Annotated in this window: 100 protein-coding genes and 1 tRNA gene (2 of these 101 cut by a window edge); 54 read left to right on the top strand and 47 right to left on the bottom strand. The window is 40.0% G+C overall.

From position 1 onward, the window contains the following. Nucleotides 1–649, bottom strand: the 5' portion of a protein-coding gene (locus BLR37_RS19055) for a dipeptidase (protein ID WP_039480023.1). It extends 722 nt beyond the left edge of the window; 649 of the gene's 1,371 nt are visible here — the first part of the coding sequence; the start codon lies at nt 647–649; its stop codon lies off the left edge, out of view. A gap of 257 nt (nt 650–906) precedes the next feature. Here BLR37_RS19055 and BLR37_RS19050 point away from each other — a divergent pair, with 257 nt between their 5' ends. From BLR37_RS19050 to BLR37_RS19040, 3 genes are all read left to right on the top strand, one after another. Continuing rightward, nucleotides 907–1,893, top strand: coding sequence for an SGNH/GDSL hydrolase family protein (locus BLR37_RS19050; RefSeq protein WP_090771348.1), 987 nt, complete (start codon nt 907–909; stop codon nt 1,891–1,893). A 55-nt stretch (nt 1,894–1,948) separates the two neighbouring features. Further along, nucleotides 1,949–2,497 (top strand): PH domain-containing protein, encoded by a 549-nt coding sequence (locus tag BLR37_RS19045; RefSeq protein ID WP_090771346.1) that lies wholly within the window; start codon nt 1,949–1,951, stop codon nt 2,495–2,497. A gap of 119 nt (nt 2,498–2,616) precedes the next feature. Beyond that, complete coding sequence (locus tag BLR37_RS19040; protein ID WP_208599692.1) at nt 2,617–3,999, top strand: PH domain-containing protein; 1,383 nt, start codon at nt 2,617–2,619, stop codon at nt 3,997–3,999. 46 nt (nt 4,000–4,045) lie between these two features. On the opposite strand, the gene BLR37_RS19035 is transcribed toward BLR37_RS19040, so the two are convergent. Further along, a complete protein-coding gene (locus BLR37_RS19035) occupies nt 4,046–4,930 on the bottom strand; it encodes an NmrA family NAD(P)-binding protein (RefSeq protein ID WP_090771342.1) in 885 nt (294 codons plus the stop codon). An 81-nt stretch (nt 4,931–5,011) separates the two neighbouring features. Here BLR37_RS19035 and BLR37_RS19030 point away from each other — a divergent pair, with 81 nt between their 5' ends. Both BLR37_RS19030 and BLR37_RS19025 read left to right on the top strand, forming a co-directional pair. Beyond that, nucleotides 5,012–5,365: a winged helix-turn-helix transcriptional regulator gene (locus BLR37_RS19030; protein ID WP_090771340.1), complete on the top strand. Its 354-nt coding sequence runs from the start codon at nt 5,012–5,014 to the stop codon at nt 5,363–5,365. 371 nt (nt 5,366–5,736) lie between these two features. Beyond that, nucleotides 5,737–8,046 (top strand): ATP-dependent helicase, encoded by a 2,310-nt coding sequence (locus BLR37_RS19025; RefSeq protein WP_090771397.1) that lies wholly within the window; start codon nt 5,737–5,739, stop codon nt 8,044–8,046. A gap of 153 nt (nt 8,047–8,199) precedes the next feature. On the opposite strand, the gene BLR37_RS19020 is transcribed toward BLR37_RS19025, so the two are convergent. Then, nucleotides 8,200–8,619 carry a hypothetical protein gene (locus BLR37_RS19020; RefSeq protein ID WP_090771338.1) on the bottom strand — a complete coding sequence of 140 codons (420 nt, stop codon included), beginning with the start codon at nt 8,617–8,619 and terminating at the stop codon, nt 8,200–8,202. A 102-nt stretch (nt 8,620–8,721) separates the two neighbouring features. Here BLR37_RS19020 and smc point away from each other — a divergent pair, with 102 nt between their 5' ends. From smc to BLR37_RS19000, 4 genes are all read left to right on the top strand, one after another. Continuing rightward, nucleotides 8,722–12,261 carry a chromosome segregation protein SMC gene (gene smc, locus BLR37_RS19015; RefSeq protein WP_090771336.1) on the top strand — a complete coding sequence of 1,180 codons (3,540 nt, stop codon included), beginning with the start codon at nt 8,722–8,724 and terminating at the stop codon, nt 12,259–12,261. 633 nt (nt 12,262–12,894) lie between these two features. After that, nucleotides 12,895–13,869, top strand: a complete 975-nt coding sequence (locus tag BLR37_RS19010) for a M28 family peptidase (RefSeq protein ID WP_090771334.1) — start codon at nt 12,895–12,897, stop codon at nt 13,867–13,869. Nucleotides 13,870–14,059: 190 nt separating this feature from the next. Then, the gene (locus BLR37_RS19005; RefSeq protein WP_090771332.1) at nt 14,060–14,431 is read left to right on the top strand and encodes a BlaI/MecI/CopY family transcriptional regulator; all 372 of its coding nucleotides are present in this window, start codon (nt 14,060–14,062) and stop codon (nt 14,429–14,431) included. Next, the gene (locus BLR37_RS19000; RefSeq protein WP_090771330.1) at nt 14,431–15,819 is read left to right on the top strand and encodes a M56 family metallopeptidase; all 1,389 of its coding nucleotides are present in this window, start codon (nt 14,431–14,433) and stop codon (nt 15,817–15,819) included. Before BLR37_RS19005 ends, BLR37_RS19000 begins: the two co-directional genes overlap by 1 nt. Here the strand turns inward: BLR37_RS19000 and rsmG are convergent, their stop codons facing one another. Both rsmG and BLR37_RS18990 read right to left on the bottom strand, forming a co-directional pair. Then, nucleotides 15,820–16,455 carry a 16S rRNA (guanine(527)-N(7))-methyltransferase RsmG gene (rsmG, locus tag BLR37_RS18995; RefSeq protein ID WP_090771328.1) on the bottom strand — a complete coding sequence of 212 codons (636 nt, stop codon included), beginning with the start codon at nt 16,453–16,455 and terminating at the stop codon, nt 15,820–15,822. A gap of 25 nt (nt 16,456–16,480) precedes the next feature. Further along, on the bottom strand, nt 16,481–17,698 hold the full coding sequence (locus BLR37_RS18990; protein ID WP_167356648.1) for a glycosyltransferase: 1,218 nt from the start codon (nt 17,696–17,698) through the stop codon (nt 16,481–16,483). A 39-nt stretch (nt 17,699–17,737) separates the two neighbouring features. Here BLR37_RS18990 and tgt point away from each other — a divergent pair, with 39 nt between their 5' ends. The 5 genes from tgt to BLR37_RS18960 all read left to right on the top strand — a co-directional run bounded on the left by tgt (nt 17,738) and on the right by BLR37_RS18960 (nt 26,546). After that, entirely contained in the window at nt 17,738–18,868 is a 1,131-nt protein-coding gene (gene tgt / locus BLR37_RS18985) for a tRNA guanosine(34) transglycosylase Tgt (RefSeq protein WP_090771326.1), read from the top strand. 1 nt (nt 18,869) lies between these two features. Then, complete coding sequence (locus BLR37_RS18980) at nt 18,870–19,973, top strand: LptF/LptG family permease (RefSeq protein WP_082018677.1); 1,104 nt, start codon at nt 18,870–18,872, stop codon at nt 19,971–19,973. Nucleotides 19,974–19,975: 2 nt separating this feature from the next. After that, complete coding sequence (locus BLR37_RS18975; protein ID WP_090771324.1) at nt 19,976–20,854, top strand: DMT family transporter; 879 nt, start codon at nt 19,976–19,978, stop codon at nt 20,852–20,854. A gap of 2,602 nt (nt 20,855–23,456) precedes the next feature. Beyond that, a complete protein-coding gene (locus tag BLR37_RS18965) occupies nt 23,457–26,261 on the top strand; it encodes a TolB-like translocation protein (protein WP_090771320.1) in 2,805 nt (934 codons plus the stop codon). 3 nt (nt 26,262–26,264) lie between these two features. Continuing rightward, complete coding sequence (locus BLR37_RS18960) at nt 26,265–26,546, top strand: LapA family protein (RefSeq protein ID WP_090771318.1); 282 nt, start codon at nt 26,265–26,267, stop codon at nt 26,544–26,546. Nucleotides 26,547–26,878: 332 nt separating this feature from the next. On the opposite strand, the gene BLR37_RS18955 is transcribed toward BLR37_RS18960, so the two are convergent. The 5 genes from BLR37_RS18955 to BLR37_RS18935 form a co-directional block, all read right to left on the bottom strand. Continuing rightward, on the bottom strand, nt 26,879–27,175 hold the full coding sequence (locus BLR37_RS18955) for a response regulator (protein ID WP_090771316.1): 297 nt from the start codon (nt 27,173–27,175) through the stop codon (nt 26,879–26,881). Nucleotides 27,176–27,303: 128 nt separating this feature from the next. Next, a complete protein-coding gene (locus tag BLR37_RS18950) occupies nt 27,304–28,026 on the bottom strand; it encodes a pirin family protein (protein WP_090771314.1) in 723 nt (240 codons plus the stop codon). 296 nt (nt 28,027–28,322) lie between these two features. Continuing rightward, on the bottom strand, nt 28,323–29,006 hold the full coding sequence (locus BLR37_RS18945) for a DNA alkylation repair protein (RefSeq protein ID WP_090771312.1): 684 nt from the start codon (nt 29,004–29,006) through the stop codon (nt 28,323–28,325). Between the two features lie 44 nt (nt 29,007–29,050). After that, nucleotides 29,051–29,701, bottom strand: a complete 651-nt coding sequence (locus BLR37_RS18940; protein WP_090771310.1) for a chitobiase/beta-hexosaminidase C-terminal domain-containing protein — start codon at nt 29,699–29,701, stop codon at nt 29,051–29,053. Further along, nucleotides 29,698–31,302 carry a beta-N-acetylhexosaminidase gene (locus BLR37_RS18935; RefSeq protein WP_090771308.1) on the bottom strand — a complete coding sequence of 535 codons (1,605 nt, stop codon included), beginning with the start codon at nt 31,300–31,302 and terminating at the stop codon, nt 29,698–29,700. The genes BLR37_RS18940 and BLR37_RS18935 overlap by 4 nt, the downstream gene beginning before the upstream one ends. 165 nt (nt 31,303–31,467) lie before the next feature. On the opposite strand from BLR37_RS18935, the gene BLR37_RS18930 reads away from it, so the two are divergent. Then, nucleotides 31,468–32,718 (top strand): hypothetical protein, encoded by a 1,251-nt coding sequence (locus BLR37_RS18930; protein ID WP_090771306.1) that lies wholly within the window; start codon nt 31,468–31,470, stop codon nt 32,716–32,718. A 277-nt stretch (nt 32,719–32,995) separates the two neighbouring features. Here the strand turns inward: BLR37_RS18930 and BLR37_RS18925 are convergent, their stop codons facing one another. The 3 genes from BLR37_RS18925 to ispE form a co-directional block, all read right to left on the bottom strand. Continuing rightward, nucleotides 32,996–34,162 (bottom strand): trans-sulfuration enzyme family protein, encoded by a 1,167-nt coding sequence (locus BLR37_RS18925; protein ID WP_090771305.1) that lies wholly within the window; start codon nt 34,160–34,162, stop codon nt 32,996–32,998. A 206-nt stretch (nt 34,163–34,368) separates the two neighbouring features. After that, on the bottom strand, nt 34,369–34,785 hold the full coding sequence (locus BLR37_RS18920; RefSeq protein ID WP_090771302.1) for an OsmC family protein: 417 nt from the start codon (nt 34,783–34,785) through the stop codon (nt 34,369–34,371). 72 nt (nt 34,786–34,857) lie between these two features. Beyond that, nucleotides 34,858–35,661: a 4-(cytidine 5'-diphospho)-2-C-methyl-D-erythritol kinase gene (gene ispE, locus BLR37_RS18915; protein WP_090771300.1), complete on the bottom strand. Its 804-nt coding sequence runs from the start codon at nt 35,659–35,661 to the stop codon at nt 34,858–34,860. A gap of 199 nt (nt 35,662–35,860) precedes the next feature. On the opposite strand from ispE, the gene BLR37_RS18910 reads away from it, so the two are divergent. From BLR37_RS18910 to BLR37_RS18885, 6 genes are all read left to right on the top strand, one after another. Continuing rightward, the gene (locus BLR37_RS18910; protein WP_039480077.1) at nt 35,861–36,655 is read left to right on the top strand and encodes a thymidylate synthase; all 795 of its coding nucleotides are present in this window, start codon (nt 35,861–35,863) and stop codon (nt 36,653–36,655) included. A gap of 97 nt (nt 36,656–36,752) precedes the next feature. Next, on the top strand, nt 36,753–37,124 hold the full coding sequence (locus tag BLR37_RS18905; RefSeq protein WP_039480078.1) for a four helix bundle protein: 372 nt from the start codon (nt 36,753–36,755) through the stop codon (nt 37,122–37,124). An 81-nt stretch (nt 37,125–37,205) separates the two neighbouring features. After that, nucleotides 37,206–37,709 (top strand): dihydrofolate reductase, encoded by a 504-nt coding sequence (locus tag BLR37_RS18900; protein WP_090771298.1) that lies wholly within the window; start codon nt 37,206–37,208, stop codon nt 37,707–37,709. Nucleotides 37,710–38,366: 657 nt separating this feature from the next. Next, nucleotides 38,367–41,351: a protein translocase subunit SecDF gene (secDF, locus tag BLR37_RS18895; protein WP_090771392.1), complete on the top strand. Its 2,985-nt coding sequence runs from the start codon at nt 38,367–38,369 to the stop codon at nt 41,349–41,351. A 363-nt stretch (nt 41,352–41,714) separates the two neighbouring features. After that, on the top strand, nt 41,715–43,049 hold the full coding sequence (locus BLR37_RS18890) for an NAD(P)/FAD-dependent oxidoreductase (protein ID WP_090771296.1): 1,335 nt from the start codon (nt 41,715–41,717) through the stop codon (nt 43,047–43,049). A 293-nt stretch (nt 43,050–43,342) separates the two neighbouring features. After that, nucleotides 43,343–44,203, top strand: a complete 861-nt coding sequence (locus BLR37_RS18885) for a hydroxymethylglutaryl-CoA lyase (protein ID WP_090771294.1) — start codon at nt 43,343–43,345, stop codon at nt 44,201–44,203. An 83-nt stretch (nt 44,204–44,286) separates the two neighbouring features. Here BLR37_RS18885 and BLR37_RS18880 read toward each other — a convergent pair whose 3' ends face one another. The 4 genes from BLR37_RS18880 to fbaA form a co-directional block, all read right to left on the bottom strand. Next, nucleotides 44,287–44,991: an energy transducer TonB gene (locus tag BLR37_RS18880; protein ID WP_090771292.1), complete on the bottom strand. Its 705-nt coding sequence runs from the start codon at nt 44,989–44,991 to the stop codon at nt 44,287–44,289. A 37-nt stretch (nt 44,992–45,028) separates the two neighbouring features. Continuing rightward, a complete protein-coding gene (locus tag BLR37_RS18875) occupies nt 45,029–45,451 on the bottom strand; it encodes a GNAT family N-acetyltransferase (protein WP_090771290.1) in 423 nt (140 codons plus the stop codon). Beyond that, the gene (locus BLR37_RS18870) at nt 45,426–45,932 is read right to left on the bottom strand and encodes a low affinity iron permease family protein (RefSeq protein WP_090771288.1); all 507 of its coding nucleotides are present in this window, start codon (nt 45,930–45,932) and stop codon (nt 45,426–45,428) included. The genes BLR37_RS18875 and BLR37_RS18870 overlap by 26 nt, the downstream gene beginning before the upstream one ends. A 139-nt stretch (nt 45,933–46,071) precedes the next feature. After that, nucleotides 46,072–47,151: a class II fructose-bisphosphate aldolase gene (fbaA, locus tag BLR37_RS18865; protein ID WP_090771287.1), complete on the bottom strand. Its 1,080-nt coding sequence runs from the start codon at nt 47,149–47,151 to the stop codon at nt 46,072–46,074. A gap of 395 nt (nt 47,152–47,546) precedes the next feature. On the opposite strand from fbaA, the gene accD reads away from it, so the two are divergent. From accD to BLR37_RS18850, 3 genes are all read left to right on the top strand, one after another. Further along, nucleotides 47,547–48,392, top strand: a complete 846-nt coding sequence (gene accD / locus BLR37_RS18860) for an acetyl-CoA carboxylase, carboxyltransferase subunit beta (protein ID WP_090771285.1) — start codon at nt 47,547–47,549, stop codon at nt 48,390–48,392. 326 nt (nt 48,393–48,718) lie between these two features. Continuing rightward, nucleotides 48,719–49,183, top strand: coding sequence for a YciI family protein (locus tag BLR37_RS18855; protein ID WP_090771283.1), 465 nt, complete (start codon nt 48,719–48,721; stop codon nt 49,181–49,183). Between the two features lie 211 nt (nt 49,184–49,394). Beyond that, the gene (locus BLR37_RS18850) at nt 49,395–50,942 is read left to right on the top strand and encodes a M20/M25/M40 family metallo-hydrolase (RefSeq protein ID WP_090771281.1); all 1,548 of its coding nucleotides are present in this window, start codon (nt 49,395–49,397) and stop codon (nt 50,940–50,942) included. Between the two features lie 132 nt (nt 50,943–51,074). On the opposite strand, the gene BLR37_RS18845 is transcribed toward BLR37_RS18850, so the two are convergent. The 6 genes from BLR37_RS18845 to glmM form a co-directional block, all read right to left on the bottom strand. Beyond that, nucleotides 51,075–52,079: a cytochrome d ubiquinol oxidase subunit II gene (locus tag BLR37_RS18845; RefSeq protein ID WP_090771279.1), complete on the bottom strand. Its 1,005-nt coding sequence runs from the start codon at nt 52,077–52,079 to the stop codon at nt 51,075–51,077. Between the two features lie 348 nt (nt 52,080–52,427). Then, on the bottom strand, nt 52,428–53,747 hold the full coding sequence (locus BLR37_RS18840; RefSeq protein ID WP_090771277.1) for a cytochrome ubiquinol oxidase subunit I: 1,320 nt from the start codon (nt 53,745–53,747) through the stop codon (nt 52,428–52,430). 266 nt (nt 53,748–54,013) lie between these two features. Next, a complete protein-coding gene (locus tag BLR37_RS18835; protein WP_090771391.1) occupies nt 54,014–54,913 on the bottom strand; it encodes an MBL fold metallo-hydrolase in 900 nt (299 codons plus the stop codon). 80 nt (nt 54,914–54,993) lie between these two features. Further along, complete coding sequence (locus BLR37_RS18830) at nt 54,994–55,197, bottom strand: hypothetical protein (RefSeq protein WP_090771276.1); 204 nt, start codon at nt 55,195–55,197, stop codon at nt 54,994–54,996. A gap of 1,050 nt (nt 55,198–56,247) precedes the next feature. Beyond that, a complete protein-coding gene (locus tag BLR37_RS18820) occupies nt 56,248–57,396 on the bottom strand; it encodes a cysteine desulfurase family protein (RefSeq protein ID WP_090771272.1) in 1,149 nt (382 codons plus the stop codon). 144 nt (nt 57,397–57,540) lie between these two features. Continuing rightward, nucleotides 57,541–58,926 carry a phosphoglucosamine mutase gene (glmM, locus tag BLR37_RS18815; protein ID WP_090771270.1) on the bottom strand — a complete coding sequence of 462 codons (1,386 nt, stop codon included), beginning with the start codon at nt 58,924–58,926 and terminating at the stop codon, nt 57,541–57,543. Between the two features lie 355 nt (nt 58,927–59,281). Here glmM and BLR37_RS18810 point away from each other — a divergent pair, with 355 nt between their 5' ends. The 4 genes from BLR37_RS18810 (at nt 59,282) to BLR37_RS18795 (ending at nt 62,044) form a co-directional block, all read left to right on the top strand. Then, complete coding sequence (locus tag BLR37_RS18810) at nt 59,282–60,013, top strand: class I SAM-dependent methyltransferase (RefSeq protein WP_090771268.1); 732 nt, start codon at nt 59,282–59,284, stop codon at nt 60,011–60,013. Then, a complete protein-coding gene (locus tag BLR37_RS18805) occupies nt 60,010–60,573 on the top strand; it encodes a phosphatase PAP2 family protein (protein ID WP_090771266.1) in 564 nt (187 codons plus the stop codon). The genes BLR37_RS18810 and BLR37_RS18805 overlap by 4 nt, the downstream gene beginning before the upstream one ends. 3 nt (nt 60,574–60,576) lie before the next feature. Next, the gene (locus BLR37_RS18800) at nt 60,577–61,293 is read left to right on the top strand and encodes a ZIP family metal transporter (RefSeq protein ID WP_039480117.1); all 717 of its coding nucleotides are present in this window, start codon (nt 60,577–60,579) and stop codon (nt 61,291–61,293) included. A gap of 151 nt (nt 61,294–61,444) precedes the next feature. Next, nucleotides 61,445–62,044: a Uma2 family endonuclease gene (locus BLR37_RS18795; protein ID WP_090771264.1), complete on the top strand. Its 600-nt coding sequence runs from the start codon at nt 61,445–61,447 to the stop codon at nt 62,042–62,044. A gap of 108 nt (nt 62,045–62,152) precedes the next feature. On the opposite strand, the gene BLR37_RS25420 is transcribed toward BLR37_RS18795, so the two are convergent. The 4 genes from BLR37_RS25420 to BLR37_RS18780 form a co-directional block, all read right to left on the bottom strand. After that, nucleotides 62,153–62,296 carry a C1orf53 family protein gene (locus BLR37_RS25420; RefSeq protein ID WP_167356647.1) on the bottom strand — a complete coding sequence of 48 codons (144 nt, stop codon included), beginning with the start codon at nt 62,294–62,296 and terminating at the stop codon, nt 62,153–62,155. A gap of 83 nt (nt 62,297–62,379) precedes the next feature. Beyond that, the gene (locus BLR37_RS18790; protein WP_090771262.1) at nt 62,380–63,321 is read right to left on the bottom strand and encodes an exonuclease; all 942 of its coding nucleotides are present in this window, start codon (nt 63,319–63,321) and stop codon (nt 62,380–62,382) included. A gap of 45 nt (nt 63,322–63,366) precedes the next feature. Next, complete coding sequence (gene coaE, locus BLR37_RS18785; protein ID WP_090771260.1) at nt 63,367–63,984, bottom strand: dephospho-CoA kinase; 618 nt, start codon at nt 63,982–63,984, stop codon at nt 63,367–63,369. Continuing rightward, a complete protein-coding gene (locus BLR37_RS18780; RefSeq protein ID WP_244154698.1) occupies nt 63,984–64,931 on the bottom strand; it encodes a YbbR-like domain-containing protein in 948 nt (315 codons plus the stop codon). The genes coaE and BLR37_RS18780 overlap by 1 nt, the downstream gene beginning before the upstream one ends. Nucleotides 64,932–65,102: 171 nt before the next feature. Here BLR37_RS18780 and BLR37_RS18775 point away from each other — a divergent pair, with 171 nt between their 5' ends. Further along, nucleotides 65,103–66,047, top strand: coding sequence for an energy transducer TonB (locus BLR37_RS18775; protein WP_090771258.1), 945 nt, complete (start codon nt 65,103–65,105; stop codon nt 66,045–66,047). A gap of 53 nt (nt 66,048–66,100) precedes the next feature. Here the strand turns inward: BLR37_RS18775 and yajC are convergent, their stop codons facing one another. The 4 genes from yajC to BLR37_RS18755 all read right to left on the bottom strand — a co-directional run bounded on the left by yajC (nt 66,101) and on the right by BLR37_RS18755 (nt 69,044). Then, nucleotides 66,101–66,415 (bottom strand): preprotein translocase subunit YajC, encoded by a 315-nt coding sequence (gene yajC / locus BLR37_RS18770; RefSeq protein ID WP_090771256.1) that lies wholly within the window; start codon nt 66,413–66,415, stop codon nt 66,101–66,103. Between the two features lie 78 nt (nt 66,416–66,493). Next, entirely contained in the window at nt 66,494–66,952 is a 459-nt protein-coding gene (locus BLR37_RS18765) for a DUF1573 domain-containing protein (protein ID WP_090771254.1), read from the bottom strand. Between the two features lie 3 nt (nt 66,953–66,955). Next, entirely contained in the window at nt 66,956–67,906 is a 951-nt protein-coding gene (gene nusB / locus BLR37_RS18760) for a transcription antitermination factor NusB (RefSeq protein WP_090771252.1), read from the bottom strand. A 49-nt stretch (nt 67,907–67,955) separates the two neighbouring features. Beyond that, complete coding sequence (locus BLR37_RS18755) at nt 67,956–69,044, bottom strand: Glu/Leu/Phe/Val family dehydrogenase (protein ID WP_090771250.1); 1,089 nt, start codon at nt 69,042–69,044, stop codon at nt 67,956–67,958. A gap of 212 nt (nt 69,045–69,256) precedes the next feature. On the opposite strand from BLR37_RS18755, the gene BLR37_RS18750 reads away from it, so the two are divergent. Continuing rightward, nucleotides 69,257–71,047, top strand: a complete 1,791-nt coding sequence (locus BLR37_RS18750) for an ABC transporter ATP-binding protein (RefSeq protein WP_090771248.1) — start codon at nt 69,257–69,259, stop codon at nt 71,045–71,047. Nucleotides 71,048–71,126: 79 nt separating this feature from the next. Next, on the top strand, nt 71,127–71,447 hold the full coding sequence (locus BLR37_RS18745) for a DUF3276 family protein (protein ID WP_039480137.1): 321 nt from the start codon (nt 71,127–71,129) through the stop codon (nt 71,445–71,447). Between the two features lie 71 nt (nt 71,448–71,518). On the opposite strand, the gene BLR37_RS18740 is transcribed toward BLR37_RS18745, so the two are convergent. Beyond that, nucleotides 71,519–71,980, bottom strand: a complete 462-nt coding sequence (locus BLR37_RS18740) for a DUF5362 family protein (RefSeq protein WP_052266370.1) — start codon at nt 71,978–71,980, stop codon at nt 71,519–71,521. Between the two features lie 227 nt (nt 71,981–72,207). Here BLR37_RS18740 and ychF point away from each other — a divergent pair, with 227 nt between their 5' ends. Together ychF and BLR37_RS18730 are read left to right on the top strand one after the other, a co-directional pair. Continuing rightward, nucleotides 72,208–73,308 carry a redox-regulated ATPase YchF gene (ychF, locus tag BLR37_RS18735; RefSeq protein ID WP_090771247.1) on the top strand — a complete coding sequence of 367 codons (1,101 nt, stop codon included), beginning with the start codon at nt 72,208–72,210 and terminating at the stop codon, nt 73,306–73,308. Between the two features lie 114 nt (nt 73,309–73,422). Then, a complete protein-coding gene (locus BLR37_RS18730; protein ID WP_090771245.1) occupies nt 73,423–73,968 on the top strand; it encodes a YcxB family protein in 546 nt (181 codons plus the stop codon). Between the two features lie 206 nt (nt 73,969–74,174). On the opposite strand, the gene BLR37_RS18725 is transcribed toward BLR37_RS18730, so the two are convergent. Beyond that, nucleotides 74,175–74,789 (bottom strand): HAD hydrolase-like protein, encoded by a 615-nt coding sequence (locus tag BLR37_RS18725; RefSeq protein WP_090771243.1) that lies wholly within the window; start codon nt 74,787–74,789, stop codon nt 74,175–74,177. A gap of 9 nt (nt 74,790–74,798) precedes the next feature. After that, nucleotides 74,799–76,175: a magnesium transporter gene (gene mgtE / locus BLR37_RS18720; protein ID WP_090771241.1), complete on the bottom strand. Its 1,377-nt coding sequence runs from the start codon at nt 76,173–76,175 to the stop codon at nt 74,799–74,801. 291 nt (nt 76,176–76,466) lie between these two features. On the opposite strand from mgtE, the gene BLR37_RS18715 reads away from it, so the two are divergent. Together BLR37_RS18715 and BLR37_RS18710 are read left to right on the top strand one after the other, a co-directional pair. After that, a tRNA-Arg gene (locus BLR37_RS18715) sits at nt 76,467–76,538 on the top strand. A 461-nt stretch (nt 76,539–76,999) separates the two neighbouring features. Further along, nucleotides 77,000–77,359, top strand: coding sequence for a response regulator transcription factor (locus tag BLR37_RS18710; protein WP_090771239.1), 360 nt, complete (start codon nt 77,000–77,002; stop codon nt 77,357–77,359). A gap of 144 nt (nt 77,360–77,503) precedes the next feature. On the opposite strand, the gene BLR37_RS18705 is transcribed toward BLR37_RS18710, so the two are convergent. Then, nucleotides 77,504–79,021 carry an alpha-L-fucosidase gene (locus BLR37_RS18705; RefSeq protein WP_090771237.1) on the bottom strand — a complete coding sequence of 506 codons (1,518 nt, stop codon included), beginning with the start codon at nt 79,019–79,021 and terminating at the stop codon, nt 77,504–77,506. Nucleotides 79,022–79,226: 205 nt separating this feature from the next. On the opposite strand from BLR37_RS18705, the gene BLR37_RS18700 reads away from it, so the two are divergent. Together BLR37_RS18700 and BLR37_RS18695 are read left to right on the top strand one after the other, a co-directional pair. Further along, complete coding sequence (locus tag BLR37_RS18700) at nt 79,227–80,117, top strand: helix-turn-helix domain-containing protein (protein WP_090771235.1); 891 nt, start codon at nt 79,227–79,229, stop codon at nt 80,115–80,117. Nucleotides 80,118–80,414: 297 nt separating this feature from the next. Beyond that, on the top strand, nt 80,415–80,657 hold the full coding sequence (locus BLR37_RS18695) for a hypothetical protein (RefSeq protein WP_090771234.1): 243 nt from the start codon (nt 80,415–80,417) through the stop codon (nt 80,655–80,657). Nucleotides 80,658–80,693: 36 nt separating this feature from the next. Here the strand turns inward: BLR37_RS18695 and BLR37_RS18690 are convergent, their stop codons facing one another. From BLR37_RS18690 to BLR37_RS18680, 3 genes are all read right to left on the bottom strand, one after another. Then, on the bottom strand, nt 80,694–80,981 hold the full coding sequence (locus tag BLR37_RS18690; RefSeq protein WP_090771232.1) for a hypothetical protein: 288 nt from the start codon (nt 80,979–80,981) through the stop codon (nt 80,694–80,696). Nucleotides 80,982–81,128: 147 nt separating this feature from the next. Further along, the gene (locus tag BLR37_RS18685) at nt 81,129–81,518 is read right to left on the bottom strand and encodes a GreA/GreB family elongation factor (RefSeq protein WP_039480253.1); all 390 of its coding nucleotides are present in this window, start codon (nt 81,516–81,518) and stop codon (nt 81,129–81,131) included. 374 nt (nt 81,519–81,892) lie between these two features. After that, complete coding sequence (locus BLR37_RS18680; RefSeq protein ID WP_090771230.1) at nt 81,893–82,861, bottom strand: hydrogen peroxide-inducible genes activator; 969 nt, start codon at nt 82,859–82,861, stop codon at nt 81,893–81,895. 118 nt (nt 82,862–82,979) lie between these two features. Between BLR37_RS18680 and BLR37_RS18675 the strand changes: the two genes are divergently transcribed. After that, nucleotides 82,980–83,399 (top strand): OsmC family protein, encoded by a 420-nt coding sequence (locus tag BLR37_RS18675; RefSeq protein WP_090771228.1) that lies wholly within the window; start codon nt 82,980–82,982, stop codon nt 83,397–83,399. Between the two features lie 47 nt (nt 83,400–83,446). Continuing rightward, a complete protein-coding gene (locus BLR37_RS18670; protein WP_090771226.1) occupies nt 83,447–84,244 on the top strand; it encodes an alpha/beta fold hydrolase in 798 nt (265 codons plus the stop codon). A 309-nt stretch (nt 84,245–84,553) separates the two neighbouring features. On the opposite strand, the gene BLR37_RS18665 is transcribed toward BLR37_RS18670, so the two are convergent. Together BLR37_RS18665 and BLR37_RS18660 are read right to left on the bottom strand one after the other, a co-directional pair. Next, entirely contained in the window at nt 84,554–86,137 is a 1,584-nt protein-coding gene (locus BLR37_RS18665) for a Na+/H+ antiporter (RefSeq protein WP_090771225.1), read from the bottom strand. Nucleotides 86,138–86,358: 221 nt separating this feature from the next. Then, entirely contained in the window at nt 86,359–87,774 is a 1,416-nt protein-coding gene (locus BLR37_RS18660; protein WP_090771387.1) for an aminotransferase-like domain-containing protein, read from the bottom strand. A gap of 92 nt (nt 87,775–87,866) precedes the next feature. Here BLR37_RS18660 and BLR37_RS18655 point away from each other — a divergent pair, with 92 nt between their 5' ends. The 7 genes from BLR37_RS18655 to BLR37_RS18625 all read left to right on the top strand — a co-directional run bounded on the left by BLR37_RS18655 (nt 87,867) and on the right by BLR37_RS18625 (nt 93,410). Further along, nucleotides 87,867–88,754 (top strand): DMT family transporter, encoded by an 888-nt coding sequence (locus BLR37_RS18655; protein ID WP_090771223.1) that lies wholly within the window; start codon nt 87,867–87,869, stop codon nt 88,752–88,754. A gap of 26 nt (nt 88,755–88,780) precedes the next feature. Further along, the gene (locus BLR37_RS18650) at nt 88,781–89,401 is read left to right on the top strand and encodes an FMN-binding negative transcriptional regulator (RefSeq protein ID WP_090771221.1); all 621 of its coding nucleotides are present in this window, start codon (nt 88,781–88,783) and stop codon (nt 89,399–89,401) included. A gap of 1 nt (nt 89,402) precedes the next feature. Further along, complete coding sequence (locus tag BLR37_RS25525) at nt 89,403–89,717, top strand: GNAT family N-acetyltransferase (RefSeq protein WP_208599691.1); 315 nt, start codon at nt 89,403–89,405, stop codon at nt 89,715–89,717. Between the two features lie 240 nt (nt 89,718–89,957). Continuing rightward, nucleotides 89,958–90,236, top strand: a complete 279-nt coding sequence (locus BLR37_RS18640; RefSeq protein ID WP_143009623.1) for a hypothetical protein — start codon at nt 89,958–89,960, stop codon at nt 90,234–90,236. 94 nt (nt 90,237–90,330) lie between these two features. Beyond that, nucleotides 90,331–91,020, top strand: coding sequence for a phosphatase PAP2 family protein (locus BLR37_RS18635; protein WP_090771218.1), 690 nt, complete (start codon nt 90,331–90,333; stop codon nt 91,018–91,020). Between the two features lie 6 nt (nt 91,021–91,026). Continuing rightward, the gene (locus BLR37_RS18630; RefSeq protein WP_090771216.1) at nt 91,027–92,550 is read left to right on the top strand and encodes an ArnT family glycosyltransferase; all 1,524 of its coding nucleotides are present in this window, start codon (nt 91,027–91,029) and stop codon (nt 92,548–92,550) included. Between the two features lie 101 nt (nt 92,551–92,651). Then, nucleotides 92,652–93,410 carry a CE1 family esterase gene (locus tag BLR37_RS18625; RefSeq protein WP_244154697.1) on the top strand — a complete coding sequence of 253 codons (759 nt, stop codon included), beginning with the start codon at nt 92,652–92,654 and terminating at the stop codon, nt 93,408–93,410. 18 nt (nt 93,411–93,428) lie between these two features. Here BLR37_RS18625 and BLR37_RS18620 read toward each other — a convergent pair whose 3' ends face one another. The 5 genes from BLR37_RS18620 to BLR37_RS18600 all read right to left on the bottom strand — a co-directional run bounded on the left by BLR37_RS18620 (nt 93,429) and on the right by BLR37_RS18600 (nt 97,119). Beyond that, entirely contained in the window at nt 93,429–93,713 is a 285-nt protein-coding gene (locus BLR37_RS18620; protein ID WP_090771212.1) for a hypothetical protein, read from the bottom strand. 276 nt (nt 93,714–93,989) lie between these two features. After that, a complete protein-coding gene (locus BLR37_RS18615) occupies nt 93,990–94,175 on the bottom strand; it encodes a hypothetical protein (protein ID WP_143009622.1) in 186 nt (61 codons plus the stop codon). 124 nt (nt 94,176–94,299) lie between these two features. After that, nucleotides 94,300–95,478 (bottom strand): helix-turn-helix domain-containing protein, encoded by a 1,179-nt coding sequence (locus BLR37_RS18610; protein ID WP_143009621.1) that lies wholly within the window; start codon nt 95,476–95,478, stop codon nt 94,300–94,302. Between the two features lie 154 nt (nt 95,479–95,632). Continuing rightward, complete coding sequence (locus BLR37_RS18605; protein WP_208599690.1) at nt 95,633–96,451, bottom strand: endonuclease/exonuclease/phosphatase family protein; 819 nt, start codon at nt 96,449–96,451, stop codon at nt 95,633–95,635. A 200-nt stretch (nt 96,452–96,651) separates the two neighbouring features. Next, on the bottom strand, nt 96,652–97,119 hold the full coding sequence (locus BLR37_RS18600; RefSeq protein WP_090771206.1) for an Lrp/AsnC family transcriptional regulator: 468 nt from the start codon (nt 97,117–97,119) through the stop codon (nt 96,652–96,654). 193 nt (nt 97,120–97,312) lie between these two features. Between BLR37_RS18600 and BLR37_RS18595 the strand changes: the two genes are divergently transcribed. The 5 genes from BLR37_RS18595 to BLR37_RS18575 all read left to right on the top strand — a co-directional run bounded on the left by BLR37_RS18595 (nt 97,313) and on the right by BLR37_RS18575 (nt 106,296). Continuing rightward, complete coding sequence (locus BLR37_RS18595; protein ID WP_244154696.1) at nt 97,313–98,371, top strand: PLP-dependent cysteine synthase family protein; 1,059 nt, start codon at nt 97,313–97,315, stop codon at nt 98,369–98,371. Nucleotides 98,372–98,434: 63 nt separating this feature from the next. Continuing rightward, on the top strand, nt 98,435–98,884 hold the full coding sequence (locus tag BLR37_RS18590) for a protein-disulfide reductase DsbD domain-containing protein (RefSeq protein WP_090771205.1): 450 nt from the start codon (nt 98,435–98,437) through the stop codon (nt 98,882–98,884). A gap of 10 nt (nt 98,885–98,894) precedes the next feature. Next, on the top strand, nt 98,895–100,541 hold the full coding sequence (locus tag BLR37_RS18585) for a protein-disulfide reductase DsbD family protein (protein ID WP_090771203.1): 1,647 nt from the start codon (nt 98,895–98,897) through the stop codon (nt 100,539–100,541). A gap of 535 nt (nt 100,542–101,076) precedes the next feature. After that, nucleotides 101,077–104,277, top strand: a complete 3,201-nt coding sequence (locus tag BLR37_RS18580) for a SusC/RagA family TonB-linked outer membrane protein (protein ID WP_208599689.1) — start codon at nt 101,077–101,079, stop codon at nt 104,275–104,277. Between the two features lie 21 nt (nt 104,278–104,298). Then, entirely contained in the window at nt 104,299–106,296 is a 1,998-nt protein-coding gene (locus BLR37_RS18575) for a RagB/SusD family nutrient uptake outer membrane protein (RefSeq protein WP_090771201.1), read from the top strand. 117 nt (nt 106,297–106,413) lie between these two features. Here the strand turns inward: BLR37_RS18575 and BLR37_RS18570 are convergent, their stop codons facing one another. Beyond that, a complete protein-coding gene (locus BLR37_RS18570) occupies nt 106,414–107,952 on the bottom strand; it encodes a glycosyl hydrolase family 28 protein (protein WP_090771200.1) in 1,539 nt (512 codons plus the stop codon). Nucleotides 107,953–108,374: 422 nt separating this feature from the next. Between BLR37_RS18570 and BLR37_RS18565 the strand changes: the two genes are divergently transcribed. The 3 genes from BLR37_RS18565 (at nt 108,375) to BLR37_RS18555 (ending at nt 114,431) form a co-directional block, all read left to right on the top strand. Further along, nucleotides 108,375–111,344 (top strand): glycoside hydrolase family 2 protein, encoded by a 2,970-nt coding sequence (locus BLR37_RS18565; RefSeq protein WP_090771198.1) that lies wholly within the window; start codon nt 108,375–108,377, stop codon nt 111,342–111,344. A gap of 183 nt (nt 111,345–111,527) precedes the next feature. Beyond that, entirely contained in the window at nt 111,528–113,195 is a 1,668-nt protein-coding gene (locus BLR37_RS18560; protein ID WP_090771196.1) for a GH39 family glycosyl hydrolase, read from the top strand. A 120-nt stretch (nt 113,196–113,315) separates the two neighbouring features. Further along, a complete protein-coding gene (locus BLR37_RS18555; RefSeq protein ID WP_090771194.1) occupies nt 113,316–114,431 on the top strand; it encodes a TlpA family protein disulfide reductase in 1,116 nt (371 codons plus the stop codon). Nucleotides 114,432–114,695: 264 nt separating this feature from the next. Here the strand turns inward: BLR37_RS18555 and BLR37_RS18550 are convergent, their stop codons facing one another. Then, nucleotides 114,696–115,343: the final stretch of a RagB/SusD family nutrient uptake outer membrane protein gene (locus BLR37_RS18550; protein ID WP_167356646.1), read on the bottom strand. The gene runs 1,104 nt beyond the window's last position; only the last 648 of its 1,752 coding nucleotides appear in the window; its start codon lies off the right edge, out of view; the stop codon is at nt 114,696–114,698.

Below are 115,343 nucleotides of genomic sequence, written 5' to 3'. Positions count from 1 at the left end.
CATAAACACCTGAGTGTAAATCGCGGTTTGGTCCTACCACTTCAACTTCCATATACGCCAAGCCGCGTAAACCAGTTTCGATTGATGGGTGCTCCATACTAATCATCGAAGTATCAGAAATTAACACTACATCGGCTTTTAAGCGTGCTGCATTTTCCTTTACAAAAATACCAAGGTTTGCAGAACCAACCTCTTCTTCGCCTTCAATCATAAACTTAACGTTGCAAGCCAGGGTGTTGGTTTCCATCATCAATTCGAAAGCTTTTACATGCATGTAAAACTGGCCTTTATCATCGCAGGCACCACGGGCATAAATTTTACCATCACGCACCGTTGGCTCGAAAGGTGGCGTATGCCATAACTCTAACGGATCGGCCGGCTGTACATCGTAGTGGCCATATATTAAAACAGTTGGTAATGCAGCGTCAATAATTTTTTCGCCATAAACAATAGGATATCCTGCTGTTGGACAGATTTCTACGTTATCGGCTCCTGCATCCTTCAATTTCTGTGCTACATAATCGGCAGTTTTTAAAACATCACCTTTGTATTTAGGATCGGCACTAACCGATGGAAAACGCAATAACTCAAACAATTCATCTAAAAAACGTTGTTTGTGCGTTTCTACGTATTTTTTAATTTCTTGCATAACAAAATTAGTTTGGGCAAATATAGGTTTTACCAAATAAATGACACCAAATACGGGCTAAATTATCGTTAGCTCAGGGTAAAACTAGTCAAATACGTAAGCATGTACTTTTTACTACTTTAAACACGTCTGCCGGCGAATACAAAAAATTAGTTTATTGTTTGTAAAAAAGAAATCAGAGGGTATTATTTATATTTACTTTTTTGTACATTGCGCAAACAGATATCCTTAAACCTGCTTAGAAAGAATTTTTGAAGATGAAGCAAAGTGCATTAGTATTTTTATCGCTGCTGCTACTGCTTTGTCTTTGCACCACCTCTTTTGCCCAAACTCCGCCACCAAACCAAAACCCAACCCGCGTTAGCTGCCCCGAAGCCGCTCAATATTATTCGAAAGATAGTATCAATATTGTAACTTTTGGTGCCAGTACAGTTGAAGGCGTAAACGGGCAAGGCTTTCAAACCATGCTGAAAAACAACTTCTTAAACTGCTATACCAATAAAATTGTAGATATAACCAACCATGGTATTGGCGGCCAAACTACTTTTCAGGGCCTGCTTAGAATTGACAATGCCATAAGTAACCGTACTGGCTTTATTGTGATAGACATGGGGATTAACGATGCTGTATCTATTGCGCGAGGTAAAGGAAGTGTTGCCGAAACGATTGCCAATATGCGGAGCTTTATTACCACCAGCATGAAACAAAAGTTAGTGCCTATTTTATGCACTTTACAAAATGTTGATGACCGCACGGATAAATTTAATGTTACTGTTAATACCAACATCAGAAGTATAAATGCCGGATACAGACGCCTGGCAGCCGAATATAAAATTTACCTGGCCGATGTTAACGCAGCCATGAGAAGAGACTTCTCCTTATATCAGGATGCTTTCCACCCCAATGCACGAGGCTACCGGTTAGTAAGCTATGTAATTTTTGATACCATTAACAAAGCTATTTTCGATAAATTTTTAAAGTTTACTGTTACCCAGAACTACCCCAACCCAGCTTCAATGCAAACCTTTATTGATCTGGTGCTACCTGAATCGGATAAAATTAACATCCAGATTTACGATTTAATGGGCCGCCTGGTTAAAACAGTGGTAAACGAATACCTGAATACCGGTAAACATACTTTGGAAATCAATACGTCTACTTTTGTGCCTGGCATTTATTTCTTTAAAATCTCTTCCGATTCGGGCCAGTACAACTCGGCCAAAAAGTTTATTGTGGCACGGTAACAAAACAATTAATCAATAGTCACATAGCTGATTAATTTGTTTCATATCTTTAACAATGCCAACAGAAACTTTTACCAATGAGGTGATCGATATCAGTTCACTTCCGAAATACGAAGAAATAGCACTCCAGCACCCTCACTCCGATTATTGGAAAATTATTTGCATTAACTTATCCATTTTCTTAGGCCTTATCGGAATCGGCGCAGCTATGCTGTTGTTTTTTATCAACGAAGTCGGAACCCACGCCTTTTTAATAACCGCCATTTATCTGGCACTTGCTGCTATATTGTTCCTGTTATTTCGGGCCAGCTTTAAGAAAAGAGGTTATTCCATCCGTACACATGATGTGATTTATAAAAGCGGTATTATAGCCGAATCAACCACGATTGTACCTTTAAACAGAATCCAGCATATCGAGCTTAACGAGGGGATCTTATCCAGAGTTTTTCATCTGGGATCGTTACAAATCTTTACTGCAGGCGGCCAAACCGGGCATATCCACATTTCGGGTATCCCGATTGAAACTGCAAAAAACATTAGAGACCTTCTGTTAAAAAAACTGGATTTAACTGAAAATCAAACCATTGATCAGGCAGCATCATGAACAAGGATTTTAGTAAACCCCAGCGACAATCGGCGGCAGGTATTATTGTAATGGCCACGCACACCTTTTTAAAGATTGTAAAAGCTAGTTTTTTCATTTTTGTTTTGGCTTTTATAAAAATGCCGCTCCATCAAATATTTTATGTTTTGGCAGGCGTAGCTTTGCTTTTAGTAATCAGTTTCTTTTTTGCCTACCTGTGGTATTTAAAATTCACCTTCTTTTTAGATAAAGAAAAACAGGAATTTGTGGTCAACAAGGGGATATTTAACCGCGATCAGGTTATTATACAACTCGATAAAATCCAGCAGGTTAACATCAACCAATCTATCTTACAAAAAATTATAGGCGTTTATGGTCTAAAAATAGATACTGCAGGCGCACACGGCGAAGAAGTAAGTATCCGAGCGATTGACGAAACTTCAGCCTATAACCTTAAATCACATTTACTCCATAAAAAAGTTGCCGTTGAAAACCAACCAGAAGCCGAAACAGCAACTCAAATTACTGAAGAAACCCCGTTCTTAAAAATAAGCTCGTGGACTTTATTTAAGGTTGGGCTCACTTCAAATTATGGACAAAGCCTGGCACTGCTTGCCGCATTCTTTTATACTGTAATTTACGAAGGCAGGCAGTTATTAGACAGCCTTAAAATTGATAAAAATGCAATAGAAAGCACCGTTACCGGCATGTTAACCATTGTAACTGCATTTATTTTAATTGGTGTATTGCTAATGGTATTGCTGGTAATTAATATGGTACGAACCTTTTACAAGTATTTTGAGCTGCAAATCAGCCAGCATAAAGATACCCTGCTCCTCTCGTCAGGTTTAATAGCCAAGAAAAATACACTGGTTAACCCAGCTAAGGTGCAAATTACCAAATACAGCCAAAACTATTTCCAGAAGAAGCTAAACATGCTGAATGTAAGTTTAAAACAGGCGCACTTTGGCGAGAGTAAGAAAGGGCACGAAATGCAGGGCAATACGATGGAAATTCCGGGTTGTAACCCTGCCGAACGAGATGAATTACTGCGAATGATACTGGACAAGCTCCCTAAATCAAACAAAACCTTTATCCCCGACTGGCGTTTTTTAAACCTGCCTATCTTTTTCAAGTTGGTTTTGCCTGTGGCTATTTTTATAATTGTAGCCATAAATGTTCCAGAGGTTAAACCTTTTATAAGTGCGGCAGCTATTTATTTAATTACAGGCATTGTAATGATTTACATTAGCTACAAAAAGCACCGCATTTCGGTTAGCGAAGAATTTATTGTGAAAAAGAGTGGCATTTGGGATATTTCGCATGAAATTATAACACCTGCTAAAATTCAGGTCATTACTACTTTTCAATATCCATGGCATAAAGGTGTAGATGTTGGCCATTTGTGCCTGCATACTGCTGCAGGGCAGATTCGATTTAAATACGGCAACTATACCGAAATTAAACAGCTGGTAAACTATTGGTTGTACCAGGTAGAGCACCGGAATGAGAACTGGATGTAATAAATAACAGTTACCTGGGTTTAATACCAGGCAACTGTTATTGGTCTTAATTATTGTAAGCTGCAGCAAACTCAGCGGCAAAATCCTGAAGGCTTGTACTGCCCAAAACCGGCCTGTTTTTGTAATAATCTACAAAAAGCCTGTTGCTTCTGATAGCATCGCCCATTTCTACATAGTTTTTGGCAATTTCTTCAGGTAAACCAGCGCCGGTCATGCCGTTAAAAGCGTCTTCATCGCTAAATGTTACCCATGGCAATTCGGGTTTACCAACCGCTGTTCCTAAAGCTTTAGCTACATCGGCTGGCGTGCTTTGATCGTCATTAGCTACATACAATACACTTTTCCCGCTCAATTCACTTTCCAATGTTTCGGCTGCAACTTTAGCAATATGACGTGGGTGTACAAGCACCAGTTTTGCATCGGCACCAAAGTTGGAACCTAAGATATTCGCATGCTTAACCATATCGATATTGGCCAGGAAATTAATGAAGAAATAACCTGCGCGTAAATGTTTAATGGCTACGCCATCCAGTTGGGCAAAAGTATTTTCTACCTGGTGTAATCCGGCAATAGGTCCGGTTCCATCTGGCAAATCGGCGCCAACGCTACTTAAATTTACCACTTTCTTAACACCCGATTGCTGAATGGCTGCAGCGTAGTTTTTACCGGTTTCGCTGATGTAAGCTTTGAACTGAGGTGCAGAAAAATCGGGCGGCACCATGGTATAAATGGCATCGGCACCAGTAAAAGCAGCGGTTAAAAATGTGGTATCGGCCACGCTTCCAATCAGCGGAATAGCGCCCAATGCTTTAATGGCTTCGGCCCGGTTGGGATTGCTGCTGATAATTTTTACTTCGTGGCCTTTAGCGACTAAAATTTCGGCAAGTGGTTTGGTAATATTTCCTAACGATCCTGTTAATGTGATTTTCATGATATTTTGTTTTTAAATTATGGATACAAAGCTATATTTGTACTTACTTTTATACAAGTACTTACCCCAAAGTATGTAACCATGACAGCGATTAAAGAGAGTTCGACCAGAAATTTTAACAAGGGCGTTGCATTAACCAGTTGCCCGGTAACCTTTGTAATGGAAAAAATTGGCGGTTACTGGAAGCCTATCATTATATATCATTTAATGAGCGGGCCAAAACGCTACAGTGAACTGAAACGGGCAATCCCACAGATTACCGAAAAAATGCTCATTCAGCATTTAAAGCAGCTACAGGCCGATGATATTGTAAATCGCGTTGCCCAAGCAGTTGTTCCTCCGGTGGTTACTTATAGCTTAACCAAACCTGGAGAAGATCTTTTTACCGTACTCGACTCTATGGTAGATTGGGCCGTGAAAAATGGTTCCGTTTAGATCAGGAAATACGATAAAATAGCTTATAAATTAGCACCAAAAGGCAACGATTTGCAGGCATCGGGGTTATAAATTCCGTTAATAGTAGCATAAGCTTAGTTTACCTAAACCTTGGCGAAGCGGATACCGGCCAGGTGGGCAATGCCTGCAGGCGTATGAGTGAAGCAAAGGACTATGGTTGCTATGAAAAACAAAGCTGGCTTTTCTTAAAGATCAGCAAACCTTTACTAGGACACAAAACCATGGTATATTGCTTGTTGCTGTGATATACAGGTTTTACTTTTCAAAAAAAATAAGGCGCTATTTCTCCACAATCTCATTAAAAAGCCAGGGATTTCTTATTTTTGAACCTCAAAAAAATAGGAGCCGAATTGGATTATTTAGAAGGATTAAACCCGCAGCAAAGAGCAGCAGTAGAGAATACAAAAGGACCGGTAATGATTGTTGCAGGTGCTGGATCTGGTAAAACCCGCGTAATTACCTTCCGCGTGGCCCACCTTATCCAAACCGGTACCGATCCGTTTAACATATTGGTACTTACCTTTACCAACAAAGCGAGTAAAGATATGCGCGAGCGTATCAGTAAAGTGGTTGGCGCCGAAGCAAAAAACATCTGGATGGGAACCTTCCACTCTGTTTTTGCGAAAATTTTACGCGTAGAGGCCGAAAAAATAGGCTATCCGAGCAATTTTACCATTTACGATACCGACGATACCAAGAGTGTAATCCGTGCCATCTTAAAAGAGATGCAGCTGGATGATAAATTATATGCCCCGAATTTTGTTTATGGCCGCATTTCTTCGGCAAAAAACAACCTGATTTCGTGGGGAGAATACCAGGCCAACGATCAGATCCAGGCCGAGGATATCCAGAATAAACGTCCCCTGTTAGGCCAGATTTACGAAACTTATGCTAAACGTTGTTTCAGGGCTGGCGCAATGGATTTTGACGATTTACTGTTCAAAACCAATATCCTGCTGAAAGAACACCCGGATGTACTGAATAAATACCAGCAAAAATTCAGATACCTGATGGTGGATGAGTACCAGGATACCAACTTTTCGCAATACACTATCGTAAAAAAACTGGCTGCTGCTTACCAGAATATCTGCGTAGTGGGCGATGATGCACAGAGTATCTATGCATTCCGTGGTGCCAATATCCAGAATATCTTAAATTTCGAACGCGATTATCCGGATTTAAAAGTATATAAGTTAGAGCAGAATTACCGCTCTACCCAAAATATTGTTGATGCGGCGAGCAGTATTATTGCCAACAATAAAAACCAGCTCGAAAAGAACGTATTTTCGGATAACGAACCCGGCGAACGTGTTAAAGTTTCGCGTGCCTTTACTGATAATGAAGAAGGTAAACTGGTAGCCGAAGCCATTATTCAGGAACGGACAAGCAAAGGGCTTCATCATAGCGATTTTGCCATTTTGTACCGTACCAATGCCCAAAGCAGGGCCATGGAGGAAGGCTTACGTAAGTTAAACATCCCTTATAAAATATTTGGTGGTCAGTCTTTCTACCAGCGCAAAGAGATTAAAGATTTAATTGCTTACTTCCGCTTAACTTTTAATCCGAAGGATGAAGAAGCGATAAAAAGGGTAATTAACTACCCTAAACGTGGTATTGGCGATACCTCGGTAGATAAAATTATTGTAGCAGCCGACCAGCATGGTAAAACCATGTGGGAGGTGATTGCCAATGCACACATGTATGTAGATGGTCGTTTGGCTAACCAGCTTAACGATTTTGCTACCATGGTGCAGAGTTTTCAGGCCGAGGCCAAAAAGCTTGATGCCTACGATGCGGCATTATTTATTGCCCAGCATGCGGGTATTTTAAAAGAATTGTATACTGATGATAGTGTGGAGGGCCGTAGCCGTTACGAAAATATCCAGGAGTTATTAAACGGGATTAAGGAATTTGCCGAACGTGAAGATATTGAGGAAAAAGGCCTCGAGATTTTTATGCAGGATGTTGCCCTTTTAACCAATGACGATAAAGACGGCGATAAAAACAAGGATAGTGTTTCGCTCATGACCATCCACTCATCAAAAGGATTGGAGTTTAAAAATGTATTTATAGTAGGTTTGGAAGAGAATCTTTTCCCTTCGCAAATGTCGCTCACCAACCGTACCGATTTAGAAGAGGAACGCCGTTTGTTTTACGTGGCTATTACCCGTGCTGAGGTAAAACTAACCTTAACTTACGCTACTTCTCGTTACCGCTGGGGAACCCTAACCAACTGCGAACCAAGTCGTTTCATTAACGAAATTAACCCTAAGTTTTTAGAATTGGATGTTAAACCATCCAGATCGAATTCAATTGAAGGTAGCTTTGACGATGAACGCAAAACCTGGACCTCGCAGCCACGCGATTTCTTTAGCAAGCCTAAACCAGCCGGTGCCGGGAATACAACGACTTCTACCCCACCTGTACGCCCTAAAACCACATCGCTTTTAGCTAAGGCGCATGTACCAACTGCGGGTTTTACACCATCACAGCCGCACGAATTTCAGAACGGCATGGAAGTAGAACACGAAAAATTCGGTTTTGGAAAGATCATCAGTTTAGAAGGATCGCTGCCAGATGTTAAGGCAACAGTATTTTTTCAGGGATTGGGCAATAAACAATTGTTGCTCAAGTTTGCTAAATTAATGATTGTAAAGTAATTAAAAATCAACTACCAGTTATTCAAACATAAGTTTGTCACGTTGAGCCTGTCGAAACGCTAGTTAACTATTTAACTGGTCCTTCGACAGGCTCAGGATGACAATCTAATTTACGGTTACCAGAAAATTAGCCTTCAAACAAATCGTATTTCTCTAATACCCCGACCTATCTTCCAAAAACTCACCATTTTTAAGCTGCACCAACTGGCCGTTAGCTAAAGATTTAGCCGTTAAATTCCATTCATCTTTAACTTCGGTAACCTCTACCAAACTACCAAAGGGGAAATCATCTCCTTTATTGTCGACAGTAATTTTAACTTTTTCGCCCACTTTTGGTTCTTTAAAAAACAACTGATTGCCAACAATACTTAAACCATTAATTTTTTCCAGATCAGCGATCAGGTATTTCCGGTAAGGCGATTGCGGGTTTTGCGATACCAGTACAAAAGACTTTGTCTCCATTTCGTACTGAACCTGCATTTTGTAGAAAAACTTACCTCTGATTTTATCGCCCAGATAAATTTTATCACCCTGTGCCGTACGATAGCCTGTATAAAAAGATGTTATATCCATAAATTGATTCTACGACCAAATATGGCTTATTTTTTTAAATTTGTTGCCCCGAAAGCCCAAAATTATCCTTAATATTGGGGTCGGTTTTTCCGAATACAAACCATGCAACTTACCAAGTTAGAAATCAAGGGCTTCAAGAGCTTTGGCGATAAAGTAACCATCAACTTTAATGAAGGGGTTACGGCTATTGTGGGGCCTAATGGTTGTGGAAAATCTAATGTAATTGATGCCATGCGCTGGGTTTTGGGCGAACAAAGCACCAAAGCACTCCGTTCTGAAAAGATGGAAAACATCATTTTCAATGGTACCAAAAACCGTAAACAGGCACAGCTTGCCGAAGTTTCGCTCAGTTTCGATAATACGAAAAACATCTTACCTACCGCTTATTCGCAGGTTACCGTAACCCGAAAATTGTACCGGAATGGCGATAGCGAATACCGCTTAAACGATGTGCAGTGCCGGTTAAAAGATATTACCGACCTTTTTCTCGATACCGGGATTGGCTCTGATAGTTACTCGATTATTGAGCTGAAAATGGTCGATGAAATTATTACCAATAAAGAGCATAGCCGCAGGTCCTTGTTCGAAGAGGCATCGGGTATTTCGAAATACAAACTCCGCAAAAGGCAAACTTTCGGTAAGTTAAAAGATACCGAAGCCGATTTAGAGCGTGTAGAAGATTTACTTTTCGAAATTGAAAAAAACCTGAAAACACTCGAAAATCAGGCGCGTAAAGCTGAACGCTATTATAAGCTGAAAGAACAATACCGCGAGCTGAGCATACAGCTGGCTGCGCACCGTATTGCCTTCTTCCGTACCGATTTAGGTGCGCTCGAAACCCAGGAACAGCAGCAAATGCTTAACCGAACCGAGTTGAGCACCAAAATAGATACCGGAGAAGCCGATTTACAAAAACTTAAGGTAGGCAGCATCAGTCAGGAGAAAAACCTTTCCGTACAACAAAAGGCCACCAACGAGTTTGTTTCCAAAATACGTGCTTATGAGAGTGAAAAGAAAGTAAAGAACGAACAAATGCGTTTTTTACAGGAGAAAGAAACCCGTTTATCGGGTGAGCTGGAAAAGGATAAAAACCAGGTTAACCACATTAAATACAACATTAAGCGCCTTAATGAGGAAATTTTAACCGAAACAGAGGTTTTTAACCGCCTTGAATCGGATTTAAAAGTGCTAAAATCGACCTTGGATACCCTCCGCGAGCAACAGCAAACTGAGAAAAACCGGATCGATAACCTCTTAAAATCGCTGAATGAGCTGCAAAGCACAGTCTATCAGTCGCAAAAGGAAATTGATATTTTTAATATCCAGAAAGATGCGCTGGTGCAGGAAACCAACCGCAATGTTGATGATACCGAAACCAAAACCTTAGAATTAAAAGCCTTTGACCATGCTTTGGCCGAGCTTGATATTCAGGTAAGGGAAAAGCAGGCCAACATTAAAAACCTTACCGAAGCAGAAGAGGTATTGAAAACCCAATTGGCTACTTCAGAAGCTAACCTGAGTTCGAACAAGGAAAAACTAACGGCAGAAAACCGGAAAAAAGACGCTAAACAAAACGAATACAACCTCACTAAATCGCTGGTTGACAGTCTGGAAGGATTTCCTGAATCTATCCGTTTCTTAAAAAAGAATACTTCTTTCGCCAAAACAGCCTTGCTCCTGTCGGATATTTTATTCTGTAACGAAGATTACCGCATCGCGATAGAAAATTATCTGGAGCCGGTAATGAACCATTATGTGGTTGAGAAATATGCAGATGCCGTTGAGGCGATTAACCTCCTTACTAATGCCAGCCGTGGCCGAGCCAATTTCTTCATTTTAGAAAACATACCCGATAAAACCCCTAACCTGGCCGAACATGAGGGCTTGGTATCGGCTTTATTGGTAACCGAAGTAGATAAAAAGTACCAGCATCTTTGCACTTTGCTGTTGCAAAACGTGTATATCGCCGTTAACGAACAAGAAAGTCGTTTTAAAGCAACTCCGGGCGATGGCTTAACCGTTTTGGCCAAAAACGGAAAATATGCGCAGACTAAATTCACTCTCGCAGGTGGATCTGTGGGTTTATTTGAAGGAAAAAGGATTGGCCGGGCCAAGAATTTAGAAAATCTGGCGAAAGAAATCAAAGCTTCAGAATCGCTGATTAATAAATATAACGAAGCCATTAAAATGGAAACCGATCAGATTTTCAATTTAAAAGAAGCTTCAAAAATTAACCAGATTAGTGCTTTGCAACAGGAAATGAACCGTTTAAACAACGAGCACATTTCTGTTCAAACACGCCGCGACCAGTACCAGGAGTTTATTACTACCAGCGAAAACCGCAAAATAGATATCGCGCAAAAAATTGTATCGATAGAAAAATCGCTTTCAGAAAAGTTGCCCGCATTGGTTGAGTTGCAGAAAAAACAGCAGCAAGACCACATTAACCTGCAGGAACAACAACTGAATTACCAGGAAATTGCCGATTTGGTAAACGATAACGCAGGCAAATACAATCAGGATAACCTCCGTTTTCACCAGCAACAAAACAAGTTATCGGGTTTAGAAAAAGACCTCGATTACCGCTTTGTGCAGGAAGAAGCGCTAAACAAGCGCATTGCGCAAAACGATAAAGAATTACAGGAAGCGCTTACCCAAATTACAGCCACCCTGCAACACACCGACCTGAACGACGATACCCTTTTAGAAATGTATCAGCAACGTGAGGAAATGGAAAAAGGGCTTGCAGAGGCAGAAAAAGAGTATTTCGAAATTAAGGGCAGTATTAATCAGGTAGAAACCGATTTAACCAACATCCGCAAAAACCGCGAAGAAACCGATTTCCTTTTAACCGAAATTAAGGATAAAAAGAACGCTTTAAAAATTGATCTGAATGCCTTAAAAGAGCGTTTGGCTGTAGAGTTCAACATAGATATTAATGATCTTTTAGAGACAGAGACCGAAATTGAAGCACTGGAAAGTGAATTTGAAATCCGCCAGAAGGTAGAAAAAATGAAACGCCAGCTGGATGAATTTGGCGCCATCAACTCGATGGCCATGGAGGCCTTTAAGGAAATGGAAGAGCGTTATGTCTTTATCCAAAACCAGAAAAAAGACCTTAATGCAGCCAAAACCGATCTTTTACAAACCATCAAAGAGATAGACGATACTGCAAAAGACAAATTTATGCAGGCCTTTACCCAGGCGCGCGAACATTTTATCGTGGTTTTCCGCTCTTTATTTAACGATGAGGACAGCTGCGACCTGATTTTATCCGACATCCACAATCCGTTGGAAGCTGATATTGATATCGTTGCCCGTCCGAAAGGCAAAAGACCACTATCTATCAACCAGTTATCGGGGGGTGAAAAAACCTTAACCGCAACGGCCTTGCTGTTTTCGCTTTACCTTTTAAAGCCTGCTCCATTCTGTATTTTTGATGAGGTTGATGCACCGCTTGACGATACCAACATCGACAAATTCAACAATATTATCCGTAAATTCTCCGATCAGTCGCAATTTATCATTGTATCGCATAATAAACGTACCATTGCCAGTACCGATATTATTTATGGTGTAACCATGGTAGAGCAAGGCGTTTCGCGCGTAGTTGCTGTGGATTTAAGGGAAGTAGCGGCGTAAAAGCTTAAAGGTAAAAGCAAAAAGACCAAAGCTAAGGTCCGTGGTTTTCGTCATTGCGAGAAGGCTTTTTCAGCCGGCGAAGCAATCTTTTATTTACAGTTTCAATTGGGAAATAAAAAATATAACTAATTTTTAATCCACTTTTTATTTCGATCGTCCTGCTGAGGTGTAATTTATTTTATAAAAATCAATATAAGTAACAGCCTCTTCCGGGGTCGTCATTTCGAGCGGAGTGCAACGTAGCCGAGAAATCTGTCTAAATAGATTTCTCCATTCCGCCACCGGTGAAGAACCGGCCGGCTCCAGTCGAAATGACGATTTTTCTATAGGGTCTGTCAATGGTAGTTTATTTTACAAGTAGAAATAGTGTTTCAATTGCCTTGGAGCTACTTCGTGTTTAGGATCTTTCCTGCGGTAAAGACCCTGAAATGAATTCAGGGTGACGCCTCTATATATTGCAATAATTAATATCTTTAGAAAATTAAGTAAATAATCCGTCATTTCGAGCGAAGTGCAACGCAGCCGAGAAATCTAGTTAACAGATTTCTCCCTGCAAACAATGGACAAGCATTTCGCGATGCTACATCCAATAGCTACGAGATCGAGACGACTTTAACTCATTAATCATAAAACATGAAAATCCTCTATATCATTCCCTTAGCCATGATGCTAAGCTGCTGTTCATCAGTAAAGAACCAAAGTACAACTGGAAACGAAAAGCTTGATACCCAATTGTTAAAAGATGTAGAAGTACTGTCTTCTGATGCTTATCAGGGCCGGAAAACAGGTACCAAAGGTGCAGAAATGGCGCGTGCTTATATTATCGCACGTTTTCAGAAATTGGGTTTAAAATCCTATCCGCAACATGTAAACTATGCCCAGGAATTTACCTTTAACAGTAGAAACAGCACCAAAGTAAATGGCACCAACATTATTGGCTATATTCCAGGGAAAAGTAATAATGTAATCGTTGTTTCGGCCCATTACGACCATTTGGGCGTTGTTAAAGATGAGGTTTTTAACGGTGCTGACGATAACGCATCGGGTACAGCCGGATTGTTAAAAATTGCAGCCCATTACGCCAAAAACAAACCCAATAATACCATTATTTTCGCCGCATTCGATGCCGAAGAAATGGGCCTACAGGGCGCGAAGGCCTTTGTAGCCAATCCTCCGGTGCCTGTTAATACCATTGCCATTAACCTGAATATGGATATGATTAGCCATAGCGATAAAGGCGAATTGTACGTGTGTGGTACTTTTAAGTATCCGGATTTAAAACAGTACATCGATACCACCCGAACCAATATTAAAGTAATTTTAGGGCACGATGACCCTAAGCAAGGGCACGACGATTGGACCAACCAGAGCGATCAGGGTGCTTTTAATGCCAAAAACATCCCCTTCCTGTATTTTGGTGTAGAAGATCATAAAGATTACCACCAAGCAACAGACGAGTATAGCACCATTACCCCAGCGTTTTTTAGTAAAGCAGCCGGGGTAGTTTTGGATGTGGTAAAACGTATTGATGCCCAATCTGGCTTGCAGCAATTACTTAAAGACAAAATGATTATGATGGATAACCCTCAAAAATCACAGAAATTTTAATGCAGTAATTCACTCCCCCTCCAAAAAAGATTAAAACCTGCCCTAACCAGCAGGTTTTTTTATGCTCCAATATTTTCAAATAAAAATAATCAATTGATTATCAAATATTTAAAACAAATACTATAAAAATAGTTTGAAAACTAGTTTTATAGTATTAACTTCATTTGAGCAAACTACAAAAATAGTTACCATGATAAAAGAACTCACAAAAGCAGAAGAACAAATTATGCTCATCCTTTGGGAAATGGGCGAAGCCCTGGTAAAAGATGTAATTGAAAAGATGAACGAACCGAAGCCTGCTTATAATACGGTTTCAACCGTCATCAGGGTTTTAGAAACCAAAGGTTTTGTAGATCATAAAGCCATTGGTAATACCTATATCTACTTCCCTATTGTAAAAGAAACTGATTATAAACGCTTTGCTTTAAATAAAGTAATGAACAATTACTTCGAAAACTCATACGAAAGTCTGGTTTCATTCCTGGTAAATGAAAAAAGTATGGGTACCAAAGAACTCGATGAAATTATTCAATTGGCCGAAAAACTTAAAAACAACAAGTGATGAACTGGTTATATTACTTACTCGAAGCCAATCTGTATCTCGTAATATTTTACGGTTTTTACAGATTGTTCCTGCACCATGATACCTTTTATGGTTTAAACAGGTACTACCTCATCTTCAGTTCAGTTCTGGCCTTTATGCTCCCGTTTTTTCAGTTGGGATTTTTGAAAAAAGAGATCGTCATCAATTATGCTACATTTTCCGTAATTCCGGAAAAACCTTCACTTTTTACAGTTGAAAATGGTGTGTTGCTCTTGTACGCAATCATCTCACTGGTTTTAATCTTAAAAATTTGCCTGGGATTACGCAACCTTCAAAGCATCATCCGTAAAGCCAAAAGGACTAAAGAAAACGGTATTACCTTAATTGAGATCGAAAACTCCAAAATGGCCTTTTCATTTTTCAATCTCCTGTTTATCGATCCCAATCTTGATCAGAAAACAACCATTTTAAAACATGAAATGGTGCATATCAGGCAAAAACATAGCGTAGATATCCTGCTATTCGAGCTGATTCAGATTTCCAGCTGGTTTAATCCAATAACCTATTTCATTAAAAACGATATCAAGCTCATTCACGAATACCTGGCAGATGAAGTAACAACCAATAAAGATATCGCCAAATACGAGTATGCCATGTTCCTGATCCAAAATTCGTATGGTAATCAGAAAGTTAGCTTAACCAATCATTTTTTTAACTCGTCATTATTAAAAAATAGAATAAGTATGTTAAATCAAACCAAATCGGCAAAATGGGCCAGGCTCAAATTGTTGTTCGTTATCCCGCTAACCGGATTGATGCTCTGTTTATCTACTACAGCATTTACAAAAGATTACGGTACCATCCAGCTGGGACAAAAAAAGGAAAGCTTAAGTATTGCTTTACAGGATACTACCCGTAAAAAAGTAAAACAGATTAAGCTGGTGCCACCTCCTCCACCGTTACCACCAAATGCCGCCAAAGCAAAAAAAACACCACCAAAAGTAGAAGTTGTTCGTTTTCCGCCACCTGTAGTAAAAAAAGATGGCAAAAGGCTGCCTCCGCCTGTAGTGATTAAAGATGAAAAAGTGGCACCTCCACCCCCACCTATTGAGCCTAGACCAATAAAAAAGAGAAAATCATTACCACCGCCGCCACCTCCCGCTGAGCCAAGACCAGCCAAAAGCGGAAATGACAGCGAAACCATTACCGGTATTTCTGTAATCAATGATAATAATAGTACCCAATCCATTACAAGCACCTCACCAGCGGAGCAAAAGGAATTAAAATCGGTAACTGTTATCGGCTACCCAGGTACAGGCAATAAAAATACAATACCTGTTAAAAAGGTAAAAGGAACCAGGATCGAAGAAGTTACCGTTGTGGGTTACCCAAGCAAAAAACAATAACTACTGAGCCACGTAAACCACATATTTGGTTTCAAAGAAATCTTCCTCAAAATAGGCTGAAAGCGGATACAGTTCTGCTTTCAGTTTAGATTCCTTAATCTCTTCGGCTAAATCGCCACCTTTTAAATACAAAATACCGTTTGGAATGGCATTAAGCGATTCTTTCTTAAACTTACCTTGTATCCAGGGATAAAACTCACCCAGGCGCGTAACCGCTCTAGAAACTACGAAATTGAATTTCTCTTTAACCTGCTCAGCCCTTAAATGGTCGGCACGCAGGTTTTCTAAACCCAATGCAGCAGCAACTTCTTTAACCACCTTAATTTTTTTACCGATAGAATCGACCAGGTAAAATTGCGTTTCAGGAAATAAAATGGCTAGCGGAATACCCGGAAAGCCACCCCCAGTACCAACATCCAGCACCGACTCGCCCGCTTTAAACGTACAGATTTTAGCTATGCCTAACGAGTGCAACACATGGCGTTCATACAGTTCTTCAATATCTTTTCTCGAAATTACATTGATCTGCGCATTCCAGAAACTATATAATTCAAACAGTTGCGAAAACTGTGCGAGTTGTTTTTCAGTTAGATTCGGAAAATATTTTAAGATGATATCTGGCTTTACATCAGGCATATTGCAATAACTAAAGGATTATGAACTATTTCCATTTTACATTTTTCTTCCCAAACATGGATAAAAATCCATTCAGGATTAAAAACAGAAACAAAAGTATATCTAAAATCGGGAACCACCAACGTAAATCGCCATAGTTTAACCGTTTAAGCAATTTTGGATAGATAAAACACCTGATGATGATGCTCAACACAAAGATTCCCAAGGCTACATACTGCGCTTCGCGACTTAAAAACATACAGCCGGCAAAAAAAGCATAAAACAAAAACTGGAATACAATCTGAACGGTTAAAATAAACTTGTGTTTCGGTTTATATAACTTTCCAGCACCAAAATGACGTTTCTTTTGACGCAGGTAGCCTGCCCAGGTTTTATTAGGCTCGCTCCATACATGGCTATCGGGATGCAAACGCACCTCCGTATTATAAGCGGTGGCATGCGCATTTACAAACAAATCATCATCACCCGAAGGGATATGCATGTGCGCAGCAAAACCTTTATGCTTAAAGAAAAGCGATTTTTTGTAGGCCATATTTCGGCCAACGCCCATATAAGGCATACCTTTTAAGGCAAAAGAAAGGTAGTTAACTGCAGTAAAAAAGGTTTCGAAACGGATCAATGCATTTAACAAGCTTCTCTTTTTCATGTAAGGCGAATAACCCAATATAATTTCCGTCTGCTCATCGGCAGGTTGCTGCATATCCATCAACCAGTTGCCAGATGCAGGCATACAATCCGCATCGGTAAATACCAGCCAGTCATGTTTAGCCGCTTTAATTCCCATGGTAACGGCGAACTTTTTACCGGCAATAAATTTATCGTTATCTAAAATTTTAACTACTTTAAGGTTGCGATGCTTCTTTTCAAAAGCCTCTAAGAACTCTTCTGTACCATCCCATGAGCGATCGTTAACCACAACCACCTCAAATTCAGGGTAATCCTGCTCCAGCAAAACAGGCAGATATTGCTCCAGGTTTGCAATTTCGTTCCGGGCGCAAACAATTACACTAATGGGTTTTCTGGCCGATACAGGTACTTCTTCTATACTTACACTGGCCAACTTCAAATGAACAAACAGTACGTAATAAAGCTGAACTAAAAGGCAGAAGCCCAATATGGAGAGCAGAATAATTTCAAGCGGGGTTAATATCACGATGGTAAAATAAATAGGCGCAAATTTCTCATTTTTAATCTGTAAAACACTTTTATGTGGATAAAAATTTAAACAAAAATATGACCCCATTTTTTGCTATTTTTGGCAGATTTTTGAAGAGGAAAATATATGAAATTTAGTTTACAGGCTAACGATCCACTATCTAAAGCCAGGGCCGGAACAGTAACCACTGCCCATGGCGAAATACAAACCCCGATTTTTATGCCTGTGGGCACAGCCGGAACGGTAAAAGCCGTACACCAGCGCGAGCTTAAAGATGATATTGACGCAAAAATCATTCTCGGAAACACTTACCACCTTTATTTAAGACCAGGACTTGATATCCTGGAGAAAGCAGGTGGCTTACATAAATTTATTGGCTGGGACCGCCCGATTTTAACCGATAGCGGTGGTTATCAGGTTTATTCATTGAGTCAGGTGCGTAAAATTAAGGAAGAAGGTGTTACTTTCCGTTCGCATATCGATGGTTCGAAACACCTTTTTACACCAGAATACGCCATGGATATTCAGCGCACCATTGGTGCCGATATCATTATGGCCTTTGACGAGTGTACACCATACCCTTGCGATTACACCTATGCTGCCAATTCTATTAAAATGACGCACCGCTGGTTAGAGCGCTGCTGTACCCATTTCGATAATACCCAACCTAAATACGGCTTCGATCAAACACTCTTCCCTATTGTCCAGGGCTCTGTATATAAAGATTTAAGAATTAAATCGGCAGAGTTTATTGCCAGCATGAACCGTGAGGGCAACGCTATCGGCGGTTTATCGGTGGGTGAACCTGCTGAAGAAATGTATGCCATGACAGAAGTGGTATGCAATATATTACCAGCTGATAAACCACGTTATTTAATGGGTGTTGGGACTCCAATTAATATATTAGAGAATATAGCGCTGGGTATTGACATGTTTGATTGCGTAATGCCAACCAGAAACGCAAGAAATGGCATGCTTTTTACCAGAAATGGAATTATTAACATCAGAAATAAGAAATGGGAGAATGATTTCTCTCCATTAGATGCAGAAAGCGACCTGCATGCAGATCAGGTAACCACGAAAGCTTATTTAAGGCACCTGGTACACAGCAACGAAATGCTGGGCGCACAAATTGCAACCCTGCATAACCTGCACTTCTATTTATGGCTGGTAAAACAGGCCAGAGAGAAGATTATTGCGGGCGAATTTTACGAGTGGAAGAACAAAATGGTTAAAGTATTAGGCAATAAGCTATAAAATGAACATCATCAAAGGCAACATTAAAATTATAGATCGGTACATTATCGGTAAATACCTGGGTACATTTATATATACACTGGCTATTTTCGTGATCATAATTGTAGTGTTCGACCTTTCTGAAAAGATGGACGATTTCATGAAGAGCGGCCTTAGTTTCTGGGGCATCCTGTCTAAATACTACGCCGGATCCATTCCTTTTTACGTGAATATGCTCTCGCCGCTGATCAATTTTATTGCTGTAATTTTCTTTACCGCTAAAATGGCCGATCAAACGGAAATCGTACCGATATTAAGCGGTGGGGTAAGCTTTAACCGCTTTTTATTCCCCTATCTGGTATCGGCGAGCATCATTTTTTCTGCAAACCTATTATCGAACCTTTATATTTTACCCTACACCAATACGTTAAAAAACCGTTTCGAAAACACCTACGTAAAGCGTAACGACCCTTCAACAAAATCCAACATCCACATGAAACTGGATGATAAAACCTATATCTACATTGATAATTTCGACAACAAAACCAATTCAGGTTACCGCTTCTCGCTGGATAACTTTAGTGGTGATGTACTGACGAAAAAGATTGTTGCCGAAAACATTAAATGGGATTCGCTTAAGCGCAAATGGCAGTTAACCAATTATTCCATCCGCAAAATTGAGGGTCTAAAAGAGACGATGATTTACGGTAACGGCAAGCTTAAAGATACGATATTAGATATGCGCCCGGATGATTTTTCGGCCTATGATAACGTGGTGCAAAACCTAACTACGAAAGAGCTGTCGGATAAGATCAGGAAAGAAAAAATCCGCGGAACGGGCGTTATGAACGACCTCCAGTTTGAGCGTTACAAACGTTACCTTCACCCGCTTTCGGCCTTTGTACTTACCCTTATTGGTGTGGCATTGTCGTCGCGTAAAGTACGCGGAGGAGTTGGGGTATCATTAGGTATCGGTATCTTCATTAGCTTCGCTTATATCGTATTTAATCAGTTTACACAAATGTTCTCTACCAAGGGCGGATTACCCCCATTTGCGGCTGTAATTACACCTACCATATTCTTTGGCCTGCTGGGTTTTTACCTGCTTAGAAAGGCGCCAAAATAACAATGGACGCCACCAAAAAGAACCTGCTCATCCTTCACCTTACTGTTTTCGTTTGGGGCTTTACCGGCGTACTGGGCAAGGTAATTTCGATCGATGCCGTACCTATGGTTTGGTATCGGGTATTAATCGCTGCAGGCACACTTTTCGCCTGGTTTTTACTCACCAAAAAGAACATTAAAATCAGCAAAAAACAATTTATCCAGTTCTTTTTAACCGGGGCAATCGTAGCCATCCACTGGATATTTTTCTTCCATGCCATTAAAGTTTCTACCGTATCGGTAACGCTGGTATGCCTCTCTTCTTTCACGTTATTTACCGCTATTTTAGAACCGCTGATTAAAAAACAGCCAATACAAATGGGCGATATTTTAATTGGCTTACTGATTATTTTAGGCATCTACATGATCTTTAAATTTGAAGGGCAATATACTTTGGGTATCATTTTCGGACTGCTTGCGGCGGTAGCTTCGAGCCTTTTTTCGATCATCAATTCAACATTAGTTCAAAAAAGTGAGCCTTCAATTATTGGTTTTTATGAGTTATTGGGTGGCCTTTTCTGGATAACTTTATACCGTTTTTATGATGGATCTTTGTTGAGCATGCACTTTAATTTAAATGCCAACGACTGGTTTTATTTAGCTCTCCTGGGCACGCTCTGCACATCGGTTGCCTACGTTGCAGGTGTATCGGTAATGCGTACTTTATCGGCTTTCAGGGTTGCCTTAATTACCAATTTAGAACCAGTTTATGGTATCTTATTAGCATTCATTTTTTTCCAGAATAAGGAGCAAATGACCGGAGGATTTTACATTGGCGCAACCATTATCCTGGGCTCAATCTTCCTTTACCCCATCTACAAAAAAAGAAAAAACAAGCTATAATTACCAGCTGCGCAAACCTAATTCTCTATCGATTTCATACCTTGAAAGGATGCAATTCCTATAGCATCAGTGCGGTGCTATAAACTCAATTTACAGGAATAAACTATAAGTAAAAGGGAATGACTTACCTTATCTTTATCACCTGATAAACCTAGAAACGTTTAGGCTTAAACTTCCAAAAGTCAGGAGATATTATTTAGTCAAAACAAATATCATTGGGGTTTAAAATTTGAATTTTAGTCAGCAGTAAAGGGTCAAAGTAGACCATAACACTGACTCAAAAAAAGATAAAAGTATTGCATCCTGACAATTCAAATCATGCTTTATACTTTGATTCAACTGCGCTTATTACAGTCTTCAATATGCGTACAGATCTGTTAAATCTGCGGGAAAAACTAAGATGAATTTATCCAAACAGATTAACCATCCTTATGAATAATATCTGCTACTGATCGCAAAAAAAATTCTCGCACCACGCGTTCAAATCAACCGAATCTTAAATAAACAACGTTACTCTAAAACAACCAACCCCAGAGGTAACACTAAAGAATCTATTGATCTAAAAGCATGTTTTTCTCTTACCTTCTCCAAATGGCAAGACCAAGTTAGTCAGTAAAAACACAAGCGAATAAACAACGCAAATCCCTGATCTGATAGATAGAAAAAGGGCATGCCGATATTAGGTTTGAGCAGCTATCTCTTCAAGTATAATCAGCAGCAAAAAAAGCGCAAGCAACAATGTTTGATAATGTAGTTGAACTAAAATAAACCAGCATTAAAAAAGCCAACATCCATCTGAACATCCTATCCAAATTGATTAGAAACAACAGCGTTGAACTTAAAATACAAAACAATAAATCAAAACAACTACACATTACAATTACCAATTAATGCATTATTTTATTTAGCAATTTATAAAATCGAAACAGCATAAAGCGCTAAACAAAACATTGAGAAGGCACGAAATTAACCAGGAAAACCTTCGCACCAAAGGAGTAAAATAGAAAAGAAAGAAGTGTTTAAAATAGGTCTGTGATTTTGATATAAACCGACAAAATAATCCATCTCAAAACTAAATCTGATCCTACATTAAAACCTAAAATAACATTCTGAAATTACGATAAAAAAGACAACAAAAACCTGCAACAAACAGCGCTAAAAAACATACAAATAAGCACTCAAAAAAAGCAAAAGAAATCAGCCAGAAAAACCATGAATAACAGCTATAAAAACATAAGGCAAAGCCCAGGTTAGAAAGCACAAAGCACAGCACAAACCAGCACATTTTATACGCATCAAACACATCAAAACATTGGTCATTTCAGAGGCTATTTCTAAAAATAAAAAGGCATTTCAACACTCAAAAAAAGGATGTACTACGGGCACAAATATTCGGATAAAAAAAACTGTTATAAAAAGCATATCACTTATTTCATTATACCTTACCAATAAAATCTAAAAGCGTAGCATGTATAAGATTCAGAAAAAATCGATATGTAAAAAAGCTTTAATGAGTTCATCAAAAATCATTTTTTCCAGACAAAAGAGAACAGATTATAGGTTAAAATTCGGACAAAATGCTATCCAAAAACACTCCATTTCTGCAGTAAAAAAAAGGTATTTCATAGCTATTTGGTTAAAAAATAGTGCGAACCAATGCATGAGTTAAAAAACTTAAAAACGAACAAAAAACAGCCTCAAAACAACAATAAAGGCACTTTTTTACTTAAAAATAGTCCAACCCCAAAAAAGACAATAAAACCACCGAATGCGGTGAATATCGCAAGGAAATGGCATTACAAATTAAAATTTTGGTCAATTTTCGGCTTTACAACACAGCAAAAACATACAATTTTAATGGTCGATTAGCTTTTCCAAGCAAGAAATCTGACCTGTTTTTCCAGTTAAAAGTACTGATCAGAAGGCAAAACCGGCATTAAAAACGATCTGATCAAAAGGTTAAAACTTCACCAAAACCCAGGTCTTCATCCCGAAGTCTTAGACCCCAAACCTAAAATCACAGCTCAAACAACACCCAAAAACAACAGACATTTTGTCACCAATACAATAATTAATCTCCGAAACAAAATCAGATTCTGCCTACAAAAAGTTAAAGTTCAGCATTAAATTGAGCAGCAAAACACAGGTTAGCCCGAGAGCATTGCCACACAAAAAGCACCTGTTTTTAATCCTTATTCAAGTCTGAAATGACCGGATAAACCTTCAAGTTAAGACCTCATTTTTACACTAAAAACAGGCACACCAAAGCTGTATTTACGCTGATTTTCTCTGCTTTTTTCAATTCAAAAATTCATGAAGCAGCTATACATTTTTCAAAATAGTGAGTTTTTTTTTCGAAGAAAATCGATTAATAAGTGTAAATTAAACCGTCAAATTACAACAGAAACAAAATGCTTTAATAATATCAATTAAGGCATATTTTTTGGAAAAATTTTTCGGTAAAAATCATATTTCATCAATTTAAGTAAAAACCATTAACAATTAAAAATCAATATTTTAAAAACTAACAGTTAAATTAAAAGTTAACAATTTTAGCAACTTGAAATTTTTGAAATACTAAATATTTTAGCAAATAATTTAGATGAATTTAAAAAAAGCAAACAAAAAATTAATTATCAGCTATTTAAGTGCGCTTAGTTTAAGTTTTATTTCACCATCGGTTTTTGGGCAGATTTTCAGCACTGCACAAAACCCACTTAGTGTAAAATGGAACTACATTTTATCGGGCGGCTTTAAAATCATCTACCCGAGAGAACTTGAAAAAGAAGCCCAAAGAATGGCCAATACCCTACCCTATATCTACCCCAAAATCGGACTGGGTTTAAGGCAGCAAAAAACCAGTATTCCACTCCTGCTACAGAACCGCGGAACGGTGGCAAATGGCTTTGTTCAGCTAGCACCAAAGAAGTCGGAATTCTATGCTACCCCCCCTCAGTTTTTCGATAGTCAGGACTGGCTAAACAACCTTGCCGTACACGAGCTCCGGCACATTGCACAGTTTGACAAATTGACAGAAACACAAGCACATCCCTTTCCAGAGCTGGTTTACTTTGCTTACTTTGGGGGAGCCATACCCACCTGGTTTTTCGAGGGCGATGCGGTTGTGAACGAGACCGCACTGACCTACTCGGGAAGAGGCCGGCAACCCAACTGGATCATGCCTTACCGGGCCTCACTTTTAGAAGGCAAAAAAATCAGCTACAGTAAAGCCTATTTTGGATCGAACAAAGACGTTACTCCGGGCTACTACCAAACCGGTTATTTGATGGTGGCGAACATGAAAGAAAAATACGGGCAGTTCATTTCCGACAGCTTGCTGGGCGACATCAGGAAAAGACCACTAAGACCTTACCCTTTTTCGAACAGCTTAAAAAAATATACCGGGACCAACACCCGAAAATATTTTCTATCGGTGCAAGATCAGGTTGCTGAAAAGTGGAAATTGCAGGAAGGAAAATCTACTACAGAAAGCTATACAAGTTTGAATAAAAAAACTGCTTTGGCTACGAACTATTTTTTACCGGTTAGACTTAATGAAAAACAAATTTTAGCGCTCAAAGAAAGTAAAACTGATGCACGTTATTTTGTGATTATAAATGAGGATCAATCGGAAAAAAAATTATTCGGAATAGGCTATCAGGAACAACCCTGGTTTAGTCTGAAAAACGGCGTTTTGGTTTGGGATGAAATCCGTTACGATCCGCGATACAAACAACGCAGCTACAGCGTTATTTGTTCTTACAACTTTCAAACTAAAAAATTCAAAAAATTAAGCAGTAAAAGCAGGCTCTTCTCTCCCAGCCTTTCTAACGACGGAAAGAAAATAATTGCAGCCAGTGTTGGATTAGACAACCTGTTTAACCTGGTAGAACTCGACGCCTCAACCGGACAGATTTTAAAAACTTATCCTAATACTGAAAACGAAATTATCCAGACTCCATCTTTCGATCAAACGGGAAAAAGAATTACTTACATCAGTGTTAACGAAAAAGGAAAAAATTTATGGTTGCGAGATGGCGAGCAAAAAACTGTATTGATCCAAAACAGCAGACAGCAATTAAGTCGTCCGGTTTTTATTGGCGACAAGATTGCTTTCAATGCACACTTTAATGGCATCGATAATATCTATGCTATTGATCCGGCCAGCAAAAAAATCAGCGCACTCAGTGCGTCGAAATACGGGGCGTTTAATCCCACCGAAAGCAGTGATGGAAAGATGGTCTTCAACGATTACAAAATCAACGGTTACGAAATTGCAGAAAAGCAGATTGAAGAAAAACCGGTAGGCGAAAATGCCTTTGTTGATTTTGCAGCCGCAGCAGAAAAGCAAGAACAGGTTGGCAACGTTTTCGAAAACATTCCCGATAGCAGCTACCAGTCTAAACCTTATCATACCGCGCTCAATCTTTTCAGCATCCACAGCATTATTCCGGTTATCGACAATGAATATGTTTTTGGTCTGCAACTCGAATCGAACAATTTATTGAACACGATGGACTTTTACACAGGGGCAAAATACCACCGCGATCTAAAGCGCTTCGAATACACGGCAGATATTAGCTATAAAGCACTTTACCCTGTATTGAGCATCTTATACCGGAACAGACCAAAACGTACGTTCTACCGCGCTAAAAATGCGATACAACAGGGCGATTGGCGCGAGCACTATATCAAGCTGAATGCCTCACTCCCGCTTTCATTTAATGCACGCAATGAGAACTATGCTTTTACCCTCAATGCGGCAACCAGTTTTACACAGCGTTACCAACCGGAGAACATGCCTACCAATTTCATCACCAGGCTCAAATTTCCGATGGAATACAATTTTACCTTTAACCACAGCGTGCGTACTACCGAAAGAGATATCGCGCCGAAGTGGGCTCAGGTTTTCAGAATTTCCTACAACCACCAACCTTTTGATGCCAACCTGAAAGGTGAAATTCTGGCACTCGAAAGTTTTCTGTATTTCCCCGGACTAGCCAAAAATCATTCGGTGCTGGCAAGCTTCAATTACCAGCAGGCAACAGGTGTAAACCAGTACGCAACTGAAATTGCAACGGTGTATGGTTACAACAATATCCAGGCAAAAAGTAAATTGCAAAACAGCCTGCTTTTGAACTACCGTTTCCCATTTGCCTTTCCGGATTGGGAGCTGGGTCCGCTGGCCTATGTAAGAAATTTCAGGGCCGGTTTATTTTGCCATTACGAGAACATTGGCAAAGGCACCACCTTTAACGATCCTAAAACTTATGGGGTAGAATTAAACACGAGCGTAAACCTTTTGCGGTACCAGCCTGTTGTAGATTTAGGAGCGCGATTGGTTTTTGTTAACCAGATTTACAATCAAAATCCGATATTAGAGTTTTCATTTAATTATAGCTTTTAAACCATGAGTGCAAAAACAATTTCGATTATTATCCTGACTGCATTGCTAACCATTTTTTTAATGGTGAATACCGAACCTGTAGATTTTGATTTCCTGGTTACAACTATTGCTGTATCTAAACTTCTGGTTATTGGCGTCTGTATCATCATCGGTTTCATTATCGGTTTTATTGTGGGCAGACCGAAAAAAACGGTAAGCAGTTATGATGATGAGATTGAACGCAAAGCACAAACCAGCGGAAGTAAAAAGGAGTTGAGTGATGAAGACAGGGATTATATTAGCTAAGACTAATCCCCCATGGTCTGTGTCTCACAGACCATCAAGAATATTTTTATTTGAGTACAGCTAACGCTATCAAAGTGCTAAAAATGTTTTGAAAGCAAAGCCTGTAGTGCTGGTAATGTTAGTCGGGCTTTTCGATAAATCTTTTAAAACACTGTTGTCATGCTGAGGCACGAAGCATCTGTTTCATCGGCTGCAGATGCTTCGTACCTCAGCATGACAGTAAGACAAAAGCAGCTGCTAATTTTAAAAGGATATCGCTACAATCCCGTTTAAACAGGTTGGCTACTGCTGCTATTTATGCTTCCACAGCAAAGCGTATAAAATATTCCATACTAGTTGAGAGTTGACATAATCTCCCCGTACAACAATCCACTCCCTCCGCCATAATGCTGGATAATTTTTAAACCTGGCTGAAGCGCGGTAAGTTTTGCCCTTAACACTTTTTCGCATTCGGCGTTAATTCCGTTTCCCAGCAAAACCAGATCGAGGTTTTGTTTCTCGCAAAGGGCAACGGCTTCCTCATCTGTACATACACATATCCCTTTCCATTCGGGCCTGGCATTCAGCAGGCGCTCCATCACAACGGTAATTTCGGCATCACGGCCGATGTAAAGTATAGTGGTTTGCATAATTCTTTTTTTAAATTTAATTCATCACGCTTAAAAAACAAATCGCCACTCCAACCGTACACCAGATGAAACCTTTAATCTCTACTAAAAGATTTCTCCACTACGGTCGAAATGACGATCGTTCTAAATTAGTTTAACTCCATCGGCACATCCATCAACAACACTTCTGCATCGGCGCTGTTGGCTGTAAAGCTAATGGCATCAGTATCCCAAACACCTAATCCATCTCTTTTGCTTAGCACCTGACCGTTAATGGTTACCTCGCCGCTGATTACAAAAGCATAAACCCCGTTACGTGCTTTTTTGATTTTGTATTCGGTTTCGAAGCCGGCATCGAATTTACCTAGTGAGAACCAGGCATCCTGATGAATCCATACGTTATCATCGCTGGCATTTGGCGACAGGATTTGCTGAAAGTTATTGTGACGTGCAGCTACATCCAAAGTTCTTTGATCGTAGCGTGGCGTAACGTTTTTCTGATTAGGAAATAACCAGATCTGCAATAAATTCAGTTCCTCATCGGCGTTGGCATTAAACTCACTGTGACTAACACCTGTACCAGCACTCATTACCTGTATTTCGCCGCTTTTAATTACAGCAGAATTGCCCATGCTATCTTTGTGTGCAATTGCACCAGCCAATGGAATGGTAATGATTTCCATATTATCGTGTGGGTGAGCGCCGAAGCCCATTCCACCAGCTATCAAGTCATCATTTAAAACCCTTAAAACTCCAAAGTGCATTCTTTCAGGATTGTAATAGTTAGCAAAGCTGAATGAGTGGTGTGCATTTAACCAGCCATGATTAGCATGACCGCGGGTGTTTTCTTTGTGCAAAATGAACTGTGACATAAATTTCCTTTCTTGTTTATGATACAAAGTTAATACCACGCCACCACCTGCGCATTGATGTAGGATAAGAAGTGATTGAGCAGAGGGCAGAGAGCGCAGGGCGTTTAGCGAAAGGCGGTAAGCGGTGTATAGTTTACGAAATAAGTAGCTCGTACGCAGAATGCTCTTTAAACCTTTGATCTTTAGTCTTTGGTCTTTAAGCTTTAGTCTTTCACCTTCAACCTTCCGCCTTCCAACCTTCCGCCTCTCTTTGGTCTTTAAGCTTTGGTCTTTCACCTTCAACCTTCCGCCTCTCTTTAGTCTTTATTAATTTTCGCCAGTACCGCATCGCTGTTTAGCTCCCTTAAAGCATCTAAAGCTATCCAATTGGCCTTTTTGTTATTTTGTGCAAGAATGTTATTGGCCGTTTCAATGGCATGCTCATGCAGAAAGGCATTGCGTTTCCCAATTTGTCTTAAGGCCCAGTTAATGGCTTTCTTCACAAAATTGCGGTTATCATAAGCTTCGCGCTCAATAATGGGCAGAAAAGCCAGAAAGGTTTCGTTGGGTTCTTTTTTAAGGTGAACGGCAGCCTCGGCCATGAGCACAAAACCGGTACGTTTTACAAATTCAGGTTCGGCTTGCGTAAACTCCAGTGCCTTCGACTTAAAATAAGGCGTTTTAACGAAAAGATTTCCGCAAGCCTGATCACATATATCCCAGGAACTGAAATCGCTTGTCCAGGCGTTTATTTGCGCTTCTGCAACTTGTTTATAATCGCCAATGAAGGTAGCCAGCAGGCGCGCTTCATGAAAACCCGTTTCCCACAGCAATAACGACAACCCCTGATCTTTACCTATCTGCTTGCCCAGTTTACGGATATTTGGCACACGGATGCCATAAGCTTTGGAAATATCGATCCCGAAATGGGCCATTTTCTTTAAATAATCTGGCTCGCTAATACTTTTTAGCTCCGAAAGGATAAATTCGATATCGTTCATGGCTATTTTTTTTTAGAAATTTAGCATTTATGCGTAAAACACCTTTATTCTACAACGAAATCGGCTGCAGACACGGCTTTGCGTTTAGCTGAACCTACACTGTACTCCAGTTGCAGGGTATAACCGCCCCCACCTTCTAAAAACAACAATTCGAATGGATGATAACCTTTTTTAAGTGCAATTTGAGCTGATTTTTCGATTGCAAAGTGCATTCCGTCATTATCAACCAGGGTTTTGTTTTGTATTTTCAGTACACTGCCATCATCCGAACGGAGAAAAAATGAATAAATACCATCTTCTGCAGCATAAAAATAACCCTTATGGCGGGTAGCAAAACTCCCTGCTTTATCTTCAACCGGGATTTCGATCGCTGCAGTGGTTGCTGTTTTGGTTTTATCGGCCTCCGAAATTAAGTTTACCACTTTATAAAATTTAGGATAATAGCTGAAACTTAAGCCGGGTTTTGGATTTTTAAGAGATACCGCATCAACATAATCCGTTTGCACATAATTGGCGGTAAAAACGTCGCCCATCCTGCCATTAGCGCCAAATATAGCTGCTTTTACGGTTTGGGTTTTATCAATGTAGATTGGTTTGGTGTATTTAGCTGAGCTGATTTTGGGTGTACTTCCATCGGTAGTATAATGCACAACAGCATTTTTTGGCGCTTCGATATTCAGGTTTGTCGATTTCAAAAAACATTATTTTCGGCGAAGCCTTTGAGATCAGTAAAACGGTAATTGATATGCATCGCATCTAAAACTGCAAACTGCTGATCCATTTTACGGCTAAAGGTTTCGAAATTTTGCTGATGTCCCCATAAAACGTCTGACATAGCCAGCAAACGTGGAAAAAGCATGTATTCTAATCTTTGTTCAGATGGAATGTACTCCGTCCAGAGATTTGCCTGACCGCCTAACACATATTGCTGCTCTTGCTCATTCAGATTAAACCCTCTTGGATTAAATCCATAAACCTTTTGCAGCGAATGCGCATCCTGCTGTGCATCAAAATAGCAAAATTCGCCAGGGGTCATGATGATGTAATTCCCTTTTTCAGCTGCATGTTTAGGTGCAGTTGGCACCCAGGTGCGCCAATACATCAAGGTAGCGGTTGGGGAAACGCCACCATCTAAAATTTCATCCCAGCCAATTAATTTTTTACCCATGCTATTGAAATATTTTTCCATCCGCTTAACGAAATAGCTCTGTACCTCATCAATACTTTTCAGGTTTTCGCGCTTCATTAAAGCCTCGCACTCCGGAATATTCTTCCAGCCGCTTTTTTCAACTTCATCTGCCCCTAAATGAATATATTTTGATGGAAACAGCTGCGCAACTTCTTTAAAAATGTTTTCAGCAAACTCAAAAGTGGTTTCCTTGCATGGACAAATGGGATCGGTAAAGTTTTTTTCTTTTTGCACCGAGCCGGTAGAAGTCAACCACGGAAACTGCCTGGTAGCCGCCTGCATGTGACCGGGCATATCAATTTCGGGAATAATTTCGATCCCCTTAGCGCCTGCATAAGCTACCAGCTCGCGGATTTCCTGCTGGGTATAGAAACCACCGTACATTTTTTCGCCGTTAATTACCTTGAAGTGTTTTTCGGGCAGTTTATAATCTGGATTGGTTTCGGCTAGTTTTAAACAGGCAGAATCCTGGTTATTTAATTTCCGCCATGCGCCAACTTTAGTAAGCTCGGGGTATTTTTTGATTTCGATACGCCAACCCTGATCATCGGTTAGGTGCCAATGGAATTTATTGAACTTATAAAACGAAAGCCGGTCTATAAAACGATGCAAATAAGCGATATCAAAAAAGTGGCGCGAAACATCTAAATGAACACCCCGCCATGAAAATTTAGGCTGATCGTTAATTTCGAGTGCAGGCAAAGCCCAGGTATTTTTGGTTTTAAAGGCATTTGTACCAGCCAGTTGCTTAAGCGTTTGCACAGCCCAAAAAGCGCCTAGTTTATCATTAACGGCAATGGTGATTTGTTTAGGCGATATTTTTAAGCGATAAGCTTCAGGCTTTAAGCTGGCATCTCTGGTAAACACCAGCTGATTGCTTAACCCGGCAGTCCTGTTTTTCTTCAACAGCTTTAGCTCCTTAACCGCAATCGCAAAAACACTATCCTTGTGATCAACGATGACTGTATTTCCTGAGAAAACAAATTTGCCTTGCAGGATTTTAACAGATTCGGGTTGCGGAAGTATGCTAAGCTCCTGTGTAAAACCAGGTTTAGTTATTAAAAAAAGGGCTAAACCCAATAATGCGTTGATTTTTTTTATGCTCATTGAGGTAACATTTGATGATTGACCAAATATAGTTTTTTCAGCGAAAATAGCTTAACCAATCCTTAACATCGCTTGATTTTTAAGTTTATATACACCAGCTAACTTGTTCAAGTTTTACTTATCTAGCTTTCAACCCAAACCACCTATTAAAACTTAAAAAAAATCATGAAAAGAAACATCCTCCGGTTACTATTGGCCTCCTGCCTGTTTGCAATTGCCTGCCAAAAGAACAACCTAACTGAAGAACAAGCAAGTACCACCAGTCAAAAGAAAAACAGCCTCATGGCTACAGCAGCCAGCGCTGCAGCAAGCGTTAATGCTTACACCAACACTTCGACTTACATTAACACCGGATTTACTTTTTTAAACCCAACGCAGGTTGATAAAAACCGCGTGGCCATTGGCGGCAGTGCCTACACCGAGGTATACGGATTTAACGTTCCGGAAGAAAACAGGGTACGTGGAATCAGATGGAATGAAGATGATGAAACTACATCGATCTGGCGCCCGCAGGGAATTGCCGGTTTCTCCAGAAATGGCGTGCGTTATTTACTGGTAAGCTGGTATGCCAAAGATGCTGCAGAAAGTAAAGGATCTAGAATAACCCTGATCGACATCAGCCCAAGTTCGAGTACCTATTTAACCTACCGGCACATTTTATTGGTACAACCTACCCTGCCTACCGGCACTTTAGATTATACCCAATATGGCACTTACGCTCCTTTAAATGTACATGCTGGTGGAATAGCCTATTTTAACGGAAAAATTTATTTAAGCAGTACAAGCCTTGGATTAAGGGTATTTGATTTGGATAAAATTATTGAAGTAACCAGCGGAACGGGTACCGAAACCAAATGTGGTAAAGATGCCAGCGGCAATCTTTATGCTTTTAATTACCGTTACATCCTGCCACAGGTAGGTTATTATAAAATCAACGATGCCGATCCATTTTCTACCGTACAGGTAAATTACGAAAACAATCAGTTATGGACAGGCCAATACTATGCCGGCAGCGCAGATGCATCTATTGTGCCCAAAATTTTCGGTTTTCCGATTAACACAGCAGGCGAATTGCAAAACTCGGGCATTCAAACGGTAATCCCTAAAAACAGTTTATTCACTTCCGATCACGCACATGGCATACAGGGCGTTTTTAGAAAAGGCAACAGAACCTGGCTTTCATGCACGGGGTCGCCAAGCGAATCGTACGGATCCACAGCCCGTTTAGCCAGATATACGGATGGAGACACCAACACTGTGCGGTACAGATGGCCTTATGGTGCTGAATCGTTATATTTTGAAGCACAATACGGTTATCTATGGAGTTTAACAGAGTTTGAACCCAATGTCGGGGCTAAGAATGGTAGCCAGGTTAACCGTTGCATATTTGCGGTAGATTTCTCGAAATACGAATAGCAGAATCTCCTTCAAGCGTCATTGCGAGAAGGCTTTTTCAGCCGACGAAGCCTGCCTGCAGCAGGCAGGCAATCTTTCTAGTAAGGATCGCTAGCACAAAAGATTGCTTTGTCGTTCCTCCTCGCGCTGACGACCTATCTATTAGATCATGGCATTAAAGCTTGTCGAATGGTTTCTGAAATGTTTTAGGTAGCGTTTCGACAAGCTCAACCTGACAACACAAAAAGGGAGATGTTTTTAGCATCTCCCTTTTTGTTATTTTATTTTCGACTAGAAATTAAGCCAAAGCCTGCTCAATATCGGCTAAAATATCATTAATATGTTCTAAACCGATTGACAAGCGGATAGATCCCTGCTCAATACCCACTTCGTTTCGTTGCGCTTCTGTAAGTTTACTGTGCGTACTGGTTGCCGGATGTGTGGCAATGGAACGTGTATCGGCCAGATTGGCTGAGATAGAAAACATTTTCAAACCATCCATAAATTTACGGGCAGCCTCAATACCACCATCAACCACGATGGTTACAATACCACCACCTTGTTTCATTTGCTTTTTGGCAATTGCATACTGCGGGTGCGATGGTAAAAAAGGATATTTTACCAGTTTAATTTTAGGGTGTTTTTCCAGGTATTCGGCTACTTTCAAGGCATTTTCGCAATGGCGATCCATACGGATAGCCAAAGTTTCTAAACTTTTAGATAAAACCCATGCACTGAAAGGCGATAAAGCCGGACCACTGTGGCGTGCAAAACCAACCACTTCAGCAATCAGCGCTTTGCTACCCAAAATAATACCACCGAGTACACGCCCCTGTCCATCGATATATTTAGTAGCCGAGTGAATAGAAATATGTGCCCCAAACTGAATAGGTTGTTGCAGGTAAGGCGTAGCAAAACAGTTATCAACTACCAGTAAAGTATTATGTTTTTTAGCCAGGTCGCCTAAAAATTCAAGATCAATAATATCGATACCCGGATTAGATGGGGTTTCTACGAAAATCATTTTGGTGTTGGGCTTAATCAACGCTTCCCACTCTTGCGGTTTATCCAGGTCGGCATAGTCAAAAGTTACTCCCCAGTTCGAAAACACATTGGTTAACAACTGGTGTGTAGAACCAAAAACCGAACGGCTGGATACAATATGATCGCCACTTTTTAAGAAAGCCCCGAAAGTAGTAAAAATAGCCGCCATACCTGTTGCAGTGGCAAAACCATCTTCGGCACCTTCTAAAAGGCACATTTTTTCGATAAACTCTGAGGTATTTGGATTTGAATAACGGCTGTACACATTCCCTTCCTTTTCGTTGGCAAATAAAGCACGCATCTCTTCCGCATCATCAAACTTGTAGCTCGAAGTAAGGTAAATTGGCGCTGAGTGCTCTTTATGTAAACTTCTTTCGGTTTGAGTGCGTATAGCTATGGTTTCAAAATTTTCGGATTTCATTTTTTAAGTATCAAGTTATGAGTAACAAGTAGCAAGTTTTGAGTAATCAGTAGCAAGTTATGAGTAGCAAGTATCAAGATTTGGTTTTCCCATATCATGCTTGAGTATTTAGTATCAAGAAAACCTCTTAAAGCCCATCTTAATACTAGATACTTGATACTAAATACTAAATACTAAATACCTGATACAATCAAACTTCTACCTTTCTATTTGTTTATTTTATAAGTAAAGTTAATAGTTGCCGAGCGGCCTAAAATATTCGATACCGAGCAGTATTTATCAAAAGTCATTTGCAGGGCTCTTTGTACCTTAGCCTCGCTTAAATCACCGAAAAGCTCGAAATTAATATCAATTACATCAAAAATCGGGGGCATTTCTTCGTCTTTACGCGTTGCGCTAATCGCAATTTTAATGTCGTTTAAGGGTTCTTTTTGCTTCGTCAGTACGTTTACCATATCTATACCACTGCAACCGCCTAAACCAATTAAAAGCATTTCCATTGGTCTAAAACCTTTACCCTCGCCGCCAATTGCAGCTTTTGCATCCAATTCAACAGTAAAACCGCTCTCGTTTTCTGCTTCAAAATTAAATTTACCGCTTTTGCGGATCAGATTGATGTTCATGTTGTTAGCTCCAGGCAGTAAGTATCAGGTATCAAGACCTTAAGCCCTCTACCTTTAAACCTTCTACCTTATTTAAATATTGTAATAAACCAAGTTGTCTTGCTCCAGTCCGGGCAATTTAACCGCTTCGGGGAAAATCGCAAAAACCGACGAGCCGCTACCACTCATTAAAGCGAATGTTGCGCCTGCATCGTATAAACTGGTTTTTATTTGATGAATTTGGGGATACTTTGCGAATACCGATGGTTCGAAATCGTTGATAACCTTATTTTTCCATGTTGTTGGAGGCAAATGTATGATTTCTTTTAATGATTGCAAAGGCTTTTGCGGTTTTACATGGGCATAAGCATCGGCCGTGCTGACATGTACAGGCGGTTTTACCAAAACTTTATACCAGGCTGACAAATCGATTTCGCATTTTTCAAACTCATCTCCCTTGTTAAAAGCGTATACCGGTTTATTTTCAATAAAAAAAGCGCAATCAGCCCCTAGCTTGCGCGCATAGTCCTGCATTTGCGAAACCGAAAGCCCAAGGCTAAACTTATCGTTAATTAATTTGATTACAAAAGCACAATCGGCCGAACCACCACCTAAACCGGCCCCTACAGGAATATTTTTAAACAAATCAATCCGTTGAGGGGGGATTTCAAAATCGGCTGCAATTAAATGGTATGCTTTTACGCAAAGATTATCGTCTGCATCGCCTGGAATATCAATACCATGAATTTTACAAGAAGTTACTGAAGCATCGGTAATCTCTACCGCATCTTTAATTTGTATGGGGTAAAACACCGTTTCGAGGTTATGGTAACCATCTGCCCGTTTTTCGGTAATGTTTAAGCCAAGGTTTATTTTTGCGTTGGGAAAAGCTAGCATTTCAGTCGTAAGTCTTAAGTCCTGAGTCCGTAATGCAAAAACCAGCAATTGGCTCATTTTGCAAACATACAAACAAGTAGCGAGTTTTGAACATAGCTCCCGACTTCAGTCGGGATTACCCGTAAATGTTAATAAATAGACCGTACGATGATTTACAACACCTGATAAATTTTAGATATTTGTAAATTATCAGAACAGTATGAAACAATATTTAGATTTAATGCAGCATGTGCTGGATACCGGCGCGCAAAAGCACGACCGTACAGGAACCGGAACCATCAGTGTTTTTGGCTACCAGATGCGTTTTAACCTGCAAGAGGGCTTCCCGATGGTGACAACGAAGAAACTGCATTTAAAATCTATTATCCATGAGCTGATCTGGTTTTTAACCGGGGACACCAATATTAAATACCTGAAAGATAATGGCGTACGCATTTGGGATGAATGGGCGGATGAAGATGGCAACCTGGGCCCGGTTTATGGCTCGCAATGGAGAAGCTGGCCTACTCCTGACGGGCAACACATTGATCAGATTACCAATATCATCAACACCATCAAAAACAATCCAGATTCGCGCCGCATTATTGTTTCGGCCTGGAACGTTGCTGAAATCGAAAACATGGCCCTGCCGCCATGCCATGCCTTTTTTCAGTTTTATGTAGCCGATGGCAAACTGAGCTGTCAGCTTTACCAGCGCAGTGCCGATATCTTTCTTGGCGTACCTTTTAATATTGCCTCTTATGCCTTGTTAACAATGATGGTAGCACAAGTTTGCGGTTTACAAGCCGGCGATTTTATCCACACCCTGGGCGATGCACATTTATATAATAACCATATTGAACAGGCCAACCTGCAATTAAGTCGCGAGCCTAAGCCGCTTCCAACCATGAAAATCAACCCTGATGTTAAAAGCATCTTTGATTTTAAGTTTGAAGATTTTACTTTGGAGAACTACGAAGCGCATCCACATATTAAAGGAATCGTTGCTGTATAATATTTGTTCATTGGTCATTAGTCCATTTGTTTGGATTCAGAAATGAATATCCCTACTTTTAGATCATCCCGATATAAATTCACTTAAATCGAAAAGAATGAATTATAGATTGGAGGATTTGGAAGTTTATAATTTATCAGAATTATTCTCTGATAAAATCTGGAACATTGTTATGGGATGGAATTATTTCGCAAAAGATACCATAGGAAAACAAATATGCCGAGCAGCTGATTCTATCAGTGCAAATATTGCTGAAGGCTACGGACGTTATCATTTTAAAGAGAACAAAAATTTTTGTTATTATAGCAGGGGTTCTCTCTTAGAAGTAAAGTCATTTCTTAGAAAATCGAAAAACAGGAATCTGATCTCTGAAGATTGCTATTCAGAACTTTATACAGAATTACAAACAATCCATTTAAAGCTAAATGCTTATATTAAATATATTGGTAATAATTTAAACAAATTTTAACCTATCGTTGATGTAGTTCGGAATATTTCCGGGCAACCCAGGCTTTAATACGCCAAGCAGACACCAATAAACAAATGACCAATGACTAATGAACCAAAAAATATCTATATAGCTGTAGCGGTTGGCGAAAATTTCGCCATTGGCAAAAACAACCAGCTTTTATGGCACATGCCAGCCGATTTAAAGTTTTTTAAGCAAACCACCAGTGGGCATACTGTTATTATGGGTCGCAAAACTTTCGATTCGGTAGGTAAACCTTTACCCAATCGCCGCAACATTGTAATTACGCGTGATGCCAGCTTAAAAATTGAAGGTGTTGAAGTAGTAAACAGCCTGGATGAAGCATTAGCCATTACCAAAACCGAAGAAAAACCGATATTCATTGTAGGTGGAGCGGAGATTTACAGACAGGCTTTGCCTAAAACAGATAGATTGTACCTTACAACCATTCACCATAATTTTGATGCCGATACATTTTTCCCGGATTTTGATCGAAGTGAATGGACAGTAATCAGCTCAGAACCACACAAGGCTGACGAAAAGAACAAGTATGATTACACTTTTGAAGTTTTAGAAAGGAAATAAGCTGTTTTAACCGCAAAGTACGCAGAGAAGAAGGCGCAAAGCAAGCAAAGTTTATCCTATGCATGTACTTTATGCGCCCGGACTTCCGACCCCGGACTAAAATTTAACCACAGAGCCCACTGAGAAAAACACTGAGCGCACAGCGTTAATATTCCATAACTTTATGCGCCCAGACTTCTGACTTCAGACTCCCGACCCCGGACTAAATTTTAATCACAGAGCCCACTGAGAAAAGCACTGAGCACACAGCGTTAAGATTCGATAACTTTATGCGCCCAGACTTCCGTCTTCGGACTCCCGACCCGGGACTAAAATTTAACCACAGAGTTCACTGAGAAAAACACTGAGTACACAGCGTTTATATTCGATAACTTTATGCGCCCAGACTTCTGACTTCGGACTCCCGACCCCGGACTAAAATTTAACCACAGAGTTCACTGAGAAAAACACTGAGCACACAGCGTTAAGATTCGATAACTTTATGCGCCCAGACTTCCGTCTTCGGACTCCCGACTCCGGACTATTTTGATAAGATAATTCTATATTGGAAACTAATCTTAATAAATTATCAATTAAGGGGTTCTATAATTTAAAAATTTAATTAGATTTGCCGACTTGTTAAAAAACAGCGAAAGACAAAATTATTTTAAACAAACAATGCAAGGAAAAGGTTTTATTAAGTTTATAGCGATAGTATTAGCTATCGTTTGTGCGTATGCCCTCTCTTTTACTTTGGTTGCATCCAAGGTAGAAAAAGACGCAAAAAACTATGCGAAAGGTGACTTAGCTAAAGAAAAGGCTTACTTAGATTCGATGAGTACCGAAAAAGTTTATCCTGTAACCGGATTCACTTATCAGGAAGTAAAATCGAAAGAAATTAATTTGGGTCTTGACTTAAAAGGCGGAATGAACGTAACGATGGAGATATCGTTAGCTGAATTGGTTAAATCGTTAGCGGGTAACCCTACCGATGCAAACTTTAACAAAGCTGTTCAAAATGCACAGATCCAGTTAAACGCCGGTGGTAAAGATTACATCAAAATTTTCGTTAACGAATTTGAAAAATTAAGTCCGGGTGTAAAACTTGCTGATTACTTTTCAAATCAGGATAACGCTTCGCAGTTAAAACCAAATGCAAGCAATAGCGACGTTGAATCTTTCTTAGAAAAAGAAGCAACAAGCGCTATCGACCGTTCGTTTACGGTATTACGTTCGCGTATTGATGGTTTCGGAGTAGTAAGTCCGAACATGCAAAAACAAGAAGGTAGTAACCGCATCTTAATTGAAATGCCAGGTGTACAGGATAAAGAGCGTATTGCTAAACTTTTACAAGGTTCTGCAGAATTACAGTTCTGGCAGGTATACCAGGTACAAGAAGTTGCACCTTTATTAGAAAACATCAACAAAACTTTAGCTGCAACATTAAAAAATGATGCTCCTGCTGCTAAAGATACAACTGCTGCCCCTGCTGCAGCCGGAAGCAAATTAGCTGGTTTAGAAAAAACTGCTGCTAAAGATAGCTCGGCTAAAGGTGGTAAACTTGCAGGTTTAGGTAAAAAAGATTCTTCGGCCGTTAGAGCAGAATTGTTAAAATCGAACCCGTTATATGCGGTCCTTAATTTACCAATCTATCAAGGTCAAAACGGACAACAACAGCTAATGCCTGGTGCAGTAGTAGGTATGTCGTTACAAAAAGATACTGCAAAAGTTAATGCTTATTTGAAAATGCCTGAGGTTGCTGCCGCAATTCCATCTACGATGAAATTTATGTGGAGCGTTAGACCAAGAGAAGGTTCTAAAGTTTTCGAATTATATGCCATTAAAGTAGTAAGTGCCGATGGTAAACCAGATTTAGGTGGCGAGGCGATCAGCGATTCGCGTGCTGACTTTGATCAAAAAGGTAAACCAGAAGTAACCATGTACATGACCAGCGAAGGTGCTGCAAAATGGAAAAAAATTACTGCCGAAGCTTCTGCTGATAAAAATAACTTAAAAGCGATTGCAATCGTATTAGATAATCAGGTTTATTCTGCTCCGACTGTTCAAAACGAGATCCCTAACGGTATTTCGCAAATCACTGGTAGCTTTACACAAGCTGATACCAAAGATTTATCAAACATCTTAAAAGCTGGTAAATTACCTGCTCCTGCACGTATTGCTGGTAGCTACATTGTTGGTCCTACTTTAGGTGCACAAGCTATCCACGATGGTTTAGTTTCTTTCGTAATTGCATTTATTGTAATCTTAATCTTCATGGCGTTATATTATCACCGTGCTGGTTGGGTTGCTAACTTTGCCCTTTTAATCAACTTGTTCTTCGTTATCGGTATCCTGGTATCGTTAGGTGCTGTGTTAACTTTACCTGGTATTGCCGGTATCGTGTTAACCATCGGTTTATCAGTTGATGCGAACATCCTTATTTTCGAGCGTGTACGTGAAGAGCTTGCACATGGTAAAAACGTTGGTGCCGCCATTAAAGAAGGTTTCAAACATGCCATGCCATCAATTATCGACTCTAACGTTACCTTATTCATCTTAGGTGCTATCCTTTACGTTTTCGGTAGCGGTCCGGTACAAGGTTTTGCCACTACATTATGTATCGGTATCCTTTCGTCTTTATTTGCTGCTGTAGCCATTTCGAGAGTAGTTTTCGATTCGTTGTTAAACCGTAAAATCGAAGTTAATTTCGATAACAACTTAACCCGTAATGCGTTCAAAAACTTAGCCTTCAACTTTGTTGGCCGTCGTAAAATCTATTACGTTATCTCTACCATCATCATTGTAGCTGGTATTGGTATGTATTTCAAAAACGGTGGTTTAAACTTAGGTGTTGACTTTAAAGGTGGTAGAACTTATTTGGTTCACTTCGATAAAGCGGTAAGCACCGAAGATTTAAAATCTAAGTTAACTCCGGCATTCGGTAACGAAACACCAGAGGTTAAAACTGCAGGTGAAGATAGCCAGGTTAAAATTACCACTACTTTCCACATCGAAGATCAGGACATTAAAACTGATAAAGTGGTAGAAGACGCTTTAAACAAAGGTTTAGCAGGTGCTAAATATGAAATCGTAAGCTCGCAAAAAGTAACCCCTATTATCGCCAGCGATATCGTAAACGGTGCTTTCTACGCAGTATTGATCTCATGCTTGTTCATGTTTATCTACATCGTGGTAAGGTTTAAAAAATGGCAGTATGGTTTAGGTGCGGTAATCGCTTTATTCCACGACGTTTTAATGGTATTATCTTTCTACACTATTTTAGATGGTATTATGCCATTCTCTCTAGAAATTGGTCAGGATTTTATCGCAGCAATTTTAACTGTAATGGGTTATACCATGACTGAGACAGTTGTTGTATTCGACCGTATCCGAGAGAAACTAAAAGAAGCTGGTAAAGACGATTTACATGGCGAAGAGCGTAACAACTTAATCAACTTCGCGTTAAACAGTACCTTAAGCCGTACCATTTTAACTTCGTTAACCGTATTCTTCGTATTATTGGTAATCTTCATTTTCGGTGGCGATAGCATCCGCGGATTTATTTTCGCCTTGTTAATCGGTCGTATCATCGGTACGTACTCATCACTTTGTATCTCTACTCCTATCGTAATCGATTTGGGTAGCTCTGCAGAGAAAAAATAAGGTTTCAAAATCTTAAAATAGATAAGCGCTTCGGTTAACCGGAGCGCTTTTTTTATGTCAAACCTCGCAGGTTTTAAAAACCTGCGAGGTTTAAAAAGACGAAGTTTTTTATTTTTTTTGAAAAGCAGATCTTGTGGTTCTTCGGTTCCGATAGTCCTGCTGTCCGTTTTATTTCGCTACGCTCCATGCTCACTCCCATCAGGTTTATTTAACCCGGGGCAGTACATAAAACCTTCAAAAACCCACCTTCGTCATTGTAGCGTTATATCTCTAACAAAACAGAAATTAGCACTGACAAAACCCTGTTTTCTAAACCTTTTGGCCATCTTTTTGTTACATTAGCAGCAGATAAACCGATAGAAAATGGATTTACAACTTCCTAAAAGCGAATACCCCAGAGTAGTTATTGTTGGCGGCGGATTTGGTGGAATTGAATTAGCTAAACGTTTAAAAAACAAACCTTTTCAGGTAGTCATGCTCGATAAGCATAACTACCACACCTTTCAGCCTTTATTGTATCAGGTGGCAACCGGTGGTCTAGAAGCCGATTCGATTGCTTTTCCGCTCCGCAAAATTTTTAAAGGACAAAAGAATTTAATTTTCAGGGTAACTAAGGTCACCGCTGTTAACTCAGCCGAAAATTGCCTCGAAACCGATATCGGTAAGGTGAGCTACGATTACCTGGTGCTGGCCACTGGTTCTACCAGCAATTTCTTCGGCAACAAGGAAATTGAATCCAATTCTATGCCCATGAAATCTATCCCCGAAGCACTTGATTTGAGAAGCTTGATTTTACAGAATTTCGAAAAATCGCTGATCGAAAAAGATTTAGATAAAAAGAGTGCACTCTTAAACTTCGTAGTGGTGGGTGGTGGTCCAACAGGTGTAGAAACCTCTGGAGCCATTGCAGAGCTTAAAAAGCATGTTATACCCAACGATTATCCCGAAATGGATGTGAACAAGGTAAATATCTATCTCATCGAAAATTCGCCCGAGCTATTGGGCGTAATGTCGCCACAGGCACAACAAAAATCGAAAGATTTCCTGACCGATATGGGTGTGCAGGTAATGAACGAAACCCGTGTATTGGGTTACGACGGACATACCCTTACTTTACAGGATAAAGCCCCTATTTTAAGCTCAACCGTAATCTGGAGTGCCGGCGTTAAAGGTCAGGTAATAAACGGACTTGATAAAGCCGAAATTGTACGCGGTGGCCGCTTAAAAACCGATACCCAGAACCTGATTGTAGGTTATCCGAATATTTATGCCATTGGCGACGTAGCTGCCATAATTGACGAAGAAACACCAAATGGTCACCCAGGAGTTGCGCCCGCAGCCATTCAGCAAGGGCATCACCTGGCTAAAAACCTGATCAATATTGTAGAAAACAAACCTTTAGAAAAGTTTAAATATTTCGATAAAGGCTCTATGGCAACTGTAGGTAGAAATAAAGCAGTTGTTGATATTGGTAAAATCCGCTTTCAGGGCGTTTTTGCCTGGTTTACCTGGATGTTTGTGCACCTCATGACTCTAGTGGGCTTCCGCAATAAGATTATTGTTTTTGTAAACTGGATCTGGAGTTATTTTAGCTACGATAGAGGCACCCGTTTAATTATCAGAACTTTCGCCAAAGACCGCAGTGTAGATTACCGCGAGGAGGCACCTCCCGTAAAAGAGGTTAAGGCAGTGCAGTAGTTTATTTGTCATTGGTTCATTGGTCATTAGTTAATTGGTTGATAGTTCATAGCCAAACCTAATTGAAAATTGGTCTTTGGTAATTGATAATTAAAAACTGCAAATACATTTGTCACCCTGAGCGTAGTCGAAGGGCGGTTCAGTTACCCGCTTGTATTATCCAACTGAAAATTGATTTTTGATCATTGGCAACTGAAAACTGCAAACTGATAACTGATCAACTACCCCTATGCTCTATGCCCCATGCTTCTTTTTACCAAAAACTTTCCCCAACTTGCGCTTAAACCAAAAATATGAGCCAAAACCAATTTAAGTTAGTTGAATGTCCCCGCGATGCGATGCAGGGCCTACACAATTTTATACCTACCGGGTTAAAAACCGAATACCTCAATTTATTATTACAGGTAGGTTTTGATACGCTCGATTTTGGAAGTTTCGTTTCACCAAAGGCTATTCCGCAAATGGCTGATACTGCAGAAGTATTGGCTAACCTCGATTTAAGCGATACAAAAACCAAACTACTGGCCATTGTAGCCAATTTGAGGGGTGTAGAAGCCGCTGTTCAGCATCAGGAGATCAATTACCTTGGTTTTCCTTTTTCTATTTCAGAAACCTTCCAGCAACGCAATACCAACTCCAGCATTGCTCAATCGTTAAATACGGTTGAGGAGATGCTTTCGCTTTGCGTTAAAAACAACAAAGAGGCTGTAGTTTACCTTTCTATGGGTTTTGGTAATCCTTATGGCGATGAGTGGAATTATGAAATTGTAGAGCAATGGGCCGATGTACTCGTAAGCAAAGGCGTAAGCATATTATCTCTGGCCGATACCGTTGGCGTTTCAACACCGGCAAAAATCGAAAGTATACTGCCCAAATTAATTACAAGGTTTAGTAATACCGAAATCGGGGTGCACTTACACTCCACCCCTGCCTTACGTTTCGAGAAAATAGCCGCAGCTTACCACGCTGGCGTAAAAAGAATAGATTCAGCTTTAAAAGGCTTTGGTGGCTGCCCGATGGCTGCCGATGACCTAACCGGTAATATCGCCACCGAAGATGTAATCAGTTTCTTAAATGCACAAGGTGAACACTTAAATCTGGATATGGATAAATGGAATGAAGCAATGGCCTTATCAGGAAGGATATTTGGATAATTTTTTTGACACGGAAACACAAATAAAATAAATTCTGCGACGCAGTGACTCACTATTTTTCCCCGTAACATCCAGAAATGGAACTATAGGTTAAAGTTAAAAGGAAGAGAAAATTTCACATTGATAAATTCACCATTTTGTTTGCCCGGTTCCCATTTCGGCATTAGCTTTACAACCCTTATTGCCTCAGCATCTAATAGCGGATGAACACTTTGTACAATTTCAGGATCAGTAACCTTTCCTTCTTTTGTAACAACAAATCTAACGATGACTTTCCCGGTAATGCCTTCCTTAATTAAAGTCGAGGGATACTTAACTTTTCTGGAAATAAAATCAAATAAAGCCGCTTTACCGCCTGGAAACTGCGGAGCTCTTTCAATAACCGCCTTGGTTGCTTCTCCGGTTGTGCTATTAGTTACATTAACTAATTCTTGTTCTTTTTTTAAATTACCATTTCTATCCCACTCACGTTCCTTAATTACCTCATTATTTTTATAGGTAGACTCAATACGCTTCTGACCATTCTCGTAGTACCAGACAAATTCACCATTTTTAACTTCAGGATCAATAGATGAATAAGTCCCTTCCATTTGTAGAGTTCCGGTGTTGTAAAAATCTTTAACCAAAAATGTTTCTTTTGATTTATTTTTTTCTACAATTCTGTAATAGTATTTATTTGATTTATCCGTTTTAACCCATTTATGATCGAAATAAACAGTATCCATTTTTTGAGCTTTAGCTAAAAAAGCAAGAATAAATAAAAATATCGAGAGTATTAATTTTTTCATTTATAAGGTTTTAAATTGCAAATATAATTCTTAAAAATTAAACCTGCTTCACCATCCTGAAATGCTGAATCCCTGCTTCTTCAAACTGCTCTCCTTCAGCCACAAAGCCAAATTTAGCATACAAACTCATCGCATCTAATTGCGAATTCAGGTAAATATAGTGCGCATCGTCAGGCAAATCAGATAAAGCCTCAGCAATTAACGCACGACCTACCCCATGCCCCCTAAAGTCTTTTAAAACAGCAAAACGCTCCAGTTTATAACCGTTATCCGTTTTACGCCACCTGCAGGCTCCGCAAGGCTGCCCATTGTATGAAGCCAAAAAATGGACCGATTCGTCCTCATGCTCCCACTCCAGCTCTGGCGGGCAGTTTTGCTCCTCTACAAATACAATTTTACGGATGGCAAATGCTTTATCTAAATCTTCGGGATGGTTAATTTTTTGAACTTGCAGACTCATTATCGTGGTGTTTAAAGTGTTTATTCTTTTGTATTTTCAATTCATTAAGCGCAGTGGCCACATCAATAGAATGCGAACAATGAATATCGGTCTCTTTTTTGGCTAATGTAGCCAGCGTAACGTAAAATTTGTGTAACTGATCTAAATCCTTTTCTGTTAAATCTTCAATATCTACCATCCGGTTACTGGCCTTTTCATGCGCGGCAATTAACTCATTTAACTTCAGCTGTATAGCTTTTCCATCCTTGTTTTGTGCCTTTTGGATTAAAAAAACCATTAAGAAAGTAATAATGGTTGTTCCGGTATTGATAACCAGTTGCCAGGTTTCAGAATAATCGAAAACCGGACCGGTTACTGCCCAGAGGATCACAATGGCTGTTGCAGCAATAAATGCGATAGAGCTTCCGGTAAATTTGGTTGCAGCATTGGCAAACCGCTCAAAAAAGTTGTTTTTTTTAGTATCAGCTTTAGATTTTCTCATCACAGATTGTTTGCTTAAATATACCTAAAACAAACAAAAGCGCCATAAGTTTTTATACCTATGGCGCTTTCCTTGTTGCTAAAAAGGTTTTAATGTTGCAATGTTGCAACGTTCCAACGTTAAAACATTTTAACCTAAATTAAAGTTTATCGTTAACGTTAATGCAGTTTAAGTCTTCGAAAGCAACAGTTAAGCGCTTAACGAAAGCTTCTTCAGCCTTACGTAACCATACACGTGGATCGTAATATTTTTTATTTGGCTTATCATCACCTTCAGGGTTACCAATCTGGCCTTGTAAATAAGCTTCATTCTTTTTGTAATATTCTAAAATACCTTCCCAGAATGCCCATTGCATATCCGTATCGATATTCATTTTAATGGCGCCATAAGAAATGGCTTCTCTGATTTCTTCCTGAGATGAACCAGAACCACCGTGGAATACGAAGTTAATTGGTTTCTCTGCAGTTAAGCTGAATTTTTCTTTGATGAAATCCTGAGAGTTTTTCAAAATTACCGGTTGCAATTTAACGTTACCTGGTTTATAAACACCGTGTACGTTACCAAAAGCAGCAGCAACAGTAAAGCGCGGAGAAACTTTGCTCAATTCTTCGTAAGCATAAGCAACTTCACTTGGTTGCGTATATAATTTAGAGCTGTCTACATCGCTGTTATCCACACCATCTTCCTCACCACCAGTTACACCAAGCTCGATTTCGATAGTCATGTTCATTTTAGCCATGCGTGCTAAATATTTAGCAGAAATTTCCATGTTTTCTTCAATCGACTCTTCCGATAAATCTAACATGTGAGATGAAAACAAAGGTTTTCCGGTTTCAGCGAAGAATTTTTCACCGTGATCCAATAATCCATCAATCCATGGCAATAATTTTTTAGCTGCATGGTCGGTATGTAATACCACAGCAACACCATAATGCTCTGCCAATAAATGTACATGTTTAGCTGCCGATACAGCACCTAAAATACATGCCTGCAATTTCTCGTTATCTAAAGATTTACCAGCATAAAACTGTGCACCTCCATTAGATAATTGAATCATAACAGGCGAATTTACTGCCTTCGCAGTTTCCATTACCGCATTTACCGTATTGGTACCGGTAACGTTTACTGCTGGTAAAGCAAACTGATGTTTTTTAGCCTGCTCAAACAATTCTTGAACGGCATCTCCGTAAATTACGCCTTTGTAGCCTTTTAAACTCATTTCTTGTTAATTTTATTAAGTCCGAAGTTATAAAAAAAAATAACATTCCAAGCTTTTATAGCAACAGAATTATTTGCCTGACAGCAAAATAAGGCCTGTTTAGTGTAAAAAACACATTATCCTTAGTGTAAAAAAGACACACTTAAAGAAATAACCAATATTTCAATATCCAATTTTCAAACGCCAGGCTAAAATAAAAGTGACAGATAAAATGTTAAGAATGCTTTATCGCAACCCATCAGAGCTGTTTCGTGAGCTTAAAAGCTTTATTCCCATTAGGTGTACCGCTAATTAATTTGATAAAATTGATCGGCTTATTGGAATTTGCTTATGGGTAATTGATAAAGTTGATGATATTTTTCGTTTCTTTGCAATCCAATTCTTCAAAAAATTATATGGCTTGGTTTAAGAGAGAAAAAAAAGGTATCATTACCACAACCGAAGAGAAAAAAGAAGCACCGGATGGTTTGTGGAATAAATGTCCAAATTGTAAAAAACCGCTACATCAGGCAGAACTTCAGGAAAACAAATACGTTTGCCACTACTGCGATTACCACCTGAGAGTAGGCTCAAAAGAATATTTCGAGGTTTTATTTGATGATAACGAGTTTAAAGAGCTGTTCCCTGACCTAACATCAGGCGACCCTTTAAAATTTAACGACAATAAACCTTACACCGATAGAATTAAAGAAAGCCAAGCTAAAACCGGCTTAAAAGATGCCATCCGCGCTGGTGTTGGTAAAATAGAAGGTCAGGATATCGTTATCGCCTGTATGGATTTTGCATTCATCGGCGGTTCAATGGGCTCGGTAGTAGGCGAAAAAATTGCCCGTTCTATCGATTACAGCATCAAACACAAAGTGCCTTTCCTCATGATTTCTAAATCAGGTGGTGCACGGATGATGGAGGCTGCATTTTCACTGATGCAAATGGCTAAAACATCGGCTAAACTGGCCTTGTTAGGTCAGGCTAAAGTTCCTTACATTTCTTTATTAACCGATCCAACAACTGGTGGTGTTACCGCTTCTTATGCCATGTTGGGCGATATTAACATTGCCGAACCAGGCTCGTTAATCGGTTTTGCAGGCCCAAGGGTAATTAAAGAAACCATTAAAAAAGATTTACCTAAAGGTTTCCAAACTTCAGAATTCGTTCTGGAGCACGGTTTCCTCGATTTCATTGTAGATAGAAGAGCCATGAAAGCTAAATTAGGCGCTTTTATTAAAATGATGAACAATTAAAATTGGTTAAGTAGCTCATTGGTCATTAGTTCATTAGTACAAATAAACTAATCAACAAATGACTAATGAACAAATAAACTATAATAAGAAAAGCAGGGTTTGAAGTACTTCGGTGACTTCAGTCCTGCTTTTCGCTTTATTACGCTACACTCCATGTTCACGGCATCCGATAGCTATCGGATCAGGTTTATTTTACAGTAGCCTGCGGTAAATTTGAAAAGGTAGTTCCTGCAATAGGCATTAAACCACCACCCCCTACGCTCTCCCTCCAAAGGAGGGGAATATCATAATTTTTCTTATTTTTAAACTAACCAAACCACAACAACATGAAAAAACTCTTACTCGCCATTTGCCTTAGCGCAGCTACGCTGGCTGTGGCCGCACAAGATAAAAAAGCCAAAGTGCCTTATGATGAAGCGCTGGCAAAAAAACTCGGTGCCGACGATTATGGCATGAAAATGTACATTATGGTAATCCTGAAATCGGGCACCAATACAACCGAAACCAAAGCTAAAACCGACAGTCTTTTTGCCGGGCACATGGCCAACATGGATAAAATGGTAGCCCTAAATAAACTGGTAGTTGCCGGACCTATGGGCAAAAACGACAAAAATTACCGCGGTATTTTTATTTTAAACACCAAATCGATGGATGAGGCTAAACAATTGTTAGAAAACGATCCGGCAATTAAAGCGAAAGTACTCGAACCCGAACTTTACAACTGGTATGGCTCTGCAGCGCTATCAGAATATTTGCCTTTTCATGATAAGGTACAAAAGAAAAGCTTTTAGTTAGTCGTGAGGTCAGATGTTTATCCTAAGGTTGGTGGCTCACCAACCTCAGTCCATATCTCAATTATATATCCTTTGCCTAAGCGCTAACAAACCAAGCGGAAAAGATTGCCACGGCGATGACGATCCTATTTACTGCAACATTTCCATTAACATCCCCAAATCCTGCCCTTATTTCATAAATTCGTTTATCCATTAACTAAAACTTATTATGAATAAAAAACTACTCTTTTCTGCGCTATTGCTATGCGCTTCGGTCAGTGTTTTTGCACAAGACAAAAAAGTAATCGACAATATTGTTAAAGAAGTAAACGAAAACTCGCAGCTGGAAAAACTTGCGCACGAATTATTGGATGTGGTAGGTCCGCGTTTGGTAGGTTCGCCACAAATGAAACAAGCTAACGACTGGGCAGTAAAAAAATATAGCGACTGGGGCATTTCGGCCAAAAACGAAAAATGGGGCGAATGGGCTGGCTGGGAAAGAGGCATTACCCATATTGATCTGGTAAGTCCGCGCGTGAGAACCCTGGAGGGAACACAATTGGCCTGGAGCCCCTCAACCAACGGCAAAGCCATCAATGCCGAAGCCATTATCCTGCCCGAAATTACCGATTCGGTAGCTTTCCAGAAATGGTTACCCAACGTAAACGGCAAAATTGTATTAATTTCTATGAACCAGCTTTCGGGCAGGCCAGAAAAAAACTGGGAAGAATTTGCTACGAAAGATTTATTCGAAAAGTTTAAAAAACAAAAGGCCGATGCGGCTAAAGCATTTGCTGCCGGCATAGCCAAAACAGGTTATAACGCTAAAACCTTACCTGTAGCTTTAGAAAATGCAGGAGCAGTTGCTGTTATCATCAACAACTGGTCGCAAGGTTTTGGGGTTGATAAAATTTTCGGTGCCAACACTACTAAAGTACCTACTTTAGATTTATCGGTAGAAGATTATGGTCTGGTTTACCGTTTAGCGCTAAATGGCAACAAACCAATGCTTAAAATCGAATCGGAATCTAAAAAACTAGGTGCTGTACCAACCTTTAACACCATTGCTGAGCTAAAAAGTAAGCAAAAGCCGAACGAATATGTTATGCTTTCGGCGCACTTCGATTCGTGGGATGGCGCAAGTGGCGCAACTGATAATGGATCAGGCACCATTTTAATGATGGAAGCCATGCGTATTTTAAAGAAATTTTATCCTAATCCTAAGCGCACCATTCTTGTAGGTCATTGGGGTAGCGAAGAGCAGGGCTTAAACGGATCGAGGGCTTTTGTAGAAGATCATCCTGAAATTGTAAATAACCTACAGGCTTTATTTAACCAGGATAATGGTACAGGCCGCGTGGTTAACATTGGCGGACAAGGTTTTGCCAAATCGAAAGATTACATTACCCGCTGGTTAGCTGCTGTACCAGACACTATTAAAAATCAGATTAAAACCAGTTTCCCTGGAATGCCAGGTGCCGGAGGATCTGATTTTGCATCTTTTGTAGCTGCTGGTGCTTTAGGTTATTCGCTAAGCTCTACCAGCTGGGATTACGGCACTTATACCTGGCATACCAATCGCGATAGTTACGATAAATTGGTTTTCGACGAGATTAGAAGCAACGTAATTTTAGCTGCCATTATGGTGTATATGGCGTGCGAAGATCCGGAAAGAACCTCAAACGAAAAAGCTACCGATTTACCGGTAAACGAACGTACGGGCAAACCAGCCGCATGGCCGGTGCCAACTAAATCGAACCGGAAAGGCGGTTTGTAATCGATCAGTTAAATAGATTTTAAAGGAGCATTTGGAAACAGATGCTCTTTTTTATTAAATACTGTCATGCTGAGGCACGAAGCATCTGTTTCATCGGTTGCAGATGCTTCGTGCCTCAGCATGACAAAATCTCTACTCTTCTTTCTTCTGAAACTTATAAAACAAGTACCCTAAAAAAGGTAAAATAAGCACACTGCCCAGTAAAAGTGCCAAACCTAAACTATAAATGGTTTTTTCAGGCCCAACAGTTGTTAAAAGTGAAATGGCATCTCCGCTTTTTAAACGGATAAAATTCGGAAAGTGGGCATAACTAATCGCCAGGAGGATCATCGTTACCTGGAAGCCCGCCAAAATGCGTAATACCTTGGTTTTACCTTTAATCAACAGGTACCACAACAGTACAAGTGATAAACTGGCCAGAACAATGGCCCATAAGCCAACACTGCTTTTAAAAACCCAATCGATTAACGGAATCTTATCTCTTTGCGCAGCAATAAATACCATGGCGCCAAAAACAACTGCTGCTACGTTCATTACTTCGGCTTTTTTAATAAAGCGTTTCTTATCGTGTGCTTCTTTTGTTTCACCAATGAGGTAGATGGCTGCTAAGAAACCGCAGAGCGCTACCGTAAATAAGCCCACAGCAATAGAAAACCAGTTTAGCCAGCCTGAGATATAGGCAGTATAAAAATCTGTTGCCTGTGTATCAATATGTCCAGAAATCAGACTTCCGGCTATAATCCCCAGAAACAAAGCAGTAACGAAGCTGGAATACCTGAAAATGCGGTTGTACAACCATTGCATATCGTCTTTAACAGCATCGTAATGGCGAAAAACAAATGCTGTACCACGTGCAATAATACCAATTAACATAATGGCCAGCGGAATATGCAGGTAAACCGACATGGTGGTATAAATAAACGGGAAGCCTACAAAAAGGATTACAATGGCAATAATGAGCCACATGTGGTTGGCTTCCCAAACCGGACCAATGGCCTGATACATGGTTTTACGGGTTTTACTTCGGTTCTTGGTCGAAGTAAACAGTTCGATAATTCCTGCACCAAAATCGGCTCCCCCCAATAAAAAGTAGAGCAGAATGGCTATGCATAAAAAGGTAATTACAACGTCTTTCATCATCTATTTTTTTTGCCACAGATTACACAGGGTTAATTTATTTTTTTGCCACAGATGGGCACAGATTAACACGGATTATTAAAGTTGTTGAGCAACATGCCCAAAAATTTTTATCTGTGTCTATCCTATTCATCTGTGGTTAATTTATTTCTTTGTCACAGATGGACACAGATTAACACAGATTTTTAAAGCTGTTGATCAACATGTCCAAAAATTTTTATCTGTGTCTATCCTATTCATCTGTGGTTAATTTATTTCTTTGCCACAGATGCGCACAGATTAACACAGATTTTAAACCACCGGGTTTTATATTTTTATCTGTGTTCATCTTTTTTATCTGTGGTTAATTTATTTTGATTCGGTTTTAGCATACAATACAGGCACCATTTTAATCTGCCGGTAAAGTAAAAAGGTTACAATAATGCTCAGCGAAAAATAAATAGCCGAGAAAATGTAAAAGGAATATGCAATACCAGGCATCGGTGTAACGGCATCTTTGGTGCGCATAATGCCATAAATGATCCAGGGTTGGCGTCCAACCTCTGTAACTACCCAACCGGCCTCTAATGCAACGTAACCCAGCGGTATGGCCATTACGAAAAGTTTTAGCAACCAGGGTTGTTCTAATAACGGTTTCCTTTTAATCAGATTAAAAAAGTACACCAGTGCAATCAGCATGAGCAAAGTACCAATCCCTACCATAATTTGAAAAGCGTAATGTGTTACTGCTACTGGCGGATGTTCATTTTCCGGAATCTGGTCTAAACCTTTCACCTCAGCACCGAAATCGCCATGGGCCAGGAAACTTAATGCCCCGGGAATTTTGATTGCACCACTAATCGTTTTATCCTGCTCGTTCACAATGCCACCAATTAGCAGTGGCGCAGGTTTTTCAGTTTTATAAAGCGCTTCCATGGCGGCAAGTTTGGCCGGCTGCCTTCTAGCAACATCCTTAGCAGAAATATCGCCGCTTAAAGGTTGCAGCAAAGCACCAATGCAGGCAAAAACTGCTGCAATTTTAAAGGCTTTTAAATGAAACTCACGATTCCTGTCACGTAATATCATTAACGCATGCACGCCCGCTACCGCAAAGCCTGTGGCTGTAAATGCGGCCAAACACATGTGCAGTGCCTGCGAAAACCAGGCTTTATTAAACATGGCCTGGATGGGATCAATATTTAAATACTGGCCATTGGCAAAATCGAAACCTGCCGGACTATTCATCCAGGCATTTGCAGCCACCACCAGGATCCCTGAAGCCAATCCGCTAACCCCAACCACCATACCAGTAAACCAATGGAACCACTTATTCAGCTTATTCCAGCCGTATAAGAAAAAGCCTAAAGCAATGGCCTCGATAAAAAACGCAGTTCCTTCTAACGAAAAAGGCATCCCGAAAATTGGTCCGGCATGATCCATAAATTTAGGCCAGAGCAATCCCAGCTCAAAAGAGAGCATGGTGCCCGAAACCGCACCAGTGGCAAAAAAGATGGCTACACCTTTGCTCCAGGCTTTGGTGAGGTTTTTATACACCTCATTATTTGTTTTTAACCATTTGTAGTGCGATACTGCCATAAAAAATGGCATCACCATACCGATGCACGAAAAAATAATGTGAAAGCCCAGAGACAGGGCCATTTGGGAGCGGGCTGCGATAAAATCATCCATATCTGATGTTCGATTTTGTGTAACACAAATATAGCAGATAAGGGTATAGTTAGGTCAGATTAGCAAGCCTTGTTTAGAATTATTTTAAATATAGAATGTTTATAAATTGAAAATAGATTTGGAGGTGTTATATGATCGAAATTATCAAATACTGATTAATTATAAAAAAATCGGATTTTTACATGGAGCGAAGTGAATGAAACGTCTTTAATCAGATTTCTCGACTTCGTTGCACTTCGCTCGAAATGACGATTCGTACAAGGAGGCTAAACGCCCTTCAATTCATCATAAGCAGCAGTTAAACTCCTTTGTATGCCATCGCCTTGCCATTCGGGTGCACCTGGAATTGTTGTGGCTTTTAAGATCTCATCTTTACTTTTACCGCTTTTAATTTCGGCACCAACAAAGGTTAATAAACTTTGCAGGTAATTTTGATAAGCCTTTACATCGGCCTTATTGCCGGTTACTTTTTCCGGGTCTAAGCTATGCCCCCAGATAAACAGGGTATCATTATCAAACTGACTGGTAATTTTATCCAAAGCAGTAATCCAGTTGCCAATATGTGCACCGTTTTCGCGATCAATGTATGGGAACCTCCGGTTAAAAACTAAATCGCCAACATGCACAATATTCGAGTTTTCGAAATGATAAACGGCATCGCCATTAGTATGGCCGGAGCCATAATAATAAGCACTGATTCGCTCATCGCCTATTTTGGCTTTCCAGCCTGTACCAAAAGTAGTATCGGGCAATAATTGTTTATCGAGATTATTGGCTTTATCAGCTGCCCTTTTCTGGTTAACCAGCGAGTTTTGATGCGCTACCACTTTTTGGGCTAATCCTTTAAAAGCAATGTTACCGGCTGTATGATCGCCATGGTGATGGGTATTAATGAGGTATTTAAAAGGCTTTTCGCCCAGCTTTTTCAGTTCTTCAATTACATGCGGTGCCGAGGTTGGAAACTGAGCATCTACCACCACAAAACCATTGCCTGCATTAAGCCAGCCTATAGTACCGCCCTGCTCGGTAAATATACCTACGTTATTACGCAGAGGCTTAAAATTATAAGCCCGCATTAAATCCTGTTGGGCAAAAACATCTGTTTCATATAAGGCAAGCATGGCCATAGCCAGCGCCGAATGTTTGATGAAGTTTCTTCTTTCCATTTTTATATCCATTAAAAAGCCACTGCAATTGCCGTGGCTTAAATGTAATCAATTTGCCGTATTTTTCCTGTTGACCGGCATTATATTCCTGATCCTGGGGTTGGTCCGGGTTCGTGGCCAGGGCCCAGTGGATTATTTTTACGTTTATTATCTTTAGTAAACAGATTGGTGGTTACCTTCGATGATTTATTTTCATCGAGCGTATCGTGCTCACGCACATCTTCTACTTTTTTATCCAGTAAATCGTTCTCAACAACTTTACCTTTTTCCTTATTTGTTTCCATAGCTCTGTAAATTGATGTACTATAGGAACAAGCAAAAAATCAGATTGTTTTTGGCCAGTTGTTTCAGGAATGTGGTTGCTTTAGTGGTTGGCAGTTGCCAATCAGAGAAACTGGTTGGTGGGCCACCAACCATGGAGTTACAAAATATTGCATAAGCATTTAGTGGTTGGTGCACCACCAACCACGCGAATTTGCAATATAAGCATTTAAGAAGCAGCTGTTTTAAAGCATGGCTCCCGGAAGTTTTCCCAATTCGTGTATACAACCAAAAGAGTGGAATCTCCTTTTGTGTATTTTGTTGAAATGGTGTGATGACTCAAATGAAAATGGTGCCAGGATGAACTTGTAAATGTGTTTCCTGTCGTCATTTAAATTTTCTTCTTCCTTCGCGTTTTTTAGATTTTGGTTGGTTTGGCTCTTTTCCATGACGATATAGATTGTAGAAAACTTGTTAGTTTTCAGGGTTAACGAATTTTAATATCAATGCCTTTTTTGTTCGCTATGGAGCCGCATCAAAAAAGCTATTTTAAAATTTGCTTAACCTTATACCACGGGAATAATGATAAGGTTTCGTTTAGGAACTACAGGTAAAATGGCTTGAATTGCCCTTATTTTAATTAAATATAAGTTTTATTTTTGAGTTTTGCAAGATATTTCTTGCGTTTATAGATTGTTCGACTGCAGAGTTCCAAATCATTTATTCTTTTTGAAAATCAGATACAGTATTGCTTAGGTTTAAACAGCCCTGCTCTCCACTTTACTTCGTGTTCGTTCCGATCAGGTTTAAGTGGCACAGCCTGCAATAATATCAGGGGCTGCAGGATGCCGGAATTTCTATTTGCATTAATCCATCTGACCGCAAATAGCAGTAATAAGGCAGTACCTAAACCTGATTGAAATGGCATTCCGATCCTTCATCGGAATATAATGAAAAGCAGGACTAACGTTAAAATGAAATGCCGGGCTTGCTTTCCAAAAAAATCAGAATACTTTTTAAACAAAAAAAAGTCCCAACTTTCATTGAGACTCTCCTATTTGGTTACGGATATTTTATGCTAGAGCATTTTGCTTCACAACCATTTTTACTTTTTCTATTACATAATCCAGATCTTCTTTAGTAGTATATTTACTAAAAGAAAAACGTACCGACGGGCGGTTTGGATCGGCTTTGATGCCGTTTAACACATGAGAGCCAATGTTAGAGCCCGATGAGCAGGCGCTACCACCTGAGGCACAAATGCCATTGATATCTAAATTGAATAACAACATATCGGCCATATCCATTTCGGGGAACGATACGTTTAATACGGTATACAAACTCTTATCGGCATCAGTTTCGCCGTTAAAAGCAATTCCCGGAATTTCGGCAATCAGTTGTGCTTTAAGATAATCTTTTAAGCCCTGAATATAGGTTTGGTGCTCATCCATTTCTGCATAAGCAATTTCGAGCGCTTTAGCCAAACCAACAATGCCATACACGTTTTCGGTACCACCGCGCATATTACGCTCTTGTGCTCCACCATAAATCATCGGCGGGATTTTAATATTGCTGTTTACATACAAAAAGCCAACGCCTTTTGGTCCGTGTAGTTTGTGTGCGGCACAAACAATAAAATGTGCTTTCAGTTCGCGTACATTGTGACGGTAATGCCCCATGGTTTGCACGGTATCGGCATGGTAAATGGCATTGTATTTTTCGCAGATATCGCCCACTTTAACCATATCGGTTAGAGTACCCAATTCGTTATTGGCATGCATCAACGAAACAAAGCTACGCTCGTTGTTTTGAAGCAGTTCTTCTAAATGGTTGTAATCGATATTCCCTTTTTCGTCGATATTAACGAAACTTAATTTATCGATTTCGCCATTTTTAAGCATGGTATTTAAGGTATGCTCAACCGCGTGGTGCTCTATTTTAGAAGTAATGGCATGTTTAATGCCATAGGCAAAAATACCGCAACGAATAGCTGTATTGTCGGCTTCGGTACCTCCTGAGGTAAAAAATACTTCGGATGGGGATGCATTTAATAAACCTGAAACGGTTTTACGGGCCTTTTCTACCAGCGTTCTCACCTCGCGACCTAATGCATGAATGGCAGATGGGTTACCAAAGTAGTTTTCCATCACGTTTGTCATTTCTGCGATTACCTCCTTATCTAAAGGGGTTGTGGCCGCGTTATCTAAATAGACCCTTTTCATTTTTACGAATAATTAATTAGTTAGTGCATTGTGGGAATTATTGTTGCCAATAATACCCGTTTTATTAGCCGTGATTTAATTTGATTTAAATCACGGCTTTTTACCTCGTTTAGTTTTGATCAAATTGTATTGATCACAAACTGGTTAAAGGTGTAATATTTCTTTTATGTCAGAAATGATCTTGTTTGCCAGATTCTCGGCAATGGTTTCATTTTCTGCTTCACTGTAGATCCTGATGATCGGTTCAGTGTTAGAACGGCGCAAATGTACCCAAGTTTTATCAAATTCTATCTTTAATCCGTCAATTGTGCTATAAGGCTGACTTTTATATTTTTCTTCTACCTGTTTCAATAAATTATCGATATCCATTTCCGGCGTAAGGGTAATTTTATTTTTAGAAATGTGGTATTGCGGATAGCTGGCCCTAAGTACTGAAATAGATTTACCAAACTTAGCTAAATGCGTTAAAAACAAGGCGATACCTACCAAAGCATCTCTACCGTAGTGCGATTCAGGATAAATGATACCACCGTTTCCTTCACCACCGATAATGGCATTGGTGGCTTTCATTTTATTTACCACGTTTACCTCGCCTACTGCCGATGCGTTGTATTCTGCACCTGCTGCCTCAGTAACATCGCGAAGCGCACGGGTTGACGAAAGGTTAGAAACAGTGTTTCCAGGGGTATTTTTTAATACGTAATCGGCTACAGCAACCAGGGTATATTCTTCGCCAAACATGCTGCCATCTTCGTTTACAAAACATAAACGGTCAACATCAGGGTCAACTACAATCCCTAAATCGGCATTTTGTTTTTGAACTTCTTTCGATATTTCGGTTAAATTCTCTGGTAAAGGCTCCGGATTGTGCGGGAAGTGTCCGTCTGGTGTACAATATAATTCTACCACTTTACTTACACCTAAAGCTTTTAATAAAGCTGGGATAAAAATACCACCTGTTGAGTTTACACAATCAATTACGACTTTAAAATCGGCTTTTTTAATGGCTTCTACATCAACCAGTGGCAAAGCCAATACTTTATCAATGTGTTTTTGCAGATAAGTATCGTTTTTAATTACTTTACCTAATTTATCTACATCAGCGAAATCGAAATCAGCGCTTTCAGCAAGATCTAAAACCTCTTTACCATCGGCATCAGAAATAAATTCGCCTTTTGCGTTCAGTAATTTCAAGGCATTCCACTGTTTTGGATTGTGGCTGGCTGTTAAAATAATACCACCACCAGCATTTTCGTCTGGTACGGCTACTTCAACAGTTGGTGTGGTTGATAAACCTAAATCGATTACTTCGATACCCAGGCCCTGCAAGGTTCCAATAACCAGATTGTTCACCATCTCGCCCGAGATACGCGCATCACGGCCTAAAACTATTCTTTTATTGCCTGTTTTGTTTACTACCCAGCTTCCAAAAGCAGCGGTAAATTTCACAATATCAAATGGAGTTAAGCCGTCGCCAGCTCGTCCACCTATGGTTCCTCGTATTCCTGAAATTGATTTTATTAAAGTCACTGTGTATAATTTATTTGAGGTTCAAAAATAGCAAAAAAAACAAAATAGCCAGTATCTCAAGCGCCCTCAAAATGGTTTATTTACATTGATTTTATATCGGTTAATGCGATATATCCGATAGAAATAGCGCGGTTATCAAAATCAAACGTGTGTTCAGTTTTTAAGTCTATTGATAAAAAAATCAGGTGGGTGCAGGTTTTCTTTCCCAAGTCCCCCAAAAAAAATTGCGAATGTAAATCTGTAAGCCAGCGGCTTATTAATTTTTATGCAATAATGTTGCATAAAAGACACCGAAAACTTTAGGAGCGACCACAAAAGCTTATATTTGCAAATTCCAAAACATAAAAGGCTATATATGCAACGCAAGTGGTTTCAATATTGGTTTAATTCGCCATATTATCATATTCTCTACCAGCAAAGGAATGATGCCGAAGCCGAATTTTTTATCGATAACCTTACGCAGTACCTCCAGCCAAATGAGGATGCAAAAATGCTGGATATAGCCTGTGGAAAGGGGCGCCACTCCATTTACCTCAACAAAAAGGGTTTTGATGTTACCGGCATAGATTTATCTGAGCAGAGCATTAAATACGCCAAACAGTTCGAAAACAGCAAACTGCATTTTCTGGTGCACGATATGCGAAGGCTGTTCTACATCAATTATTTTGATATCGCGCTAAACCTGTTTACCAGTTTTGGCTATTTTGATACAGAGAAAGACCATGTAAATGCCTTAAAAACCTTTAGAAAATGCTTAACAGCCAAAGGGATTTTGGTTTTAGATTATTTTAATACCGAAAAAATTATCCGCAATTTAAATTCATGCGAAAGCAAATCGCTTGATGGAATCACTTTTAACATTACCAAAAATGTGGTTGACGGAAAAATTATCAAGAAAATAAATTTCGAAGACAACAAAAAGGTTTACAATTTCGAAGAGCGCGTACAGGCATTTAGTTTTGAAGATTTTGAACGTATGCTAGCCAAAGCGGGAATGGTAATCGAAAAAACCTTTGGCAGCTATGCACTCGATGATTTTAATGAATCGGACTCAGATCGCTTAATTTTAATTTGCAAAAAAGCATGATAGAAAGCATACAACAATTTGATGTAGATTTGTTTTTAAAAATCCACCGCGGACTTTCGAACAGCTTTTTTGACTGGTTAATGCCCTTAATGCGTAACCGTTTTTTTTGGTCGCCATTATACCTTTTTATCGTAGTTTTTTGCATCAAGCAATATAAAAAACAGGGCTACTATATCATTGGAATGGTACTTTTTACCTTTGCCATGGGCGATTTAATTGCTTCGAGGGTGGTAAAACCTTTAGTTTCGAGGGTGCGCCCCTGTAACGATATGAGCCTGGCCAACGAGATTATACACCGTGTACCTTGTGGCAGCGGACTAAGCTTTCCTTCGGCCCATGCTACCAACCATTTTGCCATTGCAGTATTTTTAATCTGCCTTTTTTACAGTCGCTGGAAACCCATTTTACCAATCGGAATATTCTGGGCCTTTATTATCAGTTTTGCACAGGTATACGTAGGCGTGCACTACCCTGTTGATGTAACAACTGGTGCTTTTTTAGGGATAACCATTGGCCTAATTTGTTCGAGAATATTTAAAAAATTACAACCTGATTTTTAACCTATGGAAATCTGGAAACTCTGTGTACTCTTCTTTTGCGCCTTTTTAGGTGGAACGGCCATTTTTTTAGTTAAAAGTGATAAATCGAAACTGCTCAAGCTCATTTTATCTTTTAGCGGCGCGTATTTATTTGCCATTACGGTTTTGCATCTGATCCCCGATGCTTACAGCGGGCCGGATAAAGCGCAAATTGGTATTTTTATTCTGGTGGGGTTCCTTTTACAGGTTTTCTTAGAACAATTTTCGGAAGGTGTAGAGCATGGCCATATCCATAAACACCACGACGGGCATGTTTTCCCGTTCGGGATTATGATTAGCCTTTGCCTGCATGCATTTTTAGAAGGAATGCCGCTAGCAAAAGAACAGCATAACGAACTTATTTTTGGTATTTCTTTACACCATATCCCGGCTGCATTTGCTTTAGCGAGCATTTTAATGCAAAACCACTTTAAAAAGAGCAGTATCCTGTTATACCTGATCATTTTCGCGGTAATGGCTCCGCTTGGCTTTTATGTAAGCGTAGGCCTCAGCAACGGAAGTATTGGTGGAGTAGATGCTTATTTTAACAAAATTATGGGCATTGTAATTGGTATCTTCCTGCATATTTCTACCACTATCCTATTCGAATCGAGTGCCGATCATAAAATTAACACCCGTAAAATGATTGCTGTATTATTGGGAATTGGAGTAGCCTTGATCGGCTTCTTCGCCGGGCATTAGATCAGTTTTCCAGTTGACAGTTTTCAGTTTTCAGTTGAGCAATTTAAACAATTGCTTAGCCATTTTCGGGTAATCAGCCCCTACAGCCGGTTTTAAACGTTTATAATCGTTTAAATTTATAGTATCTGGTCAGAATGAATTAAATTCGTGTATGGAAAACATTGTAAATGAACCTGCTGTAGCGTATCATAAAAGACATTATACGGTTGAAGAATATCTGGCAATGGAAAAACCATCGACGGTGAAACATGAATATTATCAAGGTGAGATATTTGCCATGTCGGGTGCCGGACTTAATCACAATAAAATTTTTAGTAATGTTTTTATAGAATTGGGTAACAGACTAAAGAACAAGTCCTGCAGACCTTACGGAAGTGATATGCGAATGAATATTCCAGAGAACACCTTATTCACCTATCCTGATATTTCTATTTATTGCAACGGTTTACAGCATAGCAATCTTGATGAAGAAACCTTTATTTCTCCAACAGTGATTATTGAAATCCTATCCCCTTCAACCAAACATTACGACAGGGGCAAAAAATTTAACCTTTATAAAGATATTCCATCATTACAAGAATACATTATGATTGATTCTGAATCAATTTCAGTAGAGGCATATCACATTAATGAAGCAAAAAACTGGACGCTAAATGAACACAAAGAAATTTCTGATACCCTAACCTTTGTTTCGATGGGATTTGATGTAGCTTTAGCTGATATTTATGAGCGTGTGCAGTTTAACGTATAGTAGCTAAAAAGAAGTCAAGTTTGCGCTCCTTTTATACACAAAGTAATATTAAAACTTGACTTCTTTAAGCTTAACTGCAAACTGCCTACTGCAAATTGCTAAACTTAATCACTTCTTCTCTTTCTGCTTCCCAAAACTCCAGGGACAGTGTTTGCACTTGTTTTTACAGCAATAACCACGCTTTAAATGATACGCTTCGGTAAAAACCATTAAACCTGCTTCGTTAAAATAAAAGTCTTCGCCTTCCTTCATGCTTAGTTTTGAATGGTTGAATGTTCATTTGATTTTTTGATAGCTAAATACCCTTAAACAAACTCATAATGAACAACTTATGACTAATTTAATATTTTAACTTCCAGTTTACCTGCAAAATAATCTCTCAGCTGTTTGCCATCACCATGCAAAGTCCATACCTGCTGTGGTTCTACCTTTTTAATGGTTTCTAAAATGGCATCCCAATCCGCATGATCAGAAATGTAAAGCGATATGCCATTTTGTTGCTGCAGGTTCTTCCAGCCTGAAGCAAAAGCCCTAACTACATTAATAGCCTTATGATAGCTGTGAAAAACCATTGGCGGCACAATATACACCTGGTATTCGTGATTATTTTTCATCACTTTGCGGTCGTACATTTTGTAACTGCCCAGTTTCATGCCGTACTCTTCGTAAATTTTAACAAAAGGCATAATGCTGTGATGAACCATTACATTTTTAGTCGGGCAATATTCGCTCAGCAACTGAATAATCCGCTGACTCTTACCCAAGGCATAAGCGCCCAGCATAATATTGGCATTGGTTAAATTGAGTTTCTTAATCTCCTCTACCGCCAAAGGGTGTTTGGTATCAGGGTTGGCAAAAGTACTTTCAGTAATGAGCACATCAGCCTTAACAAATTCGAATGGCTCGCAAGTAGTATCCGGCTCTATTTTATAATCGCCGGTATAAAGGTATTTAACGCCTTTATATTCCATCAAAACCTGCGCTGAGCCTAAAATATGCCCGGCTGAGAAAAAAGTAATGCTTACCTCTTTTATTTTAAATGATTGGTGATAAGCTTTAACATAAAAATCAACAGCTGCAAATTTACGGTAACGGTGTTTCATAAAAGCTTCAGTAGCTGCAGTGCAGTACACATTTTGGCTACCACCTATTGCATGATCGCCGTGCGCATGAGAAACTACTGCTTCTTTTACCGGCTGTTGGGGATCGAGGTAAAAATCGCCGTAAACGCAATATAAACCCGTTGGGGTAATGGTAATAAAATCTGCTAAAATCACAAGTAAGATAAAAAGATTTAAAGATTATAGGATTAGAGTAGATAGTTAAACATTGATGCTTTTGAGCGCTTCTGCAGCCTTTAAAAATTGCTGGTGTAAAGCTAAAACCTGTTCGATAATAGATTGCTGTTCGTCATTAACGATAAAATGATTGGCCAGTTTCGATTTCTCTTCATCGCTAAGTTGCTTATCCATACGGGCTTTAACCTGCTCTGCCGAAACGCCATCACGCTGCATTACCCTTTTCAGTTTAAGATCATAAGGGGCAGTTACCAGAATGTTGGTATCGCACATTTTATATGAACCACTCTCAAACAACAAAGCGGCTTCTTTTAAGGTGTATGGCGTACCTGATGGAATTGTAGCTTCCCAGGCATCGAATGCACGAAAAACTGCCGGATGTACCAGCGCATTGAGTTGTTTAAGTGCTGTTTCATTGTTAAAAACAATGCCAGCAATGTGTTTATTATTCAGTTTTCCATCTTCAAAATAACTTTCGTTGCCAAAGGCAGCTTTAACCCCCGCCACTAATACGGCATCTTTACACATGATCTCTTTGGCAACAGTATCGGCATAAAACACAGGGATTCCCAGCACTTCAAAAACTTTACATGCAGTAGTTTTACCACTGCCAATACCACCTGTTATACCTACTTTATACATTATTTTTCTACTATGAAATCTATTTTGGAGGGCATTACACTCACCAATTTACAATAATCAGGAAATTGGGTTATTTTAACAGTAAACTGGCGATGCTTTAAGTTTTGCCATTCATCAGCATCAACAGTTGCGCTAATAAAGCTATCGTCTACCTGATCGTAATTGCTTAGGGCAACCAGAAAGGTTACTTTAATTTTTTTAGGGTAAAGTTTAATGCTGTTGTAATTCCTGTTATTGATTAGTTTTAACGGCACTTCTATCGTTTTCTCGGTAAACTCATCTACAGGGAGCTTCACCTCCACCGAAGAAGGATAAATGCTTACGTTTTTATGGATGCTATGCTGCAAACCTATCCTTACGGTGGTGCTTCCCTGTATTTTATCCAGTTTTAACGTATCGGTTGGCCAGCTCTTAATTTTGGCCAGTTCTTCTACCGGTCCAGCTACTTTTACAAACTTAGGGTTGAGGATAATTTCGCTCGAGACACCATATTGTTTTACAAAATCAAGCCTGTCAATCAGTTTTACCGGCACTTTCTTCACTATTCGCTTCGTAAAATCGAAATACAGTGTATCGGGCTTAACTGAAATTACCTTTTGCGTACTTTCCAATTGCCTGTTAATGTTAAACAGCTGATCGGAAAATACGATAAAATCTTTGGTATTGAGCTGACTTAAGTTAACCGAAACCGAAGGTGGACTAATCCTTAACCTGGCAAACAGCAATTGCCAGCCTGTACCTTCTACCTGTAAATCTATCGTATCTGATTGCAATGGATAAAATGCCCTTTTGGTTGGGGTATTTTTGAATACCAGAACGGTTTTGGCAGTATAGATATATTTATTATTCAGTGCCATAAAAAGCCATGCAGCAATGGCCAGCAATAAGCAGGCTAATAAGCTGAATACACGTCTTTTTTCAATTTTAGTTAATCTAATAAAGGGCATAGCACAATTTAAGGTAGATGAGCATAGAAATTTTTAATCTCTGAACCAATAATGCCAAATGTAACAAAACTAAATAGCTGCTCAAAAACTAATATACTTAATGATAAATTAATGAAGTATACAGCAAGAGCGTAAACTGATAACTATATTCGCAGGAGATAAACAAACAACATGAAAAAGTATATATTATTAGTAATTGCTACAACATTATTGCTTAGCTCCTATGCTCAAAAACAAACAGTGGTTTCTTACTTCAAAAAAGACACAATTACTGTTAACAAAGACGATTATGATTACAAAAGAATTATAGAAGAAACCGATACACCGTCAATATACAGGTTATTCGAGTTTTACCCTGATAATAAAGCAAAAACATCAGCCAGCATTTCGAAATTTGATCCATATATTGTTTATGAAGGGCTTTGCCTGAGCTATAATAAACAAGGTGTCTTAGTTTCGAAAATTAATTTCAAAAATGGAAAACTTAGCGGAGAATGTATTTACTACTATGATAACGGAAAACTTCAAAATCTGTTTGTATACGATGAACTGGCGAACAATCCAGATAAACAACAGCGAAAATGGGTAACGGGAATAGATTCCTTGGGCAATCAATTCATTAAAGATGGTAATGGCACTTACAAAGGGACTGACAAGGAAGGGCTAACAGAAGAGGGAAATTACCTTGATGGTTATAAAAACGGTATATGGAAAGGAACCAGCGATAAGGGTAGCTATGAGGAAATCTATGAAAACGGGATTTTTAAATCAGGAAGGAGTACCTTAAAAAATGGCAAACAGATAAAATACCGTGAAATAGATCAAAAGCCAGAATTTAAAAAGGGAATTGCAGAATTTTACCAATATTTGAACTGGAATTATAAATTACCTCAGGAAGCGGAAGAAAATGGAGTTAGAGGGAGGCTTTATATCACCTTTGTGGTGGAAAAAGATGGCAGTTTAACTAATTATGAGTTTAAGAATAATTTAGGATATGGCACTCAGGAAGAAGCGGAGAGGGTTCTAAATAGCTGCCCAAAATGGATACCCGGAATGCAGCATGGTATTCCAGTGAGGGTAAAATATACAATTAATATTAATTTGCCAACGCGCTAAACTAGAAAAAGCCATCTTTTGGATGGCTTTTTCATTATCTCAGATTTAAAAACTTAAGCTTTAGCTGCAGTAACTGCTTTTGTAGCATCTAAAGAAACTGCCGATTTATCGAAACGGATTTTAGCGCCACTTTCTACTTCAATTAAGAAAGTAGTTTCGTTTAAATCTACAATTTTGCCATGAATACCTGCAGTGGTAATTACTTTATCGCCTTTACCCAATTCTGCTACTAATTTTTTATGATCTTTTGCCTTTTTAACCTGCGGACGGATCATGAAGAAGTAGAAAACTACCATGATTAGTACCATAGGTACAATTGTACCTAACATACCGCCGCCTGCTGCCTGTAAAATTACTGTTAATGTCATTTCTTGTTTTATTTGTTTTTGTGAGTAGTTGATGGTTATAATTATGCCGAAAGACAGGTTATCAAACCATCAACCAGTTTATTTTTTAGCCAGCACCTCACCTACCAAATGTACGGTAGTTGTGGTTGGGTTGGCATTTGATGTAACGGTTACCACTTTATCCTGCATACCCATTTTACCTTCGCTGTTAAATACTACGCTGATAATACCTTCTTTACCGGGCAAAATAGGCTCGCCAGGCACCTGAGGAACGGTACAACCACAGGTTGCAGTTGCATTTGAAACGATAAGCGGGCTTTTACCGGTGTTTTTCAGTTTAAAGTCGTGCTTAACTTTTTCGCCCTGCTCTATTTTTCCGAAATCGTAAATATCACGTTCGAAAACAATAACGGGTGCATCTGCAGGTGCAACTTTAGCAGTTTTTGAAGTATCGTTTCCAACCGAAACTGCCGAAGCGGTTTCTGAAGTTTGGTTATTTGCATTGCGGCAAGCTGTAAATGAAATCGCAGCAATGGCCAGGATAAATATTTTCTTCATTTTTTAGTCTTCAATTAATCCGCGGCCAATCTTTTTAATGGTATTATTTTTCTTAAGATCGCCTAAAATTTTGTCTAAAATACCGTTAATAAACGAATTACTTTTCGGTGTACTGTAATCTTTTGAAAGCTCAAGGTACTCATTAATGGTAACTTTTACCGGGATAGACGGGAAATTCAAAAGTTCGCAGATGGCCATTTTCATCAAAATGGTATCCATTAAAGCAATACGTTCCGATTCCCAGTTTTTAGTTCTGTCGGCAATCATTTCCTGGTATTTGGCATCGTTTTGCAGGGTATGCACAAAAAGATCCTGTACAAATTTGCTGTCTTCTACCCAATCGGCACTAATTTCGGTGAGTTTGTTTTTGAAAGGATCTTCTGAAGTAAAGTTTTTCAGGGTTTTGGCCACCATACCTTTCATTACCTCATGATCTACCTGCCAGTTGATAAATTTCTCTTCAAAAACCTGGATAATAGCCTGACTTTTTAAGATAATTTTACGGAAAATGTATTTGATGATATCTTTAGATGATTCTAAACTTTCATTCGGATCGGCAAGATAATCGGCATACTCTTTTGATGCTTTTAAGGCATTATAAACGGTTTTACGGATTTCAGGATCGAAACCCCAGTCTACCTTGTATTTTTTTACCGCTGCTGCATAATCAGGGTTTTGCTGCAATAAAACACTAAACTTATTGTGCAGCAATTTCATGTTCGGATTAATATCCTCAGCTGTTTTAATGTGTTTGTTTGCGCGCTCTGCAGCGTCGTTAGCAGTAAATTCGGTAACTTCTACCAATAAAGATAACATCCAGATGTACATTTCGTACACGCTGTCGATGCTTTGCATTAAAGTTTTTAAATCGCCTTTAATGTCTTTTTTGTCTGCCATGTGCCATGCAAAAATGTTTTGCAAAGCTTTGATTCTTAAGTGCCTTCTGTTTAACATGAATGTAAGAACGAGTGTGGTTTTTTAAACCTGTTTTAGTAATTATTATTTAATATGATGATTTAATTTTTTTAATATCTGCAATCCGTTTTTCGGCAATGCGGTTAGCAGCAATATTTGTTGAGATATTTTCGGCCTTGCTTAACTTAATTACACTACGTGTGGCATCGTAAATATTCTCGGTAAGCTGCACAGTACGTTTTTTACCAAAACCAGTCAGTTCAGAATAGCATGAAATTAAGCCTCCGGCGTTGATTAAATAATCTGGTGCAAATAAAATTCCTTTTTTCAACAACAATTCGCTATCTACAACCTCATCTTTTAACTGATTGTTTGCTGAACCTGCAATAATTGCAAATTTCATTTTTTCGATAGTTTTGTTGTTCACCGTAGCCCCCATTGCACATGGTGCGTAAACATCGGCTTCGGTAGTAAAAATCTTATCAGCCTCAATTGGCTTTGCCTTATACTTGCGGGCTACGTAAGTGAGTTGCTCCTGATTAATATCGCTGATTAAAACTTCGGCGTTTTCTTTTCTTAAAAGTGCTACCAAATGTTCGCCCACATTACCAATCCCTTGCACCACAATGGTTCTTCCGGCAAGCATATCTGTTCCGAAAACTTCTTTAACGCTGGCTTTAATGCCTAAGTATACGCCTTGTGCGGTAAATGGAGCGGGATTGCCGGCACCACCTATTGATTCGGGCACTCCGGTAACATAATTGGTTTCCATGCGGATATATTCCATATCGCGCGTATTGGTCCCCATTTCCTCAGCTGTAATAAATTCGCCATTCAGGTTTTTAATAAACCTGCCATAGCTGCGCATTAAAGTTTCGGTTTTGTCTTTTCTCGAATCGCCAATGATTACCCCTTTGCCTCCACCCAGGTTTAAACCTGTAATGGCAGCTTTGTAGGTCATTCCACGCGATAAACGGAGGGCATCTTCTAAGGCTTCGCTTTCAGTAGCATAGCTCCACATGCGCGTACCGCCTAAAGCAGGACCTAATGTGGTATCGTGTATCGCAATAATTGCTTTTAAACCTGTGTCGGGATCATTGCAAAAAACCAACTTTTTATGCCCGTAAGCACTTAATTGATCTAAAATGGAAAAATCTGTCTGCGAATTTGCTGGCATATGAACGTTCGGATAACCTGCTGCAAAATTAGAATAAAAAACGATTATTACATGTATTTAACGAAACTATAACAAAATTAATTCTGCCGTGCTAAACCTTGTAGTTCTAAAAGCCCCGGGCTTAAGAAAAATATGTCATTAATTTTTAAAGCTTAAACACCGATACATAAATATGCTGTTTGAAATAACAAATTTATCTAAGTTTGTACTACATGAAACATCTGAGCCGATTAAATAAGTACTTTCTAAAATACAAGTGGTGGATTATTCCGGGGAGTATTTTCGTAGTAATTTCGAATATTTTTGGTGTAGTGCCTGCCCAGGTGATTGGCTATGCTGTTGACCTGATTACTGAAAATATCCAGATTTTTAACCTGTTTAGCGGTTTTGACCGTCAGGCTATTATTTACGATATTTTTAGCAGCAACCTGTTATACTTTGGCTTACTGGTTATAGCACTTTATTTAATGCGTGGTTTGTTTTTATTCTTTATGCGGCAAACTATTATTTTAATGTCGCGGCATATTGAATTCGATATGAAAAACGATATTTATCAGCATTATCAGGAGCTGAGTTTAGGTTTTTACCGCCGCAACAACACCGGCGATTTAATGAACCGGGCTACTGAAGATGTGAACCGCGTACGGATGTATGTTGGCCCGGCCATCATGTACACCATTAACACCTTTGTATTATCTGTGCTCATAATCTGGTCGATGTTTGATGTAAACTCCAAACTGGCCATCTACTGTTTACTTCCCCTGCCCTTTCTGGTGATCATTATCTATTATGTAAACACGCTTATCTTTAAAAAGAGTGGAAAGATACAGGAGCGTTTATCAGACCTGTCGAGTTTTGTTCAGGAACGCTTTTCGGGTATCAGGATTATTAAATCGTATGTGCGTGAAGATTATACGCGCAACATGTTCGAAATACAGAGTAATGAGTATAAAAAAGATTCAATGGGTTTGGTAAGGGTTTCGGCTTTGTTTTACCCTACCATGTTGCTGCTCATTGGCCTGAGTACTATTTTAACCATATATATTGGCGGTATACAGGTAATGAATGGCAGTATTACTGCCGGTAATATTGCCGAATTTATCATTTACATTAACCAGTTAACTTTTCCGGTAACGATGCTGGGCTGGGTAACTTCGTTAATACAAAGAGCGGCGGCATCACAAAAAAGGATTAACGAATTTCTGGACATTCCTTCCGATATCCAGTCGACTGAAACTGATGATCGCGAATTGGCAGGAAATATTAAATTCGACCAGGTAAGCTTTACTTATCCGGATACTGGCATAGAAGCACTCAAAAATGTAAGTTTTGAAATAAAAAGCGGCGAATTTGTTGCAATTATTGGTAAAACCGGCTCGGGAAAATCTACATTAGCCAACCTGATTATGCGGATGTACGACGTAGAAAACGGCCAGATTGATGTTGATGGTAAAAATATCAAGGCATTGAACCTGAAAGATTACCGCGGGCAAATTGGCTTTGTACCACAAGAAGTTTTCCTTTTTTCGGATACAATTAAAAACAACATCGCCTTTGGTTTAGATACGGTTACGGATGAGGAAGTTTACACAGCGGCCAAAAATGCATCGGTTTATAACAACATTATCGATTTTGACGAAAAGTTCGAAACCATGCTCGGCGAACGGGGTATAACGCTCTCCGGCGGACAAAAGCAGCGTGTTTCTATTGCCCGGGCGCTGATCAAATCACCTAAAATTTTAATTTTCGACGATTGTCTTTCGGCAGTTGACACGAAAACAGAGGAAGAAATCTTACAAAACCTGGGTAAAATTATGCATGGAAAAACCAGTATTTTAGTTGCTCACAGAATTTCTACCATAAAAAATGCGGATAAAATTTTAGTGCTCGATGACGGAAAAATCATCGAACAAGGCACACACAATGAATTACTTAGTAAAAATGGCAGTTATACGGAGCTTTATAACAACCAACTTTTAGAAGAAGAAAGCCGCACGTTTTAAATTGTATTAAAATTGTATTTTGAACTTTAAATATTTGCTTTATATTTACCGAAACCAAAAACCAACATCAATACCAACCATGGGAGAATTCGACAACAAGGAAAGAGAAGAAGTTTTTTCAAAGAAAGTAAGAGCAGGTAAGAGAACTTATTTCTTCGACGTGAAGGCTACGAGATCGGGTGATTATTATTTAACAGTTACCGAAAGCAAGAAAAGATTAGAAGACGGTGTATTTGTAAAACATAAAATCTTTTTATACAAAGAAGATTTCGAAAAATTTGCTGAGGGCCTGAACGAAACTGTTGATTATATCAAAACCCACCAGGATGTGGTTGAAAAACGTTACGAATATTCAGAAAACGGAGAACATAGCAGATCAGGTGATGATTTTTCTTTCTAAGTAATATAATTTCACAAAAAAGCCTTTGCAAAGTAAAAATTGCAAAGGCTTTTTTATGCGCTGTATTTATTTTAACGTACAGCCAGGCCTGCCCCTACTAAGAATACCAGTAAAAAATAGCCGACAATAACGGCGATGGTAATGATTCCCCAAAATTTAAACAGGGATTTCAAACTCAATATAGCGGTATCTAAACTTTCCTGATCGCCAAATAATACGCCTTGTTTTCCCTTATTGGCCAATCTGAACAATAAAATGCTCGGATAGAAATAAAACAAACCCAATAGCAAATAAACAACCGTTACGATGGTTGCACCTCCCTGCCCCAGCGGAGCAAACTGTTTAGCCAGGCCCGGGTTTCCCGAAATAATTGAAGGTATGCTTAGTGCTGCCAAAATGATAAATGCGGCAAATATAAAACCAACAATCGATAAGAATTTGGCCCATTTTGTAATATCGTAAAGATAGCTCCGCATTTCTTCGGTAACGATTAATTTTACCTCCTGAGGCACGTCTTGTTCTAAATCTTCCATGTGTGTGATCTGTAATTTTTGTTAAACTTAGATAAAATATCGATCTGCCACAAATTACAGCCTTTATTTAAAGGTTTTAAAAGCTTATCTTTGCCCGATTTTTAGGCGGAAGGCGGAAGGCGGAAGGCGGAAGGCGGAAGGCGGAAGGCGCAGAAGTATGGAGTATAGGTTTTGAACTATGAACCATCAACTAAAAAACTATTGACTATAAAATAACTAAAATATAAATGGCATTACAATGTGGTATTGTGGGTTTACCAAATGTTGGTAAATCGACTCTTTTTAACTGTTTATCAAACGCAAAAGCGCAGGCAGCAAACTTTCCCTTTTGCACTATTGAGCCCAATGTTGGCGTAATTACAGTACCTGACGACAGGTTGACTAAACTTGCTGAACTGGTTAAACCAAACAAAGTACAGCCTAATACCATCGAAATTGTAGATATTGCCGGTTTAGTAAAAGGAGCATCGAAAGGTGAAGGTTTAGGAAACCAGTTTTTAGGAAACATCCGTGCAACGAATGCAATTATACACGTTTTACGTTGTTTTGATGATGGTAACGTAATCCACGTAGATGGTTCTGTTGATCCGATCCGTGACAGGGAAATTATTGATACCGAATTACAGCTTAAAGATTTGGATACTGTTGATAAACGCATCCAAAAGGTTGAAAAAATGGCTAAAACAGGTGGCGATAAGGATGCAAAACGTACATACGAAATTTTAACTGTAGTAAAATCTCACCTGGAAAGCGGAAAATCTGTTCGTACGGCGCCATTAGCCCCTGAAGATTTCGATTTCATACTGGATTTGGGTTTACTTACGCAAAAACCTGTAATGTATGTGTGTAATGTAGATGAAGCATCGGTTGTTACCGGCAATAAATATGTTGATCTGGTCAAAGCGAATGTTGCTGATGAAAATGCTGAGGTTTTGGTTATTTCTGCTAAAATTGAGTCGGAAATTGCTGAACTGGAAAGCTATGAGGAACGTCAGGAGTTTTTAGCTGATTTAGGTTTAACTGAATCGGGTGTAAACAAACTGATTCGTGCAGCTTATAAATTATTAAACCTTTACACTTACTTTACTGCAGGTGTGCAAGAAGTACGTGCCTGGACGATTACTAAAGGTTTTACGGCACCACAGGCCGCTGGTGTAATCCACACTGATTTTGAAAAAGGTTTTATCCGCGCAGAGGTAATTAAATACAACGATTTCGTAACCCTGGGTTCAGAAAATGCATGTAAAGATGCAGGTAAACTGGGTGTAGAAGGTAAAACTTATGTAGTGGAAGATGGAGACATCATGCACTTCAGGTTTAATGTTTAAACCAAGGTACAAAGAAGATTTTTCAAAATCATAATAGAAATAAAGCCGCCTGAAGAAGGCGGTTTTTTTATTTTTTAATATTTACTCACAAGAAAAAACTTATAAACAAACTAAATGACGCTCAATTTCATCATAACCGAAGAAGATTACTTACAATCAAGACTTTTCATTTCTTCAAAAAACAAAACAGTAAAAAGAGCCAGAAAAAGGAATTGGCTCATCCTTAGTGGAGCTTTTTTTATCGCTAGTTTAATTTCTTTTCTTCCAGATGACAGGTTTTTAGGCTATTATTTTTTCATAATTGCGATACTTACTTTGCTATTTTATCCTAAATACCAAAAAAGAGTATACAAGCGGCACTATAAAAAATTTGTTAATGAGAACTTAAGCCACCATTTCAATGAATCTGCAACAATTACTTTCAATACAGATTCGGTTGAAATGACTGACAAAACAGGTTATACTCAGATGAAACTTACAGAAATAGACCAGGTTACTGAAATTGAAAAATATTTTTACCTCAGAACTAAATCCAATCAATATTTAATTATCCCCAAAGACCGATTAAGTGAATTGGATAATGTCAGATCTTTTTTCGTAAGCCTGGCTAAACAATTAAATATCGAGTTTATTACAGAATTAAACTGGAAATGGAATTAGTGGAGGGTTACACCAACATTTGTCATCCTGAGCAGAGTCGAAATGCTTTATTAAGTAACGTTATTTTATTCTGATTATCATGACATAATCCAATAGGAAGGGCGTCATTCCTGCGAATGTAGGGATCTTAAAACCTTTTGTATTAAGATTCCCAGTCAAGCTGGGAATGACGATTCCAACTATAAAAAGAATAACAAATTCAGTTATTAAACCTCTAACCCATAAGCTGCCAGCTGTGCTTTGGTGTCTTCGTAATCAGTATGGTGTATGCCTTTTAAGCCCAATTGTTCTGCAACCTGCACAAACAGCATCCTGTCGTCGATATACAAACTGGTATCTACATCGCTTTGCGAAATATCGATGGCTACTTTAAAAATATCGGCATCGGGCTTACGGAAATGCACAAAGCTGGATGAAACGAAGAAATCGACAAATTCATTTAGCTTAAAGGTATTGATGCGGTATTGATTCAGCTCGCGACCTTCATTACTGATTACCGCAACTTTAAGGTTGTATTTCTTCTTCAAATCGCAAATCAGCTGGATCATTTCGGGGTAAGCCAATGATTTTTTGAACATAAATTCTTTAAAATCATCGTAACTGAAGCTCCGCTCTTCAAAGAACACGATACGCTCGAGGTATTCATCCAAAGTAAGTTTCCCTACTTCATAGGTATCAAAAGTAAGGTGATGACGTTCTTCGAGATCAACTGAATCGAGGTTAAAAAGCACTGAAGCTTCACCCCTTGCCCGCCTGTCCCAGCCGTTGGTTAATAAAACGCCTCCGATATCGGTAAAAAGTGTGGTAATTTTCTTTTGCATGGTTTAGATCTATAATAATACGCCTTTTAAAAACAATACGGCAAAACTGAAATATATAATCAACCCGGTTACATCAACCAGTGTGGCTACAAAAGGAGCTGAAGATGTAGCAGGGTCGGCACCAAGCTTTTTGAGCAGAATTGGTAGCATTGAGCCACTAAGCGAACCCCACAATACTACAAATATTAACGATACACTAATGGTTGCCGCAATAAGGATCCAGTGCTCACCGTATACATTGGGTGCAGCCACATGCCACACAAAAATACGCAGGAAGCCTATCAAGCCTAAACACAAGCCCAAAAGGAAGCCTGAGGTAATTTCACGATTCATTACCCGCCACCAGTCTTTAATGGTTACTTCGCCCAATGCCATGGCCTGGATAATTAGCGTAGAGGCCTGCGAGCCACTGTTTCCACCGCATGAAATAATTAAGGGAATAAACAGGGCCAATACGGTAGCCTTGTGGATTTGTCCTTCGAAAAAGCCCATCGCCGTAGCGGTAAGCATTTCGCCAACCATTAAAATGGCCAGCCAACCCACGCGTTTTTTAACGAGGTTAAAGATAGAGGTATCGAGATAGGGTTCATCCAAAGCCTCGGTACCCCCTATTTTATGCATATCTTCGGTATATTCTTCGTTGGCAATCCACAAAATATCATCAACGGTTACAATACCCAAAAGAATGTTGTTTTCATCTACTACCGGTAAAGCCACCCGGTTATTCATCCTGAAAATGTTAATGGCATCTTCCTGCGGATCGTTAGCCTTTAAGGCGATGAAGCGTCTGTCGGTTAATTCGCCAATAATGGCTTCAGGATCGGCCAGTAACACTTCTCTGATCCTGATATCGTCCAATAATACGCCTTCTTTATCGATTACGTATACCACATCAATGGTTTCGGAGTTTTTACCGTAACGCCTGATGTGCGCCAGAACCCGTGCAATTGACCATTCGGGCTTAACGGCAATGTAATCGGGGGTCATTAACCGGCCAATACTGTATTCGTTATAACCTAAAAGGGTAAGCGACTCATTACGTTCCTGCGGAGGTAAAAGTGTAATCATTTTCTTTACCACATCGCCTTTTAGCTCACTAAAAAGTGCTGTACGGTCATCAGGTGGCAGATCTTTAATAATCTGATTCAGCTTATTGCCTGAAAGTTTTTTGATGATACGCTCCTGAGTTGGAAAATCAAGAATCCGGAAAACGTTTACGGCCCTGTTTATGGAGAGGGTTTCGATAAATTTGGCAGCGTACTGCGGCAGCTCGTCAATAAGTTGTTCAACATCCGAAATGTTCAGTTGGTCGAGATATTGCTTTAAAGCTTTATCGTTTTCCTTTTCAAGCAGTTCCTGAATCTCTTCTACAACCATTTCTTCCATAAACAACTATTTTTTTGTTACATGCCTAAACCTCTATTAACGGTTCGCAAAGGTGCATTTTTATTTCTAAAAAAGCCAGTGCCGGGGCTTTAAAAATCGTTAAGCAGGCACTAAATTGAAAAATACGGGGCCAGAAACCGCGGCTATAGAAAACAGAGACAATGATTTAATTATTTTTTAACACAAAATAAAACCTGAGGTTCAAAAAGCCAGCTGCTTTTATATTTAATGACTAAAAATAGCCGATTTATTTTGATTAAATGATTTTGATTTTTCTATATTTGCAGCCTTGCTCCCGTAGTTCAATGGATAGAATTATGGTTTCCGGTACCATCGATATGAGTTCGAATCTCGTCGGGAGCACAAACGAGACAAATCAGTTTTCAAGCTGCTTGTCTCGTTTTTTTTATCTCCTAGACCGATATTTATCAAATATATTAGCTCAGCTCCTCCATTCAATAAGTTATTATCTAAAGCTTACGAGATTTAATCAGGCAGCTAGACATGCTATCACATTGTGGTAACTTTAAAGAATGGATTGAAAATTATTATGGTAGAATTAAGCTTACATCCTTAATGAAAGCCCCAAACTAACCTATTTATTAATTATCCTTGTTGAGCATTTATATTTTTTAAGCATTTTCAGTGCTGAAATTACGGGAGACACACAAGGGCATAAAAACAAGCAATGTAAGCACAGAATTACAAAACCACGTCAATATCAAAGTACACTATTTTTTTGTGATGTCTAAAAAAAATGATATTTTGAGTTATTAAACGCTCTACTGTAATATCACAGACTAAGCGGCTTACTTCTATAGCATATGAATAAGAAAATCCTGGTAGTTGATGATGACCTGTTTTTGCTTGGATCTCTGGAATTATTGCTTTCAGATGAGGGCTACATTGTCAGTTTAGTCGATAAGTCATCGCTGATTAAAGACTCGCTCGTTGCTTTCAATCCCGATTTAATTATTATGGATATTTGCCTGGATGATGCCGACGGAAGGGAAATTTGTGATAAAATTAAAAATTCGTGGCTTACCGCTCAAATCCCAATAATTTTAATGACTGCCCTTTCGCATAAAAAAATCAGTGAATTAGATTGTCTGGCCGATGCTATTATCGGAAAACCCTGTAATTATGATACGCTGCTTAAGACAATTTCTGATTTGATAAAATAGAAACTGGTTAGCAGAAAAATGCCTGCAAAAACGAGACAAACCGGCTTTTAACCTGTTTGTCTCGTTTTTTATTTTAATTATTGCTTTAAATCTACCTTTTAATTAAAGTTATTTTCGTCAGCAAACGATTTTTTGGCTTTGCTGCTATTTCTTAAATTCTACTTTAAATCCGGTTACCTGCCAGGCCGGATAATTTTCAGGCTTTTTTATCAGCAGCAAATCATCGCGCTGCTCCCAGTTCAGCTTTTGCTTACTACCCAGCAAAGTAACTGCGCTTATTGGCTTAGTCAGATATTTCGAGTTCCGTCCCAACAGTTTCATCTCAATATCCCCCTGCGGAACGTTTAAACAAAATGCAAAAAGATCGTTTCCTTTAGTGGTGTAGCGGATATCTGCAGCCTGATATTCGCGCGTATCTGTTAAGCCGCCAAAACGACCTTTTGTCTGGTTCGATTTAAGGGTTGAAGGTCCTTCGCCATACACTTTCCAGGGGCGCGTGGCGTAAATCCCTTCGCCATTCAGTTTAATCCATTCACCTATTTCAGTTACAACTTTAACCACATCGGGCTCCAGGTCGCCCTCAGGAGTTTGCACAACATTAATTAATAAATTGCCGTTTTTGCTCACAATATCTATTAAAAGCTGCGCAATTTCATTCGCACTTTTGTATTTCTGTCCGGTTCTGTAATACCAGTCGCCTATTGAGGTATCGGTTTGCCAAGGGAAAGGACTGATCGAATCGAGTACGCCACGCTCAACATCCTGTGCCCATTTACCCTCAGATGGTTCTTTAGGGGTATAAACAGCTTCGAGCTTACCTTTATTTTTAGCCATATCCTGATTATAGTAATGTGCTACCATGGTGCGGCCAATGTCCTCAAACGGAAGCTTGCTATCTGAGTAAAGCAAATCGGGATGATAGTTATCAACGAGTTCGGTTACGTATTCCAGCCATTTTTTTTGCCAGCCGGGATTATTGGTAATCCATTCATTAATGTTGCTCGAATCGGCTGGTAAATGATAAAGATCTGCATATTGCGGATCACGTCCATCATAAGGAATGCCAGCAAACTGTCCGGTTTTATCTGCCCCATGACTGGGTTGAAACCAGTTAAAACTGGCTGCGAGATGCTCTGAAACGCCAAAACGCAGTCCTTCTTTTTTAGCTGCCTTTTGCCACAGCCCCACCACATCTTTCTGCGGCCCCATTTTTACCGAATTCCACCTGTGGATTTTAGAATTCCACAAAAAGAACATATCATGATGTGAGCCCATACTTACAAAATACTTTGCTCCGGCTTTCTTATAAAGAGCCATTAATTGCTCCGGATTCCACTTTTCTGCTTTCCACAATGGGATTATATCCTTGTAACCAAATTTAGAGGGTGTTCCATAATGCGCTACATGGTATTTGTTCTGGCCGCTGCCCTGCATATACATGTTTTTGGCATACCAATCGCCTTGCCTGGGAACGGCCTGCGGCCCCCAATGAGACCAGATTCCGAATTTTGCATCACGAAACCAATCCGGATATTGATATTGCTTTAAGGATTCGTCTGTCGGCTTAAATTTCTGAGGTTCAATGCGGGTGTTGTTTTGCTGCGCCTGAACATTTATCGACATGAAAAATGCCGTAATCATTACAACTAATGTTTTTTTCATTTATGGTTTCTTTAAATTTTGAATGTTAAATTTTACTGCACCGAAAGCTGCGGAGCACAAAAATATGAGCAGCATGCAGCCAGACAATTGTGTTCAGGATGTTTCATATATTTGGCTATTACATTCAAAAATAAGTATCTTATCCGATCTAAATTTGATTAAAACAGACTATTTATTGTAAAAATCCGACATTTTATTAAAAAAAATGGCCAAAAGAATTCTTCAAAATACTTTTTCTTTACTCAATGTAGATTATGTAAAACTTTCTGCCAAATGGGATTACCGCAATGTAATTAGCCCCTATTACCGCATTTATTACATTGATGAAGGATCAGGAGCAATATCTGATCAGCAACAAAGTTTGCAGCTCGAAGCAGGCTATCTCTATATTATTCCAAGCTTTACTTTGTGTAATCTCCATTGCAACAGTTTTCTAAGTCAGTATTTTGCCCAGTTTTTTGAAGAATCTGCAGATGGGACATCCCTCTTTGCACATAGGCGGGCCATATCCAGAATCAAGGCCAGTTCAATGGATATTGACCTTTTTAAGCGTTTACTCGAAATTAACCCCGGCCGGGGCATTAACCGGTCTGACGACCCCAAAATATATGAAAAGAACATTTTTTATAAGGAATACCAGGAATTAAATAACCGGCAGAGTTTGGCAGCTTACCTGGAAACACAAGGAATATTGCTGCAACTGATGGGCCGTTTCTTGCAACCCCAATTTTACTTAAAACAGGAATCGCACCCGAAAACCCCAGTTAAAATAGCCGAAACGGTAAATTATATTTTAATTAACCTGAATCAGGATCTATCGGTAACAGTACTAGCCTCGCGTATAAATCAACATCCCGATTACTTTTCGCGCTTGTTTAAAACCTTTACCGGCGAGCGCCCGGTTAATTATGTACTTGGCAAGCGCATAGAACGCGCCCAATACCTACTCGCCACCAGCCAGTTAAGCTATTCTGAAATTGCAAACCAAACGGGTTTTGATAACCTTTCGTACTTTTCCAAATCGTTTAAAAAAATTACGGGCATGTCGCCCGGAACTTATAAAAAACAGGTTTATAAAGTGGGTTTTACCTTATAAAAAATGATTAAAAGCTATTTAAACCTTCAACAGAACCGGGTTATTGAAGTGGAAAAGGTTTTTTTTGCTGAAATGGAAATAAAAAAGCCACGACATCCATCGTGGCTCTTATCAACTAACCTAAACTTTATAAATACTAACCAAATATTTATGCTGCAAAGCTAATGCGCCTGCATTAAGCAGATATTAAGTGATTATTAACTATAATAAACCACACAAAAACATAACATTACCACAGCAATGAGTTAAAACAGCCATCCTTATTTTGCAGCAACATTAAGCAATACAAAAATCAGTATGGAAAAAACGGCAAATACCATCAGTACCGATCTGCAAAAATTCATTGATAAATTCGAACCGGCTAAATTCAAGCTCATGACTAAAGGAATTGAGATCAGGGGCATTAACGATTTGCCCAAAAACATTAGTCAGGCGAGGGCACTGATCGAGAGCATGAAACTTAACTTAATGGTGGTACATCATGCCGGGATGCTGGCTTACAGAGCATTTGAAGTAAATGTAATTCCACCGGCTGCATAAAAAACAAAAGCCCTGCAAAATGCGGGGCTTTAATATTTAATTCAGCTGTTCTCTGGACAAGCCGTGAATAACCACACTGCCCAAAACAATATCTGCCTTGAAGAAAACAAACTCCAGGTCTGCATAGAGGTGCACACCTGCAGTAAGCAATATCTGCCGTGCAAACTCAGCCATGGCTGCCTGATCGTTAAACGACATATCATCGGGAATTAACAATGCAATTACATTAGGCTCGCTTACCTTTACTTCAATATCAAACTGAGTAACCAGGCCCATTATTTTCTTCGCTACCGCAGCCAGTTCATTTGCTGTAATTTTAGCCATATTGTTCTATTCGTTTAATTTACCTGCACTAATCAACATCATCTAATCCTTACCTGCAAATATAAAAAAACGGTAATTGCATCCAACTTTTGGCTAAATACAGAAACTAAACCACGAGGTGTTAATGCTGCCCTTGGTTGATTTATTTTATTCGTTTGGTGGCACAACATCTGTAATGCTAAAGACTTTTAGTCCGGCAGGAACTTTCCATTGCACAGTATCGCCTTTCCTAAAACCAATCAATGCTGCCGCGATAGGTGTTGTAACCGAGATTTTCTTTTCTTTGATATTGGCATATTGTGGCAGCACAATGGTAAGGGCTGTAGTTTCACCTGTGGCCTCGTCGGTTATCCACACCCGGGCATTTAATCTGATGCCATGTGCAGGAAATGCTTCCTTTTTAATGATAATTGCCCTGCTTAGCTCTGCCGAAAGCGACATTTCATCACTTCCAGCATTTTGTTTACTAAAATAAGGCTTAAGGAGGTTATAGTCCTCCTGGGTGATAATCACCGGGTTGCTCTCGTTTGGATTCATATTTATTGTTTTTAAATGGATTCGAAATTGAAAAAAACACAAACGCGGCAATATATCGCCAATGGCGTCCTTATTTTTTTAAATAAATTGCTGTTGTGTTGTGTTTAACCCCAAACCAGGGATGGTATGTTATAGGCTTGGGGCAAAATGATCAAAATCCTTAAAGCTGGGGATGTAGAAAAGCCCGGCTGAAAAGCTATTGTTGCCCGATTTTCGAAGCACGTGCAAACTATACCTGTTGCAACTTAAGGCAAAAGGTTTAGGATTTGTGATTATATGGTTACTACAAGGCTTCAATTAATCCAAATATAACCTTTATGGTGCTAGTCTGCAAACTGACTATCCTCAAATAACACAAAGATGACCTGTTGCAGTTAAAGTTTACTTACCGAACTGATAAAGTATGGCGAATCGTTCCACCTTATTTTTTTATAGCTAAAATCTTTTTTGAGTGCTTCAGGGAGGCAATCCCACACGGCCTGACTCATTTTTTCGAGCAGCAGCTTTTTAGAAAAGGTATCGGATACTACAAAACTGATTTCCCTTACCGGCTTAGGGTCTTTGAAAGTTTTAAAGAGTGCGGTTTCTTTCTCGTTGATGATTGAAAGTGCCGGAATAATGGCAAAGCCTAGCTTGGCGCGTACGAGGTTTTTCAGTGTTTCGATCGAAGAGATATCATAACTGAACTGTTCTTTTATTTTACCCGGCTCCTTGATTCCGCAAATATCCAATAGCTGGGCATTGTAGCAGTACTCGTTCTGCAAGAGCAACAGTTCGGGCTTATCATCAGGTTGCAGTTCGTAAAAATCATCGTTGGCCATCGGGTGGTTTTCATTTAAATACGCTACAAAAGGTTCTTTAAAAATGACATGTTCAACCAGGTTTGGATGTCCTGTTGGCGTTGCCATAATGGCCACGTCGATTGCTCCTGTTTCTACATCCTGCATCAGCTGACCTGTATTGGCCTCTTTAATTACAAAATGTACTTTGGGTGCAATGGTTTTCATAGCACTGATAAATAAGGGAATAAGATATGGCGATAAGGTTGAAATTATGCCCAGTTTCAATTCACCTTCGAGCAGGTTTTTCTGATTGATTACAAAATCGCGGATTTCATCGGTTTCGCGCAAAATTTTCCTGGCCCGGTTAATAATCTCCTTACCCAGTACTGTTGGTGTTAGCGGCACCTTGTTGCGATCGAAAATTTTAATGCCAATTTCTTCTTCCAGGTTTTTGAGTTGTATGGTAAGTCCGGGTTGTGTTACCATGCAAACTTCTGCCGCCCGTGCAAAGTGACGTTCCTCATCCAATGCCACTACGTATTTCAATTGCTGAATAGTCATGATTATAAATTTTATTTATAAAGATATAAAATTATCAATTTGATTTATGAACGTAGCCGCAATAAATTTGTTCCAACAAAAAAGATCAATCACTATAAACATTTAAAAAATTAAGATCATGAAATTTACAAGAACAGCAAACGCCAATTGGAAAGGTACAGGAATGGATGGAAAAGGAACCATCAGCACCCAAAGTACTACTTTAGATCAGACACAATTATCATTTAAAACCCGTTTTGCGGAAGGTGTTGGCACCAACCCCGAAGAACTGATTGCCGCAGCACATTCTGGTTGTTTTACCATGCAACTGAGCTTCCTGTTAAGCGAGGCAGGTCTGGTTCCCGAAAACCTGGATACCAAAGCCAATGTAACTTTTGAGAATGGCACCATTACCTTAATCCACCTTGAATTAACCGGTAGTGTTGCAGGAATTGATGAAGAAGAATTTAAAGCCTTCGCACAAAAAGCAAAAGAAATTTGTCCGGTATCAAAATTATTAAATACCGAAATCACATTATCAGCTTCGCTATCAGCCTAAATCAAGTTAAACAATACAATTAGTTAAACCTTATAATTTTAAACAAAATGAAAACAACAATAAAAGGACAATTGCATGCATTTTTCATGTTCGCCATCGTATTTTTTACAGCTTTATTTTCGGTTAGTGATGTAGCCGCACAAAGCAAAGGCCCAATTAAAAACGTTGTACTGGTGCATGGTGCCTTTGCCGACGGTTCGGGATGGAGATCCTTATACGAAGTATTAACTCAAAAAGGTTATCAGGTAACGGTAGTACAAAACCCTTTAACTTCGCTTGAAGATGATGTGGCAGCTACTAATGCTGTACTCGATAAACAAGATGGCCCAACCATTCTGGTAGGCCACTCGTGGGGCGGAACGGTAATTACACAAGCTGGTAACCACCCCAAAGTTGCAGGTTTGGTTTATGTAGCGGCTTTACAGCCCGATAATGGTGAGACCTCCTTACAATGGCTGCAAACTGCGCCACCGGCACCAGAAAACGGCGTTTTAAACGCTGACGATAAAGGCATCATTTATTACGATAAAGCCAAATTCCATGCAGGTTTCTGTGCAGATATCAGCAAAGCCCAGTCCGATTTTATGTATGCTTCGCAAGGTGCTTTTCATGCCAAAGGTTTCTTAGCCCCCATCACTAAAGCGGCCTGGAGAGATAAACCAGCTTACGCAGTGATTGCAACTGAAGATAAAAGCATCAATCCTGAGATCCAACGTGCGATGTACAAACGCTCAAACACCAAAACTACCGAAATTAAAGGCAGCCATGTGGTTTTCATTTCTCAACCTAAGGCAGTGGCTGAGGTAATTATTAACGCATCGAAAGAAATTGCCGGTAAAAACTAAGGAAAAAATTAACAAATCTAACAGGTGGGTGATGACACCCACCTGTAGCGTGTGCTATTGGGCGGTGTCTCCACCGCCCATTTGATATTTTATTGAAATTAAGACAGTTTCTAAGTAATTAAAGTATTTTTAAAGAGCTTGTATCATAGATTGTTTAGCAAATTGTAACGTCGAGCCCGGCCCGTGCTGAGCTTCACGAAGTATCGAAACACTTCATAAAGCTTTTAGACAGCTCTTCTACAAGCTGAAAAAGATAAATCTATCTATGAAATAACCGCTTTGCTTTTTCTAAAACGACCTAAATTTGATTTACAATAGCTTTACCCGCTCCTCTTCCAAATCGATCTGGTAAATATGTAATCTGATCATCTCATCATGAAGTTCGGCATCATTTCGGTTTAATGCTGACAGGAAATTGCGTTGTCCGTCTAGTAACTCCATATAGGCTTTTTTGGTGCTTTCGCTCATTTTAACCTGCTCAGGATTATTTATTTTATGCTCCCACTGCGTTATCATCCGTTGTAAATGCACATCTTTTTCTACCTGACCATCCTGCTGTGCTTTTAATAACCTAACCGTTTCTGCCACCAGCTGGCTTTTAATCCGGTGCCTGGCTTCTTCTTCTCCCAGCTCCGGAATGTGTCCAAAAATGCCGGAACGTTTGATCAAATATGGGAGGGTTAAGCCTTGAATTAACAATGTAAGGAGGATAACGGTAAAAGTGATAAATAAAATGAGGTTGCGGTGCGGAAAGGGCACCCCACCTTTAAGGGTTAAAGGAATGGCCAGGGCTGCAGCAAGTGATACCACACCGCGCATTCCGGTCCAGCCCAATAATAGCGGCATGCGCCACCTTATGCGGCTGCTTCCTCTCAAAACGGCTAAATCGGGTCTGAATAAAATAGTGGCTACCAGGGCACTGTAGGAGCTGATAATCCGCGCAACAATTAATATCGCAGTTACAATGAGTCCATAAGTAATGGCCTGCCCTATCGGGATACCATCGGCATGGAGCCCGTCTACTACTTCAGGCAGTTCGAGGCCAATGAGCATAAATACAATGCCGTTGAGGATAAATATCATGGCTTCCCAAACACTGTAACCGCGTATACGACTTGCGCTGGTTAAAAAAGTAAGCCGGCGGAGCGATAAAAACAAGCCGCCCGATACCACAGCGAGCACCCCCGAGCTGTGTACCTGCTCGGCAACCCAATATAAAAAATAAGGCTCAATCAGCGTAAAAACAATATCAGAAGCCGCATCGGTAGGCAAACGTTTATGTGCCTGTGCAAACAACCAGCCAAATAACAAACCGATGCCAATGCCACCTGCAATCATCCACGAAAAGCTCAGTATAGCATCCTGAAAAATAAACTGCCCGGTACCCACCGCCACCAACGCAAACCTGAAAATAATGAGAGAAGAGGCATCATTCAGCAAACTTTCACCTTCGAGTATGGTAGCCGTTGATCTGGGGATTTTTACAAATTTCATGATGGCTCCGGTACTTACCGCATCTGGCGGAGATACAATTCCGCCCAGCAAAAAGCCCAGCGCCAGGCTAAAACCAGGGATAAAATAATTGGCCACAACGGCAACGGCCAGCGCAGAGAACAACACCACCAAAAATGCAAAGCTCCCAATCATGCGCCACCACTTTTTCATCTCCTTAAAAGAAATGCTCCACGAAGCCTCAAATAAAAGCGGCGGCAGGAAAATAAAGAAAATCATATTGGGATCTACCTGCACCTTAGGTAAACCCGGAACAAAGCTGATGAGTAAACCTGCTATAACCAATAATACCGGGTAGGCAATGCGTAACTTTGTTGCCAGCATCTCGATCAGTACTATTGCGGCAACCAGGGCCAGCATAAAAGGTAATTGTTCGTGCATATTTTAAGTTTTCTTTTTAAAAATAGCAAAAACAAATATATCAATCAGCGAAATTTGCGTGATCGGCCTATCGTGTGGACACATCTTTTGCATTTCCCTTTGCACTTTCCGTCATTGCCAGCTCGACTGGCAATCTTAATGCTGTAAAAAGGCTAGCGAACCATACGCCAAAATTTGCCTTATCAGCGGGAAACCGCTCTAATGCTCCAACGGATTTAAGATTATGAAATCATTTTAGCCAGATTGCCCAATTGTTTAAGTTTAAACTTGAGTTCATCAGACCAGGGCAGGCCTATGCAAAGCCTGATACAATTCTCGAACTGATCTTGCAATGTAAACATACGCCCAGGGGCAATGCTAATCTGCTTTTTAATAGCCAGATCGTACAGTTTTACGGTATCTACCCCTTTATCAAATTCGACCCACAGCGCGAGTCCACCTTGTGGCCTGCTGGTTTTTGTGCCTTCCGGAAAATAATCGGCAATGGCCTGAACATAGTTTTGATAATTGTGCTGTAAAGTACGGCGAAGTTGATGCAGGTGCACATCGTAACGACCGGTTTTAAGGAAATTGCCCACGGCTTCCTGTATAATTGATGGCGACGACAATGAATGCACCAGTTTTAACCGCAGCAATTTATCTTTATATTTACCCGGTGCCATCCAGCCAACGCGATAACCCGGTGCCAGGGTTTTGGAAAAAGCACTGCACAAGAGCACATTGCCTTCTGTATCAAAAGCCTTGCAGCATTTTGGCCGTTGTGTACCAAAATAAATATCGCCATAAATATCGTCTTCAATCAACGGGATATTGCACTCAGCAAGTAGTTTAACAACCTCTTTTTTATGTTCATCGGGCATGCAACTCCCCATTGGGGTATTAAAATTGGGCACCAGCAGGCAGATATTAATTTTAGGCAATACTTTCTTTAACGCATCAACCTCAATACCGGTAACGGGGTGCGTAGGCAATTCGAGCACTTTAAAGCCCAAACTAATTACCAGTTGAAAAATACCGGGATAACAGGGGCTTTCTACTGCAACTGTATCCCCTGCTTTACCCAAAGCCATCAGGCAAAAAGATAAGGCATTCATGCCACCGTTAGTAGTAATGATATCGTCTTCGCTTAAATTCCCACCCCAGGCCAGCGAGCGCACGGCTATCATCCGCCTCAGTTTAACATTTCCCTGCAGGGGTTCGTATTCCGTCCCTCCCTCAGCTAAAGCACGCGTAGCATACAAAACCTCCTTTTTCAGTTTGGCCAAAGGCAAGAGGTTGCCAGATGGTACGCCGATTGAAAATAAGGTAAGATCGGTACGGCCAATGTTGGAATATACTTTGGTAATTAATTCATTCGGTTCGTTAAAGTTGGCTTTTAGCGAAGGATTACTCGCCTCAGGCAATGGCAACCTCAGGTAATCGAGTTTGTTAACGAAAAAGCCAGATTGTGGCTTCACTTCTATTAACGATTGTGCCTCGAGCTCTAAAAACACCCTTTTGGCTGTATTCATGCCAATACTGTGCTCTTTACACAACATCCGTACTGATGGTAAACGGTCGCCAGCCTTTAAAATTCCACTTCTAATCTGCGTAGCAATGCCATTCGCAATTTCATTGTACCTAAAAACTTTCTCCATAATAAAAGCAAACTGTATCCATACAAACATACAAAACTGATACTGTATTTATCAGCACCAGTTTTGCAGTTTTGTGTATCAATTTTTAGGAAATGGAAGATACCAGTATAACACTTAAAGAAAATGTTTCGAGGGGCTGGCTTAACGGCTTTATCGGCGTTCTTATTTTTAGTGGCTCAATGCCCGCAACCCGGATGGCTGTAACAGACCTTAATCCGGTATTTGTGACTGTTGCCCGCGCCTCAATAGCCGGCTTACTGGCCCTTGCTGTATTGATTATTTTTAAAGAAAAACGCCCAGCGAAAGCCATGTATATCCCATTAGCAATTGTTGCTTTGGGCGCCGTTATTGGCTTCCCGTTATTAAGTGCCATGGCGCTACAACACATTACCTCGGCGCATTCATTGGTATTTCTAGCCTTATTGCCCATCGTAACGGCTTCCTTTGCAGTCCTCCGTGGTGGCGAACGCCCTCGTCCGGTATTCTGGTTATTTTCGGTTATGGGCAGTCTCCTGGTTATCGGCTATGCCATTTACCAGGGGCTAACCGCTTCGCCCATTGGCGATATGTTAATGCTTGCTGGCATTGTACTCTGCGGACTAGGCTATGCAGAAGGTGCCCGGCTGTCGAAAACACTTGGTGGCTGGCAGGTGATCTCCTGGGCGTTGGTTATTTCGCTTCCCATTATGTTACCGATTATGTTTATTTACCAACCCAGCTCATTTTCTACCGTAAGTACCGGTGCCTGGCTTAGTTTGGCTTATATTGCCTTATTTAGTATGTTTATTGGCTTTATATTCTGGTACCGCGGCCTGGCGCAGGGAGGCATTGCCTCAGTTGGTCAGTTGCAACTGCTCCAGCCCTTTTTTGGATTGGGCCTTGCAGCTACACTCCTCCATGAAAATGTAAGTTTAGGCATGCTAGGTGTTACCATAGGTGTAATTCTTTGTGTGGCTGGCTCTAAGAAATTTGCTAAATAATCAATTCTTTATTAAAACAGAAAAACATGTTTGTACCCAGCGGTTATAAATTTGAAAGCGAAGCCGCAAAAATTGCTTTCATGCAGCGCTATAGCTTTGCAACGATCATCACAAACAACGATCAGCAGGTCCCTTTAGCTACGCAATTGCCTTTTGTGGTCGATCAGCGTACAGATAAACTCATCCTTGGCGGGCATTTTAGTATTGCCAATGAACAGGCCCGTTACATTGAACAAAACACCTCGCTGATCATATTTACTGAGCCACACGCCTACATCTCTCCTACGCATTACAGCAAACGTGAAAGTGTACCCACCTGGGATTATATCGCTGTTCATGCCTACGGTAAGGCAAAGGTGATTAATGATGAGAATTTGAAGCTAAACGCTTTGGAGCAGATGATCAATGTTTACGAAAAGGATTATATGGATCAGTGGAACAGCCTTGCCGATACCTTTAAAAACAAAATGATCAAAGGAATAGTAGCTTTTGAACTGGAAGTAACAGACCTGCAGGGACAACAAAAATTAAGTCAGAACAAAACACAGGCTGAGCGCGAAAGTATTATTGCACAATTGAGGAACAGTAATAATACCGTTGAGCATGACCTTGCGAGCTATATACAAGCAACCCTAAAAGATAAATAACATGGAAATATTAAACAGTACCCCAAATGATATTGAACAAATTTTTGAACTTTACAAAATAGCTACAGCTTTCCAGAAAACGAAGTACATTGTGCAATGGCCTCAGTTTGAACAAGCACTGATTGAAACAGAAGTAGCTGAACTCAGGCAATGGAAAATGCTGATTGATGACCAGGTAGCCTGTGTTTGGGCGACCACTTTCAGCGATCCGCAAATATGGGAAGATAAAAATACCGATCCTGCGGTTTACATTCACCGCATTGCTACCCATCCCGATTTTAGGGGACAAAACCTGGTAACCGCAATTGTAACCTAGGCTAAGGCTTATGCCAAAACGCACCATAAAGATTTTGTCCGTTTAGATACAATAGGTGAAAACCAGGGATTAATTAATCACTATCAAAAATCGGGTTTCGATTACCTCGGGCTTTTCGATTTAAAAAACACCGATCAGTTACCCGCGCATTATCACAATGCAGCCGTAAGCTTATTCGAATTACCTGTAAATGACATGGCTAAATAAACCTATATAACAATCATTTAACATTCCACTTAATTGAGGGTAATAATAAGCAGCTATTATTACCCTATGGTTCGTATCAATTTTTCCAGATTTGGTTTTGAAGAATTTTTCAACTGTCCGTTCGACAGGCTGGAGGAAGAAATTTCGCGTTATTCCATCCACATAAAACTGCAAAACAGCCCCCAAACACCTGAGGAACGCGAAAGCTACCGCAATGAAATAGACCGGCTAACAGTTTTAAAATACATTAGTCAGCTAAGGAAAGGCAAGCTTACTAAAGAAGATTTCAGCCTTAAAGTAGCCTTGATTTAACCGCCTAACTACTGGTTAATGGAATTAAAACTATTTTATAATATCGTAATATAGCACTAACAATTTGATTTTACAGCAGGGCTATCTTTACAATATGATGACGATAAGCCCTGTAAATAAAGCAACTGAAAATAACCGCCTTTTCTATTTGCTTTGCCTGTCTTTTCTGGCACTTAGCGGATTAATGCTGGCCTGCGTAACTAAAGCTGATAGTTTTATAGCACTTAACCAGTTTCACACTCAAACTATGGATTTTTTCTTTGCCCGTTATACCTTTCTGGGCGATGGTACCTGTTCGTTGGTAGTATGCGCCATATTGCTGTTTACCAAACAACGTAATCTCGCATTATGCGTACTCCTGGCATACCTTACTTCAGGACTTTTCGCCCAAACGCTTAAGCATCTTATTTTTGCTCCACGCCCAAGAATATACTTCGAAAGCAGTAACATTCCATTTTACCTCGATTTTTTTAAAACGAGCTGCGCAGGAAATAACAGCTTCCCATCCGGTCACACCACATCCGCATTTGCACTGGCAACCATACTGGCCAGTCGTTTTAAAAGAACTATCCCCACTATCCTGCTTTTTATTGGCGCTTTATTAGTTGGATTTTCGCGTGTGTATACCGGCGAGCATTTTCCACTCGATGTATGGACAGCCATGGCAATTGGAATTGCTTTTGGTTTAATCGCAATCGTACTATTAAAAGACAAAAAAATTGTTTTACCTGGCTTCGGTAGCCGAAAAAACGCCCAACCTGCTGCTTCGCTTTTTGCCGAATAAACTTACATGACCATAAAAACGAAACTGATTATCTTAATCTTTACGGCTACGTTAATCAGATGTATTGCAGCCATAGCTGTTGATTTAGGCAACGATGAAGTATATTATTTATCTTATGCCCACCACCTGCAATGGAACTATTTCGATCACCCGCCAATGGTTGCCCTGCTCATCAGGTTAACAACTTTTAATTTACATTTTACCGATGCATTTTTTGTAAGGCTTGGCCCCATTATACTTGCCGCAATAAATACGCTTTTGATATTTAACATCGTACGCAAATTAAAAGATGAAACGGCAGGTTTTATTGCCGCCCTTTTGTTTACCGCTTCTGTTTATTGCAGTGTGATAGCAGGCCTGTTTATCCTGCCAGATGCGCCTCAAATCTTTTTTTGGCTGATTGGAATTGGGTTATTGATAGCCAGTACATCACCAAACATCACCAGAAGCAGATTAAACCTAAACCTCATTTTATTCGGAGTTGTGGCCGGATTGTGCACCATGAGTAAGGTGCATGGCATTTTCTTGTGGTTTGGCTTACTTTTATATGCGATAACCACATACCGTAAGTTACTGCTCAATAGGTATTTTTATCTTGCCGGCTTGATAACAGCAGTCATTGTTTCGCCGGTTTTAATCTGGAATATTCACAACAAATTCATCACCTATAGCTTTCATAGCAGCAGGGTAACGCTTAATCATGGCATCCACCTGCTGGGTTTTGCGCGCGAGCTATTGGGAAGTATATTGTACAACAACCCCATTAATTACCTATTAATCTTTATGGCCCTAATTGCCATTTCCCGAAAGCAATCGACTATTAAAACTCAGACAGTCAGGCTCTTGATCTTTACCAGTATACCGCTCATTCTTATATTGCTGTTTACCTCTTTATTTAGAGATACCCTCCCTCATTGGTCGGGGCCCGCTTACATTGCACTGATTATGCTTACAGCCTGCCATTTTTCAGCAGATACAGTAAAAAGTAGTCTCCAGCTTAAACTTGCTTATGCTGCAAGCATATTTTTAGCGCTGATCGTTTCATCAGGTATACTTTTAGTCAATTATTTTCCCGGAACAATCGGCAAACAAGACAAAGAAACATTGGGCAGCGGCGATTTTACGCTGGATATGTATGGCTGGAAAGGCTTGAAAAATGAATTTAATCACTTTCGTCAGCGAAATATTTCTGCTGGCATTTCAAGTACTTCTTTTATCATCAGCAACAAATGGTTCCCCGGTGCGCATATCGATAACTATGTGGCCCAACCATTGGGACTAAACTTCATTGCCATCGGCCAGCTGGAAGATATCCATACCTACGCCTGGCTTAACCGCTACCGCAAACAAATAAAAAACGGCGATGATGCTTATTTCATTACCTTTTCTAACAACTTTAGCGATCCAAATCCCCTATACAGCCATTTGTTCAGGAAAATTACCAAAGCGGTAAGCATTCCACAATTGCGCTATGGAAAACCGGTCCGGAATATCCTGATCTTTCTATTGATGGATTATCGGGGTAAATAAAATTTCCGGTTAAACCAAAACCACTTGCACCCGTCAAAAAAAATATAAACAAATCTGTTATGCGGTTTCCTCGTAAATCTATTTTGTGTATTGGCTTAATCATGATTTGGGCCATCATTTCCAGCGCGCAAGAGTCACCAGTTAAAATCATGAAATGGACGGTAGACAATGCTTCGCGTGAAGCAATGGTTTACCTGCCGGCAACTGCAAAAAGTAAAGATAGTCCGGTAATATTTGTTTTCCATGGTCATGGTGGTACAATGGGCAATATGTTCAGAAGCAGAGGCTTCGAAAAGCTCTGGCCTGAAGCCATTGTTGTTTATCCGCAAGGGCTTAATACACCCGGACAATTAACCGACCCTGCCGGCCGCTTACCGGGCTGGCAAAAAGCCCCTGGCGATATGGGTGACCGTGATTTGCACTTTTTTGATGCGATGCTAAAAACACTCAAGCAAGATTATCGGGTAGATAACAAACGTATTTACGCCACAGGCCATTCTAACGGCGGCGGTTTTACCTATTTGCTTTGGGCAACCCGTGGAGATACTTTCGCAGCCTTTGCGCCCTCTGCTGCTGTGGCACCAAAAGTTGCCAGCCAGTTAAAGCCTAAGCCTGCCATGCATATTATGGGCGAGCAGGATGACCTGGTAAAAACTGCCTGGCAGAGGGCCATGTGTAATAAAATATTACAGGTAAATGGCTGCAATGATAAGGGTGAACCTTACGACCAATACGCCACATTATATCCTTCGGCTAAACAAAGTCCTGTGGTGTTGTACGTCCATCCGGGAGGCCATGTTTACCCTACCGAAGCCAATAAAGTAGTTATAAAGTTCTTTAAAAGCGTGGTAAAACCTTAAAAAGACGATTAATAAACATTAACTGGCCTGTAAAATTTCTACCTCCCGCAACGAGAAAATAAATGTAGCTATGCGATTAAAAGCAGGATTAAATTTTTCATTATTTTCTGGTTGGTACAATTTCTCGTAGCTAATGTGATTGGCGCTAAGCGTAATCGTCATAAACGGATTGCCATCTATTTTCAGTTGATAACAGATGTTTTTATATTCCAACACCGGCACGATGTTCATCTCGCTCAGCAACCTGTCAAGTTGTTTTATCGCACCCAGAATATCAAGATTAGGGGTTAAAAGTAAGGGCATAATTAAATTTAGATTATTGTCAAGTTTACAATTGACGATTAATGGGGTAAATGGTTTAAAATGGCGTTCAGTAGTTCATTTGTCATTGGTTCATTAGTCATTGGTTCATTAGTCAATAGTTAATGGTTCATGGCTGCAATCAAACTGAAAACTGTTAACTGAAAATTGATTATTGGTCAATAGTTAATGGTTCATAGCTGCAATCAAACTGAAAACTGTCAACTGAAAACTGCCAACTGAAAATTGATTATTGGTTATTGAAATTTGTTCATTCCATTATTGTCCATCCCGGTAAACTTCTGCACCGGCTTCCTGCTGAAAAACAGCTCCACTCGAAATCGTTTCTACGGCCGTAAGCACGGTTAGCGATTTGGCATCATGATCAATAAAATTTACCAGTTCATTAAATTTCCTCGCTGCAAGGGTAAAAATCATCACGGTTCTACTTTCTCTTTTATTCATAGCATCATCAATTATACGCAAGCCTTATTCTGTTTCAGGAATGCAAGGCAAATTTGCTCAAACCATTGTTTTTAATGGTATTTGGCCGCGATGAAGATGTATCAATTTCTTAAACCGTTACATTTTACAGGCTTTTTTCATCCTTCAAAGTAGCAAGGTAAGCCGATGGCGTAGTGTGCATCACTTTCTTAAAAGCATTAAAAAAAGTATTGCGCGAAGAGAAACCTGCATCCAGGGCAATGGCTTCCAGGGTGAACTGTTTCCAATCGCCCTGATCTAATCTGGCCTTTATATATTCGATACGCAAGTTATTGATGTAGGTACTGAAATTAAGCTGGTAATGGTTATTGAAAAGTTCAGAAAGTTTGTGGTTCTGAATTTCCAATGCCGAAGCCAGCTCGCTCAGGTTAAGTCCGGGCCTTCTGAAAAGCTCCTGCTCTTTAATCGCTAGTGTTACCTGTTCAGCCAGGTGGGTATCCACAATTTTAGGCCTGGCTTTTTCATCGGCCACAGGCAAGGTATCGGTTGGTGCTTTTACCTCAGCTAATACTGCTTTTTTAGTAAACCCATAAATGAGTTCGGGATTAAAAAAAAACATAAAACTCAAAACCAGCAAACAGCAACATAAAAATATGACGATCGATCCTTCATGTAAAATAGACCAGATATGGCTCCTGTTTTGTAAAATCGAGACATTAATAAGTAGCATACCCGCAAAAATGACGAAGCAAACTGCACTAAAAAAATAGATCCAGTTAATGGTTTGCTTGTTTTGACCAGGCACCTTAGAAGCCCGATAGGCCAGCCTGATCTGTAAAAGGGTATAAATAAGGGCTGAGAAAGGAAAAGCATACCAGTGCCAGGGCTCTACAATATATTCGCTGTCTGAAAATGCAAATTCCACATCGGCCACTACCCTGCTTACCACCTCGTGCTGCCCGGCATAACTCAGCATGTTGTAGGGGATAATGGAAATGACTGCGGGAATAGCAATCAGAAAATGGAATAGGTGCGATGGCTTAAAAATGGCGTGCTCCTTGTTCAAAGAACCCCGAAAATAGAGGTACAAACATGGTGCAACAGTATAATAAAAAGGTAATCCTTTATTAAACAAGTAGGGATAATCTTTAATCAGCCCTGAATTGGTTAAAAGATAAATCAGGCCATACCAGGCCATACCTGCAATGGCCATCGACAGCAAAAAATTGAGGTAAAACTTATCGCGCCCATAAAGCAACAGTTTAACCACAACCACTGAAAAAATAAAAATTGCACCGATAACGGCAAGGAAAATGGGATGCAAAAGCTCAAATTTTAATAAAAGCACCAAAATTAAGCATTATTAACCTGCTTTTCTGTAGAAAAGGTATTCTTGCAGCTACTTGACGAAAGCCAGCTAAATAATTCCGGTAGCTTCACCAGATCATGAAAAAGCTGCCGGTACGATGCTGTAAAAATTAATCGTTTAAATCAATAACCGATAGAATGGGTAAATGATCGGATGCGTACCTTTCTTTTACCACTTCATGATAAATGACATTAAATGGGTTTCCTTTTTTAAAGGCAATGTGATCGATCGTTGTTTTGGGATTAATTACCGGAATGGTAAAGCCACAACTGCTGCAGCTCCGCGTAAACGGTGCATCGAATAGTTTTATAGGTTCCGAACCAGGTGCAGCATTTAAATCGCCCGCAATGAGGAATGGCAAAGTTTCTGCAGCGGCTAGTTTCACTATTTCTTTCACCTGCATTACCCTGTTTTCTTCAGCACGCTCGGCATCTAAATGTGTAGACGCAAAGCGGATAAATTTCCCTTTAGCTATTTCTACAGTGGCTATGGCAAGCACGCGCTGCTCGGCACGGGCACTGTTATTTTTAGGCAGTTTATACGTTTTTTGTGCCGAAAGCGGAAACCGGGAAAGGATGGCTACACCATAATCTCCCCCATCATGATCAATGGCTTTTGCGAAATAGAAATTCATTTTTAATTTTTGTGCAAGCAAAACAGCCTGATTGATGTTACCCGAACGTTTGGTATTTACATCAACTTCCTGCAGGGCAATCAAATCGGGATGCTGCGCTGAAATGGCTTTGGCTATCGCATTTACATCAATAGTACCCGCTTTTTCTTTGGTAGGCGGATTACAGTGATGGATGTTATAACTCATTACCCTTAAACGGTTTGAACTTTTTGTTGCAGAACCTGCTCCTATTTTAGGCGAGCAGCCGCTAAAAAGCAATGCAACAAGTAATAATGGCCGATATATGTTTTTCATAGCCCCAAAATACAAAGTTTCTGCATTAGTAAATAACCAATTAGCAATAATCAAAAAACAATAACCAATGACCAATATTCAATTACCAAATACCAATTATCAATAGTCAATGGTCTCAGTTGGCAGTTTGCAGTTGGCAATTTTCAGTTATCAGTCTGATTAGGCTATGAACTATTGACTATAAACCATTAACCAATAAACTACAACGGATAAGCGGTTTCGCTCTTGGGTTCTGATAATACAAAGTAACTCTGTACGGTAGTAATATTGGGTAAGGTAGCCAGTTTATGCCTTAAAAATTCGTGGTAAGCATCCATATCTTTAGTAGCAATGCGGAGGATAAAATCATGTGCCCCTGTCATTTGCAGGCATTCCATTACTTCGCCAAATTTAGAGACCTCGGTTTCAAATTCGACCAGGGTTTTAGCGGTATGCTCTTTCAGTAAAACATGCGAAAAGGCGATCAGGTTTCGGTTAATTTTCTTCCTGTCCAGAATGGCCACTACCCTTTTGATATAGCCTTGCTCTTTCAATCGCCTGATCCTTTCGTGGATGGTTGCGATTGACTTATGCAGCATCAACGATACCTCTTTATTCGTTAAAGAAGCATCGCGTTGCAGTAATTTCAATATTTCTAAGTCAACCTGATCTAAATCGCCGTGTATCATAAGCTATGCTGAATCGAAAAAAAATATAATGCAGCTCTGAAAAAACATCCAAAACTGAAATAAAAATTAAAATTTAACCAAAAAAGCAGAAAATTTCTGTAAAAAACAACATGTATTGACATAAAAAATTATAATACAGAGTTTTACCGAAATTAAAATCAATTGCAAAAGCAATTAAAATTGGCTTAAAAATATGTCAACAACTACGCTAACAACCAACGAAATGACCTCAGCTTTGAACGCAAAATTTGAACATTTATCGCTTTTAGTTGGTAACACACCTATGTTAGAACTGGCTTATAGCTTTAAAGGCAAACCGGGCAAAATTTATGTAAAGTGCGAGCACTACAACTTAACGGGCAGCATTAAAGACCGTATGGCACTTTATACTTTAAAAAAAGCCTATGCTGAAGGTAAAATTAAGCCTGGCGATAAAATAGTTGAAGCCACCAGCGGTAATACCGGAATTGCCTTTGCCGCAATAGGTAAAGCTCTGGGCCATCCGGTTACCATTATTATGCCTAACTGGTTAAGCAAAGAGCGCATGGACATTATTAAAAGTCTCGGCGCCGAAATTATTCTGGTAAGCAAAGAAGAAGGTGGCTTTATTGGCAGCATTAAACTTGCCGAATACATGGCAGCCAATAACCCAAATGTATTTTTACCTAAACAATTCGAAAATATAGCCAACCCTGAAGCGCATGAATATACCACAGGTAAAGAAATCTGGGAGCAACTGCAGCTAAAAAGTTTATGTCCAGATGCCTTTGTAGCTGGTGTAGGTACTGGCGGTACCATCATGGGCGTTGGAAATTTCCTTAAAAAGCAAAAAGCAACTGTAAAAATCCACCCGCTTGAACCAGCCGAATCGCCAACATTAACTACCGGATATAAAGTAGGCAGCCACAGAATTCAGGGCATTTCCGATGAATTTATCCCTGAAATTGTTAAGCTCAACCAGCTTGATGATATCGTACAAGTAAACGATGGAGATGCTATCCTGATGGCGCAAAAACTTGCTCAAAAGCTAGGGCTTGCTGTTGGGATCTCATCAGGTGCAAATGTAATTGGAGCCATTAAAAAACAACAGGAAATGGGTACAGACAGCTGTGTGGTAACCATATTTTCGGATAGCAACAAGAAATATCTGAGCACCGATTTAATGCGTGAAGAACCAGCAAAAACAGGCTACGTTACGCCTGCTGTCGATTTTATCGATTACCAGGCTTTCAGCAGATTAAACGGTCAGTAAGCAGGCTGATCAATTTCCGGTCAAATCAACAACCTTAATTCAATATTAAACCAAAACAACCAAATGAAAAAAACCGCCTTTTTATGCTGTTTCGTTTGCTTAATCAGTTTAAGCAGTTACAGCCAGATTTTAAAACCTGTAACCTGGAGCTACGCAGCTAAAAAAACAAGCCCAACTACGGCTACTGTATTTATTAAAGCCACTATCGATCGTGGCTGGCACCTGTACTCGCAATTTGTTAAAGACGGCGGACCTGTTAAAACCACTTTTACCTTCCCTGCTGCTAAAGATTTTACTTTAATTGGCAAAACCATCGAACCTAAACCGGTTACGAAATATGAAGCCACTTTTAAAATGGATGTTAGCTATTTTGAAAACTCAGTCGTTTTTCAGCAAAAAGTTAAGTTAACCGGCAAAAATGCTGTAGTAAAAGGTAGCGTAGAGTTTATGGTTTGCGACGACAAACAGTGTTTGCCTCCAGAGCAAGTAGATTTCAGTGTTCCTGTAAAATAAGTGCAAGCAGATGATATCCTTTAAAAAAATCTCTCTCGGATTATTGCTTTTCTGTGCCATATCCTTAACCGGATATGCACAGGACAGCACGAGTACCGACGACCTGACTTTTACAGAAATTAAGCCCGAAACTACCGATACCGCAGTTAAAGCTACCGAAACAATTGGCAAAGTTGCAGATAGTTCGCCTGCAGTTGCTGCAAAAAAAGAAACCCCTGCACCCGAAGCTCAGAAAACCCTTTGGGGTATTTTTATAGCAGGTTTTGCCGGTGGATTGGCGGCCTTGCTGATGCCCTGCATTTTCCCCATGTTGCCTTTAACGGTGAGTTTTTTCACCAAAGGATCAGAAAAAGGAAAGGCTTTTGGGCGGGCAGCACTGTATGGCTTTTTCATTATTCTGATTTATGTAGTATTGGGGCTGTTGGTTACCGTAATTTTTGGTGCCGATGCATTGAACAACCTTTCTACAAACGGTATTTTTAATTTCTTTTTCTTTCTGCTGCTGGTAGTGTTCGCTGCATCGTTTTTAGGTGCTTTCGAAATTACACTGCCATCGAGCTGGGTAAATAAAATGGATGCCAACTCGGATAAAGGTGGTGTAGCCGGATTATTTTTTATGGCTGGTACACTGGCCCTGGTTTCTTTCTCTTGTACCGGCCCTATTATAGGCACATTACTGGTACAAGCGGCAACCACAGGTGCCTTGTTAGGACCAGCAATAGGCATGTTTGGTTTCTCCCTGGCTCTCGCGATTCCTTTCGCCTTATTTGCTTTGTTTCCATCGGCCATGCAAAAGCTACCCAAATCTGGTGGATGGTTAAACAGTGTAAAAGTAGTTTTAGGTTTCCTCGAACTGGCCTTTGCGCTCAAATTTTTAAGTAACGTAGATTTGGCTTACCACTGGGAATGGTTCGACCGTGAAATATTTTTAGCCTTATGGATTGTTATTTTCGGTATGATGGGCATTTACCTTCTGGGTAAGCTTAAATTTTCGCACGATAGCCCTTTAAATTTCATTTCGGTACCGCGGCTTTTCCTTGCAACTATTGTACTGGCCTTTACCGTTTATTTAATTCCAGGAATGTGGGGTGCTCCGTTACGTAGTGTTTCGGCCTTTTTGCCACCTCAGGAAACGCAGGATTTTGATTTGTACACTTCCGGTTTACTGGCTGGAAAATCAGCTGCAAATGACGGTCCGCACAAATATGCCGATAAATTTCACGCGCCTTTAAAACTCAATGCTTATTTCGATTATGAAGAAGGTTTGGCACAAGCTAAAAAGCTGAACAAGCCAGTGCTGATTGATTTTACCGGACATGCCTGTGTGAACTGCAGAAAAATGGAAGCAAACGTTTGGCCTGATCGCGATATTTTAAAAATGATTAGTGAAGATTACATCCTGATCCAATTGTATGTAGATGATAAATCGGAACTGGCACCTGCTGATGTGGTAACTACCCCAGAAGGGAAAAAGTTAAATACCATTGGCAAAAAATGGAGCGATTTACAGGCCAGAAAATTCCAGTCTAATTCGCAGCCGTTTTATGTACTGCTCGATCCGAAAACCGAGACCTTGCTGGCACAGCCACAGGGAGCAGATTACGAAGTGGCCAATTATAAAAAGTTTCTCGAAAGTGGCTTAACCGCTTTCAAATAGTAAACCGGTGGTAGAAGTTAGGAGCTACCAGCGTGATTTTAATTTTAGTTAATGATAGTAAGGGCAGTACCGGATAGTATGCCCTTATTTTTTTTACCCTTCTTCACTCTATTTGCTTCCGTCCTCAATCCTTCAGCTTTTGCAGGATGGAACAGGACAGATTAGCCAAATAAAAGCACTACCCTCGTATAACCAAGTATAATCTTTTGCAGAAATATTTCTTCAGTTACGTTAGAATACTTCTCCATTAAATATTAAACCAATATGAGCAACAAAAACAATAACTTCTGTACAACCAACACCCACACAAATACACGTCGGTATAACGCTTCTTTAAGGTAGTTCCGGCACATTTATTTGTAAAAACTTCAATACTAAATTAATAACTAACAACATTCTTCATTTACAAACCAGCGGCTAATCGGGCAAGGTTAACCAGCAGTGTTTTCTAAATAAGCTCTTGAAAACGGGTAACCTGTTTCATAAAACGCGTTATCCGGCTAAGTAACCAAATATTTATAAAACCAATTTAATTATGGATCTTAATTTTTATCCAGAAAACCAACAGCGTCAGCGAGGCCCTTCCGGCAGGAAATTCCTGATAGCGGGCATGTCGGCACTAACCTTGTTCAACATTGCTGAACCACTTAGTGCAAAAGTTAATACTTTTAACAACTCATCAATTCATCTTAATACGTCGATTGGCAAATGGGATACTACCATTAAAGGCAAAATTGTTGACGAAAAAGGCGAAACTTTAGTGGGTGTGAGTATAAAAGTAAAAGGAACCACTTTGGTAACCAGTACCGACGCTAATGGAGCTTTCTCCATTACGATCCCTTCAACGGTAAGCAATCCGGTTTTAGAGGTTTCTTACGTTGGTTACACAACACAGGAAGTAGCTGTTAACGGAAAAACTACCCTGAGCATTCAGCTAAAAAGTTCAACCAACGACCTGGACGAAATAGTAGTGGTTGGTTATAATACGGTTAAAAAAAGTGATTTAACAGGCTCAGTAGTAAGTGTTGGGGCTGAAGAAATCAGATCGAGACCAGTTGCCAATGCCTTACAGGCCATTCAAGGTAAAGCAGCCGGGGTGGATATTACCTCAAATGAGCGTCCGGGCCAATTGGGAAACATTTTAATCAGAGGGGTAAGATCGTTGAAAGCGAGTAATTCGCCTTTGTATGTTGTAGATGGGATTCCGCTACAGGCAGGTGGAATTGATGCCATTAACCCCAATGATATTGAAACCATCGACATTTTAAAAGATGCATCTGCAACCGCAATTTACGGTTCGCGTGGTGCAAATGGTGTAGTTTTGGTAACGACCAAAAGAGGTAAAACAGGGCGTTTAACCATGGATTATGTAGGAACAGCAACCATCGAAACCCTAAACGACAGGATGGAGATGATGAATTCGGCACAATATATCGAGTTTCGCCGCGATGCATTAAGAGCTTTACCTACAAGCGACAGCAGGAAATATCCGGCTGTAGCCACCCAGGCAGCGGATCGGATAGCCTTTGCCGGTGATCCTTTTGTACTCGAAAACATTGATAAAGGCTGGGTGAATGGTGTTTACGATGGTAGCCTGGTACCAACCACTGATTGGGGGGATTTAGTGACCAGAACCGGGGTTACACAAGATCACATATTGAGTCTAAGCGGTGGTACCGACAAAATAAAAGCTTATGGATCGTTTGGCTATTTGAACCAGAAGGGAACCCAGCTTGGCCAGGATTTCGAAAGGTACAGTGGTAAAGTGAGTGTTGAGCTTAATCCGGTAAAATGGTTTAAAATGGGGCTGAACTTAACTACCACTTATGGCTTGCAAAACTATGGTTTTGTTGCGGCAAGTGCTTCAGGGGCAGGCAATATATACGCGGCTGCAAGAGGCATGCTACCGATGGCAGTTCCTTACGATAAGGATGGCAACCGGATTAATTTACCTGGTGGCGATATCAACATCCAAAACCCCATTTTGGAGGCAGATTACAATATTAACCTGCGTAAAACATTCAGAACCCTGGGTTCGGTATTTGCAGAGGTAAATCTTTTAAAAGGGTTAAAATACCGGATTAATTTCGGTCCTGATTTTTCAAATTTTTACAATGGAAAGTATCAGGATGCCAAATCGGTAAATCGTGATGCAGGCATACCAGGCTCAGTTAACAATTATGCACAATTAAACCAGAGCAACAAATTTGCCTACACACTCGATCATTTAATTTACTACGATAAAACCATTGGCAAACATAATTTTGGCGCTACACTATTGCAGAGTTCTTCATCCTACAGAGATGAATCATCTTCGTTAACCGGAAGCAGAATTAATTTAATTGCGCCGCTTTGGTATGGTTTAAGGGCAGGAAGCATTACTGCCCTGGATGGATTTGACACCGATTTAAGGAAATCTACTTTGGCATCGTACATGGCCAGGGTAAACTATAGTTTCGATAACAAATATCTGTTAACTGCTTCTATGCGTTGGGACGGTGCCTCTCAACTGGCCGAAGGCAATAAGTGGGATTTTTTCCCCTCAGCAGCACTGGCCTGGCGCTTAGATCAGGAGGAGTTCCTGAAAAACATTAAATGGATCAATCAGTTAAAACTTAGGCTGGGCGTAGGTAGTACGGGTAATTCAGCTGTTGATATTGGCAGCACATTGGGTCTTTTACAACCGCTAACCTATACTTTTGGCAGTTCTGCACAAATTGGATATGTGGCATCAGATGCATCGCTTGCCAATCCCATTTCCTTTCCGAATAAACTATTAAGCTGGGAAAAAACCTTGCAATACAATTTAGGTGTGGATTTCGATTTATTTAACGGACGTATTGGCGGCTCATTGGATGTATACAAATCTAAAACCACCGATTTAATTTTACAAAAAAACATCCCAATTATCAACGGTTATCCTACTTCTTTTGATAATATCGGATCGACGAAAAACAAAGGAATCGACTTAACGCTGAATACAATTAATATAAAAACACGCGATTTTAGCTGGGAATCAACTTTAAATTTCTCGGTAAGTAAAGACGAAATTCTGGCTTTAAACGGCGGCAATATGGTACTTGACCGTTTCTTTATAGGGCAACGGAATGGTGTTGCTTACGATTATGTAAAAGAGGGCATCTGGCAGGACACACCCGAAGATAAAATCCTGATGGATAAGTTTAATGCAAACGGGGGCACTTTCAAAGTTGGAAGTATTAAAGTTAAAGATTTAAACGGCGACAATAAAATCGATCCCAATAACGACCGTCAGGTAATTGGACATTATAACCCGAGCTGGACAGGCGGATTAACCAACACATTCGGTTATAAAGGCTTTGATTTATCTGTTTTTATTGTGGCCCGTTATAATTTCCTGATTGAAACCGGCGCTGAATCGTTACAAGGACGTTTTGCACAACGTGTTCTCGATTATTGGACACCAACCAACCCAACTAACGATTATCCTGCACCTAATTATGGTAGTGCAGCTGGTGATCCGTTTAAAAGTTCGATGAACTACCAGGATGGTTCCTTTATCAAGGTAAGAAATATTTCATTAGGCTATAATTTCTCAGCAGACCTGGTTAAGAAGCTTACACTATCCAGATTGCGGATTTATGCACAGATGATTAATCCTGGTTTAATTTACTCGAAGATAAAATGGATCGACCCTGATCTGGGCGGATCTACTTTTAACAGAGGTGTGGTATTTGGCATTAACGCAAGCTTTTAACGGAGCGAAATAAAATTGATTATGAAAAAGATTATAAATTTAATATCAGCAGTAGCATTGTTGGGTAGCTTGATGATACTTCCCACTTCCTGCAAAAAAAGTTTTCTGGATGAAGAAGTGATTAACTCCCGCAACACATCCGATTTCCAAAAAACTGAAGGATTGGATGGCCTGGTTATTGGCATGTACCAAAGCTTAAAATTTCATTTCAACTATACCTGGGCCTATACCACCACCAATTACGGAGTTGATGAATTTACTGTGGGTGGCGACAGAACAGAACAAATGTGGAACTCTTACGATGGCACTTTAACACCCTTTAATTCGGATGTACAGGCCGTTTTTGACAACATGTACACCAATATAAACTCAGCCAATATTGTTATAAAAAATGTACCGCTTTACTACACCGGCGCCAATAAAAACATCCGGTTGGGAGAAGGGTATTTTATGCGTGCCTTCGATTACTTTAAACTGGTAAAACAATTTGGAGGAGTGCCCTTACAGCTCGAATCACTGGAAACCATTAAAGATGAATTTACGCGCAACTCGGCAAAGGAAGTGTATGAGCAGGTAATTCAGGATTTTACCCAGGCTTACAACCTCCTTCCGGCTACGGTTACCGAGCGGGGAAGAATTACCAAATGGGCTGCTGCGCACTTTTTAGCCAAAGCTTACCTGTTCCGCGCCAGCGAAATTAACAACGACTGGAATACCGACACCAAAACTGCTGATTTGCAAAATGCGGTTAAATATGCCGATTTGGTGATCACTAGCGGCCAACACAGTTTGGCAACCAACTTTAGCGATTTGTGGAACTTTACCACTGTGGATGGTGCAAATGAAACCAACAGGGAAGTGATTCTCGCAGCTCAGTTTTCGAATAACACTGCAACGCAGGGAAGATACGGCAATCAGGTGCACTTATATTATCCATCTATTTACCAAACCCTGCCTGGCATGATCCGCGATATTGCAGGCGGACGTGAATTTCAAAGAATGCGGTCAACCGACTATGCGCTGGATGTATTTGACCGTGTAAATGATTCAAGATTCTGGAAAAGCTTCAAAACCCGATATATTGCCAATAACGCAGCCAGCCTCCCAAAATGGGTTAAAGGCAGTGCTCCAACACCTGCGCAGGAAGGTCAGGCGAAATTTGGCGTAGGCGAGGAAGCAATTTTGTACATTGTTAACAATGCTGGCGATACCCGCTATACCCCGATAGTTGCAGGTGCCGATCCGGCTTTGCCAACTGATATTGCACGCCGTAAACCAACTATGTTTGTCAGGTATTTTGCCGGTCAGCCACAAAGCTACTTAAATACACATGGTAATTACAGTGTTGGACAATATGTGGCCTTATCCAAATTCATGGACGGCTCGAGAAACCTGGTTGCCTCACAATTTGGCCAGCGCGATGGTATCCTGGCACGTCTTGCCGAGACTTATTTAATTGCTGCTGAAGCCTACGGCCGGATGGGACAATATGCACAAGCTATCCCCTATCTGAACAGTGTACGCGATCGCGCTGCCTATAAGGAAGGAGAAGACCGCTCTGCATACATAGATGGTGGGGTTGCCTATAAAACCAACCCTGCCGTAACCACCACCGCGGTTTCGTATTCTGATAAAAACACTTATTTCGAATCGAATAATATACCCGTTACTACGGTGAACACTTTAAGTTCGATGCATTTAAACAGTGAAGCTGATATTTTTAATTCCACAAGAGACTTTTATGATAAAGTGGGAGCAAGTTCTAATGCAGATAAATTTACTGCTTTTATTCTGGATGAACGCTCAAGGGAGTTAATAGGAGAGCTAATGCGATGGGAAGACCTGGCGCGCACTAAAACACTCGTAGCCCGTACAGCTGCATTTAATCTGGAGGCTAAACCCATAGAAAGCAAACATTATCTGCGACCAATACCGCAAAGTTTCCTGGATGTATTAAAGATTAATGGAGAAGCATTATCACCTGCGCAAAAACAGGCTATGCAAAATCCAGGTTGGTAAGTTGATAAATTTCAGAACTTAACCTACAAACAAGCTAATCGTAAATGGGGTTTAACCGAAACAAGATATTTCGGTTAAACCCCATTTTTATGTTGGACAAACTGCAAAAAAATTGAATTATTTGGCCTGGTGCTGTACATTCTCGCTATCCTGAACCACATATTTGGGTGTAGTGCCATTATCGATAATCATACCTTTAAATTTCACATTTAGCGCATCATTTACCTTTATTTCTGCACTGGCTGGAAGTTTAACCCCATCAAACACCACGTTTTTAAGTTTATGCCCTTCAGCTTTAAAACCATTGATATTGATTACGGGCTCTTTTGTTGGCGCTTTGGAAAGATCGATGTTGCGGAATACAAAATTTTCGAAAACAGGAGGCTCAGGTGCTGCAGCCCCATCGTTATTGTAGTTTACTGCTGAGAAAATGGTTATTTTAAGTAACTGGCAATCGGCAACAGTTACATTTTTAACGTAGCCACCCCGATCTTTAGTGCCCTTAATCTGCATACCATGCAACAAGGCTCCCGCGGTACAATCCTGCACCAAGACATCGCTCACCCCGCCCGACATTTCGCTGCCGATAGAGATACCATGTCCTCTGGTAAACACACAATTGCTGATGTTTACATTTCGGGTAGGCTTTCCGATGGTATATCCTTCCGGGTTTTTACCCGATTTAATGGCGATACAATCATCACCTGTTGAAAAAGTGCAGTTAAAAATATAGCTATCATCAGATGAATCGGGATCTAAGCCATCACCATTACGCGCGGTACTGCTAATGTTTAAATCATGGCAGCTTATCCCCTTGCTGTAAATGTAATGAATCGTCCAACAGGGCGAATCTTTTATCGTTAATCCTTGAATTTCCACGTCTTTGCAGTTCATCAGGCAAATTAAACGTCCGCGGCTTCTTATACCATTTTGATCGATCATGGCCTTACCCAAAGCCCCCCCACCCCCGCTAATGGTACCCTCGCCTTTTATAGCCAGCTGCTCTACAGCAAAACCACCTTTGTTGTTCATTACCCCCGCATTAAGTAAACTGGCATAAGTTTTCATTTCCCAACCTTCAAAACGATTGTTAATAAACGGCATATAATCAGCCGTATCGCCGCTACCTTTCAATACACCATCTTTAGCAATTTCAAGGGTCATGTTACTTTTCAAAAACAATGCCCCGCTTACAAATATTCCTTTGGGGATGCGTACAGTACCGCCTTTAGGACAGGCATCAATTGCTTTTTGAATGCTTACCGTATTTACAGTTGTACCATCGCCTTTTGCTCCAAATTCGGTTACTGTTAAAATTTTCCCGCTGGCTTTAGTCGTAAATTTTAATGTTGTACTGCCGGCAGATAATTCTCCCAGTTTGTTTTCGGCTTTAATGCTGCAAGTATAGGTCTTTAAAGGGCTTAGGTTTTTTAAGGTATAATTCGTTTTTGCCGAAATGCCAATCTCTTTGCCATTTAAGATAACGTGATAGCGAACCACATCCGAATATACTTCCGGTTTATTCCAAACCAATGTGGCCGAATTAGCAGAGATAGTTCCTGGTGCCACAAGCGGACTGATCGGCGCCCCAACTTTAGCCAAAGACTGCAGACAAAAAATAATTAAAAATGCGGAGATGATTAATGAGCTTCTCATAATTTAATCAGGTTAATGGCATAATTTACAAGCTATGCATCTAAAATAATTTGGTTAGACCATGCGCTAAACAGGATAATATCATCAAGTTAAAGCGGCCGGTGGATAAACGAAATTATCTTATTCTGCCAGATAAATCATCCTGTAGTGTCCTGCATCAAAAACCGGAAGCACATCACTAATTACGCACTTTGCATTAACAAAACCGGTAACGTTTTTAATACCTTTTTTGCAGGATAGCACAGGATGGATCGCTGGATTTTATATGTTAATATCGTATTATCTTTTAACCAAATATTTCAGACCATTTATTATTACAAAGCTGCAGATATATAATCTGTAAATCTGTGGCAGAAAACAAAACCGAATGTAAGGTCAATTATTTGATACCACCATTCAGCTTAGCCGTAACCTAATTAAAAATGAGCCAAAAAAAATTATTTGTCCTTATTGTTTCTACCCTGTTTTGCCTGCAAGCCTTTGCGCAACAAAATACACCGATTAGAACAAGTTACAATTTTAACCCCGGATGGAAGCTTTACGTTGGCGATACAACCGCTGCCGAATCTGTTGAATTTAACGATCAAAACTGGAAATCAATTACGCTTCCCCATGCCTGGAATGAGGATGAGGCCTTTAAAAAATCAATCGAGGAGCTCTCAACAGGCATTGCCTGGTACCGCAAACATTTTAAGCTGCCTAAAAACAGTCAGAGCCAGAAAATATTTCTCGAATTTGAAGGCATCAGACAGGCTGGTGAGTTTTACCTGAACGGCAAATTTATAGGCCGGCACGAAAACGGGGTAATGGCTTTCGGCTTTGATATCAGCAATTTAATTGATCCGGAAAAAGAAAACGTAATTGCCGTTAAAATTGATAACGCCTGGAACTACAAAGAAAAAGCCACCAACTCGGGCTACCAATGGAACGACAGGAACTTTAACGCCAACTATGGCGGTATTTCGAAAAATGTAAAACTGCATGTTGCCGGCAAAGTTTATCAAACCCTTCCGCTTTATACCACGCTGCAAACTACCGGCAATTACATTTATGCCAAAGATTTCAATATCGATCAAAAATCGGCCAACATCGTTTCCCAATCAGAAGTTAAAAATGAAAGCAGCGAGGCCAGTACCATCACTTACGAGGTAGTATTAAAAGATGCTGAAGGGAAAACGCTTAAAACCTTTGCAGCAGCTCCGCAAAGTGTTGCCCCCGGCGAAACCAAAATATTAAAGGCCGAATCGGTAGTCAGTGGACTTCATTTCTGGAGCTGGGGCTACGGCTATTTGTACACCGTTACTTCGCGTTTAAAAGTAAATGGAAATGTGGTTGACGAGCTGAATACGCAAACCGGCTTTAGAAAAGCGGAATTTAAAAATGGAATGGTTTATTTAAACGACCGTGTATTGATGATGAAAGGTTACGCGCAACGCAGCAGTAACGAGTGGCCTGCAATTGGTTTATCCGTACCGGCCTGGCTAAGCGATTACAGCAATCAACTGATGGTAAAAAGTAATGCCAACCTGGTTCGCTGGATGCACATTACTCCCTGGAAACAGGATATCGAATCGTGCGACCGTGTAGGTCTGATTCAGGCTATGCCTGCAGGCGACTCGGAAAAAGATGTAACGGGCACACGCTGGGACCAAAGAAAAGCCGTGATGCGCGACGCCATTATTTATAACCGCAACAATCCCAGCATCTTGTTTTACGAATGCGGTAACGAATCAATCAGTGCCGAACACATGAAAGAAATGAAAGCTATTCGTGATACCTACGACCCTTATGGTAACCGTGCCATCGGATCGCGGGAAATGCTCGATATACCGGAAGCGGAATACGGTGGAGAAATGCTTTACATCAATAAAAGTGCAACCAAACCACTCTGGTCGATGGAGTACTCGCGAGATGAAGCGCTGCGCAAGTACTGGGACGAATTTTCGCCACCCTATCATAAAAATGGAGCAGGTCCGCAGTACAAAGGTGCCGATGCCAGTGATTATAACCGCAATATGGACAGCCATGCCATTGAAGATGTAATCCGCTGGAACGAATATTACCAGGAAAGGCCGGGTACCGGAACCCGAGTAAGCTCTGGCGGGGTAAATATCATATTTTCTGACTCGAATACCCACCACAGGGGCGAAGAAAATTACAGGCGCAGTGGTGAGGTAGATGCTATGCGCATACCCAAAGATGGCTTTTTTGCACACAAAGTAATGTGGGATGGCTGGGTAGATGCCAATAAAGAAGGTATCTATATTATGGGTCACTGGAATTACCAAAAAGGAATTAAAAAGAACATCTACGTGGTGAGTGCAGGCGATAAAGTAGAGTTGATCCTCAACAACAAATCGCTGGGTTTTGGCCAGAAAAGTGATGGATTCCTATTCACTTTTAACCAAATTGCTTATAAGGAAGGCATCTTAAAAGCCGTATCTTATACCTCCACTGGTAAAAAACTGGCAGAAACCCAGTTAAAAACCAGCGGAGCACCGGCCTCACTGAAACTTACGACAATGAAAAATCCTGCTGGCTTTAAAGCCGACGGAGCCGATGTAGCGCTGGTGCAGGTAGAAGTAGTAGATCAAAATGGCAACAGGTGCCCGACAGCCTTAAACACCATTAATTTCGAACTAAGTGGTCCGGCTGAATGGCGTGGCGGATTGGCACAAGGTCCTGACAATTACATTTTATCGAAAATTTTACCCGTTGAAGGCGGCGTAAACCGGGTGTTAATCCGTTCGCTAACGCAGGCAGGTCAAATTACCCTGAATGCCAAAGCTGATGGCTTAAAACCTGCTTCAATTGGCTTGGCTACAATACCTGTACAGGTAGCAGATGGTTTATCTAAAAGCTTTCCGGCCGATGGACTAAAATCTAACCTGAGTAAAGGTGAAACACCGAAAGGTGCTTCATTTACAGCACAGCGTAAAAGCATTAAAATTATTTCGGCAGAAGCTGGTGCCAACAATGATAAAGCCCAATTGAGCTATGACGACAATGAGCTGAGCGACTGGGTTAACGATGGAAAAATGAATACTGCCTGGATTAAATATACGCTCGAAAAAGCAAGTACAGTAAGCCAGGTTGCTTTAAAATTAAATGGTTTCCGGTCTAAAACCTATCCGCTACGCATCAGTGTTGATGGTAAAGAGGTGTTTAACGGCGAAAGCAAAACCAGTTTGGGTTATTTTACCGCTACCTGCAAACCCACCAAGGGAAAAACCGTAACCATACAATTGCTGGGCTCTGGCAAAGAAAAAGAAAATGCGGTGGTTGGTGTAGAAATGAACGGCAAAAAACTGGATGATGGGGTAAGCCGCGCAGAAATCAAGCAGAAAGGTGGTTTAAGTATTATTGAAGCTGAAGTTTACGAGCAGCCTTAGGCTGCGTTATACTTCCGAAGTTTAACAGATCCAGTGGCCTGGCAAAACTTCGGAAGTTTTATTCTACCTGGTTGGTGGGCCACCAACCAAGGGGTAACAAGAACGAGTCGGAGACTCTTTTCCATTAATAGTCCGTAGAGCCCTTCGGAACTCTACGGACAGATTTAAAATAAAAAACTTAACATGAAAATATTAAAAAATAGCTATCTCCTGCTCTTTAGCTTGATTGCTTTTACACACCTAACGCAGGCTCAATCAAAAGCTGCTATTGAAGTAAATTTCGACCAGAATATTGCTCCAATGAAACCTATCTGGGCCTGGTTTGGTTACGATGAGCCCAATTACACCTACATGAAAGATGGCCAAAAATTGCTTACCGAAATTTCGAAACTCAGTCCGGTACCGGTTTATGTGAGGGCACATAACTTACTTACTTCTGGCGATGGTACGCCGGCACTGAAATGGGGCTCAACCAATGCCTACACCGAAGATGCAAAAGGCAATCCGGTATATAATTGGAAAATTGTTGACCAGATTTTCGATACTTATGTAAAACGTGGTATGAAACCGCTTGCGCAAATTGGTTTTATGCCCGAGGCCTTATCAACCCACCCTATTCCGTACCAGCACCAATGGAAACCCGGGGCAAAATACAGTGTAATTGAAACCGGATGGGCCTACCCACCCAAAGACTATCAGAAATGGGGTAACCTGGTTTACGAATGGGTAAAACACTGCGTAGCCCGTTACGGTAAAGCCGAAGTAGAAAGCTGGTACTGGGAGGTTTGGAACGAGCCGGATGGCGCCTACTGGAAAGGCACGCAGGCAGAGTTTTTTAAACTTTATGATTATGCGGCCGATGGATTGAAACGTGCCCTGCCAACTGCCAGAATAGGCGGTGCAAATGTTACCGGAGGAGCTGCTAAATACCTCGATGCCTTTATTAAGCATTGCTTAAGTGATACCAATTATGTGAGCGGAAAAATCGGCTCGCCTTTGGATGCGGTTCTTTTTCATGCAAAAGGCTCGCCACGGATAGTAAACGGTACGGTAGTGATGGATATCAGAGCGCAACTGCGCAATATGGAATCGAACTTTAAGGTAATTACCAAATACCCGCAACTTAAAAACATCCCGGTTATTATCGGCGAATCGGACCCTGAGGGCTGTGCAGCCTGTGGCATGGCTACCAATCCCGAAAATGCCTACCGCAATGGCACCATGTACTCAAGTTATACTGCAGCATCTTTTGCCCGCCTGTACGCACTTACAGATCTCTATCAGGTTAACCTCCTAGGTGCCGTAACCTGGTCGTTCGAATTTGAAAACCAACCCTGGTTTGCAGGTTTTAGAGATTTGGCCACCAATGGAGTAGATAAACCAGTGCTCAATGTTTTCAGGATGTTTGGCATGATGAAAGGCAACCGGGTGGAGGCAAAAAGTAACCGCATGTATGCCCTGAGACCTGTACTCGATTCGAGCATCAGAAAGCCACAAACCGATATTGGTGCACTGGCTGCCAAAGCAGACCAATCGGCTACGGTATTGGTGTGGAATTACCACGACGAAGACAAAACAGGCACTGCCGATTCGGTAAGGGTTACACTCAACAATTTACCAGTTAAAACAGTTACCCTGACCGAATACCGCATAGATGCGAATAACAGCAATGCTTACGAAGTCTGGAAAAAAATGGGTTCTCCACAAAATCCCGACTCAAAACAGATTGCAACATTGGAGAAAGCCGGTCAGCTTAAAATGGTTGGGAAACCAACTAAACGAAGCAATTTAAAGGAGATAGGGATTTTATTACCCAGACAAGGAGTTTCGCTTTTGAAGCTGGATTGGTAAATAGAAACCTCGTAGGTTTTTCAAACCTGCGAGGTTTTTTCATCAGGTCGCGATTACAAATCGCGACCAACTATATATTCAATATCTCTATTTTTTTCGGAGAATGATTATCTTCAAAGTATGAAAAAAATCATCTTAAGTGCTATATTATCTATATCATGTGTTTTAGCATTTAGCCAATACAAGTTTACTGTTAATATACAAACTAAAACTTTATCAGGCAAAAAGATCCACCTCAACTATTTTGATAATAAAACCAGTTTTATTCCGCTGAAAACAGATACAATTATTCTAAAAAACGGAAATAATGTTATCCGTGGAGAGATAAAACAGCCCAGTAACTTTGCTGCTTTTGTAGTTAGGCATAAAGGAAAAGTTATCGATGAAAATTTCGTTCTCGATTCTGGCGTAAATAATATAAATCTCGATCTATCTTATGAAGGATCTAAATCGCTTAAATTTCATTCGGATGCAAAAGGTAATTTAATATTAAAGGATATAAATAGCTTATTTTTAGAAATAGCTAACCGCAAAAAAGCGCTTTCAGCTAAAGGCTATGTAAAAATGACAGAGGAGCTTAATAGCGAAATAAACGAAGCATTATTAACGCGCTTAGAAGCCTATCCCAATGACTTTAGCAGCCTAATAAATTTATATCGTATCAGTTATTCTGATCACTCCCCATATGCAGCTAGAAAATATCTTGCAACTTTAGCAAAACTTAGTGATGAACTCAAAAATTCCGTATTAGGAAAACAAATATATAGCGAGGCTACAAATCTTATTAAAAACAAAATAGCTGCCAGCGTTGGGAATGAGGTAAAAGCATTTACAATAACAGATTTAGATAACAATCTATTTAGTAACAGCTCATTTAAAGGACAGCCTTATATGATTGTGTTTTCCGCTACATGGTGTGGCCCTTGTCAGCTACAATTACCTAAGTTGAAAAAAATTTATGAAACCTATAAAGAACAAGGTTTGAGAGTTGTTTATTTCAACGATGATGACGATGTAATTAAATGGCGGGATCATGTTAAGAAAAATAACCTTACCTGGATAAATGTTTCAGAAAAGCTCAAGCCAAGCATGAGTAAAATCCCAAAGTCGTTTGGGGTATTTGCGATACCAACATGTCTTATAGTTAACAAAAAAGGAACTATTGTTTATAATTCTGATCAATCAGACCCGGAGATTTACAACATAGAGAAATACGTCAAGCAAGTGATCAATTGATGAAAAATTGTTATTTCACTTTTAAAATCTACACTATAACATAAAACACCGATTTTCAGAATTTTAAACTTAAAGAATAAAGTGTTCCCGCAGATTTTAAAAACCTGCAAAGTTTCTTCATCAGGTCGCGATTATAAATCACGACCAACTACAAAACATAATCGTCATACTGAAATTGTTTTAGCACCTCACCCACCAGGTTCTATCAAGACCTCGCAGGTTTCAAAAACCTGCGAGGTCTGATTATAAATCGTAACCAACAAGTTATTTCCCCCAATCGAAAGGCAGATACCAGTTGGCTGGTGTCATCAGTTTCGATCTGGTTGCGCTTGCATTCGGGTCACCCGCTTTTAACAATTTCTGATAAACGCGCTCGGCCAGGAAAGCCGGATTGTTTTGCCTGCGGGCAACGCGTACCAAATCCGGCCAGCGGTTACCTTCAAAAGCCAGTTCCAAAGCGTCTTCGTCAATCAATTTGCCTTCTAAGCCTAACATATCTGTCTGGTAACTTACATCAATGGCCCTTACACCAGCCCGGTTTCTGATGCCGGTATTGCGATACCAGGGCGATTTATAATCTGAATTGCTTCTGGCATCAAAATAATAAGGCGATGTGGTTGGATAAGGAGTTTGCATGGTATTGATCTCTGCAGTAGAAACCGGAGATTTTGCACCGCTTACATAAGTACCTGTATAATAAGTATCCTGAATACCAATATTCATAAATGCCCAGCCCAGTTTCCCTTGTCCGTCGCGGTTTGCAGCTTCAGCAAAACGCAAGTGCAATAAACCGGCGCGGTATATCCCCCATTTCCCACCTTTGTTAAAACTGCTTAAAGCCGTGTTATTATCAGTAAGCTTGGTTATTACAGGCCCGGCAACCGAATTTTCGTACGATAATTTTCCACGGGC

Origin of the sequence: Pedobacter soli, assembly GCF_900101435.1 — a bacterium.
In the GTDB taxonomy this organism is placed as follows: domain Bacteria; phylum Bacteroidota; class Bacteroidia; order Sphingobacteriales; family Sphingobacteriaceae; genus Pedobacter; species Pedobacter soli.
The sequence above is the reverse complement of the archived record's forward strand: the minus strand, read 5'-3'. Positions and strand labels throughout refer to the sequence as shown.

What these genes read in the sequence shown, in the direction of transcription:
- BLR37_RS19050 (WP_090771348.1), top strand. Translation starts at nt 907, where the DNA reads ATGAAGCAAAGTGCATTAGTATTTTTATCGCTGCTGCTACTGCTTTGT.
- BLR37_RS19045 (WP_090771346.1), top strand. Translation starts at nt 1,949, where the DNA reads ATGCCAACAGAAACTTTTACCAATGAGGTGATCGATATCAGTTCACTT.
- BLR37_RS19040 (WP_208599692.1), top strand. Translation starts at nt 2,617, where the DNA reads ATGCCGCTCCATCAAATATTTTATGTTTTGGCAGGCGTAGCTTTGCTT.
- BLR37_RS19035 (WP_090771342.1), bottom strand. Translation starts at nt 4,930, where the DNA reads ATGAAAATCACATTAACAGGATCGTTAGGAAATATTACCAAACCACTT.
- BLR37_RS19030 (WP_090771340.1), top strand. Translation starts at nt 5,012, where the DNA reads ATGACAGCGATTAAAGAGAGTTCGACCAGAAATTTTAACAAGGGCGTT.
- BLR37_RS19020 (WP_090771338.1), bottom strand. Translation starts at nt 8,619, where the DNA reads ATGGATATAACATCTTTTTATACAGGCTATCGTACGGCACAGGGTGAT.
- smc (WP_090771336.1), top strand. Translation starts at nt 8,722, where the DNA reads ATGCAACTTACCAAGTTAGAAATCAAGGGCTTCAAGAGCTTTGGCGAT.
- BLR37_RS19010 (WP_090771334.1), top strand. Translation starts at nt 12,895, where the DNA reads ATGAAAATCCTCTATATCATTCCCTTAGCCATGATGCTAAGCTGCTGT.
- BLR37_RS19005 (WP_090771332.1), top strand. Translation starts at nt 14,060, where the DNA reads ATGATAAAAGAACTCACAAAAGCAGAAGAACAAATTATGCTCATCCTT.
- BLR37_RS19000 (WP_090771330.1), top strand. Translation starts at nt 14,431, where the DNA reads ATGAACTGGTTATATTACTTACTCGAAGCCAATCTGTATCTCGTAATA.
- rsmG (WP_090771328.1), bottom strand. Translation starts at nt 16,455, where the DNA reads ATGCCTGATGTAAAGCCAGATATCATCTTAAAATATTTTCCGAATCTA.
- BLR37_RS18990 (WP_167356648.1), bottom strand. Translation starts at nt 17,698, where the DNA reads ATGGGGTCATATTTTTGTTTAAATTTTTATCCACATAAAAGTGTTTTA.
- tgt (WP_090771326.1), top strand. Translation starts at nt 17,738, where the DNA reads ATGAAATTTAGTTTACAGGCTAACGATCCACTATCTAAAGCCAGGGCC.
- BLR37_RS18980 (WP_082018677.1), top strand. Translation starts at nt 18,870, where the DNA reads ATGAACATCATCAAAGGCAACATTAAAATTATAGATCGGTACATTATC.
- BLR37_RS18975 (WP_090771324.1), top strand. Translation starts at nt 19,976, where the DNA reads ATGGACGCCACCAAAAAGAACCTGCTCATCCTTCACCTTACTGTTTTC.
- BLR37_RS18965 (WP_090771320.1), top strand. Translation starts at nt 23,457, where the DNA reads ATGAATTTAAAAAAAGCAAACAAAAAATTAATTATCAGCTATTTAAGT.
- BLR37_RS18960 (WP_090771318.1), top strand. Translation starts at nt 26,265, where the DNA reads ATGAGTGCAAAAACAATTTCGATTATTATCCTGACTGCATTGCTAACC.
- BLR37_RS18955 (WP_090771316.1), bottom strand. Translation starts at nt 27,175, where the DNA reads ATGCAAACCACTATACTTTACATCGGCCGTGATGCCGAAATTACCGTT.
- BLR37_RS18950 (WP_090771314.1), bottom strand. Translation starts at nt 28,026, where the DNA reads ATGTCACAGTTCATTTTGCACAAAGAAAACACCCGCGGTCATGCTAAT.
- BLR37_RS18945 (WP_090771312.1), bottom strand. Translation starts at nt 29,006, where the DNA reads ATGAACGATATCGAATTTATCCTTTCGGAGCTAAAAAGTATTAGCGAG.
- BLR37_RS18935 (WP_090771308.1), bottom strand. Translation starts at nt 31,302, where the DNA reads ATGAGCATAAAAAAAATCAACGCATTATTGGGTTTAGCCCTTTTTTTA.
- BLR37_RS18930 (WP_090771306.1), top strand. Translation starts at nt 31,468, where the DNA reads ATGAAAAGAAACATCCTCCGGTTACTATTGGCCTCCTGCCTGTTTGCA.
- BLR37_RS18925 (WP_090771305.1), bottom strand. Translation starts at nt 34,162, where the DNA reads ATGAAATCCGAAAATTTTGAAACCATAGCTATACGCACTCAAACCGAA.
- BLR37_RS18920 (WP_090771302.1), bottom strand. Translation starts at nt 34,785, where the DNA reads ATGAACATCAATCTGATCCGCAAAAGCGGTAAATTTAATTTTGAAGCA.
- ispE (WP_090771300.1), bottom strand. Translation starts at nt 35,661, where the DNA reads ATGCTAGCTTTTCCCAACGCAAAAATAAACCTTGGCTTAAACATTACC.
- BLR37_RS18910 (WP_039480077.1), top strand. Translation starts at nt 35,861, where the DNA reads ATGAAACAATATTTAGATTTAATGCAGCATGTGCTGGATACCGGCGCG.
- BLR37_RS18905 (WP_039480078.1), top strand. Translation starts at nt 36,753, where the DNA reads ATGAATTATAGATTGGAGGATTTGGAAGTTTATAATTTATCAGAATTA.
- BLR37_RS18900 (WP_090771298.1), top strand. Translation starts at nt 37,206, where the DNA reads ATGACTAATGAACCAAAAAATATCTATATAGCTGTAGCGGTTGGCGAA.
- secDF (WP_090771392.1), top strand. Translation starts at nt 38,367, where the DNA reads ATGCAAGGAAAAGGTTTTATTAAGTTTATAGCGATAGTATTAGCTATC.
- BLR37_RS18890 (WP_090771296.1), top strand. Translation starts at nt 41,715, where the DNA reads ATGGATTTACAACTTCCTAAAAGCGAATACCCCAGAGTAGTTATTGTT.
- BLR37_RS18885 (WP_090771294.1), top strand. Translation starts at nt 43,343, where the DNA reads ATGAGCCAAAACCAATTTAAGTTAGTTGAATGTCCCCGCGATGCGATG.
- BLR37_RS18880 (WP_090771292.1), bottom strand. Translation starts at nt 44,991, where the DNA reads ATGAAAAAATTAATACTCTCGATATTTTTATTTATTCTTGCTTTTTTA.
- BLR37_RS18875 (WP_090771290.1), bottom strand. Translation starts at nt 45,451, where the DNA reads ATGAGTCTGCAAGTTCAAAAAATTAACCATCCCGAAGATTTAGATAAA.
- BLR37_RS18870 (WP_090771288.1), bottom strand. Translation starts at nt 45,932, where the DNA reads ATGAGAAAATCTAAAGCTGATACTAAAAAAAACAACTTTTTTGAGCGG.
- fbaA (WP_090771287.1), bottom strand. Translation starts at nt 47,151, where the DNA reads ATGAGTTTAAAAGGCTACAAAGGCGTAATTTACGGAGATGCCGTTCAA.
- accD (WP_090771285.1), top strand. Translation starts at nt 47,547, where the DNA reads ATGGCTTGGTTTAAGAGAGAAAAAAAAGGTATCATTACCACAACCGAA.
- BLR37_RS18855 (WP_090771283.1), top strand. Translation starts at nt 48,719, where the DNA reads ATGAAAAAACTCTTACTCGCCATTTGCCTTAGCGCAGCTACGCTGGCT.
- BLR37_RS18850 (WP_090771281.1), top strand. Translation starts at nt 49,395, where the DNA reads ATGAATAAAAAACTACTCTTTTCTGCGCTATTGCTATGCGCTTCGGTC.
- BLR37_RS18845 (WP_090771279.1), bottom strand. Translation starts at nt 52,079, where the DNA reads ATGAAAGACGTTGTAATTACCTTTTTATGCATAGCCATTCTGCTCTAC.
- BLR37_RS18840 (WP_090771277.1), bottom strand. Translation starts at nt 53,747, where the DNA reads ATGGATGATTTTATCGCAGCCCGCTCCCAAATGGCCCTGTCTCTGGGC.
- BLR37_RS18835 (WP_090771391.1), bottom strand. Translation starts at nt 54,913, where the DNA reads ATGGAAAGAAGAAACTTCATCAAACATTCGGCGCTGGCTATGGCCATG.
- BLR37_RS18830 (WP_090771276.1), bottom strand. Translation starts at nt 55,197, where the DNA reads ATGGAAACAAATAAGGAAAAAGGTAAAGTTGTTGAGAACGATTTACTG.
- BLR37_RS18820 (WP_090771272.1), bottom strand. Translation starts at nt 57,396, where the DNA reads ATGAAAAGGGTCTATTTAGATAACGCGGCCACAACCCCTTTAGATAAG.
- BLR37_RS18810 (WP_090771268.1), top strand. Translation starts at nt 59,282, where the DNA reads ATGCAACGCAAGTGGTTTCAATATTGGTTTAATTCGCCATATTATCAT.
- BLR37_RS18805 (WP_090771266.1), top strand. Translation starts at nt 60,010, where the DNA reads ATGATAGAAAGCATACAACAATTTGATGTAGATTTGTTTTTAAAAATC.
- BLR37_RS18800 (WP_039480117.1), top strand. Translation starts at nt 60,577, where the DNA reads ATGGAAATCTGGAAACTCTGTGTACTCTTCTTTTGCGCCTTTTTAGGT.
- BLR37_RS18795 (WP_090771264.1), top strand. Translation starts at nt 61,445, where the DNA reads ATGGAAAACATTGTAAATGAACCTGCTGTAGCGTATCATAAAAGACAT.
- BLR37_RS25420 (WP_167356647.1), bottom strand. Translation starts at nt 62,296, where the DNA reads ATGAAGGAAGGCGAAGACTTTTATTTTAACGAAGCAGGTTTAATGGTT.
- coaE (WP_090771260.1), bottom strand. Translation starts at nt 63,984, where the DNA reads ATGTATAAAGTAGGTATAACAGGTGGTATTGGCAGTGGTAAAACTACT.
- BLR37_RS18780 (WP_244154698.1), bottom strand. Translation starts at nt 64,931, where the DNA reads ATGCCCTTTATTAGATTAACTAAAATTGAAAAAAGACGTGTATTCAGC.
- BLR37_RS18775 (WP_090771258.1), top strand. Translation starts at nt 65,103, where the DNA reads ATGAAAAAGTATATATTATTAGTAATTGCTACAACATTATTGCTTAGC.
- yajC (WP_090771256.1), bottom strand. Translation starts at nt 66,415, where the DNA reads ATGACATTAACAGTAATTTTACAGGCAGCAGGCGGCGGTATGTTAGGT.
- BLR37_RS18765 (WP_090771254.1), bottom strand. Translation starts at nt 66,952, where the DNA reads ATGAAGAAAATATTTATCCTGGCCATTGCTGCGATTTCATTTACAGCT.
- nusB (WP_090771252.1), bottom strand. Translation starts at nt 67,906, where the DNA reads ATGTTAAACAGAAGGCACTTAAGAATCAAAGCTTTGCAAAACATTTTT.
- BLR37_RS18755 (WP_090771250.1), bottom strand. Translation starts at nt 69,044, where the DNA reads ATGCCAGCAAATTCGCAGACAGATTTTTCCATTTTAGATCAATTAAGT.
- BLR37_RS18750 (WP_090771248.1), top strand. Translation starts at nt 69,257, where the DNA reads ATGAAACATCTGAGCCGATTAAATAAGTACTTTCTAAAATACAAGTGG.
- BLR37_RS18745 (WP_039480137.1), top strand. Translation starts at nt 71,127, where the DNA reads ATGGGAGAATTCGACAACAAGGAAAGAGAAGAAGTTTTTTCAAAGAAA.
- BLR37_RS18740 (WP_052266370.1), bottom strand. Translation starts at nt 71,980, where the DNA reads ATGGAAGATTTAGAACAAGACGTGCCTCAGGAGGTAAAATTAATCGTT.
- ychF (WP_090771247.1), top strand. Translation starts at nt 72,208, where the DNA reads ATGGCATTACAATGTGGTATTGTGGGTTTACCAAATGTTGGTAAATCG.
- BLR37_RS18730 (WP_090771245.1), top strand. Translation starts at nt 73,423, where the DNA reads ATGACGCTCAATTTCATCATAACCGAAGAAGATTACTTACAATCAAGA.
- BLR37_RS18725 (WP_090771243.1), bottom strand. Translation starts at nt 74,789, where the DNA reads ATGCAAAAGAAAATTACCACACTTTTTACCGATATCGGAGGCGTTTTA.
- mgtE (WP_090771241.1), bottom strand. Translation starts at nt 76,175, where the DNA reads ATGGAAGAAATGGTTGTAGAAGAGATTCAGGAACTGCTTGAAAAGGAA.
- BLR37_RS18710 (WP_090771239.1), top strand. Translation starts at nt 77,000, where the DNA reads ATGAATAAGAAAATCCTGGTAGTTGATGATGACCTGTTTTTGCTTGGA.
- BLR37_RS18705 (WP_090771237.1), bottom strand. Translation starts at nt 79,021, where the DNA reads ATGAAAAAAACATTAGTTGTAATGATTACGGCATTTTTCATGTCGATA.
- BLR37_RS18700 (WP_090771235.1), top strand. Translation starts at nt 79,227, where the DNA reads ATGGCCAAAAGAATTCTTCAAAATACTTTTTCTTTACTCAATGTAGAT.
- BLR37_RS18695 (WP_090771234.1), top strand. Translation starts at nt 80,415, where the DNA reads ATGGAAAAAACGGCAAATACCATCAGTACCGATCTGCAAAAATTCATT.
- BLR37_RS18690 (WP_090771232.1), bottom strand. Translation starts at nt 80,981, where the DNA reads ATGGCTAAAATTACAGCAAATGAACTGGCTGCGGTAGCGAAGAAAATA.
- BLR37_RS18685 (WP_039480253.1), bottom strand. Translation starts at nt 81,518, where the DNA reads ATGAATCCAAACGAGAGCAACCCGGTGATTATCACCCAGGAGGACTAT.
- BLR37_RS18680 (WP_090771230.1), bottom strand. Translation starts at nt 82,861, where the DNA reads ATGACTATTCAGCAATTGAAATACGTAGTGGCATTGGATGAGGAACGT.
- BLR37_RS18675 (WP_090771228.1), top strand. Translation starts at nt 82,980, where the DNA reads ATGAAATTTACAAGAACAGCAAACGCCAATTGGAAAGGTACAGGAATG.
- BLR37_RS18670 (WP_090771226.1), top strand. Translation starts at nt 83,447, where the DNA reads ATGAAAACAACAATAAAAGGACAATTGCATGCATTTTTCATGTTCGCC.
- BLR37_RS18665 (WP_090771225.1), bottom strand. Translation starts at nt 86,137, where the DNA reads ATGCACGAACAATTACCTTTTATGCTGGCCCTGGTTGCCGCAATAGTA.
- BLR37_RS18660 (WP_090771387.1), bottom strand. Translation starts at nt 87,774, where the DNA reads ATGGAGAAAGTTTTTAGGTACAATGAAATTGCGAATGGCATTGCTACG.
- BLR37_RS18655 (WP_090771223.1), top strand. Translation starts at nt 87,867, where the DNA reads ATGGAAGATACCAGTATAACACTTAAAGAAAATGTTTCGAGGGGCTGG.
- BLR37_RS18650 (WP_090771221.1), top strand. Translation starts at nt 88,781, where the DNA reads ATGTTTGTACCCAGCGGTTATAAATTTGAAAGCGAAGCCGCAAAAATT.
- BLR37_RS25525 (WP_208599691.1), top strand. Translation starts at nt 89,403, where the DNA reads ATGGAAATATTAAACAGTACCCCAAATGATATTGAACAAATTTTTGAA.
- BLR37_RS18635 (WP_090771218.1), top strand. Translation starts at nt 90,331, where the DNA reads ATGATGACGATAAGCCCTGTAAATAAAGCAACTGAAAATAACCGCCTT.
- BLR37_RS18630 (WP_090771216.1), top strand. Translation starts at nt 91,027, where the DNA reads ATGACCATAAAAACGAAACTGATTATCTTAATCTTTACGGCTACGTTA.
- BLR37_RS18625 (WP_244154697.1), top strand. Translation starts at nt 92,652, where the DNA reads ATGATTTGGGCCATCATTTCCAGCGCGCAAGAGTCACCAGTTAAAATC.
- BLR37_RS18620 (WP_090771212.1), bottom strand. Translation starts at nt 93,713, where the DNA reads ATGCCCTTACTTTTAACCCCTAATCTTGATATTCTGGGTGCGATAAAA.
- BLR37_RS18615 (WP_143009622.1), bottom strand. Translation starts at nt 94,175, where the DNA reads ATGAATAAAAGAGAAAGTAGAACCGTGATGATTTTTACCCTTGCAGCG.
- BLR37_RS18605 (WP_208599690.1), bottom strand. Translation starts at nt 96,451, where the DNA reads ATGAAAAACATATATCGGCCATTATTACTTGTTGCATTGCTTTTTAGC.
- BLR37_RS18600 (WP_090771206.1), bottom strand. Translation starts at nt 97,119, where the DNA reads ATGATACACGGCGATTTAGATCAGGTTGACTTAGAAATATTGAAATTA.
- BLR37_RS18595 (WP_244154696.1), top strand. Translation starts at nt 97,313, where the DNA reads ATGTCAACAACTACGCTAACAACCAACGAAATGACCTCAGCTTTGAAC.
- BLR37_RS18590 (WP_090771205.1), top strand. Translation starts at nt 98,435, where the DNA reads ATGAAAAAAACCGCCTTTTTATGCTGTTTCGTTTGCTTAATCAGTTTA.
- BLR37_RS18585 (WP_090771203.1), top strand. Translation starts at nt 98,895, where the DNA reads ATGATATCCTTTAAAAAAATCTCTCTCGGATTATTGCTTTTCTGTGCC.
- BLR37_RS18580 (WP_208599689.1), top strand. Translation starts at nt 101,077, where the DNA reads ATGGATCTTAATTTTTATCCAGAAAACCAACAGCGTCAGCGAGGCCCT.
- BLR37_RS18575 (WP_090771201.1), top strand. Translation starts at nt 104,299, where the DNA reads ATGAAAAAGATTATAAATTTAATATCAGCAGTAGCATTGTTGGGTAGC.
- BLR37_RS18570 (WP_090771200.1), bottom strand. Translation starts at nt 107,952, where the DNA reads ATGAGAAGCTCATTAATCATCTCCGCATTTTTAATTATTTTTTGTCTG.
- BLR37_RS18565 (WP_090771198.1), top strand. Translation starts at nt 108,375, where the DNA reads ATGAGCCAAAAAAAATTATTTGTCCTTATTGTTTCTACCCTGTTTTGC.
- BLR37_RS18560 (WP_090771196.1), top strand. Translation starts at nt 111,528, where the DNA reads ATGAAAATATTAAAAAATAGCTATCTCCTGCTCTTTAGCTTGATTGCT.
- BLR37_RS18555 (WP_090771194.1), top strand. Translation starts at nt 113,316, where the DNA reads ATGAAAAAAATCATCTTAAGTGCTATATTATCTATATCATGTGTTTTA.